This window comes from Oceanobacillus luteolus, from assembly GCF_042678205.1.
GTDB lineage: Bacteria > Bacillota > Bacilli > Bacillales > Amphibacillaceae > Oceanobacillus > Oceanobacillus luteolus.
Genome location: NZ_JBHUDE010000005.1, coordinates 1 through 115,343, shown reverse-complemented (window position 1 = coordinate 115,343; position 115,343 = coordinate 1). Strand labels below are relative to the sequence as shown.

109 protein-coding genes and 3 pseudogenes (1 of these 112 running past the window's edge) are annotated in these 115,343 nt (G+C 40.7%); 34 read left to right on the top strand and 78 right to left on the bottom strand.

All coding sequences use genetic code 11. The features are described 5' to 3' along the window. From ACFSBH_RS01080 to ACFSBH_RS01015, 14 genes are all read right to left on the bottom strand, one after another. A protein-coding gene (locus ACFSBH_RS01080; protein ID WP_251514216.1) for a ring-cleaving dioxygenase crosses the window boundary here: on the bottom strand, window positions 1–646 show its 5' portion. It extends 338 nt beyond the left edge of the window; only the first 646 of its 984 coding nucleotides appear in the window; its start codon is at window positions 644–646; its stop codon lies off the left edge, out of view. A gap of 137 nt (window positions 647–783) precedes the next feature. Next, window positions 784–1,107: a DUF378 domain-containing protein gene (locus tag ACFSBH_RS01075; RefSeq protein WP_251514217.1), complete on the bottom strand. Its 324-nt coding sequence runs from the start codon at window positions 1,105–1,107 to the stop codon at window positions 784–786. Between the two features lie 119 nt (window positions 1,108–1,226). Next, entirely contained in the window at window positions 1,227–1,916 is a 690-nt protein-coding gene (locus ACFSBH_RS01070) for an LrgB family protein (protein ID WP_251514218.1), read from the bottom strand. Beyond that, window positions 1,909–2,283 (bottom strand): CidA/LrgA family protein, encoded by a 375-nt coding sequence (locus ACFSBH_RS01065; protein ID WP_251514219.1) that lies wholly within the window; start codon window positions 2,281–2,283, stop codon window positions 1,909–1,911. The genes ACFSBH_RS01070 and ACFSBH_RS01065 overlap by 8 nt, the downstream gene beginning before the upstream one ends. 110 nt (window positions 2,284–2,393) lie before the next feature. Then, a complete protein-coding gene (gene pstB / locus ACFSBH_RS01060; RefSeq protein ID WP_251514220.1) occupies window positions 2,394–3,224 on the bottom strand; it encodes a phosphate ABC transporter ATP-binding protein PstB in 831 nt (276 codons plus the stop codon). A gap of 210 nt (window positions 3,225–3,434) precedes the next feature. Beyond that, window positions 3,435–4,208: a phosphate ABC transporter ATP-binding protein PstB gene (gene pstB, locus ACFSBH_RS01055; protein ID WP_251514221.1), complete on the bottom strand. Its 774-nt coding sequence runs from the start codon at window positions 4,206–4,208 to the stop codon at window positions 3,435–3,437. Between the two features lie 26 nt (window positions 4,209–4,234). Beyond that, on the bottom strand, window positions 4,235–5,104 hold the full coding sequence (gene pstA / locus ACFSBH_RS01050; RefSeq protein WP_251514222.1) for a phosphate ABC transporter permease PstA: 870 nt from the start codon (window positions 5,102–5,104) through the stop codon (window positions 4,235–4,237). Between the two features lie 3 nt (window positions 5,105–5,107). After that, window positions 5,108–6,028 carry a phosphate ABC transporter permease subunit PstC gene (gene pstC, locus ACFSBH_RS01045; RefSeq protein WP_251514223.1) on the bottom strand — a complete coding sequence of 307 codons (921 nt, stop codon included), beginning with the start codon at window positions 6,026–6,028 and terminating at the stop codon, window positions 5,108–5,110. A 269-nt stretch (window positions 6,029–6,297) separates the two neighbouring features. Continuing rightward, complete coding sequence (locus ACFSBH_RS01040) at window positions 6,298–7,191, bottom strand: phosphate ABC transporter substrate-binding protein (RefSeq protein ID WP_251514224.1); 894 nt, start codon at window positions 7,189–7,191, stop codon at window positions 6,298–6,300. 316 nt (window positions 7,192–7,507) lie between these two features. Then, a complete protein-coding gene (locus tag ACFSBH_RS01035) occupies window positions 7,508–8,269 on the bottom strand; it encodes a glycerophosphodiester phosphodiesterase (RefSeq protein ID WP_379595621.1) in 762 nt (253 codons plus the stop codon). 265 nt (window positions 8,270–8,534) lie between these two features. After that, on the bottom strand, window positions 8,535–9,926 hold the full coding sequence (locus ACFSBH_RS01030) for an ABC transporter substrate-binding protein (RefSeq protein WP_379595619.1): 1,392 nt from the start codon (window positions 9,924–9,926) through the stop codon (window positions 8,535–8,537). A 53-nt stretch (window positions 9,927–9,979) separates the two neighbouring features. Next, window positions 9,980–10,795, bottom strand: coding sequence for a carbohydrate ABC transporter permease (locus ACFSBH_RS01025; RefSeq protein WP_251514227.1), 816 nt, complete (start codon window positions 10,793–10,795; stop codon window positions 9,980–9,982). Next, complete coding sequence (locus ACFSBH_RS01020; RefSeq protein ID WP_379595617.1) at window positions 10,792–11,727, bottom strand: carbohydrate ABC transporter permease; 936 nt, start codon at window positions 11,725–11,727, stop codon at window positions 10,792–10,794. The genes ACFSBH_RS01025 and ACFSBH_RS01020 overlap by 4 nt, the downstream gene beginning before the upstream one ends. Before the next feature lie 2 nt (window positions 11,728–11,729). Next, entirely contained in the window at window positions 11,730–12,848 is a 1,119-nt protein-coding gene (locus ACFSBH_RS01015; protein WP_251514229.1) for an ABC transporter ATP-binding protein, read from the bottom strand. Window positions 12,849–13,107: 259 nt separating this feature from the next. Here ACFSBH_RS01015 and ACFSBH_RS01010 point away from each other — a divergent pair, with 259 nt between their 5' ends. Then, window positions 13,108–13,890, top strand: coding sequence for an N-acetylmuramoyl-L-alanine amidase (locus ACFSBH_RS01010; protein WP_251514230.1), 783 nt, complete (start codon window positions 13,108–13,110; stop codon window positions 13,888–13,890). 55 nt (window positions 13,891–13,945) lie between these two features. Here the strand turns inward: ACFSBH_RS01010 and ACFSBH_RS01005 are convergent, their stop codons facing one another. Further along, complete coding sequence (locus ACFSBH_RS01005; protein WP_251514231.1) at window positions 13,946–15,103, bottom strand: ABC transporter permease; 1,158 nt, start codon at window positions 15,101–15,103, stop codon at window positions 13,946–13,948. Beyond that, complete coding sequence (locus ACFSBH_RS01000) at window positions 15,093–15,845, bottom strand: ABC transporter ATP-binding protein (protein ID WP_251514232.1); 753 nt, start codon at window positions 15,843–15,845, stop codon at window positions 15,093–15,095. Before ACFSBH_RS01000 ends, ACFSBH_RS01005 begins: the two co-directional genes overlap by 11 nt. A gap of 177 nt (window positions 15,846–16,022) precedes the next feature. Between ACFSBH_RS01000 and ACFSBH_RS00995 the strand changes: the two genes are divergently transcribed. The 4 genes from ACFSBH_RS00995 to ACFSBH_RS00980 all read left to right on the top strand — a co-directional run bounded on the left by ACFSBH_RS00995 (window position 16,023) and on the right by ACFSBH_RS00980 (window position 19,106). Beyond that, window positions 16,023–16,724, top strand: coding sequence for a LytR/AlgR family response regulator transcription factor (locus ACFSBH_RS00995; RefSeq protein ID WP_251514233.1), 702 nt, complete (start codon window positions 16,023–16,025; stop codon window positions 16,722–16,724). 70 nt (window positions 16,725–16,794) lie between these two features. Beyond that, the gene (locus tag ACFSBH_RS00990) at window positions 16,795–17,778 is read left to right on the top strand and encodes a sensor histidine kinase (RefSeq protein WP_251514234.1); all 984 of its coding nucleotides are present in this window, start codon (window positions 16,795–16,797) and stop codon (window positions 17,776–17,778) included. A 21-nt stretch (window positions 17,779–17,799) separates the two neighbouring features. Beyond that, entirely contained in the window at window positions 17,800–18,453 is a 654-nt protein-coding gene (locus ACFSBH_RS00985; protein ID WP_251514235.1) for a lysoplasmalogenase, read from the top strand. 80 nt (window positions 18,454–18,533) lie between these two features. After that, the gene (locus ACFSBH_RS00980) at window positions 18,534–19,106 is read left to right on the top strand and encodes a CDP-alcohol phosphatidyltransferase family protein (RefSeq protein ID WP_251514236.1); all 573 of its coding nucleotides are present in this window, start codon (window positions 18,534–18,536) and stop codon (window positions 19,104–19,106) included. A 39-nt stretch (window positions 19,107–19,145) separates the two neighbouring features. Here ACFSBH_RS00980 and ACFSBH_RS00975 read toward each other — a convergent pair whose 3' ends face one another. After that, window positions 19,146–19,730: an NADPH-dependent FMN reductase gene (locus ACFSBH_RS00975; protein ID WP_251514237.1), complete on the bottom strand. Its 585-nt coding sequence runs from the start codon at window positions 19,728–19,730 to the stop codon at window positions 19,146–19,148. A gap of 812 nt (window positions 19,731–20,542) precedes the next feature. On the opposite strand from ACFSBH_RS00975, the gene ACFSBH_RS00970 reads away from it, so the two are divergent. Continuing rightward, window positions 20,543–21,595, top strand: a complete 1,053-nt coding sequence (locus ACFSBH_RS00970; protein ID WP_251514137.1) for a YkvI family membrane protein — start codon at window positions 20,543–20,545, stop codon at window positions 21,593–21,595. 48 nt (window positions 21,596–21,643) lie between these two features. Here ACFSBH_RS00970 and alr read toward each other — a convergent pair whose 3' ends face one another. From alr to ACFSBH_RS00950, 4 genes are all read right to left on the bottom strand, one after another. Then, window positions 21,644–22,768, bottom strand: a complete 1,125-nt coding sequence (gene alr, locus ACFSBH_RS00965) for an alanine racemase (protein WP_379595610.1) — start codon at window positions 22,766–22,768, stop codon at window positions 21,644–21,646. Between the two features lie 101 nt (window positions 22,769–22,869). Beyond that, window positions 22,870–23,154 (bottom strand): hypothetical protein, encoded by a 285-nt coding sequence (locus ACFSBH_RS00960; RefSeq protein WP_251514132.1) that lies wholly within the window; start codon window positions 23,152–23,154, stop codon window positions 22,870–22,872. 6 nt (window positions 23,155–23,160) lie between these two features. Beyond that, window positions 23,161–23,571, bottom strand: coding sequence for a Spx/MgsR family RNA polymerase-binding regulatory protein (locus ACFSBH_RS00955; protein WP_251514129.1), 411 nt, complete (start codon window positions 23,569–23,571; stop codon window positions 23,161–23,163). A 39-nt stretch (window positions 23,572–23,610) separates the two neighbouring features. Further along, window positions 23,611–24,228, bottom strand: coding sequence for a TetR/AcrR family transcriptional regulator (locus ACFSBH_RS00950; RefSeq protein WP_251514126.1), 618 nt, complete (start codon window positions 24,226–24,228; stop codon window positions 23,611–23,613). Between the two features lie 786 nt (window positions 24,229–25,014). Between ACFSBH_RS00950 and ACFSBH_RS00945 the strand changes: the two genes are divergently transcribed. The 4 genes from ACFSBH_RS00945 to ACFSBH_RS00930 are packed head-to-tail and all read left to right on the top strand — an operon-like array spanning window position 25,015 to window position 28,783. Then, window positions 25,015–26,121, top strand: coding sequence for an ABC transporter ATP-binding protein (locus ACFSBH_RS00945; protein ID WP_251514124.1), 1,107 nt, complete (start codon window positions 25,015–25,017; stop codon window positions 26,119–26,121). Beyond that, on the top strand, window positions 26,114–26,917 hold the full coding sequence (locus ACFSBH_RS00940; protein WP_251514122.1) for an ABC transporter permease: 804 nt from the start codon (window positions 26,114–26,116) through the stop codon (window positions 26,915–26,917). Before ACFSBH_RS00945 ends, ACFSBH_RS00940 begins: the two co-directional genes overlap by 8 nt. Window position 26,918: 1 nt before the next feature. Continuing rightward, window positions 26,919–27,719: an ABC transporter permease gene (locus tag ACFSBH_RS00935; protein ID WP_379595606.1), complete on the top strand. Its 801-nt coding sequence runs from the start codon at window positions 26,919–26,921 to the stop codon at window positions 27,717–27,719. After that, the gene (locus ACFSBH_RS00930) at window positions 27,716–28,783 is read left to right on the top strand and encodes an ABC transporter substrate-binding protein (protein ID WP_251514117.1); all 1,068 of its coding nucleotides are present in this window, start codon (window positions 27,716–27,718) and stop codon (window positions 28,781–28,783) included. The genes ACFSBH_RS00935 and ACFSBH_RS00930 overlap by 4 nt, the downstream gene beginning before the upstream one ends. 56 nt (window positions 28,784–28,839) lie before the next feature. Here ACFSBH_RS00930 and ACFSBH_RS00925 read toward each other — a convergent pair whose 3' ends face one another. Both ACFSBH_RS00925 and htpG read right to left on the bottom strand, forming a co-directional pair. Then, the gene (locus tag ACFSBH_RS00925) at window positions 28,840–29,013 is read right to left on the bottom strand and encodes a hypothetical protein (protein WP_379595604.1); all 174 of its coding nucleotides are present in this window, start codon (window positions 29,011–29,013) and stop codon (window positions 28,840–28,842) included. Window positions 29,014–29,094: 81 nt separating this feature from the next. After that, window positions 29,095–30,978 carry a molecular chaperone HtpG gene (htpG, locus tag ACFSBH_RS00920; RefSeq protein ID WP_251514115.1) on the bottom strand — a complete coding sequence of 628 codons (1,884 nt, stop codon included), beginning with the start codon at window positions 30,976–30,978 and terminating at the stop codon, window positions 29,095–29,097. A 232-nt stretch (window positions 30,979–31,210) separates the two neighbouring features. Here htpG and ACFSBH_RS00915 point away from each other — a divergent pair, with 232 nt between their 5' ends. Beyond that, on the top strand, window positions 31,211–31,921 hold the full coding sequence (locus ACFSBH_RS00915) for an NAD-dependent protein deacylase (protein WP_251514113.1): 711 nt from the start codon (window positions 31,211–31,213) through the stop codon (window positions 31,919–31,921). 196 nt (window positions 31,922–32,117) lie between these two features. Here the strand turns inward: ACFSBH_RS00915 and ACFSBH_RS00910 are convergent, their stop codons facing one another. Together ACFSBH_RS00910 and ACFSBH_RS00905 are read right to left on the bottom strand one after the other, a co-directional pair. After that, window positions 32,118–32,711: a YpjP family protein gene (locus tag ACFSBH_RS00910; RefSeq protein ID WP_379595601.1), complete on the bottom strand. Its 594-nt coding sequence runs from the start codon at window positions 32,709–32,711 to the stop codon at window positions 32,118–32,120. A 139-nt stretch (window positions 32,712–32,850) separates the two neighbouring features. After that, complete coding sequence (locus ACFSBH_RS00905; RefSeq protein ID WP_251514109.1) at window positions 32,851–34,083, bottom strand: MFS transporter; 1,233 nt, start codon at window positions 34,081–34,083, stop codon at window positions 32,851–32,853. A gap of 302 nt (window positions 34,084–34,385) precedes the next feature. Here ACFSBH_RS00905 and ACFSBH_RS00900 point away from each other — a divergent pair, with 302 nt between their 5' ends. Together ACFSBH_RS00900 and ACFSBH_RS00895 are read left to right on the top strand one after the other, a co-directional pair. Next, window positions 34,386–35,798, top strand: a complete 1,413-nt coding sequence (locus ACFSBH_RS00900) for a LysM peptidoglycan-binding domain-containing protein (RefSeq protein ID WP_251514106.1) — start codon at window positions 34,386–34,388, stop codon at window positions 35,796–35,798. A 171-nt stretch (window positions 35,799–35,969) separates the two neighbouring features. Next, the gene (locus ACFSBH_RS00895; protein ID WP_251514104.1) at window positions 35,970–36,857 is read left to right on the top strand and encodes a helix-turn-helix domain-containing protein; all 888 of its coding nucleotides are present in this window, start codon (window positions 35,970–35,972) and stop codon (window positions 36,855–36,857) included. A gap of 187 nt (window positions 36,858–37,044) precedes the next feature. Here the strand turns inward: ACFSBH_RS00895 and hprK are convergent, their stop codons facing one another. The 5 genes from hprK to mqo all read right to left on the bottom strand — a co-directional run bounded on the left by hprK (window position 37,045) and on the right by mqo (window position 42,788). Continuing rightward, window positions 37,045–37,959, bottom strand: coding sequence for an HPr(Ser) kinase/phosphatase (gene hprK / locus ACFSBH_RS00890; RefSeq protein WP_251514094.1), 915 nt, complete (start codon window positions 37,957–37,959; stop codon window positions 37,045–37,047). A gap of 150 nt (window positions 37,960–38,109) precedes the next feature. After that, the gene (locus tag ACFSBH_RS00885) at window positions 38,110–38,628 is read right to left on the bottom strand and encodes a QueT transporter family protein (RefSeq protein ID WP_349774343.1); all 519 of its coding nucleotides are present in this window, start codon (window positions 38,626–38,628) and stop codon (window positions 38,110–38,112) included. An 856-nt stretch (window positions 38,629–39,484) separates the two neighbouring features. Further along, window positions 39,485–40,240 carry a 3-oxoacyl-ACP reductase gene (locus tag ACFSBH_RS00880; protein ID WP_251514091.1) on the bottom strand — a complete coding sequence of 252 codons (756 nt, stop codon included), beginning with the start codon at window positions 40,238–40,240 and terminating at the stop codon, window positions 39,485–39,487. 129 nt (window positions 40,241–40,369) lie between these two features. Beyond that, on the bottom strand, window positions 40,370–40,591 hold the full coding sequence (locus tag ACFSBH_RS00875; RefSeq protein ID WP_251514089.1) for a DUF2829 domain-containing protein: 222 nt from the start codon (window positions 40,589–40,591) through the stop codon (window positions 40,370–40,372). Between the two features lie 685 nt (window positions 40,592–41,276). After that, entirely contained in the window at window positions 41,277–42,788 is a 1,512-nt protein-coding gene (gene mqo, locus ACFSBH_RS00870) for a malate dehydrogenase (quinone) (protein ID WP_379595597.1), read from the bottom strand. 318 nt (window positions 42,789–43,106) lie between these two features. Between mqo and ACFSBH_RS00865 the strand changes: the two genes are divergently transcribed. Then, window positions 43,107–44,525, top strand: coding sequence for an aspartate ammonia-lyase (locus tag ACFSBH_RS00865; protein ID WP_379595595.1), 1,419 nt, complete (start codon window positions 43,107–43,109; stop codon window positions 44,523–44,525). Between the two features lie 73 nt (window positions 44,526–44,598). Here ACFSBH_RS00865 and ACFSBH_RS00860 read toward each other — a convergent pair whose 3' ends face one another. Beyond that, the gene (locus ACFSBH_RS00860) at window positions 44,599–45,483 is read right to left on the bottom strand and encodes a TetR/AcrR family transcriptional regulator (protein WP_379595593.1); all 885 of its coding nucleotides are present in this window, start codon (window positions 45,481–45,483) and stop codon (window positions 44,599–44,601) included. 98 nt (window positions 45,484–45,581) lie between these two features. Here ACFSBH_RS00860 and ACFSBH_RS00855 point away from each other — a divergent pair, with 98 nt between their 5' ends. Continuing rightward, complete coding sequence (locus ACFSBH_RS00855; protein WP_379595591.1) at window positions 45,582–48,665, top strand: efflux RND transporter permease subunit; 3,084 nt, start codon at window positions 45,582–45,584, stop codon at window positions 48,663–48,665. 146 nt (window positions 48,666–48,811) lie between these two features. Here the strand turns inward: ACFSBH_RS00855 and ACFSBH_RS00850 are convergent, their stop codons facing one another. From ACFSBH_RS00850 to ACFSBH_RS00835, 4 genes are all read right to left on the bottom strand, one after another. Next, on the bottom strand, window positions 48,812–49,285 hold the full coding sequence (locus tag ACFSBH_RS00850) for a GNAT family N-acetyltransferase (RefSeq protein WP_251514079.1): 474 nt from the start codon (window positions 49,283–49,285) through the stop codon (window positions 48,812–48,814). Between the two features lie 39 nt (window positions 49,286–49,324). Next, window positions 49,325–50,071 (bottom strand): phosphotransferase family protein, encoded by a 747-nt coding sequence (locus tag ACFSBH_RS00845; protein WP_251514077.1) that lies wholly within the window; start codon window positions 50,069–50,071, stop codon window positions 49,325–49,327. 89 nt (window positions 50,072–50,160) lie between these two features. Then, window positions 50,161–50,952, bottom strand: coding sequence for a hypothetical protein (locus tag ACFSBH_RS00840; protein WP_251514076.1), 792 nt, complete (start codon window positions 50,950–50,952; stop codon window positions 50,161–50,163). 187 nt (window positions 50,953–51,139) lie between these two features. Then, window positions 51,140–51,475, bottom strand: a complete 336-nt coding sequence (locus tag ACFSBH_RS00835; protein ID WP_251514075.1) for a zinc ribbon domain-containing protein YjdM — start codon at window positions 51,473–51,475, stop codon at window positions 51,140–51,142. A 221-nt stretch (window positions 51,476–51,696) separates the two neighbouring features. On the opposite strand from ACFSBH_RS00835, the gene ACFSBH_RS00830 reads away from it, so the two are divergent. The 4 genes and pseudogenes from ACFSBH_RS00830 to ACFSBH_RS00815 all read left to right on the top strand — a co-directional run bounded on the left by ACFSBH_RS00830 (window position 51,697) and on the right by ACFSBH_RS00815 (window position 56,841). After that, window positions 51,697–52,488 (top strand): hypothetical protein, encoded by a 792-nt coding sequence (locus tag ACFSBH_RS00830; protein WP_251514072.1) that lies wholly within the window; start codon window positions 51,697–51,699, stop codon window positions 52,486–52,488. Between the two features lie 5 nt (window positions 52,489–52,493). Continuing rightward, window positions 52,494–52,865, top strand: coding sequence for a GntR family transcriptional regulator (locus ACFSBH_RS00825; protein WP_251514070.1), 372 nt, complete (start codon window positions 52,494–52,496; stop codon window positions 52,863–52,865). Window positions 52,866–52,868: 3 nt separating this feature from the next. Continuing rightward, entirely contained in the window at window positions 52,869–53,558 is a 690-nt protein-coding gene (locus ACFSBH_RS00820) for an ABC transporter ATP-binding protein (protein ID WP_379595587.1), read from the top strand. Between the two features lie 223 nt (window positions 53,559–53,781). Next, a pseudogene (locus ACFSBH_RS00815) lies at window positions 53,782–56,841 on the top strand (efflux RND transporter permease subunit). A 139-nt stretch (window positions 56,842–56,980) separates the two neighbouring features. On the opposite strand, the gene ACFSBH_RS00810 reads toward ACFSBH_RS00815, so the two are convergent. After that, window positions 56,981–58,486, bottom strand: a complete 1,506-nt coding sequence (locus ACFSBH_RS00810) for a class I adenylate-forming enzyme family protein (RefSeq protein WP_379595585.1) — start codon at window positions 58,484–58,486, stop codon at window positions 56,981–56,983. A gap of 643 nt (window positions 58,487–59,129) precedes the next feature. Here ACFSBH_RS00810 and ACFSBH_RS00805 point away from each other — a divergent pair. After that, entirely contained in the window at window positions 59,130–59,540 is a 411-nt protein-coding gene (locus ACFSBH_RS00805) for a GNAT family N-acetyltransferase (RefSeq protein ID WP_251514066.1), read from the top strand. 65 nt (window positions 59,541–59,605) lie between these two features. Here the strand turns inward: ACFSBH_RS00805 and fabG are convergent, their stop codons facing one another. From fabG to ACFSBH_RS00745, 12 genes and pseudogenes are all read right to left on the bottom strand, one after another. Continuing rightward, window positions 59,606–60,349, bottom strand: coding sequence for a 3-oxoacyl-ACP reductase FabG (gene fabG, locus ACFSBH_RS00800; protein ID WP_379595583.1), 744 nt, complete (start codon window positions 60,347–60,349; stop codon window positions 59,606–59,608). After that, window positions 60,350–61,261, bottom strand: a complete 912-nt coding sequence (gene phaZ, locus ACFSBH_RS00795) for an intracellular short-chain-length polyhydroxyalkanoate depolymerase (protein WP_379595581.1) — start codon at window positions 61,259–61,261, stop codon at window positions 60,350–60,352. Between the two features lie 15 nt (window positions 61,262–61,276). Next, window positions 61,277–62,284, bottom strand: a complete 1,008-nt coding sequence (locus tag ACFSBH_RS00790; protein WP_251514063.1) for a 3-oxoacyl-ACP synthase — start codon at window positions 62,282–62,284, stop codon at window positions 61,277–61,279. Between the two features lie 7 nt (window positions 62,285–62,291). Beyond that, window positions 62,292–63,311, bottom strand: a complete 1,020-nt coding sequence (locus ACFSBH_RS00785; protein ID WP_251514061.1) for a branched-chain amino acid ABC transporter permease — start codon at window positions 63,309–63,311, stop codon at window positions 62,292–62,294. Window positions 63,312–63,317: 6 nt separating this feature from the next. Continuing rightward, window positions 63,318–64,178 (bottom strand): branched-chain amino acid ABC transporter permease, encoded by an 861-nt coding sequence (locus ACFSBH_RS00780; protein WP_251514060.1) that lies wholly within the window; start codon window positions 64,176–64,178, stop codon window positions 63,318–63,320. 11 nt (window positions 64,179–64,189) lie between these two features. Further along, entirely contained in the window at window positions 64,190–64,897 is a 708-nt protein-coding gene (locus ACFSBH_RS00775) for an ABC transporter ATP-binding protein (protein WP_379595578.1), read from the bottom strand. Beyond that, window positions 64,897–65,649 carry an ABC transporter ATP-binding protein gene (locus tag ACFSBH_RS00770; RefSeq protein WP_251514058.1) on the bottom strand — a complete coding sequence of 251 codons (753 nt, stop codon included), beginning with the start codon at window positions 65,647–65,649 and terminating at the stop codon, window positions 64,897–64,899. The genes ACFSBH_RS00775 and ACFSBH_RS00770 overlap by 1 nt, the downstream gene beginning before the upstream one ends. Window positions 65,650–65,721: 72 nt before the next feature. After that, window positions 65,722–66,924: a substrate-binding domain-containing protein gene (locus tag ACFSBH_RS00765; protein ID WP_251514057.1), complete on the bottom strand. Its 1,203-nt coding sequence runs from the start codon at window positions 66,922–66,924 to the stop codon at window positions 65,722–65,724. Window positions 66,925–66,995: 71 nt separating this feature from the next. After that, window positions 66,996–68,003 carry a 3-oxoacyl-ACP synthase gene (locus ACFSBH_RS00760; protein WP_251514056.1) on the bottom strand — a complete coding sequence of 336 codons (1,008 nt, stop codon included), beginning with the start codon at window positions 68,001–68,003 and terminating at the stop codon, window positions 66,996–66,998. Continuing rightward, complete coding sequence (locus ACFSBH_RS00755; RefSeq protein ID WP_379595765.1) at window positions 68,000–68,416, bottom strand: MaoC family dehydratase; 417 nt, start codon at window positions 68,414–68,416, stop codon at window positions 68,000–68,002. Before ACFSBH_RS00755 ends, ACFSBH_RS00760 begins: the two co-directional genes overlap by 4 nt. A gap of 33 nt (window positions 68,417–68,449) precedes the next feature. Beyond that, window positions 68,450–69,942, bottom strand: a pseudogene (locus ACFSBH_RS00750) (long-chain-fatty-acid--CoA ligase). Window positions 69,943–69,947: 5 nt separating this feature from the next. After that, window positions 69,948–70,547 (bottom strand): TetR/AcrR family transcriptional regulator, encoded by a 600-nt coding sequence (locus tag ACFSBH_RS00745; protein ID WP_251514052.1) that lies wholly within the window; start codon window positions 70,545–70,547, stop codon window positions 69,948–69,950. Window positions 70,548–70,709: 162 nt separating this feature from the next. On the opposite strand from ACFSBH_RS00745, the gene ACFSBH_RS00740 reads away from it, so the two are divergent. Next, a complete protein-coding gene (locus ACFSBH_RS00740; protein WP_251514050.1) occupies window positions 70,710–71,426 on the top strand; it encodes a ferredoxin reductase domain-containing protein in 717 nt (238 codons plus the stop codon). A gap of 171 nt (window positions 71,427–71,597) precedes the next feature. Then, complete coding sequence (locus ACFSBH_RS00735) at window positions 71,598–72,458, top strand: ComEC/Rec2 family competence protein (protein WP_251514049.1); 861 nt, start codon at window positions 71,598–71,600, stop codon at window positions 72,456–72,458. Window positions 72,459–72,697: 239 nt separating this feature from the next. Here ACFSBH_RS00735 and ACFSBH_RS00730 read toward each other — a convergent pair whose 3' ends face one another. Further along, window positions 72,698–73,180 carry a nucleoside deaminase gene (locus tag ACFSBH_RS00730; protein ID WP_251514047.1) on the bottom strand — a complete coding sequence of 161 codons (483 nt, stop codon included), beginning with the start codon at window positions 73,178–73,180 and terminating at the stop codon, window positions 72,698–72,700. 285 nt (window positions 73,181–73,465) lie between these two features. Next, on the bottom strand, window positions 73,466–76,702 hold the full coding sequence (locus ACFSBH_RS00725) for a BTAD domain-containing putative transcriptional regulator (RefSeq protein WP_251514046.1): 3,237 nt from the start codon (window positions 76,700–76,702) through the stop codon (window positions 73,466–73,468). A gap of 246 nt (window positions 76,703–76,948) precedes the next feature. Between ACFSBH_RS00725 and ACFSBH_RS00720 the strand changes: the two genes are divergently transcribed. Both ACFSBH_RS00720 and ACFSBH_RS00715 read left to right on the top strand, forming a co-directional pair. Beyond that, window positions 76,949–79,324: a polyprenyl synthetase family protein gene (locus tag ACFSBH_RS00720; RefSeq protein WP_379595573.1), complete on the top strand. Its 2,376-nt coding sequence runs from the start codon at window positions 76,949–76,951 to the stop codon at window positions 79,322–79,324. 173 nt (window positions 79,325–79,497) lie between these two features. Next, a complete protein-coding gene (locus ACFSBH_RS00715) occupies window positions 79,498–79,914 on the top strand; it encodes a VOC family protein (RefSeq protein ID WP_251514044.1) in 417 nt (138 codons plus the stop codon). Window positions 79,915–80,008: 94 nt separating this feature from the next. On the opposite strand, the gene ACFSBH_RS00710 is transcribed toward ACFSBH_RS00715, so the two are convergent. Then, complete coding sequence (locus ACFSBH_RS00710) at window positions 80,009–80,329, bottom strand: YflT domain-containing protein (protein ID WP_251514043.1); 321 nt, start codon at window positions 80,327–80,329, stop codon at window positions 80,009–80,011. Between the two features lie 228 nt (window positions 80,330–80,557). Here ACFSBH_RS00710 and ACFSBH_RS00705 point away from each other — a divergent pair, with 228 nt between their 5' ends. Next, window positions 80,558–81,076: a DoxX family protein gene (locus tag ACFSBH_RS00705; RefSeq protein ID WP_251514042.1), complete on the top strand. Its 519-nt coding sequence runs from the start codon at window positions 80,558–80,560 to the stop codon at window positions 81,074–81,076. Between the two features lie 101 nt (window positions 81,077–81,177). Here ACFSBH_RS00705 and ACFSBH_RS00700 read toward each other — a convergent pair whose 3' ends face one another. From ACFSBH_RS00700 to ACFSBH_RS00670, 7 genes are all read right to left on the bottom strand, one after another. After that, window positions 81,178–81,717, bottom strand: a complete 540-nt coding sequence (locus tag ACFSBH_RS00700) for a GbsR/MarR family transcriptional regulator (RefSeq protein ID WP_379595570.1) — start codon at window positions 81,715–81,717, stop codon at window positions 81,178–81,180. 156 nt (window positions 81,718–81,873) lie between these two features. Continuing rightward, window positions 81,874–82,521 carry an ABC transporter permease gene (locus ACFSBH_RS00695; RefSeq protein ID WP_251514041.1) on the bottom strand — a complete coding sequence of 216 codons (648 nt, stop codon included), beginning with the start codon at window positions 82,519–82,521 and terminating at the stop codon, window positions 81,874–81,876. 1 nt (window position 82,522) lies between these two features. Next, complete coding sequence (locus ACFSBH_RS00690; protein ID WP_251514139.1) at window positions 82,523–83,401, bottom strand: osmoprotectant ABC transporter substrate-binding protein; 879 nt, start codon at window positions 83,399–83,401, stop codon at window positions 82,523–82,525. A gap of 54 nt (window positions 83,402–83,455) precedes the next feature. Beyond that, a complete protein-coding gene (locus ACFSBH_RS00685; RefSeq protein WP_251514040.1) occupies window positions 83,456–84,103 on the bottom strand; it encodes an ABC transporter permease in 648 nt (215 codons plus the stop codon). A 13-nt stretch (window positions 84,104–84,116) separates the two neighbouring features. Continuing rightward, a complete protein-coding gene (locus ACFSBH_RS00680; protein WP_251514038.1) occupies window positions 84,117–85,280 on the bottom strand; it encodes a betaine/proline/choline family ABC transporter ATP-binding protein in 1,164 nt (387 codons plus the stop codon). 224 nt (window positions 85,281–85,504) lie between these two features. Then, window positions 85,505–86,842: an MFS transporter gene (locus ACFSBH_RS00675; protein WP_251514037.1), complete on the bottom strand. Its 1,338-nt coding sequence runs from the start codon at window positions 86,840–86,842 to the stop codon at window positions 85,505–85,507. Window positions 86,843–86,996: 154 nt separating this feature from the next. Continuing rightward, window positions 86,997–87,734: an SDR family NAD(P)-dependent oxidoreductase gene (locus tag ACFSBH_RS00670; protein WP_379595566.1), complete on the bottom strand. Its 738-nt coding sequence runs from the start codon at window positions 87,732–87,734 to the stop codon at window positions 86,997–86,999. Window positions 87,735–87,848: 114 nt separating this feature from the next. On the opposite strand from ACFSBH_RS00670, the gene ACFSBH_RS00665 reads away from it, so the two are divergent. Both ACFSBH_RS00665 and ACFSBH_RS00660 read left to right on the top strand, forming a co-directional pair. Then, window positions 87,849–88,625 (top strand): ABC transporter substrate-binding protein, encoded by a 777-nt coding sequence (locus tag ACFSBH_RS00665; protein ID WP_379595564.1) that lies wholly within the window; start codon window positions 87,849–87,851, stop codon window positions 88,623–88,625. 248 nt (window positions 88,626–88,873) lie between these two features. Continuing rightward, window positions 88,874–90,220, top strand: coding sequence for a cyclic 2,3-diphosphoglycerate synthase (locus tag ACFSBH_RS00660; RefSeq protein ID WP_251514034.1), 1,347 nt, complete (start codon window positions 88,874–88,876; stop codon window positions 90,218–90,220). A gap of 77 nt (window positions 90,221–90,297) precedes the next feature. On the opposite strand, the gene dhaM is transcribed toward ACFSBH_RS00660, so the two are convergent. From dhaM to nagA, 5 genes are all read right to left on the bottom strand, one after another. Next, window positions 90,298–90,675, bottom strand: a complete 378-nt coding sequence (gene dhaM / locus ACFSBH_RS00655) for a dihydroxyacetone kinase phosphoryl donor subunit DhaM (RefSeq protein WP_251514033.1) — start codon at window positions 90,673–90,675, stop codon at window positions 90,298–90,300. 5 nt (window positions 90,676–90,680) lie between these two features. Further along, a complete protein-coding gene (gene dhaL, locus ACFSBH_RS00650; RefSeq protein ID WP_251514032.1) occupies window positions 90,681–91,301 on the bottom strand; it encodes a dihydroxyacetone kinase subunit DhaL in 621 nt (206 codons plus the stop codon). 15 nt (window positions 91,302–91,316) lie between these two features. Continuing rightward, a complete protein-coding gene (gene dhaK, locus ACFSBH_RS00645) occupies window positions 91,317–92,312 on the bottom strand; it encodes a dihydroxyacetone kinase subunit DhaK (protein WP_379595561.1) in 996 nt (331 codons plus the stop codon). A 112-nt stretch (window positions 92,313–92,424) separates the two neighbouring features. Then, entirely contained in the window at window positions 92,425–92,814 is a 390-nt protein-coding gene (locus ACFSBH_RS00640; protein WP_251514030.1) for a hypothetical protein, read from the bottom strand. A gap of 36 nt (window positions 92,815–92,850) precedes the next feature. Further along, window positions 92,851–94,023, bottom strand: coding sequence for an N-acetylglucosamine-6-phosphate deacetylase (gene nagA / locus ACFSBH_RS00635; protein ID WP_251514029.1), 1,173 nt, complete (start codon window positions 94,021–94,023; stop codon window positions 92,851–92,853). 115 nt (window positions 94,024–94,138) lie between these two features. Here nagA and ACFSBH_RS00630 point away from each other — a divergent pair, with 115 nt between their 5' ends. After that, the gene (locus ACFSBH_RS00630; protein WP_379595558.1) at window positions 94,139–94,864 is read left to right on the top strand and encodes a GntR family transcriptional regulator; all 726 of its coding nucleotides are present in this window, start codon (window positions 94,139–94,141) and stop codon (window positions 94,862–94,864) included. Between the two features lie 199 nt (window positions 94,865–95,063). Here the strand turns inward: ACFSBH_RS00630 and ACFSBH_RS00625 are convergent, their stop codons facing one another. The 5 genes from ACFSBH_RS00625 to ACFSBH_RS00605 all read right to left on the bottom strand — a co-directional run bounded on the left by ACFSBH_RS00625 (window position 95,064) and on the right by ACFSBH_RS00605 (window position 99,906). Then, complete coding sequence (locus ACFSBH_RS00625; RefSeq protein WP_251514027.1) at window positions 95,064–95,960, bottom strand: DUF7916 family protein; 897 nt, start codon at window positions 95,958–95,960, stop codon at window positions 95,064–95,066. 58 nt (window positions 95,961–96,018) lie between these two features. Continuing rightward, entirely contained in the window at window positions 96,019–97,473 is a 1,455-nt protein-coding gene (gene nagE / locus ACFSBH_RS00620; protein WP_251514025.1) for an N-acetylglucosamine-specific PTS transporter subunit IIBC, read from the bottom strand. Window positions 97,474–97,687: 214 nt separating this feature from the next. Next, on the bottom strand, window positions 97,688–98,419 hold the full coding sequence (locus ACFSBH_RS00615) for an SIS domain-containing protein (protein WP_251514024.1): 732 nt from the start codon (window positions 98,417–98,419) through the stop codon (window positions 97,688–97,690). A gap of 19 nt (window positions 98,420–98,438) precedes the next feature. Continuing rightward, the gene (locus ACFSBH_RS00610) at window positions 98,439–98,918 is read right to left on the bottom strand and encodes a PTS sugar transporter subunit IIA (protein WP_251514023.1); all 480 of its coding nucleotides are present in this window, start codon (window positions 98,916–98,918) and stop codon (window positions 98,439–98,441) included. A gap of 97 nt (window positions 98,919–99,015) precedes the next feature. Beyond that, window positions 99,016–99,906, bottom strand: a complete 891-nt coding sequence (locus ACFSBH_RS00605; protein ID WP_251514022.1) for a LysR family transcriptional regulator — start codon at window positions 99,904–99,906, stop codon at window positions 99,016–99,018. A gap of 130 nt (window positions 99,907–100,036) precedes the next feature. Here ACFSBH_RS00605 and ACFSBH_RS00600 point away from each other — a divergent pair, with 130 nt between their 5' ends. Beyond that, a complete protein-coding gene (locus ACFSBH_RS00600) occupies window positions 100,037–101,233 on the top strand; it encodes a coenzyme F420-0:L-glutamate ligase (RefSeq protein ID WP_251514017.1) in 1,197 nt (398 codons plus the stop codon). A 298-nt stretch (window positions 101,234–101,531) separates the two neighbouring features. Here ACFSBH_RS00600 and ACFSBH_RS00595 read toward each other — a convergent pair whose 3' ends face one another. Further along, window positions 101,532–102,035: an LURP-one-related/scramblase family protein gene (locus tag ACFSBH_RS00595; protein ID WP_251514016.1), complete on the bottom strand. Its 504-nt coding sequence runs from the start codon at window positions 102,033–102,035 to the stop codon at window positions 101,532–101,534. A 65-nt stretch (window positions 102,036–102,100) separates the two neighbouring features. Further along, window positions 102,101–102,943, bottom strand: a complete 843-nt coding sequence (locus ACFSBH_RS00590) for an aldo/keto reductase (protein ID WP_379595554.1) — start codon at window positions 102,941–102,943, stop codon at window positions 102,101–102,103. A 110-nt stretch (window positions 102,944–103,053) separates the two neighbouring features. On the opposite strand from ACFSBH_RS00590, the gene ACFSBH_RS00585 reads away from it, so the two are divergent. From ACFSBH_RS00585 to ACFSBH_RS00575, 3 genes are all read left to right on the top strand, one after another. Next, the gene (locus ACFSBH_RS00585) at window positions 103,054–104,055 is read left to right on the top strand and encodes an aromatic acid exporter family protein (RefSeq protein WP_379595552.1); all 1,002 of its coding nucleotides are present in this window, start codon (window positions 103,054–103,056) and stop codon (window positions 104,053–104,055) included. Further along, complete coding sequence (gene menC / locus ACFSBH_RS00580; protein ID WP_379595550.1) at window positions 104,052–105,158, top strand: o-succinylbenzoate synthase; 1,107 nt, start codon at window positions 104,052–104,054, stop codon at window positions 105,156–105,158. The genes ACFSBH_RS00585 and menC overlap by 4 nt, the downstream gene beginning before the upstream one ends. Before the next feature lie 447 nt (window positions 105,159–105,605). After that, a complete protein-coding gene (locus ACFSBH_RS00575) occupies window positions 105,606–105,929 on the top strand; it encodes a pyrophosphohydrolase domain-containing protein (RefSeq protein ID WP_379595548.1) in 324 nt (107 codons plus the stop codon). A 17-nt stretch (window positions 105,930–105,946) separates the two neighbouring features. Here ACFSBH_RS00575 and ACFSBH_RS00570 read toward each other — a convergent pair whose 3' ends face one another. The 7 genes from ACFSBH_RS00570 to larE form a co-directional block, all read right to left on the bottom strand. Next, window positions 105,947–106,402, bottom strand: coding sequence for a DMT family transporter (locus ACFSBH_RS00570; RefSeq protein WP_251514011.1), 456 nt, complete (start codon window positions 106,400–106,402; stop codon window positions 105,947–105,949). Between the two features lie 11 nt (window positions 106,403–106,413). Then, a complete protein-coding gene (locus tag ACFSBH_RS00565) occupies window positions 106,414–106,842 on the bottom strand; it encodes a DMT family transporter (protein ID WP_251517571.1) in 429 nt (142 codons plus the stop codon). 127 nt (window positions 106,843–106,969) lie between these two features. Continuing rightward, the gene (locus ACFSBH_RS00560) at window positions 106,970–107,722 is read right to left on the bottom strand and encodes a LysM peptidoglycan-binding domain-containing protein (protein ID WP_379595545.1); all 753 of its coding nucleotides are present in this window, start codon (window positions 107,720–107,722) and stop codon (window positions 106,970–106,972) included. Window positions 107,723–107,877: 155 nt separating this feature from the next. Beyond that, window positions 107,878–108,342, bottom strand: a complete 465-nt coding sequence (gene larC2 / locus ACFSBH_RS00555) for a nickel pincer cofactor biosynthesis protein LarC2 (RefSeq protein WP_379595543.1) — start codon at window positions 108,340–108,342, stop codon at window positions 107,878–107,880. Window position 108,343: 1 nt separating this feature from the next. After that, complete coding sequence (gene larB / locus ACFSBH_RS00550; protein WP_379595541.1) at window positions 108,344–109,090, bottom strand: nickel pincer cofactor biosynthesis protein LarB; 747 nt, start codon at window positions 109,088–109,090, stop codon at window positions 108,344–108,346. A 21-nt stretch (window positions 109,091–109,111) separates the two neighbouring features. Continuing rightward, window positions 109,112–109,987, bottom strand: a complete 876-nt coding sequence (larC, locus tag ACFSBH_RS00545; RefSeq protein WP_251517576.1) for a nickel pincer cofactor biosynthesis protein LarC — start codon at window positions 109,985–109,987, stop codon at window positions 109,112–109,114. Window positions 109,988–110,083: 96 nt separating this feature from the next. Next, window positions 110,084–110,911, bottom strand: coding sequence for an ATP-dependent sacrificial sulfur transferase LarE (gene larE / locus ACFSBH_RS00540; RefSeq protein WP_251517577.1), 828 nt, complete (start codon window positions 110,909–110,911; stop codon window positions 110,084–110,086). A gap of 724 nt (window positions 110,912–111,635) precedes the next feature. Here larE and ACFSBH_RS00535 point away from each other — a divergent pair. Next, window positions 111,636–112,979, top strand: coding sequence for a hypothetical protein (locus tag ACFSBH_RS00535; RefSeq protein ID WP_379595539.1), 1,344 nt, complete (start codon window positions 111,636–111,638; stop codon window positions 112,977–112,979). Window positions 112,980–113,019: 40 nt separating this feature from the next. Here ACFSBH_RS00535 and ACFSBH_RS00530 read toward each other — a convergent pair. Beyond that, window positions 113,020–113,671: pseudogene (locus ACFSBH_RS00530) on the bottom strand (YdeI/OmpD-associated family protein). A gap of 84 nt (window positions 113,672–113,755) precedes the next feature. On the opposite strand from ACFSBH_RS00530, the gene ACFSBH_RS00525 reads away from it, so the two are divergent. Further along, window positions 113,756–114,967 carry a PLL family lectin gene (locus ACFSBH_RS00525; protein ID WP_379595537.1) on the top strand — a complete coding sequence of 404 codons (1,212 nt, stop codon included), beginning with the start codon at window positions 113,756–113,758 and terminating at the stop codon, window positions 114,965–114,967. The last annotated feature ends 376 nt before the right edge of the window (window positions 114,968–115,343 follow it).

Below are 115,343 nucleotides of genomic sequence, written 5' to 3'. Positions count from 1 at the left end.
TATGCGGTGGCAATACTACGTTTTTCTCAACAATAACTTGAGCGCCATTTCCACCTTCGCCGACTTCAAATAAATGAGCTCCATTTTCTGTAGCTATTTCTTTAAACTGAAGAACTTTTTCCATCATCTCTTTAAAATAATCGAATTCTGCAATCCGAATAAAAATCGGTCCTAGGCCAGTAATCGCATACTCTAATGGAATCGGACCATTTTTCCAAGGAACCCCTGAAGCAATACCTTTGTTATTCTCATCAGAAATAAGCTGATAATTTTGATCATCGAAGTCAACGAAAGAAAGAGTTTTCTTACCGAATTGCTCTTTAATCCCAGTGTGTTTCACTTCGAGACGGTCAAAACGTTTTTCCCAGTATTCGATGGCCTCGTCACTCGGTACACGGAAAGAAGTCTTGTAAATTTCATTCGTACCATGTACACCTTTAGGAATGCCCGGGAAGTCAAAGAACGTCATGTCTGTTCCGGCGTTCCCTTCATCATCTGCGAAAAATAAATGATAGGTTTGGATATCGTCTTGGTTTACCGTTTTCTTCACGAGACGCATTCCTAATACGTAAGTAAAAAATTTATAGTTTTCCTCTGCACTGCTAGTAATTGCAGTAACGTGGTGGATTCCTTTTAAATGATTCATGTCTCACCCTCCATTAATTCATATATCATTAATTAATATATCTTTAATTCAGTATATGTATATCGTAACATGAACAAATGCATTAGTCAACGAAGAAAAATAAATGCCCCAACCTGATAAAAGGAAGGGGCATTATCTTATGGATTTTGATCTCGATTATTATCCTGTTTGTCACGGTCCAAACGATATTCTGGATCAAAGTCATCAGCAAACTCCGTTCCAAAGGACGTTTGGTTTGTGGCACGCACCCTATCAGAGCTTGTTGCGACATCGGGTTCAAAGAAAAAGCTAAGACAAATTAAACCTGAAAGGCCGACGAGCCCGTAAATGAGTCTGGATAATGCGGCATCCTGTCCACCAAAAATACTTGCGACAAGGTCAAATTGGAATAAAGCAATAAGACCCCAGTTAATAGCACCGATAATAACTAATGTAAGTGCAATTCTTCGTAATGTCTCCATAAAGACACCTCCTAAGGTATTTACAACCTTAGCTTTTCTATTTTTGGCTAGTTTATACATAATAAAAGAATCGATATAAATAAAAAAATTACTAATACCGCTTATCCAAATAACAACATTTAAAGCATGATTATAACGAGTATAGGAGCAATCACAGAAACGATAACAGCACTGATTACCATCGCAATCGTGCTGATGGAACCTTCAAGTTCACTTCTACCCATACTATTAGCCGTCCCCATTGCGTGGGAAGCACTACCTAAGCCAATTCCCCGGCCGATGGGAGACGACAACTTAAACAACTTAAATATCAAAGGACTCATGAGAACACCACTTACACCAGCAATAACAACAAAAACTGCTGCGAGTGACATCGATCCTTCCAGTGATTCAGCAATAGAGACTGCTACAGGTGTTGTCACTGATTTCGGTACAATCGAAAGAATCAGTTCCCGTTCAAATCCAAATAGTTTTGTAAACAGGAGGCCTGTTGATACTCCGATAAAAGAGCCGGCAGTAACACCCGAAAGAATGGGTACAGCAAGTTTTTTCAGACGTTCAAAGTGATTGTACAGCGGGAGTGCCAGTGCCACAACAGCTGGTCCCATAAGGAAATCAATCCACGCTCCGCCAAGTTGATACGTTTCATAAGGTATATTGAAAACGAGCAGTAAAATAATGATGATTACTGAAACAGCAATAATCGGCTGAGTAAATGGAGTATTTATTTTTTTATGAATCGGAACCATTGCAGCATATACCCCGACGGTGATGATAATAGCGATTATGCCAAAAATAATCTCAGTCATGCTGCACTTCCTTCCTCCGTGCTAAATATTCACTAACAGCACCGCTGCCCCCCATTACAAGTGCTGTACTGATAATTGTTATGGATAGCAATAAAACACCTCTGACACTAAATACAGCATCAAAATATTCTATAAATCCGACGGTTACGGGAATGAAAAATAAAGTGAGATGTTTTAATAATAATGAGGTGCCCTCTTCAATCCACCGAAGCTTTACAATTCCAAGCTTCAATAAAGCAAATAAAAGGAGCATACCGATTACACTCCCTGGTATAAAAAGCTGAAAAGCCTCCTGCAGAAAATTCCCGACAAGAAGCAATACATATAAAAAGAAAATATGTGTGATGATCCTAAATAGTCTTACCAAATAAAAGCCACCTTCTTTTCCACAGTAAAAAAAACAACATTACCAGTATAGCGCTACAAGCAAAATAAGACTAGCCCACCGGCTAGTCTTATTTATAATTATAAACACTCTTAGCCGAATCGACCAGAGATGTAATCTTCTGTACGGCTATCACTAGGATTGGTGAAAAGCTTGTCCGTTTCCTCAAACTCAACAACTTCCCCATTTAAGAAGAAGGCAGTTTTATTGGAGATTCGGGCAGCTTGTTGCATATTATGCGTTACCATGATGATGGAATAATCCTTCTGTAATTCTTGGACCAGTTCCTCAATTCTTAATGTAGACTTCGGATCGAGTGCGGAAGTTGGTTCATCCATCAAAATAACATCCGGCTCAATGGCAAGACAGCGGGCAATACAAAGACGCTGCTGCTGACCTCCAGATAAACCAAAAGCGTTATCTTTTAGACGATCTTTCACTTCATCCCACAAGGATGCTCCTTGAAGACTTTTTTCCACAATTTCATCCAAAACCTTTTTGTTACGAATTCCATGGATTCTTGGTCCATAAGCAACATTATCATAAATTGATTTAGGGAATGGATTTGCCTTCTGGAACACCATACCGACCTGTGTTCGAAGAGCTTCAACTTGAAAGTCTTTATCAAGGATATTTTTCCCCTTAAATTTAATCTCACCGGTTGTCCGCACACCTGGAACGAGTTCCACCATTCTATTTAAGGTTTTAATGTATGTTGATTTTCCACATCCAGAAGGGCCGATAATAGCTGTTACTTCATTCTCATTAAAAGACAAATCAATACCTTTTAATGCGTGTGTGTCGCTATACCAAAGGTTAAGGTCGTTCGTTTCGAATACAGAACGTTTTCCATTATCCTTTTGTGAGACCGAGTTTCCATTTATCTTCACATTGATTGATTGTTTATCTGATTGCGGACTCATTCTATTCTCTCTCCTTACTACTGAATTTCTCCAGCTTTGATTAAAGGTTATGCTGGAAGTTGTTGCGAGCAAAGATCGTATCAGACGAAGGATGCTAAAGAAATCTTAATGTAGCAATCTTCCAGTTTGTCATGTCAAATGCCGAAAAACACCTGATAGGGTCTCGGCATTTGAATACATCTATTCACAAGTAACTTTTGCCTGTGAGTATTAACCAAACTTCCCAGAGATATAATCTTCTGTTTCTTTTTGTTTCGGATTCGTAAATATATTATTCGTTTCATCTGCTTCAATAACGACACCATCTAAGAAGAAGGCTGTTTTGTCCGATACACGTGCTGCTTGCTCCATGTTATGCGTGACAATTACTACCGTATAATTTTTCTTCAACTCGGTAATTAACTCTTCCACTTTAAATGTTGCCACCGGATCCAATGCAGATGTCGGCTCGTCCATTAAAATAATCTCAGGCTTTACTGCCATTACGCGCGCAATACAAAGTCGTTGCTGCTGTCCACCAGATAGACCTAATGCACTTTCGTTCAGTCTATCCTTTACTTCGTCCCATAGAGCTGCTTGTCGTAGACTATCTTCAACAATTTCCATTAATTGTTGTTTGTTTTTTAGTCCATTCGCTTTAGGACCATAAGCTACATTATCAAAAATACTTATTGGAAATGGATTTGGTTTTTGGAAAACCGTACCCACTGCTTTTCGTAATTGAACGACATCAACGTTAGGGTCATATATATCTTGACCGTCGATGCGTACGCTCCCTTTCACACTTGTATAGGGAATTAAATCATTCATTCTATTTAAAACACGTAAAAATGTAGTTTTTCCACAACCAGACGGGCCGATGAATGCAAAAACCTCATTTTCTCTTATGTCCATTGTAATATTATGCAAAGCCTGTTTTTGACCATAGAAAAAGTCCAAGCCTTCCACCGCAATTTTTACATCTTGTTCTTTTGGAGCAATCATCCGTTTCTCCCTCCTATGCAAAACCATTAAGCAGAAAATCGTTTTACTAATAATTTAAATAACGCTGCAGCAGCAAAGTTGATAATTAAGATAAGTACAATTAAAACTGCTCCCGTACCAAATGCCATTTGTACGTTTCCTGTTTCCATTGCTACCAAGTATAAATGTAATGCAAGTGTTCTAGCACCATCAAATACAGATGCAGCCATCAGCAAGCTTCCTCCGATTGTTAAAAGGAAAGCTGCCGTTTCTCCGATAACACGTCCGATTGCTAAGATGACACTCGTTGTAATACCTGGCAATGCTAGTGGTAACACTACTTTCTTAATCGTGTACCATCTCGTTGTACCAAGTGCCAAACTTCCTTCTTTTAAGTTGCTTGGCACACTTCGCAACGCTTCTTCCGAGGCACGAATGATAATAGGTAATATCATGACAACCCCTGTTAGAGCACCTGATAAAATGGACCAGCCTCCAGTATAATCTCCAAGGGCAATAACAAAGAATAAGAATCCGAACATCCCGTGGATAATCGATGGGATAGCTGCTAATAATTCCGTCGCAAATCGAAGTACGCTTTTAAAACGGCCATCAGGCATATATTCATTTAAATAAATAGAAGTTCCAACTCCAATGGGAGCTGCAATAAGGATAATGAGTCCAACTAAATATACTGTTCCTACTATAGCTGGAAAAATACCACCTTCTGTCCCCATTTTACGGGGCTCTTCCAGCAGGAATTCCATACTGATCACTGATAGTCCTTGAGCCATAACATAAAAGACAATAGCTAAGAGAATGAGGACTGTTAATGCGGCAGCTAGACTCAACATCGTAAAGGCAAACATTTGCTCACGCTTCACTCTAACTAAATGATTTGGTTTAAATTCAACCATGGTTTAAGTCCCCCTTCTCCGTAGTAGTAAAGTTATAGAATTGATGATGATGATAAATAGAAACAGAATAATACCTGTCGCAAATAAAGCTTGACGATGTTCAGGACCTGCATACCCCATCTCTAGAGCAATATTTCCGGTCAATGTCCGTACAGGTGCAAAAACGGCTTCCCAACCTGGAATCGGAAGTTGTACACTGTTTCCAATTACCATGATAATAGCCATCGTTTCACCGATAGCTCGTCCGACACCAAGAATCACTGCAGCGAGGATACCTGATTTAGCTGCAGGCACAACCACCTTAAAGAGGGTCTGCCATTTCGTAGATCCCATCGCTAGTGAAGCTTCTTTATATTCCTTTGGTACTGCTCGAATGGAATCTGCTGATATGGAAATGATTGTAGGTAAAATCATAATTGCCAAAATAAGTACACCAGCCAAAATGGAATATCCAGTTTGATATCCTGCTGGTAAATAATCAGCTAAAGGTCCACGCGCTAATCGACGTATAACATCAATAATTACAACCATACCAAAAAGTCCAATAACAACAGATGGAATTCCTTCTAATAATAGAATTGCCGGCTTAACTATTTTAGTAACTCGAGGGGGAGCTATTTCCACCAAATAAACGGCAACAGCTATCCCAATTGGCGCTCCAACCAGAATAGCAAAGATAGTAACTATTACTGATCCAACAATCATAGGAAAGATTCCATATACTTGTTCAGTCGGGTTCCATGTTGTCCCAAAAATGAAATCAGTTATCCCGTAACCGATCATAAAAGGAAGTCCTTCATTAAAAACAAAGAACGTAATGAGACCCAAAGATATAATAGAAGATAATGCCATGATAAATAATATTACTTTAACTATAGCTTCCTCTATATTGTTTTTGTTATTTCTCTCCTTTTGAAACTTCAATTTATATCACTCCATGACAGATCGTAAATTTATATCGCATTGATAACACGTACCAATACATTTTTAAGGGGATGTATCAATTGAACATTAATCATAATGTTATCCACAGTGTTGACAATTCTTATAATTTAAAGCTTTTCTCCAAGTCTCGCTAGCATATATATTGGCTACTTTTTATTATATGCACTTGATTTATCAACTTATGTGGAAACAGGTAAAGAACAGGGCAGTTTATCTACCCTGTTCTATATGAAGCATTAATTCACAAATTAGTTAACAGAAATAAATCCGTTATCCTCCACAACTGACTGTCCTTCTTCGCTAAGTACAAAGTCAAGGAAAGCTTGTGCTAATTCGCTTAATTCTTCATCTTCATTCGTTACATAGTTGAATGGTCTTGACACTTTATAGTCACCAGACTTGATGTTCTCATCAGTTGGCTCAACTCCGTCAACCGCAAGTCCTTTAACAGAATCTGACATAGAACCAGTTGAAGCATATCCAATTGCATTTGGATCACTTGCTACAGCTTCTAGTACACCACCAGTAGAGTTGTGGATAAGAGCAGATTCTACTAGAGTATCCTCACCATCTAATACGATATCAGTGAATGCACCTCTTGTACCTGAACCTTCTTCACGGCTGACTACAACGATGTCTTGGTCATCTCCACCAACTTCAGACCAGTTAGTGACTTCACCAGAGAAGATTTTAGAAACATCTTCTAATGCAATATCTGCTACTGGATTGTCTGGGTGAGCAATAATTGCAATACCATCAATTGCAATTACTACAGCTTCAATTCCAGTTTCTTCTTCTTTAATTTCACGAGATACAGCTCCAAAGTCTGCTGCATTTGATTGAGCAGCCGTAACACCAGCACCTGAACCTCCACCAGAAACTTCTAAACGAGTATCAGGATGGATATCCATGAAAGCAGCTGCCAACTCTTCAGAAAGTGGTTGAACAGAAGTAGAACCAGCCATTGTAATTGTACCTTCTAAGCTAGTACCTTCGCCTTCAGCTGAATCGCCACTGCTTGAATCTGTATTTTCAGTTTCTGCGTTATCAGTTCCCTCGTCTTCTGCGTCACTACCACCACAAGCTGCGAGTAGAACCATGAATAACGCTGCCATCAACAACAATAAGTATTTTTTGTTCATTTGTACTGCTCCCCTCAATGATTATGCTTATTTTTTTCCTTACAAGAATTACTATACAGGATAAAAATAAATTTGTTGTTAAGCCAATGTAAATTTTTGTCGAATTCATGTAATGAAATCTTTACAATTGGCTTCTTAATTTTAAATTCTCCTGAACCTGGAATAATATACTACCTTTATTTAACGGATTGTCAGAAAATGAGATATCCTCATCGTGATTTAATTCTGCATAGCCATGGCTTGAGTACATGAAAAAAATAAGAGGCAATTAACAATGGTGTTCCCCACCGTTAATTGCCTCTTGATTGGAATTTTATTAAATATATAACGTGCGTTCACTCCTAAAAAAAAGAGCTTTTTCTGGATAGTCTGTGATAATGGCATTTACTTGTAGATCCAACAATTGTTTAATCTCATCGGTACTATTCGCTGTCCAGACACGGAGACGTTTTAATGTTTCTTTATATTGATATGGAGATGCCAAGATAATGTCCTTTGCAACATGCAATGCTTCCAGACCGAATATTTCCACGTATTCATTTGGATGTGGTATCGGCTGATGGATAAGCCAAGCTATTTCCACAAATGGATCAAGCACTTTAAGTTTTAAAATGCTAGGCAGATGAAAAGAGGAATATATAATATTTCTGCCTTCTCCATATAGGTTAACGAGCTCAAGCACTTTTTCTTCGATTCCTTCATAACGAAAATGGTTTGTTTTCATTTCAATATTCAATTCAATATGTGGATGATCTTGCAAAAGCTCTAATACTTCTTGGAGTGTCGGTACCGCTTCGATTTCCCACTCTGGTTTGTACTTCGGAAATTTAGTGAAGTTAGCACCAGCACTGTATTGTTTAATTTCTCCTAAGGTCCAATCCTTAATAAATCCCGTTCCATTAGTTGTCCGGTCTAACATCTCATCATGAATGACAACAACTTCCCCATCCTTAGTCAATTGAACATCCAGCTCCAACCCGTCAACCCCCTGAAGAATTGCTTGTTCAAAAGACAGTAATGTATTTTCCGGATACTCCCCCATTGCTCCTCGGTGACCATAAACTTTTGTTGGATGCATATCAGTCGCTCCTTTATTTTGTATTATGGAATAAAGATAAAAGAGAGAACAAAAACCTTAGATTTTTATTCTCTCTCTGTTATTAGAGTTCGGCCGCGGTCGTTTTCGCTTTTGATTCGGCTAGCTTCTGAGGGCAGGGACTGCTCAAACTTCGTCCGCTTCCAGTCGATAAGTCAACATCAGCTCCCGTTGGTCGCTGTGTTTCCTTTATCTCCTTGCACCGTACTCCAGTTTGAACGTCCCTAAACGCCCTCTTCAGCTTTTGTTATTCCCCTCTTGCTGCGTTGGCTTGTTCGATGGCTGCGTTTAGTTGTTCTACCATGGCATTGTATGTTTCGTCTAGGTCGCCGCCATTGTAGATTGTTTCAAGTGCAGTTTCTACGATTCTTCTTTCTTCTGGAATCATGTCCATTACCGCACCTTGTGTTGCGTAGGACGAGTTCGTTTCTTGCAATTGTTGAACCGTCACTTGTAATTGAGGCATTTCTTCATAAGCTTCTTGAACAACTTGCTCATCATAAGCTGCTGGATTAATGGCAAAGTATCCTGTGTTTACATGCCATTCTGCTTGGATCTCAGGTTGTTGTACGAATTTCATGAAGTCCCAAGCTGCATCTTTTTCTGCCTGCTCTTTTCCATCTACCATCCATAGACTAGCTCCACCAATAACTACTCCTTCTCTATCCACGTTCTCTGGGTGTGGAAGGAATGCTACGCCTACTTCGAATGGTGCGTTATCAATCACATCACGGGAGCTTGCTGAAGACTGAAGGAACATCGCCACATCACCAGCTAAGAATCCAGAAACCATGTTATCACCGTTTGTTCCATAATTAGCGAATGTGCCATCATTCACCATATTTTCTACCCATTGGAAGATACTTTTACCTTGCTCTTCTGTAAAGCCGATTTCTGTTGGAGTATCTGTACGTCCGTTATCGTTGTTCATTAGAAGTGCACCTTGGTTTGCAAGTAATTGTTCGAATAACCAACCATATGCTTGTAGTGCAAATCCTCTCATGTCAGGATTAGCTTCCATGATTTTCTTGCTCACTTCTTCAATTTCTTCAAAAGTAGCTGGTGGTGTTTCCGGATCTAATCCAGCTGCCTCAAATGCATCTTTGTTATAGTACATGACAGGTGTGGATGAGTTGAACGGCATGGAATAGAATTTTTCATCGATCGTATAGTAGTTTACAATGTTTTCTTCTAAGTAACTCATATCATAGTTTTCCGCATCCACATAGTTTTGGATCGGTTCAATCTGACCACTGTTGATCATCGACATCGTACCAATTTCAAACACTTGAATCATTGTCGGTGCACTATCTGTTCCTGCCACACTATGGAACTTCGTTAGTGCTTCGTCATAAGTACCTTGGTACTCCGCATTTACTTGAACTTTATCTTGGGACTCATTGTAGGCATCTACAATTGCATTAATCGCTTCTTGACCAGCTCCACCCATCGAGTGCCAGAATGTAACGATTTGTTTCTCATCGCTTTCCGCTTCTGAATCGGCATCAGTATTTGATCCGCTAGTTGAGGACGCATCAGAAGATGTATCATCCGACTCTTCTGCTTCCCCTTCCGAACCGCAAGCCGCTGTGATGAGTAATGCAAATACCATGAACAAAACCGCTAAAAACTTTTTCATAAAGACGTACACTCCTTAAACTAGTTTTTATTTATTTTGTTGAATTAGATAACTTATTTCAGTGCACCTTCCGTCAAGCCTTTCTGCAACTGCTTTTGACCAAGGAATAGAAGGATGAGGGTAGGTATGATGACGATAATCGCTCCTGCCATAATCACCCCCCAATCATTCAATTGTTCCTGTGTCTGCAATTGCTTCAAGCCGATTTGCACCGTTCGGACACTGTCATTTGTTGTTGCAAGCAATGGCCAAAGATACATATTCCATGAGGTGAGAAATCCATAAGCTCCTAGAGTCACAAGACTTGTTCTGGCAACTGGAAGAACGACCGTCAAGTAAAACTTAAAATCTCCCATTCCCGTAATTAAACTTGCTTCCCTTAATTCTTTCGGAATCTGCTTGAAGTTCTGTCTCAATAGGAATGTACCGAAAGCCATCGCAAAGAATGGAACGGACAATCCTGGATATGTATCAATCCACCCAAGATCTCTGATCGTGTGGAAGTTTGGAATGACAGACGCTTCAAACGGAACCATCATCGTTGCAATGAATAGATAAAACAGCATATCTCTACCTTTAAACTCCAGGAAAACAAATGCATAAGCGGCAAGACTCGATAAAATCAACTGGCCCAGCATAATCACAATGGAAATCAGAAAACTATTAAACAAGTATTGTAATAAAGGAAACTGGTTAAATGCTTTTACATAGTTATCGAAAGTCAGCACACTCGGCATACTTCCAGTCATAATATCTTTGTTGGACATGAAGCTCATGACGAACGCCATGACAGTTGGCGCAAAGACGATTGCTGCTGTAATGATTAATAAAGTATAAAAAACGATTTTCTTCCCTATAGGCAGGCTCATTGGTAATGGACCTTCCTTTCCCCAAGTTTAAATTGAATGATGGTCATAATCAGGATGATGATAAATAACACCACCGCTTGGGCACTGGCTGAACCAAACTGATAGTTCACAAACGCTTCCCGATAGATGGAATAAACAATCAAATTCGTCGTATTTTGCGGACCGCCTTGAGTGAGGATATCAATCTGGCCGAATGTCTGGAACGCATTGATGATTGTCACCGTCACAACAAAAAACAAGGTCGGAGAAAGCATTGGGATCGTTATATTTTTTAATTTGTAAAAATATCCCGCTCCATCAATATCCGCGCTTTCATATAAATAACCATCAATGGATTGCAGACCTCCGAGTAATATGAGAAAAGTAAATCCAAGATTCATCCAAATTGTTGTAATCGCAACGGCAATCAGTGCCCACGTCGGATCCGTCAGCCAGCCGATTCGTTCAAATCCAAGCCCCGTGACAATCATATTTAAAAAGCCAATCGAAGGGTGGAATAAATACAGCCAAAATACACTTGCTGCAGCTACAGAGATTCCCATCGTGGATGAATAAATCGTCCGGAATATCCCAATTCCCCTCAGCTTTTCATTTGCAAGTAACGCTAAAAACAAACTGATGATGATCGTAAGTGGTACGGTATAAAGTACAAAAAGAAATGTCGATTTCATACTCTGCATAAATATTGGTGAGTTGAACATCCGGGCAAAATTTTCCCAACCGACAAATACAGTCGTTTCTCCAGCTGCATTCGTTAAGAAAAAGCTTAAATATATCGTACGAACGAGTGGATAAAAGAGAAATACCGTAAATAAAATGATCGACGGAAGTAAAAACAGCATACCTTTCGCCCAAGATTTGATGCGCTCTTTTCTTTTGTAATGCTCAAAATCAAGTTTCGATTCTATTGGTTCTGCTATCGTGTTTGGCATACTCATATCGCAGCAACCTCTTTTTCCTTACTGAAATGCGCTGGGCGGATCAAATCACCCGTTTTTGCATTAAAGAAGCAAAGATAATCCATGTCGATTTTCACAGGGACACGCTCTCCTACTTGGACGGACCACTGTCCCGCCCATTTCGCTGTCCATAGTTCCGCTCCAATATCAAAGGCAACAATCGTTTCATTCCCCAGCTGCTCCACATTCACTACTTCCAAATGATGAGTCGCAGTCTCCGACGTAGCAGGAAAAATATGTTCCGCTCGGATTCCGATCTTCAACTTTTCCGTCCGCTTGATATTTTCTAAATAAGCCGAGTTATTTTTTATCGAAAGGGCATTTTCAATGACAAGCTCTTTACTTTCCTCCACGAACACTGCATTTCCAAGATTCATTTTCGGTGAACCGATGAAAGATGCGACAAATAAATTGGCCGGTTCATTATATAAATGGATTGGCTTACCTACTTGTTGGATTTTCCCATCATTAAGCACCATGATTCGGTCACCCATTGTCATCGCTTCGACTTGATCATGAGTTACATAAACCATCGTAAGTCCTAAGCGCTTTTGCAACCTGCGAATTTCAATCCGCATATGGGCCCTCAATTTGGCATCCAAATTCGATAAAGGCTCATCCATTAAACAGAGCGGCGCCTGACTGACAATCGACCGAGCGAGTGCAACACGCTGTCTCTGCCCTCCAGAAAGCTCTCTCGGTTTCCTCTTTAGATATTCTCCTAATCCCATCATCTCGACGGCTTCCATGAGGCGTTCCTGTTGCTCTTGCTTACTCACCTTTTTCGCCCGTAACCCGAATAAAATATTTTGTTCTACATTCAGATGTGGATATAGTGCATAGTTTTGGAAGACCATAGATAAGTTTCGATCCTTTGGGGGTAAATGATTCACAGTTTCATTATTTATTTTCAACGTCCCACCTGTAATCTCTTCCAGTCCGGCAATCATGCGAAGTAAAGTACTCTTTCCTGAACCTGAAGGACCTACTAGGACAAAAAACTCTCCCTCTTCAATGGTTAGATTGATTCCATCCAACACGCTTTTTTGTTTATCATATGATTTTGATAAATCCACCAGTTCAACGTGACCCATCTTTCCGCTCTCCTTTCCATAAGACAATTTCATTTAACCATAGGAAACAAGTAAATAAGCGATTTTTACAAAGGATTAACGGTATCTTAAGTATCGCTACATAAGATTAATACAAGTTTTACAACTATTAGGCATAAAGTCTGTATCCAAGCTTTTCACATAGGCGGAAAGGAGGCAGGGGAAGATTTTTAAGGTATACGATGCCCCCATTTTCTTTTTTATCCCGATTATAGAATTAAAAAGGAAAGGAGAGAATGTAATGAAGCTTTACCTGGATCCAGGTCACGGGGGCAATGACCCAGGAGCAGTGGGAAATGGCCTACAAGAAAAAGAGATTGTTCTGGATTTGGCCTTAAAAATAAAGGACATGCTTCGGAGTTATCCAAATGCGAAGGTGAAATTAAGTAGGGATAGAGATGAAAAGAAGAGTCTGATTGCTAGAACAAATGAAGCTAACGATTGGGGTGCTGATATCTTTTTATCGCTTCACTGTAATGCTTTTAACGGAAAAGCCCGAGGATATGAGGATTTTATTTATAACAACCTGCCAGCTAATGCAGCAGCGAGAAATCACCAAGCCGTTCTACACCAGAAGGTATCTTCAGCTATTGATCTTCCAGATCGCGGTCAGAAGCAAGCTAACTTCCATGTATTGCGTGAATCAAACATGCCGGCAATCCTAACAGAAAATGGATTTATCGATCATCCAGAAGATGCGAAGTTGATGAAGCAAGAATCATGGAGAGAAAAAGTGGCAGCTGCGCATGTGGAAGGGTTAGTTGAGATCTTTAAATTAACAAAGACGGATCGATCATCATACTCCGTAATTGCGGGCTCTTTTCAACTGCGTAAAAATGCTTCAGAAAGAATTCGTTTTCTTCAATCACAAAATATATCTTCAAAAATAAAAGAAATCAGTATCAATGGAAATTTGGTGCATCGTGTTCTTGCCGGAGAGTTTTCGAACCGTAAAGATGCAGAATTCCAATTGAAGCGGCTAGCTTCAATTGGAATCGAGGCTTTCATTATAGCTGAGAAGTAGATAGAAATTAATAGAACCGGGCAAATTTCTGCCCGGTTACTATTTTTTATTCCCTTTAATCGATTACCCATTTATCCTTACTGAACAGGATACGGCTAATGATGAATATAATTACTATGACTGCAAGATTGCTTCCGATCACAATTAATATATGTTGCCAATTCACAATTCCAAATATCAATTCAGTAATAATCGCAAAGATATTGACAAATGGAAGGATAAAATGGTTCAACGTGAACTCATTTACGCTAAGCCCAGTTATAAATATAAGTGGTACTACAGCAAGCATAAGAATTGGAGATGCATAGCTTTGAGCTTCTTTTACTGTTTTACCAATAATACTAGTAATCATCAGTACAGCGCCCATTAAAGAAGAGTATAAAATGATTATAATAATACCGACTGCAAAGATTAGAATCATTTGATCGCCTAGATTTACAGCTGCTTTTAGATGTTCAGTGAAAAAAGCAATCTCAATAATAACTACTGTGAGAGTCAGCAGACCAATAATCGTACCGACTGACGAAATCGTGAGGAACTTGGCAAGAAGTAATGTCGAACGATTCACAGGGGTCATCAGTAATGCTTCCATTGTTTTCCTTTCTTTCTCACCAGCGAATAAGTCTGCCGCTGCCGGGCTTGAGCCTACTGAAATCGCAATGGCTAAAATCATCGGTATCAATAGAGCTAAAAGCATAATATTGCTATCCTCTGTAGAAAGCTCCGTCTGTTCTATCGCTACTGCTTGTGTAATCCCCGGATCGACATCTGCATTTATCAGTCGTTCTGTAACTAAGATTCTCTCATATTCAGCTAATTGGCTGGTCACTAAATAGATTAGATTAGACGTGTTTTGACTAAACGTGTCTCCAATAATTTCAATGTTTCCTACTTCACCCGCTTGTACTTTTTCATCAAATTCAGCTTCAAATACAATCGCCGCTTGGGCGTCACCATTCAATAGAGTCTCTTGAAGATCTTCTACAGTGACGAGTTCTACATTTTCAATATTGTTTAATACCATTTCTTGTTCACTGGATAACCCGGATTCTACTGCGAGTGTGTATGTTTCCCCTTCATCACCGGAAATCATATTTTCATAGAAAAAAGTTAACGCAGTCATCATGAGAATAGGCAAAAATACAGTTAAAAGCAACGTACGTTTATCACGCAATGAATCAATCAATTCTTTTATATATATGTTAAATAGCATAACCTTCAGTCCCCCTAACTAATTTGCTCATGAAAATATAGTTCAAATCACGGCTATTTTCTTCTCTATATAACGCTTCCTTCTCTCCATGATAGACCAGTTCCCCTTTATGGATCATTGCCACATGATCACAGAGCAGGTCGACTTCTTCCATAATATGACTAGAGAAAATGATCGTTTTACCTTCCTGCTTCAACTCTTGGACGAGTTGACGAAATACATTCGATGCTGTAATATCCAAACCGGTTGTTGGTTCATCAAAAAGAATGATATCCGGATCGTGAATAATTGTCCTGGCAATCGCCACTTTCTGGCGCATTCCTTTGGAAAAGCCATCCACTTTTCGGTCAAGAAAATCACGCATTCCAAACATTTTTGTCAACTCATCGATCCGCACCTTTGTTTCATGTTTACTTAAGTGATAAAGGCTCGCAAAGTATTCCAAGTTTTCTCTTGTTGTCAGACGATTATATAAACCGGTTTCTCCACCAAAGAGTACACCTATACGTCTTTTGATCTTTTCTGATTGCTTTACTGTATCGTAACCACCAACATTAATTTCTCCTTCCGTTGGAGTATGCAATGTAGCAATAGAGCGAAGCAGCGTTGTCTTCCCTGCACCGTTCTCTCCTAGTAAACCGACAACCTCACCTTCTCCCACTTTGAACGAAACATGGTTCAAAGCAGTAACGGACACTTTTTTATCTTGAAATCGTTTCGTAACGTTCTTAATCTCAATCATCGTGTTCCCTACCTTCGTTTGATTTGTTAACTTTATTGTAGGAGATAACGTCCTTCCCTTCACTAGACATGTCGTGAATCATCCTTTTCATGTCGTGAAAATGCCAAATCACCGTTTCATAATGGTATAATAAAGAAAACTCAAGTGCCAATTTACAGAAAGTACAGGTGTTGTTGTATGCTGAAGGTTGGAATCGTTGATGACCGGCAGATTGATTTAGATAAAGTGGTGGGCATTGTTTCGCAGATGGAACATGTGGAGATTGTCTTTGCGACTACTTCTGCAGAGGAGGCCTATGAACGGATTAAGAAAGAAGAGATCGAACTGCTTATTGCTGATATAGAAATGCCCCATCTCTCCGGATATGAACTGGCAGATATCATCCATTCACATGCCCTGCATATCGATGTAATTTTCGTTACAGGAAACAGTGGCTATGCGGTCCATGCATTTGAAATCAATGTGCATGACTATATTATGAAGCCCTATACTAAGGATAGGTTGACGACTTCCATTCAACGTATCTTGGAAAGATCACGCCAGGCGGAAATTGCTGGCAGAATCTATATTAAACATAAAAATAATATCCACATCATCCAGAAGAAAGACATTATCTTTATCGAACGGACTGGCAGATCCTCCACCATCTACACGAAGAATGGTTCGGTTAAAACGTACCAGACATTGAAGGAGCTGGAAGGAGAACTGCGGGAACGCGATTTCATCCGCTCACACCGTTCATTTATCATTAATATCCACTACATTCAAAACTTCGAACTGTATGCAAAAAATTCATTTGTCGTCAATTTTGAAGGAATTGAAGAAACTGCAATGATTACCAAAGAGATGGTCGATCATTTGCAGGAAAATTATTTTTAAACAGGGACTAGGGTTAAAGCCCTTTTTCCATTTTTGGGAGAGTTATTTTCAGGTTAAAGGGGAATAAGGAATGAAACTTGCTCAAATTTATTGGATAAGCATAGCCGTGCTTACTGTGATTCACTTAGAATTTACTGGACAGGCTACACCTTTTCATATACCAATTTACATACCTATCATCTTAGTTGGTGGACTTACTTTTTTCATCAACAGGAAAGTCGTTCTCCACATTCAACAGCTTGGGGATAAAGTGAATTTACAATTATATAGTTTGCAGATACTCATTCTTATCATCTACATCTCGCTTGAGCCAAGTTGGGGAGTGTTTATCCCATTCTTACTCTTCATTGGCGTTGAAGTATTTCGCCATAAAATAAGCCGACAACTATTCCGTACGCAGCATTTGTTGGATTCACAAGCCAAAAAAATAGACCAAATGAATGAAACATTCCTCGTCGTCAGGAAAGAACGTCATGATTTTTTAAAACATATTTCAGCACTACATTACATGTTAGAAAATAAACAATATCATGAGGCGGAAAACTATGTGGATGAACTGGTAGAAGGATATAAGGAAACTAACCTTTCCATTCAAGGAGAGCGGGGAACTGTGGCAGGAGTGCTCCATCAAAATTACCAGGCCGGAAAAGAAAAAGGTATTGAAGTGATATACGATTTGGAAACAGCTATTTCTTCCCTTCCCTTAACAGACCATGATACGGTCGCCTTAATAGGAAATATAATAGGGAATGCAATTGATGCAAGCTCGGAATGGCAAAATGAAAAGTCCAAACAAGCACACATTACATTACAGACTTATAAGCGAAGTGGTTTATTTATATTGAACTGTAAAAATGATACGCTTCCTCTGCCAAATGAAGTGCTGGACCATTTATTTACAAAAAAAGCGACATCGACAAAATCCGGAGACCATGCAGGATTAGGTACACAAATCATCGCAGATATCGTCAACCGTTACGGAGGACATTTGGATTATACGTATAAAAATGAAACATTCACCTTGCATATCAAACTTCCGGCATTTTTAAAGTAGATATATAAAGGAGGAGCCACCATGGTACTATATCGGTTGCCGATTATGATATTCACTCTCAGCCTCGTATATATTTTTATCGCTCCGGAAGAACCTTATTCTCTCAAGCTATTTCTAAAAATCCTGCCGATGATTGCAATCATCTTATACGCATTCAGAATCACACCAAAAGAAAAAAGACTCGTCCACAAATTCCTCCTCATCGGCTTAGTCATTTCCTGTATAGGTGATGTATTAATCCAATGGGAACTTATTGGTTTAACGGTCTTTTTTCTTGCCCAACTCTTTTATAGCATCGGCCTCTTTTCCATGGCTAACTTCACAAAACTTCGGATGCTCACTTATATTCCAATCTTGCTCTACACCTGTCTTTTTGGGACGTCTCTTATCATTGAATTACAAGACCAACATGATGCAGCTCTTATTTTTCCTGTTGTAGCATATATTCTAATAATATCCATAACACTGTGTGCTGCTATATCAACTGGAAATAAAACAGCCATGTTAGGTGCGTTTCTATTTGTAATTTCCCACTCTTTCCTTGTATGGAGCTTGTTCATTGGATCTGCGGAAGATATGAAAGCCATTATCATGCTAAGCTATTATGCAGCACAATTTTTCATTGCAGTTAGCCTACATTCTATCGTAGAGAGAAAGCGTCGAATAATATGGTAGCAACTGTCAAAATAGAGGTCTTCCACGATTATCCATGATATGCTTATAGGTGGCTATACTGCAATGTAGGAGGAATTGATGTGAAGCTTACGGCAAAGGAAGTATTTTCTATTCCGAATCTATTATCTTATATTCGGATTCTCCTTATCCCAGTATTCGTCTATCTCTTTTTTACTGCTTCTAATACAGGAGATTATTATTGGATTGGCCTTATTATTCTTTTATCAAGTATGACCGATTTACTGGACGGCTGGATTGCCAGGAAATTTAATCAAATCACTGAACTGGGTAAAGTGGTGGATCCGATTGCTGACAAACTGACTCAAGCGGCAATTATCATTTGTCTCTTGTTTCGATATCCATATATGTGGATTTTATTTGCCTTATTAGTAGTAAAAGAATTGTTTATGGGGATTAATGGATTGCTATTATTGAAACGCGGGAAAAAATTAGACGGTGCAAAATGGTTCGGAAAACTGTCGACCGCCGTTTTCTATGTAGCTATGGGAATCATGATCACTTTTCCTAATTTAGATTACGGTTTTGTCATCTTTCTTATGATACTAACCGGTATATTCCTATCCATTTCTTTCTTAATGTATATCCCAGAGTTTTTAAGATTATATGAAAAGAAAGAAGATGTTCAGCCCTAGAAAAGGCGGAACATCTTCTTTTTTTGCTTTTATAAAGACTTAAGCATTAGCAGTAGCTAATTCTTGTCTTACAGGTTTTAAAGCAGAGCTCCAAGCGATTACTTGGTCTAACATTTGGTTAGCATTGTCTGCATGGTAGTCAGCTGGTTTGAATACTGAGAAGTTTTCAAAATCAGCCATTAGTGAGAATGTAACAGCAGTACGTACGTCTGCAACTTGTAGTTCACCAAGGATTAGACGTAGGTTTTCGTGTGCGCGAGTTCCGCCAAGGCTACCGTAACCAACGAATCCAGCAGCTTTGTTGTTTACTTCTGGGTTTAAGTAGTCAAGTGCGTTCTTAAGCGCTCCACCAATTGCATGGTTGTACTCAGGTGTAATGAAAATATAACCATCGAATGAAGCAATTTTCTCAGACCAAGCTTTGATTGTTGCTTCTGCTGCAGCTTTTTCCCCTTCTGGAAGGCTCTCACCTAAGAATGGAAGTCTGTAATCAGCTAGGTCAACTAGCTCATATTCTACATCTTGATCGTTACGTTTGTTAGCGAAGTCAAGCATCCATTTTGCAACTGCATCTCCGTTACGACCTTCTCTTACACTACCTTGAATGATACCAATTTTTAACATTCGTATTCCTCCTGTTGTCTATGACTAAATTTATTTAATTCAATTATAATGAATTACGCATATAAATATAACACGATTTCTTCCCCAGTGCAATCAATTTATTCTTTTTTATTACTAACTTATTTTTTATCAGTCTTGGAGATCTATAGTAAATCAATTGTAAGGATGCAGTCCGCTGGGGAGTTGAAATGTACTAGAGTGGAGTTCTCTTGCATGGAATGAATCCAGATGAGAGTACAAATATACAAGAGGAGGCTTCTATTGTCGGGAATAGCTTCTGGAAAAAGGGAAAACTTACGAGAGACTGCTTCTATTGTCGGTTATAACCTCGTGAAAAATCTAAAACATACGAGAGATGGTGTCTATTGTCGGAAGTAAGCTGAAAATCTTATTGAAACATGCAAGAGGATGCCTCTATTGTAAGAAATGACCTCTCGAAATAGTTCAAGCGTGCAAGAGACTCTTTCTATTGTAAGAATGGACTCGAAGAATCAGCTCTAATGTGCAAGAGAGCTCTCCTATTGTCGGGAATTACTCCTTGAAAATATTTAAACGTGCAAGGAGCAGCCATATTTCCGGAAAAACTTTTCCGGCCAATAAGTGATTAATCAGCTTTTAGATTAACCATATTATTAAAGGATATTGGAGGACGAAATAATCATTTTAACGAATATTCGACAAAAATTTGCGCTAATTGACAGATTATATGGTATACTATTGAATCAAAAGAATAGTTTTTAGATTTGAAACAAATAACTATTCGACAAATAATCAGAAGATAAAACATAAACAGGGGACTTGGAGAGGATATCATGTTAAAGGTCTTACAACTTGCGAGCGCTTTCATAGGGGTTATCGTGGGAGCAGGCTTCGCATCAGGTCAAGAAATCTTACAGTATTTCACAAGTTTTGGATTACTAGGAACAGTTGGGGCAGTAGTTTCAACAGCTTTATTCGCTTACCTCGGTATGGTTTTAATGCAGGTAGGAAGCAGAATGAAAACAGTTTCTCACCGGGATGCAATCTACGAAATTAGTGGAAAAAGGATTGGAACCGTTATCGACTATATTATTATCTTCACCTTATTCGGGGTTGGGGTCGTGATGATTGCTGGTGCGGGATCTAACTTAAGTCAGCAATTCGGTTTTCCTTATTTTGTAGGGACGACAGTACTGACATTGCTCATACTATTATCCGGTTTAGTGAATGTTGGCCGCTTTGTCGCTATTATCGGTAGTATTACTCCGTTCCTGGCACTAATTTTTATTATGCTTGCGATTTACAGCATATTTACGCAGGATAGTACTTATGCCAGCTTAAATACAACCGCTCTTGCACAACCGACGACATTACCTAACTGGTTTGTATCATCTGTTAACTATGTTTCCTTCAATCTTGCGGTTGGTGCATCCATGGCACTTGTAATGGGTGGGGCAGAGCGTAATGAGAAAATTGCTAAATGGGGCGGATTTGCAGGAGGACTCGGAATCGGGATCCTCATTATGTTGAGTCATTTGGCGATCTTTTCTAAAATTGAATCTGTTGAAGGATATGACATGCCGATGCTTCAACTTGCGAATGAACTTTCTCCGGTATTAGGATTCATCATGTCGATTGTATTATTCGGGATGATCTTCAGCACTGGAGCGAGTATGTTCTTCTCTTTTTCTGCAAGATTCTTTGAAGTCGGAACATCAAAATTCAAAAGTTTCCTTCTCATTACATTAGTGGTTGGATACGCCTTGAGCTATATTGGATTTACTGACTTGGTAGGTAAATTCTATCCATTAATCGGATATCTTGGATTGTTCCTCATTGGAGCGTTAATTGTAGCGTTCGTGCGCATCAAAAGAGGTACAATTTAAATACACATATTATAAGGGGCATTCAGCAAAATCTGGATGCCCCTTACTTCATCTATACACTCTCGGAACCCTTTTTCCAATTAGACAGACGACTTCATAGTGAATCGTATCTAAGCGTTCTGCCACTTCATCCAAAGATATGTACCCTTTTGACTCATCACCAAAAATAGTGACAACATCCGATTCATTGACTTGTCCAAGATGGGTAACGTCTATCATCGTTTGATCCATGCATACTCTTCCGACAATCGGTGCTCTATCTCCTTTAATCGTCATCTCTCCTTTATTAGAAAGCTGTCGGGATAGTCCATCTGCATAGCCTACAGGTAAAGTCGCAACAATAGAATCCTTTTCCGGAAAATAAGTACAACCATAGCTGACTGGCTGACCTGTTTTAACTTCTTTGATTAAAGTCGGCTTTGTCTGGAATGTCATTGCTTGTGTTAAGGAGATGACTTTTTTCATATGTTCTCCAGGATAAAGACCATAAAGACTTATGCCGACCCGGCACATATTCAAATGCATCTCGGGGTAGCTGATGGTCGCCGCACTATTACAGCAATGTTTAATCGGAATCTGATATCCATTTTCTTCTAAGTAGCTCGTTATTTCCAAAAAGCGTTTAAATTGCTGCCTTGTGTACGTCTCATCTGTATTATCCGCGTCCGCAAAATGCGTATAGATTCCTTCCACTTCAACTCTTTCATCAGTCAGAGATTTGACTAGATCAAGCACTTTTTCCTTCGTTTGTATCCCGATCCTTGTCATACCTGTATCAACTTTAATATGAACCTTAGCTGTTTTGTCGCTTTCGTGACAAGCTTTCGCGATTGCTTGCAACACATCCTCACCATAGACCGTCAGCGTAATGTGATTTTCAATCGCCAGCTTCACCGCTTCCGGCTTTGTATAACCAAGAACGAGAATGGGTGCTTCGATTCCAGCTTCCCGGAGTTCAAGCGCTTCATCGAGCAGTGCTACTCCTAAACCTTCGGCGCCTGCTTCTAGAGCAACTTTCCCTACCTCGACTGCACCATGTCCATATCCATCCGCTTTTACAACTGCTAGAAGTTTACTTTTCATATTGATATGCTTTCTGAACGCTTCCACATTTCCTTTAATAGCATCTAAGGAAATCTCGACCCAAGTATCTCTATAGCTCGTCTGCTTCATCTCCTAATCCCCTTTTTTGACTACTCTTTTCTCTCATTTTACACCAGGCCATTCTTCTTTTGAAGCAAATAAAAATAAGGCAAACCTTCGTCAGGCCTACCTTATTGTTTATATTCCTTGAAGGTTTGTACAAACTGTTCTGGAGAACTTTTTACCATATAGGAGAAAACACCTTTATTCGTATGTACATACAGTAGTCCGCCTTTTGGACCTATCAATCGGTAAGACATATCGTTTATGGTATGGAAGTCAAACTCACGATGCCTAGTTACCAGTCGATCCTCATATAAATACATCGTCCGTTCCTCTTCTGTATTAGTCTGAGTGATGGAATCGACCGTACGTACAATTTTCACATATGGTTGTTTAGCCAATAATTGAGACATATGATTTTATCCTTCTGCGAGGTGCAGTTGATTTAGTCTCCATTGCATCCATTGGCGTTCCCTTGTTTTCCTTGGAAGGAATTGGCGGATATCATCTTCGTGATAACCTACTTGAAGTCGTTTTTCATCAACCATAATAGGACTCCGTAAAAGTCGAGGATGTTGATGAATTAGTTCGAGCAGTTCTTGAAGTGGAAGTGTTTCAATATCCAAATCCAAGTCTTTATAAATTTTTGACCTAGTGGAGATAATTTCATCTGTCCCATCCACCGTCATTCTTAAAATCCCTTGAAGTTCTGATACAGTCAACGGATTCTTTAAAATGTTCCGTTCCACATAAGAGATATTTTGCTTCGTAAACCATTGCTTTGCTTTCCTTGTCGATGAACATGCAGCTCCATAAATCGTCACTGTCATATATCATACCCCATTCCTTTAAGATTTTGCGTTTCAATCTTATGTTGTTTTAGCTAAGCCTTTTTTCAATAATTTCATTTCTACTTTAAACCGTTCGATCGCTTCATCATCAGATAATTCTTTCGTAAATTTCTCCACGAAATTCCGAAATGCAACCGCCGAGATAATGTGGATGAGGTGTGTCAATTCTTTATCTGATTCGATATTTAAAATATCTTTATTTATAAGCCGTGAAATTTCTTTAATTCCATCTCTTTTTACATTACTCTCTATTATTTCAATGAAAATGTTTTCAATCTGATGAGTTACATTGAGAAGCGCATTCCGGAAAAAGTTATACTCTTTGTCATCTGGCAACTCAATCAACAGTTCATAATAAAAGGCAGTAATTGCTTCAAAAAGATTACCCTCATGTTTTGCAAGCTGCTCGATAAATTGCTTATTCCTCCGATTTGCTTGTTCTTGAAGAATGTAATAATATGCGTCCTCTTTATCTTCAAAGTATTGATAGAAGCTCCCTCGTGATATCCCTGCTGTTTTAACGATATTTGCAATGGAAGCTTCAAATACTGGTACCCGGGAAAACTCTAATTCCATAGCCTTAATTAAGGAATGACGCTTTTTTTCTGGCAGATTAAAAAATGTTGCTTTAGGCATCCGCTAACCTCCATTTCCACCAGATAATGACACCGTGTCACAACTCGATAGTTTTATATTAAATGACACAGTGTCATTTGTCAACGCGCTTCACCAAATTCCTAACTTTTTACTTATTTTTACCACAATTAATTTGTTTATTACTTAATATGTTTATCTTAGCAAACGCATCGCATTTATTTAGCAGGATGGCGCGTGTTCCAACTAGGGAAAATCAGATTAATAAAGCTAATGTGAGAGATATTAAAGTTAGTAAGGAAATTTAAGTAATTTATCATCCCGAACACATGAGGTACTATTCTTTTTTAGTAAGAGAAATTCTATTACCTTCCCATGGACGCGAGTTTATTCTCTGTTCGGGATCATACTACTCTTTTAACTTCCCGAAATCATAAGATGCAAACTTTTCCGGGAAAATAAAAGTTGTTTATTATCCTGGAGACATGGCGTTCTTAACACTTCGGGAAAGTAAAGCCTGTTTGTTTTCCCGAAGGCATTACGCACTTATCCTTTCGGGAGAGTAAAGCCTGTTTGTTTTCTTGAAGACTTCGAAGTCCTATCTCTTCGGGAAAGTAAACCCACTTTAACTTTGTGAAAATATATTTTTAGGATAGATGGTTGATCCCTGCAAAAATTAGGGAAAACATTTAATCTGTGGACGTGTTGAAGCCCCTATCCAGTAAGCTCAAATCAATGAAATAACCTAAAAAAATAATTATTTCTTTTTCAAAAGTTTGGTTGTATAATTATTTTCGACTTATACGACGTATGACAAAGGAGACAGAAATGGAAAATGCTTCTATCATTCAATTTGTGAATGTTACAAAAACATTCGCGGATGACACCATTGTTTTAGATAATGTAAGCTTTGAAATAGAACGCGGAAAATTTTATACGTTGCTAGGACCTTCAGGATGTGGGAAAACGACCATTTTACGTTTAATTGCAGGCTTTATCGAACCCACATCTGGGGAGGTTTATTTTGATGGAAAGAAAATCAACCATCTGCCAGCCAATAAACGACAGGTCAATACTGTTTTTCAAGATTATGCCCTATTCCCTCATTTGAATGTATTTGAAAATGTTGCTTTTGGCTTGCGGATTAAACGAGAGAAAAAATCAGTTATAGAGGCAAAAGTTAAAGAGGCACTGAGCTTTGTTAACTTATCTGGATATGAGAACAGGGAAATCAGCGAAATGTCAGGTGGTCAGCGACAGCGGGTGGCGATTGCACGTGCGATCGTGAATGAGCCAAAAGTGATTTTGCTGGACGAGCCGCTCTCTGCACTCGATCTTAAATTACGGACACAAATGCAGTATGAGCTCCGAGAATTACAGCGTCGTCTCGGTATTACTTTTATTTTTGTTACGCATGACCAAGAAGAAGCGTTGGCGATGTCTGATGAAATATTTGTCATCAATAAAGGAAAGATTCAACAAAGCGGGACACCAATTGATATTTACGATGAACCGATTAACCGATTCGTTGCTGACTTTATCGGAGAATCAAATATTGTTAAAGGTAAAATGATTGAGGATTATTTAGTGGAATTCGCAGGTAAGCGATTTACCTGTGTAGATGGAGGAATCACCCCGAATGAGCCGGTCGAGATTGTCATCCGTCCGGAAGATCTGGAGATAACGAAGAAAGGTGCGGGGAAACTTGAAGTAACCGTCCATTCAAAGCTGTTCCGTGGTGTCCATTATGAGATGACTTGCCGTGACGTTGAAGGTAATGATTGGCTCGTCCATACAACACGCAAAGTGGATGTCGGTGATATGATTGGACTCGACTTCGAGCCGGAAGCTATTCATGTCATGCGTTTTGATGAGTCGGAGGAAGACTTCGACCGACGTATGGAGCAGTATACGGAGGAAGAGGCAAATGGATAATAAATTCCTGCGCAACCTGTATATGGTACCTTATGCAGTGTGGATTATCGTTTTTGTCATTGCACCAATTTTACTCGTACTATATTATTCTTTTTTAGATATTCATGGGAATTTCTCGTTAGTGAATTATGAGCGATTTTTTACATCAGTCTATTTGAAACTGACGCTTAGTTCTTTTTGGTATGCGTTTCTCATAACCTTAATTTCCTTACTGGTTGCATACCCAACAGCATATTTACTAACCAAAACAAAACATAAACATTTGTGGTTACTGCTCATCATCGTCCCTTCATGGATTAACTTGTTATTAAAAGCTTATGCATTCATTGGTATTTTTGGGGCTTATGGGGCGGCAAATAATTTCCTTGAATTCATTGGAATTGGTTCGAGACAATTATTATTTACCGACTTTAGCTTTGTATTTGTAGCAGTTTATATCTTCATCCCGTTTATGATTCTGCCCATCTTTAATGCATTAAACAGTTTGAACCCGACATTGATCGATGCGGCAAATGATTTAGGCGCTTCCAGATGGACAACCTTTTCAAAAGTCATCTTTCCACTGACGTTAAACGGAGTGAAAACGGGTTGTCAGGTCGTCTTTATCCCTGCCCTCTCGTTATTCATGTTGACGAGACTAATTGCAGGAAACCGGGTAATCACCCTTGGTACAGCTATTGAGCAACATTTTCTCGTTACTCAGGACTGGGGGATGGGATCAACGATTGCAGTATTCTTGATATTGATCATGTTTCTCATTATCCGATTGACCGGATTTAGAAAGCGGGGTGCATAATATGCGTGAAAAGCCATCTGCAGCAGGAAAAACATTCTTAATCATCGTCTTTTCCATTCTGTATGCGCCAATTTTTTATTTGATTTTTTACTCATTCAACAGCGGTGGGACTATGAGCGGGTTTGAAGGATTTACCCTTGACTGGTATCGTGAATTACTTGGAGATACGAGGCTGCTCATCATCGTGTTGAATACGCTTGTGATTGCTTTGTTGTCTGCGCTGATTGCAACGATAATTGGAACGTTTGGGGCAATTGGGATCCATTCTTTAAAAAAGAATAAGGGCTCGATCCTCGGCTTGAATAATGTTTTGATTGTGAGTCCGGATGTCATCATCGGTGCTTCCTTCCTTATTTTATTTACAATCGCAGGGATGCGGCTCGGATTTTATTCCGTGCTTTTATCGCATATTGCTTTCAGCATACCAATCGTCGTGTTGATGGTGTTGCCAAAGCTGGCGGAGATGAACCCTTCCTTGATTGATGCGGCCCGTGATTTAGGAGCCAGCAGTTGGGATGTATTTACAAAAGTTATCTTCCCTTATATTACACCAGGAATATTTGCTGGATTTTTCATGGCTCTCACGTATTCCTTGGATGATTTTGCCGTGACATTTTTTGTGACGGGTAATGGATTCTCTACGCTATCCGTTGAAATTTATTCGATGGCTAGACAAGGGATTTCATTAAATATCAACGCGCTTTCTACGATTCTTTTCCTATTCACCATCCTATTAGTAGGCATCTATTACATCCTTACCCAGCGTAGTGGTCTGCGGATAGGAGGGAGCTTTAGAAGATGAAAAAATTAATGACTGGGTTTATTGCAATAGCCCTTGTTTCTGCTCTCATGCTCGTAATCATCGATCGGCTGAATGCTGCCCAAGGCTATTCTGGTGCCGATACACTGACGGTATATAACTGGGGTGATTATATCGATATGGAGCTCATCGACCGTTTTGAGGAGGAAACAGGAATTACTGTCATATACGAGACGTTTGATTCCAATGAATCGATGATGACTAAAGTTCAGCAAGGTGGTACAACATACGACATCGCGGTTCCTTCAGAATATATGATTGAAAAAATGAAAGAGGAAGATTTGCTCGTTGAACTGGACCACGAGAAATTACCGAACCTGAAATATATTGACGAGCGTTTTTTAGACCTGGCTTTTGATGAAGGGAATAAATACTCTGTGCCATACTTTTGGGGGACTGTCGGTATTTTGTACAATCCGGAAATGCTTCCTGGAAAAACCTTTACGAGCTGGGATGATTTATGGGATCCAGAATTGAAAAATGAAATTTTACTGATCGACGGTGCAAGAGAAGTAATGGGTATGGGCTTGAACTCCCTCGGCTATTCCCTCAATGATACCGATCCGGAACATTTGCAGGAAGCGTTGGAAAAGCTTCAAACGTTAACACCGAATGTGAAAGCAATTGTCGGTGATGAGAATAAACTTCTCATGGCGAACAATGAAGCAGCAGTTGCCCTTGCATGGTCCGGAGACGCCCGTGATATTATGTGGGAAAATGAAGCACTCGATTATGTCGTCCCTGAAGAAGGATCTAATCTATGGTTTGATAATATGGTCATTCCAAAAACCTCCGACAATATCGAAGGAGCCCATCAGTTCATCAATTTCATGCTTGATCCGGAAATTGCAGCAATAAATACAGAATATGTAAGTTACTCCACACCTAATCAAGCTGCTCTAGATTATTTGCCGGAAGAGATGGTAGAGGATGAACGATTCTATCCCTCCTCTGAACTGACAGAGCGTTTAGAGGTTTATGAAAACTTGGGCCAAGAAATGCTTGGACTGTATAATGAGCTGTTCCTAACGTTTAAAATGCATTAAGTATTGCCAAAAATTAGAGGAAAGCCCCGGCCGAGATTCATTCGTCCGGGGCTTTTTCAAGACCGTTTCCATGCATGATACACGAGGAAAACAATGATGATAAGAAATAAAATCGGTGGCAGAAAACCAATCCAATTCATACTTTCCAGCATGTTTATCACTTCCTTTGCATCACAGTCACTTCCTGGCCAAGTGATATTCTTTGAGAATTTCAAGTTACTAACTATCATACAATATTCAGTAAACATTTAACAGTCAGTCACTTCGAAGAAAAAACGGTACCTTCCAATAGGAAAAGTACCGTTTCGTATTTAGAGCATCACTTTAACCATGTCATTCGTGAATGCAACCGGGTCTTCAATTGGAAGCCCTTCAATGAGCAATGCTTGGTTGAATAAGAGATTCGTATACAGCTTGAGCTGCTCCTCCCCTTGATCATGTGCACGTTGGAGGGCATTCATGATTTCGTGGTTTACGTTGATCTCCAGCACTTTATCAGCTTTAATTTGCTGGTCATCTGGCATGGAATTGATGATTTTTTCCATTTCGATGGAAATTTCTCCGTCAGCAGTAAGGACTACAGGATGTGACTTCAAGCGCTTCGATGCACGCACATCTGTCACCTTATCTCCGAGAACTTCTTTCATTTTCTTGAAGAGGTCCTCATGTTCTTTTGCCGCTTCCTTCTCTTCTTCTTTTTCCTTCTCATCTGGCTCAATACCTAAATCGCCACTAGAGACGTTTTTGAATTCTTTATCTTTATAACTCATCAACATGCGGATCGCAAATTCATCAATTTCGTCTGTGAAGTATAGAATTTCGTAGCCTTTATCTTTCACCAATTCCGTTTGTGGAAGTTTATCCGCCCGTTCTACCGTATCTCCTTGCGCATAATAGATATATTTCTGTTCCTCCGGCATGCGCTCTACATACTCATCCAGTGTGACCAATTTCTTTTCCTTCGATGAATAGAATAACAGGAGGTCTTGCAGAACCTCTTTATGCTGTCCAAAATCACTGTAGACTCCGTATTTCAACTGTTGACCAAAGGATTGATAGAAACGTTCATAAGCTTCACGATCATTAGTAAGAATTTGCTTTAATTGTTGTTTAATTCGTTTATTGATATTTTTCTCGATTATTTTCAACTGACGGTCATGCTGCAACATCTCTCTTGAGATATTCAAGGAAAGATCCTCGGAATCAACAAGACCTTTTACAAAACTGAAGTAATCCGGGAGCAGCTCTGGGCTTTTCTCCATGATCAGAACACCATTGGAGTATAATTCTAGACCTTTCTCATATTCTTTCGTGTAGTAATTATATGGTGCACTTTCCGGGATATAAAGAATAGCATCATAGCGAACGGCACCATCAACAGAAATATGAATATGTTTTAGTGGCTTATCAAAGCCATAATGTTTTTCACGATAAAAGTTTTCATAGTCTTCATCGGTCAGTTCACTCTTGTTTTTCTTCCAAATTGGAATCATCGTATTCAACGTTTCTTCTGTGATGACGTCTTCATACTCGTCCTCAGTTCCCTCTTTCAGCTTGCTTTCCGTAACATCCATTTTGATCGGATAGCGAATGAAATCAGAGTACTTTTTCACAATTTGTCTGATGCGATACTCTTCAAGAAACTCGTCATAGGACTCTTCCTCTTCATTTTCTTTAATGTAGAGGATGATTTCTGTTCCTACTTCTTCCTTTTCTGCCGGTTCAATCGTATATCCATCCGGACCAGTCGACTCCCATTTATAAGCTTCTTCACTGTCAATAGAACGACTGATGACCGTCACCTTTTCCGCAACCATAAATGCAGCATAGAATCCGACACCGAATTGACCAATAATGTCATGTCCATCTTTAATTTCATTTTCTTTCTTAAATTGATGGGAACCACTTTTCGCGATAATACCTAGGTTATTCTCCATCTCTTCCTTCGTCATCCCGATTCCGGTATCCGTTACTGTTAAGGTACGTGTGTCCTTATTCGGGGTGAGTTTAATATAGTAATCGTCTTTGTTGAAAGTTAAGTTGTCGTCTGTAAGGGCTCGGTAATACAGTTTATCGATGGCATCACTTGCATTCGAAATAAGCTCTCTCAGGAAAACTTCCCGCTGGGAGTAAATCGAGTTGATCACCATATCTAATAACTTCTTGGATTCTGCCTGAAATTCTCTTTTTTCCATGGTCTCTCTCCTCCGTTATGTACTTAAAAATAGAGAAACTATACTGTGCCTGCTTCCCTAATGACTTGAATAACATCATTTTAGCACTCATCGACCTCAAGTGCTAATCCAACTATTTTAATACCATATCCTTTTCCTTTAGTCAATTAACTTGCCAATGGATATGGGTAGCAATGGTGGACCTGAATTCCACTTACGGTATACTAAGGGTAATTACATAGGAGGGATAGTCATGCTTAGAGATTGGTTGAAGGAAGCAGATTATACGGTGGTGTTTACAGGAGCTGGCATGTCGACAGAAAGCGGTTTGCCTGATTTTCGTTCGGCCAATAGAGGGTTATGGAAACAAAAAGACCCATCACAGCTTGCCAGTACGGAGGCACTTAATCATAACGTGGAAGAATTTATTGCGTTTTACAGAGAACGAGTACTTGGTGTGAAGGAATACGGGCCTCATAAAGGGCATGAGATTCTTGCAAAGTGGGAGAAAGCAGGGCTGATTCAATCGGTTATAACACAAAATGTCGATGGATTTCATCAGCTAGCAGGAAGTGAACGTGTTGCCGAATTACATGGTACACTTCAAAAATTGCATTGTGAAACATGTGGACGTGAATACAATAGTGAGAAATATGTAGAAGATACATTTTATTGTGAGTGCGGTGGCGTGTTGCGCCCTTCCATCGTATTATTTGGTGAAAGTTTACCCGTAGATGCATTTGAGTTCGCACTTCAGGAAACAGAGAAAGCGGATCTTTTTATTGTCCTCGGCTCTTCCCTAACCGTTACCCCCGCAAATCAATTTCCGATACTTGCGAAAGAAAGTGGAGCAAGATTGGTAATCGTGAACCAAGATGATACCCCACTCGACCGACATGCGGATTTGGTGATTCAGGATAGAAAGATTGGAGAATTGTTGTTGGAGTTGGATGGGGAGATCTAGGGTTTGAAGTGAGGGTAGCGTTTTTGACGGAGGGGCGAGCGCTTTTCGCGGAGGAGCGAGCGCTTTTCGCGGAGGTGTGAGCGCTTTTAACGGAGCGGCGAGCGCTTTTAACGGCTGGCATGGGCTTTCAGCAAAAGCTAGCATGGCAGCGCAAAAGAAAAAGGCGCATGAATTATATTCATGCGCCTTCTTTATATTATGCCATCCACTTTGGTGGTGTATTTTTATCCCAATAGATCTCGCCGATTGTGTGATGCTCTTTGAAGTCGTCTTTACCTAGGTGATAGTGAAAGTTGAAGTAGTAACCTTCCAGGGGCCGGTTGTCGCGGCGGACGTGGAATCTTACGACATCTTCATCCGTTCTAAGATCTGTAACATGAAAAATCCGCTCTCCGTAGCCTTTTGAAGGTTTTTCGGTGATGCCGTAGTAGCGAACTGCATCTTCTCCTGCTTCCGAAGCCAATTGTTCCAAGACTGCTTCCATCTTAGGTAAAATAACCTCAGAAAACTCATCCTCTACCTGTTCAGCAATTCTTGGACCAAATTTCAAGAGACTTTGGACTTTCGCCTGTTCTTGCAACTCACTTAAATAATCAGGCTCTAAATCTTCGACCAACACGGTTTCATAGGTTTCCAGTGTCTGTTCGGTCGGACTCAATTCAGCTTGGTCTACATCAGCTTTTGAGGAGAGACTATTTTTATTATCTTCCGCTTCAATTTCTAGTAATGTCGTTGGAGTGTACATGCCCAACGTCATAATGGCTACAAGTACAACGAATACTTTTCTCATCCACAACTTCACGGCAATCACTTCCCAATCGTTTCATTACTACAATTTTAACATTTTCTAGGTGAATGTCTATCGGGAAAAAGAATTATTAAATTAAGATTCTATTACAAGGGATGAGAAAGTATACTGGACTTGCCTCCTATTTTAATGAACGGAAAACAAAGAAAAAGTATAGAGAGCCTACAAGATAGATTCCTGCCGTAATGCTGAATACATGGGCATAACCCCAATAGGAACCATACTTAAGAACAATTCCTGTAGAGACAGGTCCCATAAACGCCCACCCCAGATTGAATACCATTTGGTTGACTGAGTTCGCAAGCCCCTTCATGGAGTCATTTACTTTTGACATCATCAAGGAAGACTGGATGGGGTTACCAGCATTCATCAATGCCTGTCGAAATAGAAAACCAATAGCCGCAATCCATAGACTCGTCGAGAAAGCGGTAAGCAGTAAAAACGGCAGGGATAACAACTGTAATGTCACCACTGCCCTCACCTCACCCAGGCGCTGTACAACGAGCGGACCAATAAACATCGCCAAAGCGGTTGCAGCCTGCCCTAAAGCAATAATAACTCCAATCATTGAAGTCGATGCCTGAAAGCGGTCGGCAAAATAGAGATTGAGATACGGAATGACGAGTCCGCTCCCTGTTCCGATAATGAGTTGAGCCACCGCAAAAAGAGCAACAACCTTTAATCCGGTTTTATTCTTACTCATGAATCTTCGAATGCTCGGATTTTCCTGTTCATTTCTTTTCTCTCTCGGCTTCTCCTTCATTTTCATAATTGGAATAATAGAAACAAAGTAAAACAAACTACCAAAAAGCAATGTATAACGAATACTGAATAAATCAGTCATGAATAAAGAAAAGAAGTCCGTCATTACACCACCAAGCAGGTTACCGATCACATTGGCCGCCATCATGACCGCCGAGTGTAGACTGAATAAATGGATCCGCTGCTTCGTCCCGGAATTTTCTGCAAGCCAAGGTATAATCGATACTTGGAAAAAGGCGAGCGCAATCCCGGTTGCAAAACCGGTTCCAAGCAGAAATGATTCCAACTCTACCAAACTACGTGAAGCCAAGATAACGCCACCGATTACTACACCAGCAGCCATTACCTTCTTCCGACCGAGCCGATCACTCATAATTCCAGCCGGTACTAAGATAATGGCTGTAGCTAAGGAAGTTAAAGCAATTATTTCCCCGTTTACCTGTTGAGGTAAGCCAAGTGCTCGAATATAGAAATTATATACGACCATGAACGCCCCAAGGCCGATTTGTGTAAATATATTTGCCAAGATCGCCAATTTAATATTGCGGTTATAGGTCCGGAATTGCCCAACCCACTCTTGTAGAAAAGTCAATTTTTTTCGCCGCCCTTAGTTATTTAGTAAAATTGCATGGAATTCACCCACACAAAATTACTTCGTGTCCCTAAATAGTTTAGAGCTTTTTAAATGAATTGTAAATGGTTAACAGCCCACTCCTCCCTCGTGTCCGGCTTTTTAGGCATATACACATTTTCATAAGTAAAAACATAGGATAAAATGATCTTCTTCATTCATTAGAACGAATTGCGAGCTGTGTATCCTGTCTTCATCATTTGAGCCGGAATATGACAGCCATTCATATACGATAAATAGTTAGAAAAGAGGAGGAAAGTGTTTTGATTATCCATGTTGTCAAGGCTGGGGATCAATTATATGACCTTGCTCAGCGGTATCAGGTTGACCTCAATCAATTAATAGCAGTAAACGAATTACCTGATCCAAATCGGCTTGTCATTGGTTTGGCGCTACTTATTCCAATCAAAGGAACTTGGCATACCGTACTAGCGGGAGAAAGCATGTGGAGCATTGCCGGTAATTATCGAATACCTTTAAACTCTATTTTGAATGCCAATCCAAATATAGACCCCACAGCTCTTATGCCTGGTATGAAAATCTATGTACCATTGCAAAGTCATGAAGTACAACAAGGAGAGACTCTTGCTACTATTGCAAGTCTCTACGGCGTATCCATTTATTCACTGGCACAAGAAAATGCGCTGACGATAACCGATCCTATTTTCAGCGGACAAACATTATATATCCCTCGGGAAAAACCAATTATTGAGGTCAATGCCTATTCCTATCAACCAGATGCAGAAGGGGCCCAGTCTATACGGGAGGTTGGAGAACTATTAACGATTGCAAGCCCTTTTGCGTATTTGGTCCAGTCAGATGGAAGCATGGAACCGTTTGAGGATGTTTTAATGATTGCGGCAAGTTATGAAGAGAACATCGTACCGATGATGTCGATATTAAATTTCACCCCAGAGGATGAAGGATCTAGCGTGACACATACGATTCTTTCTAGTGAAGAATTAATGAATACTTTGCTTGATAATATTTTAGCGGTGATGAAGGAAAAGGGATATCAGGGATTGAATATCGATTTTGAATACGTGTTGCCCGAGGACCGGGAACGTTATAACACCTTCATTCAGCTTGCCGTCGATCGGTTGCATCCTGAAGGTTATTTCGTATCCACGGCGCTCGCCCCAAAAACAAGCGCTGATCAAACCGGATTATTGTATGAGGCACATGATTATGAAGCACATGGGCGACTTGCGGATTTCGTTGTCTTAATGACATATGAATGGGGATATATATACGGACCTCCCCAAGCGATTTCACCGATTAATCAAATGCGAAGAGTCGTGGAATATGCGTTAACGGAAATCCCTGCCGAAAAGATATTCCTCGGTTTTGAAATTTATGCAAGAGACTGGAAGCTGCCCCATGCAGAAGGTCAAGTTGCAGAAAACTTCAGTTCCCAGGAAGCGATTGAACGGGCGACGAGATATAATGCAGAGATTCAATATGACGAGGTCGCAGCATCCCCCTTTTTCCGGTATGTGGATGAGGAAGGGGTGGAGCACGAGGTTTGGTTTGAAGATGCAAGAAGTGCACAAGCCAAATTTGATTTAGCAAAAGAATATGGACTTGGCGGGATCAGTTATTGGGTGCTTGGTTATCCGTTCCCACAAAACTGGGAGCTGTTAAGGGAGAACTTTTTGGTTAGGAAAAGATTATAAAACGAAGAACGTGGCAAGCACACCCCAATAAAATAGCAAGATACTTAGATGGCGAATTTGAAAGAGAATTCGTCTTTTTGTATTGGTTGGATTATAACATTAGCACAAATTATCAAGTTTCCATAATTATTTTTAGATATACTTAAGACAAAAGATTAGGAGGTGTCCGGTTTGTCCTATCAAGAGCATGAAAAAACCATTCAACAAATATTGATTTTTATTGAAAAACATCTGACAGATAAATTACAGCTCCATTCTTTAGCAGAACAAGCCGGTTATTCGAAGTTTCATTTCCAACGTATTTTCCGGAGGATCACCGGTAAATCAGTCAAAGACTATATAAGGACACGCCGGATGTCTCAGGCAGCAAGTGATTTAATTTCTACAGATAAAAGAATAATAGATATTGCGTTGGATTACCGATTCGGTTCACAGGAAGCCTTCACAAGAGCCTTTAAGAAGGAGTACGACGTGACACCGGGACGTTATCGAAAATTACTCAGGAAACTAAATGATAAAGGAGAAATGAACATGGTTGAAGCGAACAATACTCCTGCCGGTTGGATTATGACAGGAGACACACCATCTGATTATGAGACAGGTTTGGATAATAGAATAGTCCATAGTGGTAATTACTCGGCATTTTTAAGATCAAAAGATGAAAGAGCTCGAGGTTTCGCGACATTGATGCAGCAAATCAAGGCAGATCGCTACCGAGGTGAGAGACTTCGCTTTTCCGCATTTGTTAAAAGTAAGGAGGTAAAAGGCTCAGCCGGATTATGGATGCGTATCGATCACTCTTCCGGGGAAGTACTTGCTTTCGACAATATGATGAATCGCCCAATCACAGGAACGAATGAATGGAATCATTTCAGCATTGTGTTGGATGTTCCAGTAAAAAGCGAAGTGATTTCGTTTGGGATATTATTGAACGGACAAGGTCAAGTTTGGATGGACGAACTTACATTTGAAATAGTAGACGAAAGTGTTCCGGTGACAGAGAATAATTCCAATGAGGAATTATCTAGCGAACCTGTTAATTTAAATTTCGAAGATTAACTACAAGATGCCTGATATGAAGGAGAATTTAATATGAAGAGATTCCTTTCAATCTTATTGCTGATTGCTAATGCAGTAACCTTTATGATAGGATTTGAATTTTTATTCGGTGAAGATAGAGATGAACACGAAATTTAAAAAGCAGAGGATGGGTAACCTCTGCTTTTTATGTGGTGTACTTCTCGATTCAGTTATTATAGTTCTCCGTACGGTTAATAAATTCCTCGGCAGCACTGTATCCTTGTTGCTTTAATACCCAACTGTTTGCAGCCGCTTCTATTAAGCCGGCAACATCACGGCCTGGCTGAAGCTGAATTTTAATATGCGGGATTTCTACTCCCATATAGTTCGTATACTCCGTTTTCATTTCGAGATCGTTATGGAGTTCATTTTCTCCCCACTTCGTCAATTCAATATCCAGTGCGATTCTTGTTTCATCTTGAAAAGCTTTATTTCCATAAACCTTTACGATATTCAATAAACCGACACTGCGGAGCGCGAGAAATTCTTTGTTCATCTCATTATGTGTCCCAAGAATCGTTTGGTGGCTTAGTTTTCTAAGCACAACAATATCATCTGCTACGAGGCGATGTCCCCTGCCAATAAGTGTATAGGCAGTTTCACTTTTTCCAATTCCTGATTCACCGCGAAGCAGAATTCCAATCCCGAACACATTGAGGCAGACTCCAGGCACGGCAATTTCCTCAGCAAGCGCTTTAGCCAAATAAGCATCCAGTTTGGCGATAAATTCGTAAGTAGAATCATTCGTCCGAAGCAATGGAATGTTCTCTTGTTCACAATACTGCACCAAATAAGTGAGTTCTTCCTGACCACGCGTCACAATAAAGCATGGCGGATGGTAATTGACAATATTACCTATTCGAAGCTTTCTTTCCTCTTCACTTAGTTGTTTTAAATAAGTGATTTCCGCCAGACCAAGTACTTGTACCCGCTCCATCGGGAAAAAATCAAAGTGACCAATAAACTCAAGCCCTGGTCGATGCGCTTTATTCTTTGAAACTTTACTGCCTAAATTATTTTCCCCTGCTAAAATCTCCAATGACAATACCTGAGCAATTTTCCCTACACTAACCGTTTTCAATTTGTCCACCCAATTCTATTTTTCTATTGTTTTCCGTTTCACAGATAATTGTATTTATTATACAATATTATGCCATAGATAGTAAGGGTAGAATAGAATTTTGTTCATACCAGAAAAAGCCAGGTCCAATATAGGAACCTGGCTTTCGTATTATTTTGTAAAATCGATTTTTCTACTAACATAGTACATGATGAATCCGCCAATAGTCATAGCTACGAGTTCACCCATGGCAATACCAAGGTAAGTCAGCCAGAATGGATAGCCCCCAACAATAACGAGTTGGATTGCAATAGTAAACATGGATATAACAACAATAATTGCAGTTACCACAAATTTCGCTTTAAGATTCTTCATTCTGTTCGTCACTGTCCTGACGACGATCAGTGTGAGAAGCGTTGCTAATCCTCCAACTGGTACATCAATGAACTTCATTGGCGACCATAAGAAGTTTGAAATGACCACACCTAAGAATACTGCAACGATATAACGTTTATGAAATATAGCTAGATAATTGAACATCTCGGATAGACGGAGCTGGAATGCTCCGAAGCTGATAGCAGAAAAGATGAAGGTTACAGCTACATACAATGCAGTAACAAGTCCAATTTTCGTCAGACTCTGAACTGAGGTGAGGGATTCTTCCTCGCGGTACACAGTAGTTTGATTCACTTTTATCATCTCCTTTGTAAAATAGCGATGTGCTATTTTAGTAATAATTATGGCCAAAGGACAGAAGTGCCATAATACGAGCAGAAAAAAGCTCGCTTTGCCAGTATAACAGATAGCATCTCGATTGCATAGTGGGTTCCTAAATTGGGAAAATACAAAAAAGCCCCAAGCATCTTTTGCTTGGAGCCTTTCTTCCTACAGAGGATAACGTATTGTGAGAATCCTTGTGGTTTTCCTTTATTCGAACGTAAGTAAGAGCTTCTCATGCGCTACGAGGTTTTAATAATCCTCTTCTAGTCGAACGCGAGAGGTTCTTGCGTGCTACGAGTCTTATGAATTCACTTCTAATCAAACGCAAGACTCTCTCACGTGCTATGAAGTCTTATGAATTCACTTCTAATCAAACGCAAGACTCTCTCACGTGCTATGAAGTCTTATGAATTCAATTCTAATCGAACGCAAGACCTCCTCACGTGCTATGAAGTCTTATGAATTCACTTCTAATCGAACGCAAGACCTCCTCACGTGCTACGTGTCTTATGAATTCAATTCTAATCGAACGCAAGACCTCCTCACGTGCTATGAAGTCTTATGAATTCAATTCTAATCGAACGCAAGACCTCCTCACGTGCTATGAAGTCTTATGAATTCACTTCTAATCGAACGCAAGACCTCCTCACGTGCTACGTGTCTTATGAATTCAATTCTAATCAAACGCAAGACGTTCTCACGTGCTACGAAATCTGAATCATCCCTTCTAATCGAACGCGAGGAGTATTCATGTAATCCCCGCAATACGTTCCATAGAATAAATCAGTAGAATATTTAAAAATGCTAATACTTATCGCATCTCCTCTTACTTAATTGTCCAGCCGCCATCAATCGGGAGAACGGCACCGTGGATATAATCCGCAGCACTACTGGCAAGGAAGAGAGTTGTGTTCGCCACTTCTTCTGGTTCGGCCCAGCGTCCAGCAGGGGTTTCCTCTTCCACCCATTTTGCCATTTCCCCACCATTAGCGAAATCACTCGCATTCATTGGAGTACGAATTGCACCTGGTGCTATTGCATTGGCCCGAATTCCTTTTTTACTAAAATCATAAGCGAGCTGTTTTGTATACCCAATAATGGCATGTTTGGAAGCTGTGTATGCTGCTCCGCCACCACCAGCGACCAACCCTGCAATCGATGCTGTATTTACAATCACTCCCTGCTTCCATTTCAGCATATGGGGAAGTATGTAATTCGTCACATAATAGATTCCTTTAACGTTCGTATTGAAAATCTCATCCCATAATTCCTCAGTCGTTTCAAGTGTTGTTTTATAATCATCGAGAATACCTGCCGTATTTACGAGAATATCGATGCGCACATACTCTTGAAGCGCTTGATGAACACTTTCAGCCACTTCCTCGACATCAGCCACATTGGTACAGCGATAGGCGAACTGATCGGGATAAGCCTGTTTCAATTCTTGTAAGCCGACCTCATTCCGATCTATCGCAAACACACATGCCCCTTGCTTAAGAAAAGCCTCTGCCTGCGCATAGCCAATCCCTGATGAAGCACCTGTAATAAAAACCGTCTTTCCTTCGTACTCTGAGAAATTCAACCATCATCATCCTTTTATATATTTTTGTGGAACAGCCACGTCAATCTCCAACTTGATAACTGCTTCACGAAGCTTACACCTTTGAATCTACCCTAATAAAAAAGAGCCCATGCAAAAATAGGCTCAATTTTATTTTACGATTTCCCAGTCTTCTGCCAGCAAATCGCAAACGGTCGGGGTAAACATTGTATACCCTTCCCCTTCTACATTTATTAATAAATATGGATTCAACTTTTCACCATCAATTTCACTTTCTCCAACAAGCTTCACATAAAGTTCTGCACCTGGCCAACCAGTACGGATCACTTTTTCGCCCGAACGTAAACGCGGTAAAACTTCTTCAAACTTCATTCGAACCATCCTTTCTTATAGTAGAAGTATAGAGGATTGATTGTGGAATTTCAAATAACGTAATGCACCGAATTTGAAGGCCTTCAAATTTTCGGGCGTTTGTAACATCTATGAGGTACCGAATGAGAGCACTATCTAATTTTTCGGGCGTTCATTGCAAACTTGAGCGACCGAACTAGAGAATCACTTTAGTTTTCAGGCACTCATAACGGCTTTGAGGTACCGAATTAGAGCACTATTTAATTTTTCAGGCGTTCATTGCAACCTTGAGCGACCGAACTAGAAAATCACTTTAGTTTTCAGGCACTCATTACGGCTTTGAGGTACCGAATGAGAGCACTAACTAATTTTTCGGGCGTTCATTGCAACCTTGAGCGACCGAACTAGAGAATCACTTTAGTTTTCAGGCACTCATTACGGCTTTGAGGTACCGAATGAGAGCACTACCTAATTTTTCAGGCGTTCATTGCAAACTTGAGCGACCGAACTAGAAAATCACTTTAGTTTTCAGGCACTCATTACGGCTTTGAGGTACCGAATGAGGGCACCGTTTAATTTTTCGGGCGTTCATGAGAAACCAAACAAGAAAATAAAAGTTTGTCCGTAGTGCACAGCACAAAAAAACACCCGCAAGCCACCTTCTTCCCTTTAGAGGATAGGTAAACCATGCGAGTGCTTTATTCATTTAGACGCTAGCCAATAACTTTTGCTCTTCTGTGTCATTATGCAACTTCAATACTTCTGACGTGGTTTCTTTCACTTCACGTAAAAGGTCTGGGTTTTCACGCAGCAGCTGCCCAAATGATGGAACCATTTCTTTAATTTTCGGTTCCCATTCTTCCATTTGGTCTGGGAAGCAGCGGTTTAAGATATCCAACATGACATGAACGGCTGTAGATGCTCCCGGTGATGCACCGAGTAATGCAGCGACTGTCCCGTCTGCTCCAGTAATGACTTCTGTTCCGAATTGCAATGTTCCTTTTCCACCGTGGTCGGTATCTTTAATCACTTGCACACGCTGACCGGCAACAATGAGATCCCAATCTTCGCTCTTCGCATTAGGAATAAACTCACGAAGTTCTTTCATGCGTTGTTCCTTCGACTGGATCACTTGAGTGACCAGATATTTGGTCAATGGTAATTCTTTCGCTCCAGCAGCAAGCATCGTAAAGACGTTGCTCGGTTTAACGGAAGTGATTAAGTCCATGTTTGATCCGGTTTTTAAGAATTTCGGTGAGAAACCAGCATATGGACCAAATAATAATTGTTTTTCGTTATTAATAAATCTTGTATCCAGATGTGGCACGGACATCGGCGGAGCTCCAACTTTTGCTTTTCCATATACTTTCGCATGATGCTGCTCCACAACTTCCGGATTGTTACATGCCATGAAGATTCCGCTGACCGGAAAGCCTCCGATATGCTTGCTCTCTGGAATACCTGTTTTTTGGAGAAGATGCAGGCTTCCACCTCCGCCGCCGATAAAGACGAACTTGGCGAAATGACACTCCGTCTTACCAGTAGCACAATTTTTCACTTTGACTTCCCAGCCGTTTTTCTTGCGTTTCAAATCTTCTACTTCATGGTTATATTGGACATTCGCTCCAGTTTCTTCCAGATGTTCAAAAAGCTTCCGTGTTAAGGCACCGAAGTTGACGTCCGTTCCGCTATCAATCTTCGTAGCAGCTATTCCATCTTCAAGTATCCGATCATTCATGACAAGCGGCATCCATTCTGCAAGCTTTGCAGGATTCTCGGTGTATTCTATATCTTCGAAAAGTGGGTTTGTCTTCATTTCTTCATAACGTTTTCTTAAAAATTCCACGTTATTTTCGCCTTGCACTAAACTAATATGCGGCAATGCACGGATAAATTTCTCCGGCTCACTTAACAACCCTCTTTTTACGAGGTAAGACCAAAATTGTAAGGAAACCTGGAATTGCTCGTTGACATTGTTTGCTTTCGTCATATCGATTGTTCCATCCGGTTTTTCCGTAGTATAATTCAACTCACATAATGCGGCATGCCCTGTACCAGCATTATTCAATTCATGCGAACTTTCTTCCCCAGCTTTATCAAGCTTTTCAAACACGGTAATATCCCATTCTGGTGCCAACTCCTTCATCAAAGTACCTAGTGTTGCACTCATGATCCCCGCACCAATTAAAATAACATCTGTGCTTTCCCTTTTAGTCATACTATCCTCTTCCTTATCTGTTTTTTAAAATGAAAGTGCTTCCACAATTAATTTTTAAAAAAACATCGACGGATGCTACCTATATTTCTTTATATTTATAACACTATTATTTTATCATATTCCCTCTTCTCTAACCACAAATTCCGTTAAAAACAATATTTTCTGGATAGAAATGGTTCATCTTAGGATGGACCGTGAATGAACTGGAAATATCACTTTTTTAGGCTACTGACAAAAGGGGGTAATCATTGTACAATGGGAGTTGAAGTGCTTAATTATAATTCTATATTAAATATATGCAATGGAGAGGGATGCAGGATGGAAGTACGTGTGGAAAAAGACTTTTTAGGGGAAGTGCAAATACCTGATGCAGCTTATTACGGAGTACAAAGCGTCAGGGCGCGGGACAATTTCCCGATCACTGGTTATAAAGTGGATGAAACCCTCATCCGTGCGGTTGGATATGTGAAAAAAGCGGCTGTTATGGCTAACGCTGAACTTGGGCAGCTTGATAAGAAACTCGCTGAAGCAATCAAGCAAGCGGCTGAAGAAGTAATTGCAGGCAAATTTAATGACCAGTTCATCGTAGACCCGATTCAGGGTGGTGCCGGTACATCTTTCAATATGAATGCGAATGAAGTGATTGCAAATAGAGCGCTTGAAATTCTAGGCGAGGAAAAAGGAGACTACAGTATTGTCAGCCCGAATTCCCATGTCAATATGGCTCAGTCGACAAATGATGTATTCCCTACAGCAGTAAATATCGCCCTTATAGATAGGTTGCATGGGCTAGCAGAAAAACTCGCAGATCTTGTAGAGGCCTTCAAGAGCAAATCACAAGAATTTGACCATGTGATTAAAATGGGAAGAACTCATCTGCAAGACGCAGTGCCGATTCGTCTCGGACAGGAATTTATCGGTTATTATTCTGTGATGCAGCGTGACTTGGAAAGAATCAGCAGCTCGATGAAAGGCCTGCGCTCTGTCAATATGGGCGGAACTTCGGTTGGTACAGGTCTGAACGCGTTACCGGAGTATACAGAAAAAGTTGTTGAGTATTTAACGGACCTCACCGGCTTTGAAATAAAAAGCAGTGAAAGTTTAATAGACGCAACCCAAAATACCGATGTGTACACTGAAGTTTCAAGCATGCTGAAAATCCATGCTCTCAATATATCAAAAATCGCAAATGACTTGCGTTTAATGAGTTCTGGCCCGACTGCCGGTTTTGGTGAAATCAACCTGCCAGCACGTCAAAGTGGTTCTTCCATTATGCCAGGAAAAGTAAACCCAGTTATCTGTGAAGTTATCAACCAAATCGCTTATCAAGTCGTTGGAAACGACACAACAATTGGAATGGCGGCAGAAAACGGACAGCTGGAGCTAAATGTGATGAAGCCAGTACTTGTGTTCAACTTGCTGGAGTCGATCTCCATTTTAGAAAATGGACTACGTATCTTTAGAGAATATGCGATCGAAGGAATGACAGCGAACATTGAACATTGCCGCAATATGGTCGAGCGCAGTATTTCTCTTGTTACAGCAATCAACCCGTATGTCGGTTATGAAAAAGCAACAGAAGTGGCACGTATCGCCCTTGAAACAAACCGCCCAATCCGGGAGATTTGTATCGATAACGGAATTCTTACAGAAGCAGAAGTAGATATGATTCTTGATTTGAATAATCTAACTTCCCCAGGAATTGCTGGTAAAGATAAAGTATACGCTGGTAAATAAATATACGAAGTAAGGGCAATCAAAGATGACTTTGATTGCCCTTATTATTTCTTAACGTAATCGCGAGGTTCCTTTATTTCCCAAAATGATTCGGAAGATGACAACTTGTATGGCTGCTTCCTTCCTGTTTCATTCCCCAATACATATGCAAAAAGTACGATACCCGTTTACAACTAGGATGGTTTTTTATATTTTTAAGCAGGCCTTTTTTGACAGCTTCGCTAAGAAATGGTTGATTCAATTCTTCTTTTAGCAGCAATAGAGACTCCCTTTCAATTGACTCATGGACGTAAGCTAGCGCATCATCTATGGACTCCATCACTTTTTCAATCGTCAGCGAACCTTTGGATGGTTCCCTTAAAAGGAAAAATATTTCCGAAGTGATGGCTGGGAATGTCATATGATTAGCCAATACATTCGTTTTCTCAACGAGTGACTCTGCCAAGTATTTATTGTTCAATGGTAAGTTGCCGAACAACAGCAATTCCATATAACTTTTCATTAAACCTTGAATTGCGTATACTAAATCGTATTTCGTCGTAGCCACACTTTCTCCATACACATTCTCCAACATGACCAATATCGAGTTTTGAATCATTTCATTATAGCAAAGAATCTGGGCAAGAAACTCCTCGTTAAAGAAATGTGTTTGCTCCTTCACGAAAATCTTGGCAAAGCCCGATTGGTCGGAAAAACTCTCTAAATGATAAAAATAAAAATTATACAGTAATTGTTCCGGATCACTTTCGCTGACCAGCTGGTCAACATCAGCGACAAAAGTCTCGAGGTACTCATGAATCATCTCCGAAATCAACTCGTCCTTTGACTTGAATGAAAGATAAAACGCACCCTTTGAAATGCCGGAGTGTTCAGTTATTTCTTGCACTGAAGTAGCAGAAAATCCTCGCTCAGCAAACAGCTCCAATGCCTTTTCCATAATCAGCTCTCTTTTTTCCACTTTACCGTCCCACTTTCCGCTATTATCGTTGACTTATGACCCAATAGTCATTTATTATAAGAAAATGAGTTTATAAAGTCAATTAAGGTAGGTGCAACATGAAAGGTATTGTCAATTTTGTAATGAAGAATAAACTTGCCGTATGGCTGTTGACCATTATTGTTACAGCTGGCGGTATTTATGCCGGTACGCAAATGAAAACCGAATCGATTCCGGACATCTCCATTCCATATTTAATGGTAATGGATGTTTATCCTGGGGCAACAGCTGAACAGGTGATGGATGATGTTACGATTCCACTAGAACGGGCGATTGAGGACTTGGAGGATGTGAAGAATTTATACTCCACTTCATCTGCCAGTCTTTCTAATATTCAAATTGAATACGAATATGGCGTGGATATGGATGAAAAACGCCGACAATTGCAAGATATAGTAGAAAATGTCACTCTCCCAGATGATGCTCAAGAACCATCGATAACTGCAATCAGCATGGATATGATGCCAGTCGTTGCGTTAAGTATCAGCAGTGAAACGGAGGATATTGTTGAACTGACATCAACTGTCACTAACGTTATCCTTCCTAAGATTGAAAAGCTGGATGGTGTAGCATCGGCTACCATGACTGGTCAGCATGTGGAAGAAGTACAACTTACTTTTGACCAGGCGACTCTAGAAGAGCTTGACCTTACGGAGGATTCTGTTAAAGACATCATCCAAGCAAGTGACCTGGATGTTTCCCTCGGATTATATGAATTTACAGAAGGTGAGCAAGCCGTATCTGTAGATGGTAAATTCATGACCGCCGAAGATCTGAAAGAAATGATTATTCCTGTTACACCAACAGAGACGAATCCTGAACCATTTATCGAGCTTGGTGAGATCGCCGAGATTGAAACCGTCGGTCAAGTCGAATCCGTTTCCCGGACGAACGGTGAGGATGCGATTGCGATCCAAATTGTTAAAGGCCAACAAGCAAACACAGTTGATGTTGTAAATGCTGTAAAAGAACTCATGGATGAAGAACAAGAACGATTGGATGGCCTAGTCGTCGATGTTTCTCTTGATCAAGGGCAACCGATTGAAGACTCCGTGAGTACGATGGTAGAAAAAGCATTATTTGGTGGTTTAATTGCCGTTATCATCATTTTACTTTTCTTACGTGATATCAAGTCAACGGTCATTTCCATCATTTCTATTCCAGTTTCCATTTTTATAGCTTTCCTTATTTTAAACTACCTCGATATTACGATGAACATTATGACACTCGGGGCAGTTACGGTAGCAATCGGTCGGGTAATTGATGACTCGATTGTCGTAGTGGAAAATATATATCGACGTCTGCATTTGAAAGACGAAAAACTAACAGGACGGGCATTGATTCGTGAGGCTACGATTGAAATGTTCAAACCAATCCTTTCGTCCACTCTAGTAACGATCGCGGTATTTGCACCAATCGCATTTATGGGTGGAATGGTCGGTGAGCTATTCATGCCATTCGCATTAACGATGTCCCTCGCGTTACTTGCTTCTTTACTTGTGGCGATTACCATTGTACCTTCCCTATCCCATACGTTATTTAAAAAGAAATTATATGGTGACCGGACGGTAATCAAACATAAAGAACAAGGGAAATTTACTCAAGGATATAAAAAGGCCCTGAATTGGACTTTAAATCATAAAATTATTACGTCCATCACAGCAATTGCTTTACTCGTTGGAAGCTTACTTCTAACACCACTCATCGGATTCAGTTTCCTAGGCAGTGAAGAGGAAAAAGTAATGTACCTCACCTACTCCCCAGAACCTGGTGAGCTAATGGAAGACACGTTAGAATATGTTGGTGAAGTGGAAGATAAACTAATTGACCGTGAGGATACAGAAATCATTCAGCTTTCTGTCACTGACTCCTCTGATCCACAAGCCGCTATGATGGGTGCAGGTGGAGGAGCGTTGATATTCGCAACGTTTGATAGTGAGATGGAGAATTTCTCTGAAGTAAAAGAGGAAATTAAAGACGAACTATCAGAAATTGACCACCCTGGTGAGTGGATCAGTCAAGACTTCAGTGGAATGAGTATGTCATCCAATGAACTCAGCTATACATTTTACAGTGAGAATTTAAATGATTTAAATAAAGCTGTCGAAATGGTTGAGGAAGAAATGGCTGCTAATGATCGCTTGACAGATGTAACCTCAACAGCAGAAAGCACATATGTCGAACACATATTGAACGTAGATCAGGCGGAACTATTACAATATGGCTTAACGACAGGTCAAGTAGTCGGGGCGCTAAGTAGTACTGGTTCCCAAGAAGTGATTACAACTGTTGAAAAAGATGGAGATACATTAGATGTCATTGTTCAGCAGGAGGAACAGACCGCTGTCACATCGATTGATGAGTTACTGGAAACACCGATAACAATTCCTGCTGCACCTGGTACAGAGCTTCCATTATCGGATTTGGTGACCGTTGAAGAAGATGCAACAGTTGCTTCGTTATCAAGAAGTAATAACCAATATTACGCTTCAGTATCTGGGACGATTTTGGATCAAGATATTTCTCAAGTGACATCTGAAATGGATGAAGCTATTGAAGCAATGGAATTACCAAAAGGTGTGGAATACGGCATCGCCGGGGTTGCTGCAGATATGGAGCAAACCTTTGAACAGCTAGCTGTAGCAATGCTTGCAGCAATAGCGATTGTCTACTTTATTCTTGTAGTCACCTTTAGCGAAGGTATTGCACCATTCGCTATCCTATTCTCCCTGCCATTTGCTGTCATTGGTTCCTTCGTCGGCCTATACCTGACAGGAGAAACAATCTCAGTAACGGTTATGATGGGACTTCTGATGTTAATTGGAATTATCGTCACGAACGCCATTGTTCTTGTCGATAGAATCATCAGAATGGAACGCAGTGGCATGACATTGCGAGAAGCAATCATTGAAGGTGGAGGAACTCGTCTCCGTCCAATCTTAATGACAGCTATCGCAACGATTGGAGCATTGATTCCATTGGCTGTAACCGGTGGTAGTGGACTTGTTTCAAGAGACCTAGGTATTACTGTTGTCGGCGGACTTGCTAGTTCGACATTCCTGACACTATTCATCGTACCGCTTGTGTATGAACTATTATCGAAGCTATTCAAAAAGGATAGAAAAAATATTATAGAAGATTAAACTTTAAGAGCGATCAGAAGTGGATTCTGGTCGCTCTTTTTTATAGCTTGAGGTTAGTAATGAATTCTTATTTTTGAATATCGACATTTAAATTGTGAACTTCAGCATTTATTTAAAGTACGACTTTTTCATAATGAACATTCTCTTTAGAAGTGACCCTTTTTAACCTCAGAACGAGTTTTCTCAAATTCCATTAAGGTCAGTCGTTCATTCACGATTATTTCTTTCGTAACTTTAAAACCGTTCTTTTTATAAAATTTAACTGCTGGGATATTTTTAGATGCTGTTGCAGTTTTTATTGTGATACCTAGATACTTTTCTTCGAGAAAGATAAACAGTTTTTGGGCAATCCCTCTTCCAAAATAATCAGGGTGAACAAACAGCCGATGAATATCGACTACCTCATTTACTTCTTTTATTGATAAAACGCCACAAAGTCTATCATTGTAAAAATAACCGTAAAATGTTTCTCCACACTGTTCTAATATATCGATTGTTTCTTTAAGTGGTGGTAGTTCCAGATAATTAATGATTTCCGCCTCTATTTTGTAAGAGGCTACTTGAAGCTCCAAGACCTCTTCAGAAATAGTACGGTCGCGGATATCGAGTTCTTTGATCAAGACACATCACCTTCTACAGTCATAATGAATCAGCTATTATCAGGAGCAGGCATCTTTAATTATACCTAATAGACGTTCTGCCTCAGCCTTCTCTATATTCTCAGCCAGCCTGGCGCCCGCAAGGATCGGCTCCCATTGTAAGATTTCGTCTCTAGAAAAATCACTCTTACTAAGATATACTCGCATATACATTTCAGCTAGCTCTGTGGAAAGCTGTGAGTACAAAAGGTATGTCCGACAAATGTCAGCACAGCTATCCCCTGCACTTGCATCTACCCAGTCTATTATTTTTACTTCATCATTATCTGTAACAATTAAATTAAAAAAGTGGAAATCTCCATGGCATAAACTATTGTTATTCGGCATGGATTCTAATTTGCGAACTAAACTAGTTTTATATTTTTCTTCGATGACAGCCTGCTTAATTTTACTCCTTAATTTAACCGCCATCGGTTCGAATGAATCAGCTGTAACGCTATGAATCTGTTGCTGCACGTCAATGGAGAGATCCATGTAATGCTCCGTTTGCTGTCTATTCTCAGATACAAGTTCACCAATTGTTTTCCCGTTGATATGCTCCATGACTATCGCTTGTTTCCCATGTACTTTCAAAACATCAATGACTCGGGGTACAGGAAGTCCTTTTGAATACACAAACTCCTGCTTTTTCGCTTCATAAACTGACTCTGTATCTGGTAAATGGTCTTTAAATACCTTGACAACCATACCCTCACAAAGATAGATCTCTGCAGTATTTCCCACTGCTATTGGTCCTTCTAAATTCATTTGCTTTCTCCTCATCCATACTCTATTGTCAAAAAAATGGGCCAATCAAGGAACTCCTGACTGACCCAAACGATGTATTATTTATCTGATTAAAATAATCCAAAATCAATTCCAGTAATAAAGTAAGTTGCGACTAACAACACTAGTAAATACCCTGAACTCAACCAAAACAAATCATATTTTGGCTTATCCACATTCATAAGGAAAAGATAAATATGAATCATTCCGAACAGCATGAGTCCGAATACATACATGATTAAAAAGAAATCAATCAGTACGAATCCGAAGAGGGTGAAAATTAAACAAAATACAAGGACGAACGGAATGTTGACGATAGCATATTTCGTTAATAATAATTGGTGATCCATTTTTCTGTTGCCGAAGTAGGATAGCATAAAGTACAAAGAAAAATACCCAATGGCAAATGTAGCGAGCCAACCTAGCATCGTAAGGAATAAAAAGTCGATTCCAATCGAGGGACCAAAGAGGCTTCCAAAGCCGCCGAACGCGTTGTCCATAAAGTTTTTAACACTAAAATAAGCAGATACCCCTACAAGTATAGTAAGGATTACAAAAATGATGACACTTGTTTCTATACTGATGGATCGATTCGAAACGATTAAGGAATGCGGTCTGAACACAGCATCCTTCACAATACTCTTCGATTCATTCATGCTCTTTCCAAAGTCAAAGTTGATTTTGTTTTGGGATTTTGTTTCTTGCTGATTAGAACTTTGTTCCATATTCGCTTGATGAGGGGTGTGGATCTCTGGTTGAGTGGTTGAAGCATGTTGATGTAATGTTTCTTCTTGGGGGTCAGTAATTTCCTCTTCCGTTTGATTTTCATTGTTTTCAGAATCAGGGTTTAAATTTTTGTCCATTCCTTTTCTCACCTTTCCTATTCATTTCTATCACTCTTTTAACCTATGTTCCTCTGGATTAAACATACAAGCTCCAGGTATTATACAAACATAACTTTTCACTATTTACAATAGACTTATGAATTAGGAGTAAGGTGGCAAAAAGGGGCAGTGTTAGTGTATCAACTCTCCCTGCCCATTTCCTGCATTATAATTTTTTAACAAATTCTGATTTTAACTTCATCGGCCCGAAACCATCAATTTTACAATCAATGTTATGATCGCCATCAATTAGTGTAATATTTTTCACTTTTGTTCCTTGTTTCAGCGGATTCGAGCTTCCTTTTACTTTAAGATCCTTGATTAAAGTCACGGAGTCTCCATCTGTAAGGATATTGCCAAATGCATCTTTCACAACTGACTCTGTTTCTTCTGTCTCTGCAGCAGGTGACCATTCATGACCGCACATTGGACAAACTAAAAGAACACCATCCTCATATGTAAGATCAGATTGGCACTCTGGACAATTAGGTAATTGACTCATATGTATCCCTCCATATTAATTTTAAATAAGCAGGCTTAGCTTTGATTCTCCCATGCTTTTAAGATTTTGTCTAATGTACATATCCGTCTATCCCCCATCCTGATAAAAGTCTGTAACTGCAGAATATTTTTTAATTTATCTAAAAATTCATTGACATGTATTGATGTATTAGTGTACTATACAAATAGTACACTAATTTTTGTTTTTAGGAGGCTAAAAATATGAACGCTTGGTTGGCTTTAACAAAGAAGGAATTGCGCCTTGGTTTACCCATATTCATCTTTGTTTTGATTCTCTATGCTGGAGTCATTGCCTTAGCTTATTACATTGGTTATCGTCTCGGCTTGGAAGAGGAACTCATCATGGGAGCATTAGGAGTTGTTCTTCTGTTCCACTTATTCTTCTTATTCCTCTACCTCCTCTATGCTTTGAATTCCGAAAGAAAGAGATTGCATCTATGGTTGCATACACCAATGCCAGTCACAGGTTTGCTCCTCTCTAAACTGGCAGCAGGCATCTTGTTTATGTCACTAACCTTTATTCCTATCGCGATATTTACAAATAATTTCTTCAGTGACCATTATAATTTTTTGACGGAGCAATCAACGATAAATCTTCTTGGACTATCCACCTTTGGAATTTACACCTCAGCCATTCGGATGGCGTTGACGTTCATGTTCTTTTGGTCAATCTTCCTGACATGTAGCCAGCGGATGAATGATTTCCTTAGTTTTTTAATTACATTTGCATCCTTCTTACTGTTCGGGTATCTTTACGACCAATTCGTCCATTTGTCATTCATTCAAATGCTCACAGATTGGGGAGCTATTTCAGCAAACGACGTCATTACAGGATTTGAGTTCAAGTTTACGATGACGGAAGATTATTTTGAAGCAGGAACAATGATGGATACTTCCATTTTCTATATTGGACATTTTATTAGGGATTCGATTATGGCAATCCTTATGTTTTTCGGTGCATGCTGGATCATAGACAAAAAAGTAGAGGTGTAGACATCATGGCAGAATTATTTCATTCATCTAAGCCTATATACGAACAAATTGCAGAAATGATTAAGAAACGGATTATCCGGGGTGAACTGACGGCAGGTGGTAAATTGCCATCCGTCCGCGAAATGGCAATTGAAGTAAATGTCAATCCGAATACGGTACAACGAACTTATAGGGAGTTGGAAACGATGGATATTGTTGAATCCAAACGTGGGCAAGGAACATTTGTTACAGAGGATACGGAAGTGATTGCATCCATACGTGAAGAAATGAAAAAGGAAATCTTAATGAATTTCACCAAGCAGATGTTTGAAATGGGCTATACAAAAGAAGAGATAAAACAGGGATTAACGGAATATTTAAATCGGAAAGGAGAATAAGCAGTGATTAAGTTGACGAATGTAACGAAAAAATACGGATCCCGAACTGCACTGAATCAAGTGGATTTGGAACTTGATCAAGGTAAATTGATCGGACTTGTCGGGGAAAATGGCAGCGGAAAATCGACTACTTTAAAGTTGATTGCCGGATTGATCCATCCGACAAGTGGTGAGATTACGGTAAATGGAGAAAAAGTGAATCGGCAAATCGCTTCTTCTGTTGCCTATCTGTCAGAGCTTGATGAATATTACCGCTTTTTTACTGTCAAGGATGCGATTGAGTTTCATGCAAGTCAATTTGCGGACTTTGATATCGAAAAAGCATATGAGATCATGGATTTCATGAAGCTTGAACCGGAAAAGAAATTAAAACATCTTTCAAAAGGGAACCGTGGGCGGGTCAAGATCGTACTAACATTAGCACGCCATACTCCGGTAGTTTTGATGGATGAACCCTTTTCCGGCCTTGACCCGATGGTCCGGAATTCCATTGTAAAAGGATTGATTTCCTTTGTGGATTTGGAAAAGCAGCTCATCTTAATTACCACTCATGAAATTAGAGAAATAGAAAACATCCTGGATGAGGTAGTGGCTATAAAAGACGGTCACATTATTGGCCATCATAACGTCGATGACCTTAGGAAGGAAAACCAACTCAGCATTGTGGATTGGATGAACGAGATCTATGGATAGATGGGGAGTCCGTGTATATATCTCTAGTAAGTTTTTAAAGGCAAGCCCTAACTCCTCATCCATCGGCCTTAAACCAACTAAGTCTCAAGGCTGAGATAAAATAAATCTTTAGCTCATTATAGAATTTTTGTTTTCATTATAAGCTTAACTTAAGGATTAATTAGGGGATTGGGACAATAAAACAAACCATTGTCTCCAAAAAAATCAGGGGCGGGGGAAGTAAATGATTCGATTTATTTTAAACAGGAAGATCTTGGTCGGGTTGTTAACTATTTTAACGATTTTGGTAGGGGCCTATTCCATCACCAAGTTAGATGCGGAATTAATGCCGGAAGTTGATTTTGATGGTGCTTATGTCGCCATTAGTGCTGGGGATATGGCGGCAATCGAAGTGGAACGGCAGATTACTACACCATTGGAGCGAGCAATTCTTGGAATTGAAGGTGTAGAGGATGTTTTTTCTACAACAATGACCGGGATGAGCAATATTCAAATTATGATTGAGCAAGGCCGTGGTGAAGAAGTTTCCAAGGAAATCCAAACGACCACTACTACAATGATTGCCAATATTTCAGGAGTGACCGATGTTATCGCAGAGCAAATGAGCTTGAATCAAAGCTATGAGTTTTTCATGGACATCTCCGACGGGGACATGAATGACATGACACGTTTTGCAGAGGAAGTCCTTGAGCCCCGTTTAGAAGATTTACCAGAAGTAAAAGATGTCGCTCTGATGGGTATCCAGGAATATGAAATGGTCATTTCCTTTAACAAGGATCGTTTGACAGAACATGGATTAGACAGTAACCAGGTGATATCGATTATCCAGCAGGCAAATACAGATGCAACATTAGGGGAATTCACTGCTGAAAATGAACAACCTGCAATACGTTTTGAGACCAATCTTTCTTCGGAAGAGAACATTGAAAATATAAAAATCCCAACACAGAATGGTTTAATCACCGTTTCTGATATTGCTCAAGTCTCTTTAGAGCCAATGGAAACATCTTCGTATGTCTGGAAAGAAGGATCGAAGGATTTTATTTTTGTCCAAGTCGGCAGATCTGCTGGTGTGACTCAAATTGAAATGGCCGATGCTGTAAGAACAGAAATTCAAAAGATAAAAGACGAAAATTTAGTGGATGGCTTTACGGTAAATGAGCTTGTCGCACAAGCGGATTATGTAGAAGATTCGATTAATGGGATAACGGAAAACATCATTATCGGAGGAATTATCGCAATTCTCATTCTACTTGTTTATCTGCGCAATATCTGAGCCACCGTCATTATCGCCATCTCGATTCCAACTTCCATTTTGTTGACATTTATGTCCATTTGGATGTTGGGTTATAGTTTCAATATGATGACATTAGTCGCCTTAGGACTTGGTGTAGGAATGATGGTCGACTCCTCCATCGTTATTTTAGAATCCATATTCAAGAAGAAAGAAATAGGACTTGATGCACGTCAAGCTGTCCTGGAAGGAACAAGAGAAGTAAGCTCTGCAGTCATTGCTTCCATACTCACGACAATCGTTGTGTTTATACCGATTGGATTAATGAGTGGTGATGTAGGTCAGTTCATGGTCATTCTGTTCGCTGTTGTTTCCGTCACATTGATCAGCAGTCTTCTCGTTGCTTTCACTATCATCCCTGCCCTTTCGGAAAAATTTTTGAAAGCACCGAAGAAAAAAGTAAAAGAAGGAAAACTGCTCCGAATTTATGACCGTATCATTTCTTGGATTGTAAAGAGAAAACGTCATAGCTTGGCCATGGTTGTCATCTTTATCGTCATGTTCGCTGGTTCAGTCTTTCTCTTATTCAAAATTCCAATGACGATTATGCCTGATATGCTAAATCGATATACAGAAATCTTGGTTGAATTGGAACCTGGGATTACACCAAATGAAAAAGAAGAACTCGTTTCACAAGCTACAAAAGAATTGAACCAAATTGACGATGTGGATACAAGCTATATCATGGACGATGGCACGCTGCTCTTCATGCTGATTAATATGACTAAAGATGAGGACATCACGAGAGAACAAAAGGAAGTCAATGAGGAAATCTTAAGAAGTTTACGTGGACTCACTGAAAATTATCCAATAGTAAGTGTTGAGAGAGCGATGGTAGCAACTGTTGGCCAACCAGTACAAATTCAAGTAAAAGGAGAAGAGTTTGATCAGTTGCTGGATATTGCCAATTCGCTTAAGGAAGAATTGAGTGATATTGAAGGCTTAGTTGGAATCAACACCTCGATGGAACGGACATGAATTGAAAAAGTAGTCGAATTGGACAGCAAGAAAATGGATGACGCAGGCATTTCTGAACTTCAATTGCGGGGAGCGATGGAAGAAGCATTTCTACAAATGCCAATTAGTGAAATCAGCACGGATGACCGTACCGTTCCATTGGTCGTAAAATGGAAAGATGAAGTCGTTTCAGAAGCAGAATTATTAGAATGGAAAATTCCTACAGCTCAAGGGGAAGAAAGTTTAGGCACATTCATCGACTTACAAAGTGTGGAAGTCCCAAATGAAATCTCTCATTTGGATGGGGAAAGATATATTACCGTATCAGCTGACATAGAGAATACAGATTTGGGAACAGTTAATCGGGAGATACAACAATTGCTTAGTGATTTTGAGACGCCAAATGGCTATACGGTTTCAACAGGCGGGGATATTGAAACTCAACAAGAGTTGATTTACGATCTCGCATTGATTTTGGTGATTTCTGTCTTCCTCGTCTATCTTGTTATGGCAGTACAATTTAATAACTTGGCACATCCACTGATTGTGATGTCCACCATTCCGATGGCATTCATTGGGGTTGTAGTTGGGTTGTTTGCAACACAACGAGAACTCAGCATTATGTCGGCGATGGGGATTTTGATGTTATTTGGAATTGTATTGAACAATGCAATCCTGCTAATTGACCGCACGAACCAATTGCGGAGAAAAGGAATGTCTGTGAATGAGGCGATTGTAAGTGCAGGTAAAGACCGAATCCGGCCGATTTTTATGACGACCTTCACAACAGTTGGTGGAATGATGCCACTCGCATTGGCAACCGGAACAACCGGGAATTATCAAGCACCTATGGCAACCGCCATCATATCCGGACTGCTTTTTGCAACGATGATAACTCTCGTATTAATCCCAGCAGTATATCGACTCTTCCATTCGTTCGGCAATGGCATTCGGAAATTGTTTAAACGGGAAAGGAAAAACAAAGTAATAGAAAGCACGAATGGACCGAAACCTATCGAACTCGTAAAATAAACTACAATATATTTAACATAAAATAATTAAGGGACGCGGGATATCCATCCAGCGTCCCTTTAAGAAGGGGGACTAAGGTTCGGAACATTTGTCCCATTTGTTTTTTTAGACAAATACTCCGAACTTTAGTCCGGTTTTTTTATAATAAACTTTTATTTGGCTTGCTATATGATTCTTTCAATAAATTTTTATTTACTTTACCGACATCTGTCTTCGGCAATTCCTCTATAAAAATAAATTGCTTCGGTACTTTATAACGAGTCAATTGCTCGTTACAATACGCTTCCAATTCTTCCGGAGTAAGTTTACTTTCACTTACAATAAATGCCGTTACCGCTTCTCCCCATTTTTCATCCGGCATTCCAACCACTGCCGCTTCTGATATGTCGGGATGAGATTCCAGCCAATGTTCAATCTCTAGCGGATAGACATTTTCGCCGCCTGTGATGATCATATCCTTTTTCCTTCCCACGATATATACATATCCGTCCGCATCCTGCCGTGCCAAATCACCGGTCCTGACCCATCCATCCACAAGCGTCTCCTCTGTTTCTTCTGGTCGGTTCCAATAATACATAAATGCATGATTCCCACGGACATACAGTTCCCCCACCTCATCTGTACCTGCATGTAACGAGTCTTCGGCTACAATTTTAATTTCATTAAACAGCATCGGTTTCCCTACCGAGCCCATCTTGTTCATAACATCACTCAGATCAATATAAAAGTTATTCGGACCCGCTTCGGTTAAACCATACCCCTCTTTAAAGACGATTCCTTTATCAAGGAAAGCCTGGTATACCCGAAGAGGACAAGGAGCACCGCCAGAAACGAACAGTTTCATACTTGGAAATTCAGTGGTTCTAAAGGTTTCTGATTCGATTATCATATGATACATCGTAGGCACTAACATGACAACCGTACATTGGTGCTTATTAATATCTGACATGACTTGCTCTGGGTCAAAGTCAGAACGAAGAACGACCTTTCCGCCGACTAATAATAGTGGCAGAGACAATACATTCAATCCACCTGTATGAAACATCGGTAAACATGTAAGTGTCACATCATCTTTTGTCAGTCCCCAACTCGTAATCGTATTTAATGCATTCCATAAAATCGAACGGTGTGACAGGATGACACCCTTTGGCCTTCCGGTCGTTCCTCCGGTGTAAATCATTGCTAGAGGATCAATCTCTTCCATTTTAGTTTCGGTATCTATAAATCCTGAAATGATCTCTTTTTCCAAGTAATCATCGTGCTCGATGATAAGTGTATTTACCTGATGATCACAAACTGCTAGTTTCGCTGCAAAATTGGGTGATGCACCTACTAGTATTGGAGCGGAATCATTTAGGCAATAATTCAACTCAGATGTTGCAAGCCGCCAATTGAACGGTACAAATATTGCACCTATTTTCATACAGGCAAAGAAAAAATCAAAGTAACTGATATCATTAGGTGATAGAAGACCAACTCGATCCCCTTTTTTCACACCTTTTGCATGGAATATTGCCGTAAGTTTCATTACTCGTTCGTGTAACTGTTCATATGTCCAAGACTTATTTGTCTTTGCATCAACTATAGCTGTTTCCTTCGGTGTGAGTTTTACCCGACCCTCAAACCAATTCACATCATTAACCATCCGAGACACCCCTTGCCAACGAATTAATTAACCATACTATAATCCAGCAAAGTTACAACGTAGTTACATGATTCAAAAAGCATATTTATCCATATAACCGAATCCGGACAATACGCTTCCGTCCGTGGCTCCGCATCCCCCGATACACCTTCGCTTTCCGTGGGCGGCTGGTGAGCCTCCTCAGGCGCAAGCGCCTTGTGGGGTCTCACCGATGCCTCTGCTCCCACAGGAGTCTTCGGTGTATCGGGGGATGCTCCGAGGAGAACAGTTAAATAGCTTATTTATAAATATTAAAAGAGATTCCTTTGTAAATAGTTTTGTAGTTTAATTCAATTAACTAATATTCTAATCTTCATTCTATATTTTAAATAAAATTCATTGCGTATAACCTGGCTTTAGCAGGGAGCAGTCCAAATACCCCGAGACTCCTGCAGCAAAGCAAGGAGGCTCACGGGCCGCCTGCGGAAAGCGAGGGGTATTGGACTGCGGACCTCGGATAGAAGCGTTGCTATTTCCAATTCAAGAAAGCAGGAATTTGGTTACTATTGTCGAATTAGTTAGGTAGAGATATTTAAGGAGGCATGTTGGTGGATAAATTATGGATTGACTCTTCAAAATAATACATTTTGAGGAGGATGAGGAAATGATAATTACTTATAAAACTGATAAAAATATAAACCGCGACCAATTGGAAAGCTTATATAATGACGTGGAATGGTATGCATATACAAAAGAAATGGAAGTTCTTCAACGTGCGCTGGAACAATCATTGGACGTCATCTCTGCTTGGGATGGTGAAAAACTGGTTGGACTTGTGCGTGTTGTGGGAGATGGATTAACCATTATTTATATCCAAGATATCCTTGTATTAAATGCATATCAAAACCAAGGTATTGCCAGTAGATTAATGGTACAAATCCTCGAGAAATATAAAGACGTTCGTCAAAAAGTTTTATTGACAGAGGAAGCCCCTGATGTAAGGCATTTTTATAAAAAGAATGGCTTTATATCCTGTGACCAAGGCACTCTGGTGGCATTTGCAAAGTTGAATTAAGAAGACGTGTAGAAAAGAATACGAGCAGTGCTGTTGGCCACTGCTCGTTTTTTATATTTGCTGCATCACATCATAATTCCGCCATCTACATGAAGAGCGTGGCCATTCACATAATCCGATTCATCTGACGAAAGGAAAAGATAAGCATTGGCGATTTCCTCTGGTTTCCCGAGGCGTTGCTGTGGAATTTGTGCCTTGATCTGATCAATTACTTTCTCGGGAACAGTATTTACCATGCTCGTTTCTGTAAACCCTGGCACGACCGCATTGACATTAATCCCTTTTCTCCCTAGCTCCTTCGCCCAGCTTTTTGTCATACCGATAATTCCCGACTTGGCCGCTGCATAATTCGTTTGTCCGACATTTCCATACACTCCTGAAACCGAAGAAGTGCTGACGATTTTACCTTTTCCTTGTTCGATCATATAGGGGATTACGGCCTTCGTACAATGGAATACGCCAGTCAGGTTTACGTCGATGACTTGCTGAAACTGATTGACCGTCATTTTTGCCAACATGGCATCCCTTGTAATTCCGGCATTATTGATTAAGATATCAATCTTGTCATATACATTTTTCGTTTCCTTGGCAAGGGATTGCACACTTTCCCAGTCGGAAACATCGACCTGAATAAATTTACAATCTATTCCTTCCCCTTGTAGGGCTCGTTCCTGTTCTTTTCCAGCCTTTTCGTCAAAATCTGCGAGCACCACTTTGGCCCCTTCTCTCGCAAAAACACGGACAGCTGCAAGTCCAATTCCATTTGCCGCTCCCGTAATTATGGCAACTTTACCATCCAATCTTTTCATCTACAAAACTCTCCCTTGTCTACTTCTAGCGAAGAAATGTTCCATCGTTTCGACCACTTGAGATAAATTATCGACTTGTGGGGAATGGCCGCAATTTTTAAGCTCAACTACTTCTGCCCGCTCACCAAAATCCTCAATCAACTCATCTGTCATATTTTTCGTAACGACCATATCATTATCTGCATATGCGATGAGCACCGGGATATTGATATCATCCACTTGATTGGTGCCTTCCACCAAGCCATTATGCACATTACTGATATTGAATGTATTTAACGCATGATAACAATCCACCAAATTCCGCTGATTCGTCATCGCTTCCAAATACTTTTCATAGCGAGCTTCATCCGGCTTTTTATTTACATAAATGACCATATCCCACATTTGTCTTAAAAAGTCATAATTCAGCGTATCATAAGCGGTCTGCACATATTTCGCCTTATCATCTTCACGAATCTCTTCCAACGTGCGCAGACGGTTTGCGACATCAGGCAAACCGTCTTCTCCTACTGGATAGTAAGGGTACCCACGTGAAGAGCCGGAAGCAAATAGATATAAACGATTACAATATCCTGGATAATCCGCACAAAACTGCTGACTCACCGTACCACCGAGGGACCAGCCAACTAAACCGAAATCTTTCAATTCCAGTTTGTCTACAAATAACTTCAAGTCATCAGAAAAGTCTTTTATTCCCGTAATTGGTTGCTTGTAACTCGATTTACCAAATCCGCGCAAATCAATCGCATACACTTTGAAGTGAGGGTCCAGCTTTTCGATTACTACATCCCAGTGAACGGAAGACGTCATATTTCCGTGTATGAGTATGACCGGATCTTCACCACCATTTCTTTCCTGATAGTAAATCTCTTCACCGTTCGCTAACTCTACACTTTTCTCTTCAACCAACATGATTATCAGTCCTCCTTACTTTCCCCATTTAATGACATTTGCACCCCATGCATAACCGATTCCTGCAGAAACTAAGACAACAATGGAGCCATCTTTGAGCTTTCCTTCTGCTTCAGCAAGCTCTAATGATAATATTTGATCGATTTGCCCGATATGGCCATAATCCTCTAAATAAATCGATTGTTCAGCTGACAATCCAAGCTGATCCAGCACATAGTGATGTGCCGACCGTTTCATATGAAGGATGGCGACATAATCAACGTCTTTCTTTGTGTATCCGCTCTTTTCCAAAGCCTTCTCGATACATTGGATAAAATTGACCATTGATTTTTCTTCCAAGCGCGCCTTCATTCCGGCTGGATCCGGGACGTCAAAAAAGTGAAGACCGACCTCCGCCGCTTCTTGGCTGATAGGCTGTTTCGTCCCGCCTGCAGGGACAATCACATCTTCTGAAAAAGCACCATCGGTAATCAGATGCGATGTTAAGATCCGATTCTCCGCATGCCCCTTTTTCAGTACCAATGCGCCGCCCCCTGCAGCAAGATTAAACATAAACCGGGTACTGCTATTTTCATAGTTTATCAAGTCACCGTTCCGGTATCCCCCTGCAAGCAGTACCGTCTCGATTGAATCATCCTGAAGCATCATGTCTTTCGCAAGTTTCAATGCCATGACTGTCGTTCCACAGCGGAGAGCTGTATCAAAAGCCCACGCATTCGTCGCACCAATTTCATGCTGCAGTTTAATTCCCGCTGTCCAAACTGGATATTCCTTATACTCCTCACCAATATATATGACAAGATCGATTTCCTTCGGGTCAATCCCCGCTTTTTCAATCGCCTTATTGGCCGCTCTCACTCCCATTTCGACTGTATGATCATCTTCCCCAGGTATAGGTTTTTCCTTAATCCCCATCTTCTGTTCGACAACTTCTAATGGAAGTCCTGCTTTTTCGGCAATTTCCTCTGATGTCATCCGCTGCTCAGGTAGGTAGATTCCCGTACTTACAATCCCAATGTTCACAATATGTTCAAGCCCCTTTCCTATTTTCCTTCTTGCCGTCTGATTTTCGATTCGTTCGGAGCGCCCGCACTGGACGGTTCATAAACTTCGATTGAATAGTTCCGACAATCCCGAGCGGGAAAAAGATAACGACGAGGACATAGACGATTCCGTAAAGGATGATCCACCGTTCAAAAATCCAATGCACATCCGCCAGACCAGATAGCCAATGATGTGCAAATTCCACTAACCCTGCTCCGACAATCGGGCCAATCAATGTTCCAACTCCACCGATAATCGTCATGAGTAACACATCAATCGTCAGGTCTGTTGCAAACACTGCTGTATTTACAAATCGGAGTGACAAGGCATATAATACCCCTGCAAAACTAGCAACAACACCTGCGACAACACTTGCCAACACTTTATAATAAGTGACCTGAAAACCTAATGATTCTGTCCGATTTTCATTCTCACGGATTGCCATGAGCACCCGGCCAAATGGAGATCTTGTAAACCGTCTTAGCCCGAAAAATATCAACACCATCGACAGTAAGGAGAACCAATACATCGTCTCCGAATCACGGAAAAATTCGGGCAGGCTGAAAGTGAATCCGTCATTCCCTCCTGTAACCGAGCGCCATTTTTCCGCTAATACGAGGAATAATCCTGCAAGCGCCAAAGTGAGCATCGCATAGAAATGACTTTTCAGCCTAAGCGTGAGCGCTCCAACAATCAAACTTACAATTGCGGCAATAACTAATGCGATGATTGCTCCCAGAACGAAGGAACCAATCGTAGCATCCATCCGTCCAAGAGTAACCGCAGTGGAATAAGCACCAATCCCAAAGAACATGACATGTCCGAACGAAATGATACCTGTAAACCCTAGCAAAATATCATAACTCATCGCGAAAATCGCAAAAATGAAGATTTGAATGAAGATAAATTGCATACTTCTGCCCGTTACAATAAACGGAATAAAGATTAATAGAAAACTAATGGCTAAATAGATCCACGTACTCGTTTCCACACGACGTAAATTCACTTATCCTCACCCCTTCACCTGAAACAAGCCTTGTGGTCGGAAAATGAGTACAATGGTCATCAAAAGCATGTTCACTGCCAATGATAGAGCCGGCACATAGTAAGCCATAAAGGCTTGTGCTAATCCAACCAGAATAGCTGCAAATAATGATCCAGGAAAACTACCCATTCCACCGATAACAACAACGATAAATGCCAAGATAGAGAATTCAAGTCCCATCTCTGCATATATGACACCAGAATATACCGCATGCAGGATTCCACTTAATGCGGCCAACCCAGCACCTGTCATGAACACAAGCATAAAAACAAGTTTGATATTGATTCCAAGCGCCTGCACCATTTCCTTATCCATTACCCCAGCTCGAACGATCAAGCCGATTCGTGACTTTTTCAAGATTAAACTGGCAATGACAAAGACGAGGATACCAACCGCAATAATAAACAAACGATATTTGATAAGTACGATGTCTCCAACCATGAAGCTTCCCGCAAGAAAATCAGGTGGGAAAACCGCTTTTTGGTCAGGACCGAATGCTACTTTAATCAATTCTTGCAAAACGAGCATAAATCCTAACGTAATTAAAATTTGCTGCATATGGTTTCCATATACTGGACGTATGACGAGACGCTCTGTAACCAGACCAAGTAGTAGACCAATTAGAATTGCAGCGACAATTCCCAGTGTAAAGCTATTTGTCATCTGAAAGACCCAAACACCGGTATACGCTCCCCAAATGAATAACCCACCATGTGCAAAGTTCAACACACTCATTAATCCAAATATCAGTGTCAGACCGGCAGCAAGGAGGAAGATTAACATGCCCGTCGCAAGCCCGTTAATGACTAAGCTTATGAATAACTCCATTTTCACTCCCCCTATGAAATCCCAAGGTATTTTTTCATCGATTGCTTATCTTCCTTCAGTTCATCCATTGCACCGCTATGGACTGTAACTCCATCATCAATAATGTAGAAGCGGGTGCCGATTTGACTAGCCATCATAAAATTCTGCTCCACCAATACGATGGTCGTCTGTTCCTTCATTTGCTGGATGGATTCTGTCACTTTGTCCACCATAATTGGAGCGAGTCCTTTACTTGGTTCGTCGATAAGCAAGAGATCATTTTCATTTACATAGGCTCTGGCGATTGAGAGCATTTGCTTTTGCCCACCACTTAACTGTCCGCCTTCCTTCTTCCAGAACTTCTTTAAATCTGGAAAAAGCTCCAATATCCACTCGAGTCTCTCCGTCGTTTTTTCATCTTCCTTCTTCATCGCGACCCGTAGATTTTCACCAACCGTCAAGCCACCGAAGATCCCTTGGTCCTCGGGGACATAGCCGATTCCACTATTCGCAATATCAAAAGTAGTGCGTCCTACAATGGATTCACCTTTAAAGGAAATGCTTCCCTCGGACACCCGGTTCAGTCCCATGATTGTTCGAAGCGTCGTCGTTTTTCCGGCTCCATTTCTGCCTAATAGGACCGTCACTTCACCCTTAGGCACTTCAAAAGAGATGTCGTGTAAAATATGATAATGTTGGACAAATGCCTCCACTTTTTTTAATTCGAGCAGATTTTCCATTACACGCCACCTCCTAAATACGCCGCCTGCACCGTTTCATTTTCAACAATTTCTGCAGGTGTGCCCTTAGCAATCAACTCTCCGTGATAAAGCACCAACACTTCATCAGACAACCCCATAATCATATCCATTTTATGCTCTATCAGTACGATGGTACGATTGCCTTCATCTTTGATATTCCTGATCACATCCATAATTGCGGGAACTTCCTCGACAGACATTCCGGCTGTCGGCTCATCCAATAGTAAAATTTCAGTTTCCAAAGCGAGAAGCATCGCAATTTCCAATTTCCGCTTTTCTCCATGGGCGAGGCTTGCTGCAATTGCATTCGCTTTTTCCTTTAAGAAAACGATATCCAATAACTCTAAGGAACGCTTCTCAAAACCCGGGTAATGCTTAAAATGAGAGAAAATATTATATCTAACCTTATTTTTTGACTGCACTGCTAAACGAACATTTTCTAAAACTGTTAAATTCGGGAAAACATTTGTAATTTGAAAGGACCTACCAATTCCCATGCGGGCTCGTTTTGTAGTTGATACTTTAGTGATGTCTTCGCCTTTAAAATATATTGACCCGTTGGTAGGAGAGAGCTGACCGCTCAGTAGGTTGAAAAAAGTGGTTTTTCCTGCTCCGTTTGGTCCAATGATCGAGGTGAACTTCTTCTCGGGTATCTCCACAGTTACACCGTTAACAGCCACATGCCCACCAAAAGCAATCGATAAGTCCTTTGTCTCTAGTATTGCTGTCAAGCCACTTCCTCCTTCACGTTAAAATGGAGGACAAATCCTTTCTATAGGAAGAAAGGATTTGTCTTAAATTTTTTATTGATTCATAATCGGTGGTGCCGTTTGTTCTGGTGTCAGGACTTCCTTCAGAACCGGAACAGGATAGTCGAATTCATCACTTTCTTCCAATGTGACGGAATACATTTCCTGTAACGCCTGATGGTCTTCCGGTCTGAACGTCATTGTCCCTTTCGGTGTCTCAAAACTCATGCCTTCCATGGTTTCAATTAACTTGGCACCATCGGTATCTCCATCCGTTTGTTTAAGCGCCTCAATAATCGCAAGTGCGGAACTCATTCCCCCTGCTGTAAACAGATCTGGTGGAGAGTCATGCTCTTCCATATGTTTTTCTACGAGCCAATCATTCACTTCGTTGTCTGGAAGGTCATGATAATACAGTGTAAACCCTTCCATTCCAACTAACGGTGTCATTGATGGCAACGTAGCAATATCTGCCACACCTGTTGTCACTTTAATTCCTTGCTCGTCCAGACGCATATCCGCAATTTGGTTCCATGGCGTATTCGCTCCTGCCCAAACAACGAATAAATAATCTGGTTTTGCTTCAATAATCTTCTGGATGTTCGCTGTGAAGTCTGTAGCTGCCTGGTCTGCATATTCTTCCAGTACAAGCTCTGCCCCTAGCTCTTCCGCAGCTTCAATGAATGCTTTTGCACCGTCATGCCCAAATGAATAATCTGGTGCAAGGGTAGCAATTTTAACTCCTTCTCCTGCAACTGCAACAGCTGCAGCCTTAGCATCCTGAGAAGAGTTTCTAGCAGTTCGGAATACGTAGTCATTGTATTCCGCTCCAGTAATACTATCTGCCGCCGCAGGTTCAACTACCATAATCGTTTCATACTCCTCTGCTAACGGAGTGACTGCCAGTGTATCCCCTGAACTGGAAGATCCGACAAGGAAATCCACTTCATCTTCTTCCAACAACTTCAATGCTTTTTGTCTTGCAACCGTTGGATCGGTTTCTGTATCTTCAAAAATATACTCGATTTTTTTGCCTGCTACTTCATTGGTACCGTCTGTCCCATATTCAATACCTAATTCGAAGCCTCGTTGGGTTTGCAGACCGTATGTCTCTAATGCTCCCGTTCCGGAAATAAGTACCCCAACTTTTACAACATCTTGATCGCCTGATGCAGCTTCCCCATCATCGCCGCATGCCGCAAGAATACCGATTATAAAGACAATCAATAGTAAACCCCAAATACGTTTAACTTTCATGATACGTTTGCCCCCTTTTAGAAATTCATTACTACTTGAAGTCATCATAGTCACTTTAAGTTACAAGGAAGTTACATCGCAGATTCCAACCACCGAATGGCAGTGGCAGCCCATGTATAACCTGTGCCTGCAGAAACGATGACGGCAAGGTCTCCCTGATTCAGCATCCCCGCTTTTTCTGCCAAATGAATCCCAAAACAAGGGTCCAGTGCAGACATATGTCCATGATGCGTTAAATAAACGGCTTGTTCCTCTTGTAAACCTACTGATTTCAGCAAATCCCGAAACATCGACTTTTTAGTGTGTAATGGTAGAAGTACTTTTAAATCTTTTATATTTGCACCACTCTTTTCTACTGCCTCATGAATGACACGGGTGAAATTTGGAATGGATACTGGGTCCAATCTTTCTTTCATTCCTTGTGGATCAGGCACATCTAAATAATGCGATTTTTCTTGGACCACTTCTTCACTGACAGGATGGACAGAACCTCCTCCAGGAACAAGGACATCCGCATGAAAGGAGCCATCCGTAATAATAGATGACGCTAGAATTTCACTTTTCGTCGCATTCCTGGACACTAAAGCAGCCGCTCCTCCATCCGCAAAATTGAACATAAATCTTGAGCGCGGATTCTCGTAGTTGATGGCCTGTGATTCCTTCGAGCCACCAACCAGTAAAATATGGTTAATACTTTTATCAGAATAAATCATGTCCTTGGCAACCTTGACAGCGATTGGAAAGCAAGAGCTCACATTCATCATCTCAAACGAGTATGCATTTTTTGTACCAAGTTCATATTGTGCTTTGGAGGAAGCAGTCCAGATTGGATAATCTTTATACGGACTGCCAAAATAGATGACAACATCAATCTCAAGGGGATCGACGGATTTCAGAATCTCTTTTCCCGCTGCGACCGCCAAATCGGAAGCATGTTCATGCTCTGGAGCAACCCTCTTTTCATAGAGTCCGAACTTTTCAATAATCACCTCTTCCGGAATCCCTGTTTTAATTGCCAATTCTCCCGCTGTCGCTTTTAGAGCAGGTTCATAAATACTCGTAGCTTGAATACCGATCATCTTTGCTCCTCCTTTTTTGGAAGTTTCATCAATCCCTCGCCCTGTAAAACAATATCTCCGTGTTGATTCTCACAAGTCGTTGCCAATGTCAGCAGCCGTTTGGAATTCTCCAAGTCTATTACCTCAGCTTTGGCTGTAATCGTATCTCCGATATATACCGGCTTCTCAAAATGCAATGTTTGCGAAACATAGACAGAACCTGGGCCAGGCAAATGCATTCCCAACAACCGGGATAGGAAACTCGCAGTCAATAATCCATGACTGATCCGTTCTTTAAAAAATGTCTTCTTAGCATACACTTTGTCGACATGAATCGGGTTATAGTCACCGCTCAAACCGGCATACATCATGAAGTCTGTTTCGGTAATCGTTCTGGAAAAGGATGCAGTCTGTCCAATCTCAAAATCCATGATTGACACCTCACTTTCTATTATTAATATTCTGAATTAGGGAACCGTACTGATTAACTCTTTCAGCTTCACTTTATCAATCTTTCCAGTCGCATTTTTCGGCAATTCATCTAACACATAAATGCGTTTCGGAACTTTATAGTTTGCTAGCTTCGTCTTGCAAAACGAAATGAGTTCTTCATCGCTTATTGTTTTTCCATCACTTAGGGAAATGAATGCAATTGGTATCTCTCCCCATTTTTCATTTTCTATCCCTATAACAGCTGCTTCACTGACAGCCTCGTGTGTATAGATGATTTGCTCCACTTCGAGCGGATAAATATTTTCCCCGCCGGAAATAATCATGTCTTTCTTTCGTCCCGCTACATAAATGAATCCTTCTTCATCTTGGCGCATCAGATCACCAGTATAGAACCAACCATCACGAATCGCTTCTTTCGTTTGTTCTGGAAGTCCCCAATATTCTTTCAGGATGTTCGGACCTTTGAGGATGAGTTCTCCAACCTCCCCCTGCTTTACAGGCTTACCTGCTTCATCCACAAGTGCTATGTCACAAAACATCACTGGTTTTCCAATCGAACCGACTTTTCGCCTATAATCTTCTTCAGATAACATGAAAATCGTCGGTGAAGTTTCCGTCATTCCCATTCCCTGACCAAACGGCAAGCCACGCTCAAGGAAGCTATGGATAAGTTCCTTAGGACAAGGTGCACCCCCGCTATAGAACCAGCGGACAGAAGAAAAATCTGCAGTTGCAAATAACGGATGTTTACGGATTGTATCGTGAATGGTCGGGACACCCATAACTATGGTTATTCCGTACATTTCAATTGCCCGGATCACTTCTTCCGGATGAAATTTATTCGGTACGACGATCGTCCCACCGGCAAGCAAAGTAGGGAAAGCGAATAAGCCAATCCCGCCGATATGGAAGAGCGGCAATAGAACATGCGTGATATCCTTTGATGTAATATCTAGGGCATATTGATTATTCAATGCGTTCCAAAACATATTCGCTTGAGTTAATACCGCTCCTTTAGGTCTCCCCGTCGTGCCAGACGTGTAACAAATAATAAACGGATCATCATTAAAGTCGATAGAAACGTTTGGAATGGTGTTCTTTTGTTTGGGAAATTCTTCATCAAATGAGTAAGCGTTTTCAAATCGGTAAAAAGTTTTTATGGCCTCTAATAACTCTTCTGTGCTGTTTTCATAGAGAATCATCTTTGTTCCACTATCATTTACTTGAAAGGCTAATTCTGCGGCACGCAAGCGGATGTTTAAAGGGACGCAATTAAACCCAGTTGAGCAATTGCAAAGTAGGCAATCATATACTCCTCACGGTTATAAGATAAGATGGCCACACGCTCCCCTTTTTCCAGCTTGTATTCATGATGCAGCACACTTGCCATCTGCGTGACTTTTTCTGAAAGCTCCTTGTACGTATAACGATTCTGTTCACTTATGAGTGCAGTACGGTTCGGAGTAATCTCCGCTCGTTTATGAATCCAATAAGCAATCGATTCCATGTTCACTACCCCCTGCCATTTATTCCATGAAAGATAACTTCCATGACTTCATCGAACACATCATCCGGGACAAGCTCATTCTCCCAAAGGACCCAGCGCATTCCAATAAATTGACCGATGCCCATCATCGAGTAAGCAATTGTTTCAGGTAGGAGGGGTTTACAATCCCCACCATCAATCGCTGTTTCAATGGATTTGATGAAGCCATCGGCAAGCTTTTCATAATACCAGCGATATAAAGAAGGATCTACCAATACCAACTGCTGGACAACACTATAGAGGTTTCTATGGTCAAGCACCCATTTAAAAAATGCATGGTAGCCGGCCCGTTGTTTTTCCTCGAATCCCTCCTGCTCCTCCATTGCCTCCTTAATGGCAAAACGAAGATCAGAGCTCAATTGGTAAATCAATTCATCGAAAACAGCTTTTTTCGTTGGAAAGTAATTGTAGAATGTCCCTTGTGCTACTCCAGTTCGGAGCGTAATCTCCGCAACAGATGTTTCATAATAACCTTTCTCCCCAAAAACTTGTTCCGCAGTTGTTAATATCCTTCTTTTCGTCTCGATTCCTTTTTTCGTTAGTCGCGAACTTTTAATTTCTGACATATGACTCACCTCTCAGTTTTAGAATATAATTAATTATTAGAAAATTTGCAAGAGGATTTATAAAAAGTTTTAGGAATATATCATACATTTAATTGAGAATTGTTATCATTTATAGTATGTTAATAATAACAAAAGCTTTTATTGATGAAGGAGAATACCATCATGCAAATATATTGGACGAAAATAGATAAGATTATCGAAGAGACAGCTGAGGTGAAAACATACTTGCTTGAGTGCCCGGAAGGCTTCACTTGGGAAGAAGGCTCATTTATCCATCTGGCTTTAGAAGGATTTAATGCGGGGGAGAAACCAAATAAATCCCTCGTTCGACATATGTCCATCTGTACGTTGCCTAAAGAAAATTCCATTGGGATCACGACACGCATCAGAGAACAATGTTCCGAGTACAAGGCGATTTTAAGAAATCTAGAAGTCGGCAGTAAGGTTGCCGTCTTTAAAACACGTTGCAATGTACCGTTGAAAAGGGAGAATAAAAATATTTATCTTCTCTCATCAGGTGTAGGTCTGGCAACATTTAGACCGCTAGTCCTTGATTATCTGGAACATCCTGAGAACGTTCCACACATTCATTCTCTGAACATCGATTCGTCTAAGGATTTCCTCTTCCCTGATATTTTCAAAACTGCAGCTGACAAGAATTTCACTTCCGAATTCGTCGATAACCGTAAAGACTATTATGAAAAAGTAGAAGAACTTGCGATGGATAAAGAGGGATTGTTCTACATCGTCGGCAGTGATGAGTTCCTTATGCAAAACATTGAATTATTACGTGAGCACGGCATCCAGCCTCAACAAATCTTGCTGGATAAGAATGAGAAACAATTGCCTAATTTTTTACCAGTGGATTTGTCGGTTTAAAGAAGTAAGAAGTGTTTATCTCTGGATAACACTTCTTTTTTTGTATAAATTAGGGGGTTTTTTGCACATTGTTCATGGCATGCATCTAGTAGGGCCCCTCCGCTCTTGCTTCGGATAGTTTAATTAGCAATTAACTAGGGAATTATCATACATCTAAAGGGGGACTTTACTATGAAAAAGTGGTTCAGCTTTATTTTCATTCTAATTTTCATCTTTCCTGCCAGCATCCATGCTGATCCGAATCCCCCATTGCGGGTCCATTTCATAGATGTTGGTCATGGGGATAGCGTATTAATTGAAACCCCAAAAGGAAAATCTGTTTTAATTGATGGCGGCCAGCAAGATGCTGGAACTAAACTTGTCGACTATTTAAATCAAGCCGATATTGAAGAAATCGATTTAATGGTTGCAACACATCCGCATTTTGACCATATTGGCGGTCTCATAAATGTAATGAAAAATTTTCCGGTCAAACAGCTCATCGATAACGGACGAGTTGATTTAACAAAGACTTATCTAATCTATCAATGGCATATTCTTAGAGAAGGCATTCCTATCACAACAGCGGATGAAAAGGAGAGGATCCCATTAGATGACTCTTTGGATATTCAAGTATTAAATTCCGGCGGGGATATATTCAGCAACAATGAGTCCTCAATCGTATTAAAAGTATCTTATAACGATATCGATTTTCTATTTATGAGTGATGTTGAAGCAGAACAGGAAGAAGAAATCAAAGAAAAATACAATCTAGATGTAGAAGTCTTAAAAGCAGCCCACCACGGTTTCAATGCAAACACGATGGCCTTCTTAAAAGAAGTAGATCCGGAGACCGCAGTCTTGACATACAGCCAATCGAACGGATATGGCCATCCGACCGATCGCGTAATTAAGAACCTCAGGAAGCTCAAAACACAGATTTATTCCACTGCAAAATCAGGAAATATTTTAATTGAAACCGACGGAAAAGACTATGTTATTGTACCTCAGTTTGAGCCGAGGATGGAAGAAAACGAGGAAGATAAACAGTAAACAACTAGTCCTAAAATAAATTGATACTGAAGATGTATACTGTATTCCCGTAAAATCGGGGAGGGTTTTCGGTAGAGCGAATAGGAGATAGTCTCACGTGCCCTCTAGGGAGATTTTTCAATGATAGAGGGAACATAAGATGAACTTCCAACTTCATCGGCAAGTGCTTGGCAACAGAATAAAAAAAGGAGATCCAAATCGGACTCCTTTTTCGTAAATCACGTTAAATGTCAAATGCATCAACGTTTCTTTTCATAAAACTCAAGGTGCAGCTTATGAACTTGTTCCACTAATTCAGGTACCGGTCCATCCACTGTAACATCGCGGATCACGTCCTGGATCGGTAAATTCCTGACACGTGATGGCGGGACTCCAATTTCACTCAGCCATTGAACTAACTGTTCAGACGAGCTTGCATAAACAATCCGACCTAAGCCAACCCAGCCGTGGGCTGCTGCGCACATCGGACAATGTTCACCAGAGGTATACACGACTGCCTTGCTTCTTTCTTCAGGCGTCATATTATTAGCTGCCCATCTTGCCAAAGCAAATTCAGGATGTTGTGTGTGATCACCACCTGCAACATGATTATGATCTTCCATGAGAACTTCGCCGTCTGCTGACACTAGTACAGAACCAAACGGCTCGTCACCTTTCCTTAATGCAGTTTCAGCCAGTTCCACACAACGCCGTAAATACTTCAAATCCGACTCACTAATCATCCATGCATCCTCCCACCATATTAATCTAACTTGCTCTACTAAAAGTCAATCAAATTCTTGGGTGTTTAGCAAGCTAAGAACTCGAAGGAATGAAATCTAATTCTATTCGTGCTCTTAGAAGCGAGTTAAGAACACGAACGACGGAATGCTAATCCCATTCATGCGCTTAGAAATGAGTTAAGTACATGAAGGGCAAAACTTAGGGTCACGTTCATGTACTTAATACCACTTAAGGACTGGATTACCAAGGATTTTTTCTATCCCAGTCATTATTAATACCTGTTTCTAGTAAACATCCAGCTCTTCAGCATCCAACACCAATTTATACATTTCCCTCGTCTGCTCCATCGGCTCTACCCCCAACTCGTCCTCAAGCACTTCGCAACATTTCTCATACCAACGGATTGCTTGTGGGCGGTTGTTGTTTTGATAATAACAATACATGAGCAGTCGATACGCCTCCTCCCAAGTCGGATCTACCGCAAGAATCCGTTCACACCACTCTAGGGCGAGATTGAATTCCAGCAGCCGAATCGCGTGCTGGGCAAGTAGTTCAGCACCTCGTAGAAAGAGCTGACGTAGCCGTTCCCGTTCTGAGTTTGTCCATGATTTAAAACGGAGATCGTTTAAATAATCTCCTTTATAAAGATTAAGCCCTTCTTCCAGAATTTCGGCAGCATGTCTCGGATTGGTTTCTTCCAACCCTTTGCTGATGAGATTTTCAAATATCATACTATCCATTTCATAGGCAGCATTAGGGTTTAATCCGTACGCACTACCTTCACGTAAAACGAAGAAAGATTCCTCCCGTGCTTTTCTATGAGGTTCCAGTACTTTAAGCAAAGCGTTCAATGTCACCTTGAAGTTTTTATTCGCCGTTTCCTCCTCCTGATCCGGCCATAAATACTGGAAGATTTCCTCTTTCTGTAATTTCATATGACGATGGGTAATCAATAACTCAAATAATTCCTTCGCCTTTCCACGTTGCCAATCTTGAAGAGCTATTTCCTTTGTGCCTAAAGTCAATCTCAAGTTGCCGAGCGTATGAATAACTAATGTATAACCCGGATGATTCTTAATCGCATGATCAACTCCAAGCTCGGTGAGCATCCGTGAAACGAAAGCAGTTTCCACCTTCAACTTTCGCGCCTCAAGAAGCATTGGAGCGATATTTTGCATATCAAGCGGGCCGAAACTAGTCCGTTTCTTCAGGAAGAATTCATAGCCTTCCAATTGGACGGCTTGGAGAAATTCCGTCATTTCCATTTTGAATGTATCTGTATCTTGCTGTTCAAAAGCGATATAAGCGGACCAAAAATGCGTCAACATGAGTGCATAGCGATCACCACAAGCACGCATATCATTTCTTACTTGCTCCAGAATTTCCGATGCCCTTTCATAGTTACTTTGATAAATTTCTGTAATGACCATTCCGAGTTTGATAAGCGCACCAAGCCAGCGATCTTTTACTTTTTCTGTTTCGATTAGCCCACGTTCTGCATGATCGATGGCAAGATGATAGTTTTTCGCATGTCCGTATAAAATGGATAGACCCATATACGGTTCTGCTTTTCCACGGGATACATTAATTTTCTCCATCACATTCAAAGCCGTTTCATAACATTGGATAGCGAGCTTCTGGTCGTATTGATTCGTCAGCTGAGCGGAATGGCCCAGACGCATCCAACCACATGCCTCAACGAAAGGAGATTGGGTTTTCAAACCTAGTTGGATACTTTCTGTCGCTAGTCGTTTACTTTCCTCTGCGTCTCCCATAAAGGCTGCAATCAACGATAAAATTACATCCGTCTCCCGATGGGATTGGGGTAAGTGTTTCTGTGTGCGGCTTTTCGTTTTCTTTTCGATTAAAACTTCTTTCGCCTTCTGTAACCGGCCGGTCCTTAAATAGATACGGGCCTGCAGGTTGCTCTCCTCCAACGGTAGGTTCAGCCGTTTCGCCCGGTCATACCAAGCTTCTGCTTTTACAGCTTGTCCTGCATTCAACAAGTTTTCAGCCATCAGGATATAAATTTTAGCCATTTCCTTCTTTGTGGCATTTGCCTGTTCCCGAAGGATAAGCGCTTGATTAACAAACCGTTCTGCACGATCCGGTTGAATCGTATCGAGATAAATTTGTGCCTTGCCTTCAAGTGCAAGACTCATTAAATAGGTATCTTCATTTCCCTCTTCCAAGGCTGCAATCATCGCATCATAGCTTTGTTCAGCCTCTTCATATAATGAACGATATCGCTCAATTTCACCTTGGTAAAAGTAGAGTCGCGGATATTTCACTTTATAGACATCATGCAATCCGTTCAATAAATCATATAAAGCTTGTAATCGACCAGCCTGAAGCATGGAACTTCCCTTCTTATTAAGAATAGCTGCAATAGCCTGCTCTTCATTGATTTCCTGGTAATGGTATAATGCAGATTCGCTATCCCCTTTCCGCTCAAAGTAATTAGCGGCTCGCTTATGGAGCGCTTTCCATTCGACTTCGTATTTTTCTTTCATCGCATTTTCTAAAAATGCTTGAAACAGAGCGTGATAACGATAGGTTCCATCTCCTTCCTCAATAAACAGATTCTGTTCCAGCAGGTTGGTCAGAATTTCCTCAGATCCTTGGATATCTAATACATAATCACAAGTTTCCGGAGTGAGCACATGTAAAATGCTGGATTGCATAAGAAATTGTTGGGTGATTAGTGATTGTTTCGAAAGTACTTCCGTCGCTAAATAGGAAAACAAATCCCTGAGCGACTTTTTCTGATTGCTAAGCAAAGTCGTAATCGACGTATTCTCGACGAGCTGTTGGGCCAACATATTAAAAGCGATTGCCCAACCTTCCGTAAGACGATAAATATTAGCTACTTCCTTGTCGGATAAACTCATTTCATAAATTTCTTCCAATATATAAGACATCTCTGCTGGCGAAAGGACTAAGTCATACTGCGTAATCTCAAGTAAATCACCTTGCCCCATCAACTTCGGCAGTATTTTCCAGCGTGGTTTTCTTCTGCTTGCCACGATAAGATGGAAATTCGGCGGCATATATTCAAGGACATACAGCAACCAATTTTCAATGTCAGTCACCTGCATCACATGATGAAAGTCGTCCAAAATTAAAATAATTTTCTCTTGCCGTTCAGCTATCTCATTAATAAATAACGTCGCTATGGAATAAATTTCTTCAGTTGTCATATAGTTATCAAGATGTTGGATTTCCTTTTGGAGGGTTTCGCCAAATTCAGGATGGCAATGGCGAATGGCATAAATGGTTTTTACGATAAAGGGTAACAGATCGTCGTCATGTTGGGAAATGGAATACCAGGAAACTGCTTTTTGCTTCTCAGCAAACAAAGTGAGTGCCGTACTTTTACCATAACCAGCACCGGCATATACAAGAGTGAGTGGATTGTTCGGGATATCCCTGAACTTTTTATTCAATTGACTACGTTCAATAAACCGATTACTTGTTGGCGGTGCCGAAATCTGCCCTTTCACTATCGGTATATTTCTCATTTCCCAATCCCCCTTTCTGGACAATTTAGTATTTTCTTTCATTTTACCATAGCTTGACTAACCAGTGAAATCAATTTTACAAAGTATGGATAGTTGTTCAGTCTAGCTTATTCATTATATTCGTGTTACGTTGAGAATATTATTTTATCAAATGTGATCATTCCCTTTCATATAGAGGAATGAAGTAAAATTATGATGTTAGCTCGTTTTACGTAATAATTGAAATAAAGATAGAGGGTATTATAGATGGATAAAGAATGGAGTAAGAAAAGAGAAGAAAGCTATCAGGTGCAGGAAAAGAGAGCGATGGAATATTTTTCTGAGCTTTCTCATGGGGTTGCGGCAAAAACGTATGCCTCCACCTTGCTGGAAGACTTGAAAATCTGGGAAAAACAGCATGTCGGAAAGCACTCTGCTGTGGACTTCCTAATGAAACGCAAAAACAAACCTAGTCGAAAAAACTATCATCGCTACATCAAATGGTTGGATGGCACAAAGCAATTAGAAAGATTTCTTGATCGCAGTGTCGCCTATATTTTTATACGTGATTTAGGAAAGTCCTTAACCGAAGCAGATTCAGGAGAAAAGCTTGAACGCACAAAAGCATTCTTTAAAAACATACTAATCAGTGATAAGAATGAATTATTCCGGATGGAAAGTCTATTCAGACTGGCCCAAAAGGAAGGAATTGAAAGCTCGTTTATATGGTTAATTGAAAAAGTCAAGAACATCCAACAGGTCATCCCTGACGGATTGGATGCATCAGAAGCTCGTAGGAAATTACTGAAATTGATTGCTGGGGTACTCATGCATCAATTGGATCATCTACCGAAAGATGTGACTCCTGATGAGCGAAGAGAGGCATTGGATGAGTCCATCCGATTAGGATATGCGTACGGCCTTACCTACCCATTCATCGATGACTTACTAGATTCTGATCTATTGACTGCAGTTGAGAAAAAGCAGTATTCTGCTTTTATCCGTTCAACCCTTGTTACAGGTGAAGTACCAGACATGACGCAGTGGACTGGATCTCACCCCGATTTCATCGGTTTTATCCACACCGAACTGAAGGCAGGATTTGAATATATAAAGGAGAAGCAGCCAGAAGCTTTACGCAATCGCTTTTTCGAGGAAGCATATGTATTTTTTGAAGCACAGGAAAGAGACCGTTTAAAAACATTGGACAATCCACATTATCGTAATGAAGAAATTTTCGTTCCAATTATATTAAAATCAGCCTTTTCCCGATTGATCGTCCGTTCCATCATTGGCGCTCCGGTAGATGACGGTTTCCATGATCGGACATTTTATTATGGAATTTATAATCAGTTGGCAGATGACTTTACGGATATGTTTATGGATTTAGAAGCGGGGGCTGTCACTCCATACACGTATTATTTAACGTATCATGAAAAACGCAAGGATTTACTGAATCCGTTTGAACTGTATTGGACGGTAGTTACTTATTTACTTCATCATGTGTATGATTCTGATGACGTCGTACGGGAAGTCATGGTGAGCCGGGCAATCAATAGTCAGCAGCGTTTTAAAAAGCGGATCGGAGACAGCTCATATGAAGATTTGATGGCGGTCATAAAGCCTGGGGAAGAAGACTTTTGGAATCATCTTCAAAGGCTAATCCAAAAGGCAGAAGATGTAGATTTCCTTGATAAGCTGATCCGCGACCATATGATTGCAAATTATGGACAGGAAGAAGAGGAAAGAGATGAATTTTTGGCGAAGATTGAGGAACTTCGAATAGCCATCAATGAATTCATATCTGTTGAAGATATTCCTAACGCAACAGGGCTGTCAGCAAATTTGGAAGTACCCCTGGCCAAAGCTGCCAATTATTCTTTGGAAAGCGGCGGAAAAAGATTACGACCGATATTAACTTGGTTTATGGGCGTCGAAGAATTTGATCTTAAAGAAGAGGCGTTAGTTCCCGTATTAAAATCATTGGAATACATGCATACCGCATCCTTGATTTTTGATGACCTTCCTGCCCAGGATAATGCAGAATTCAGAAGAGGGCGCCCTACTTTACATGAAGTTTATCATACCGCGATGGCTGAAATTACCGGGCTTTACCTAACTCAAAAGGCTGTTTACGAGCAGACGACATTGGAAGCATTTGATGCGAAGCTTGTACTGAAATTAATTCAATATTCATCAAGCACGATTACAGAGATGTGCAAAGGTCAATTGATGGATCTGGAATCAAAAAATAAGCAGTTGACCCTCGAACATTTAGAGGCGATCTGTTTTTATAAAACTGGTCTAGCCTTTGAGGCATCTCTCGTCATGCCGGCGATTTTGGCTGGCAAGGATGCAACGGAGATTGCGACCTTGAAGAAATACGCGTATCATGCTGGGATTGCGTTCCAAATTAAAGATGATCTACTCGATGCAGAAAGTGATGAAGCATTGCTTGGGAAGCCTACTGGCCAAGATATTGAAAATGAAACATCAACATTCGTGACAGTTTTAGGATTGGAACAAGCGAAGATTGCGATGTGGGAGCATTACACGCTTGCAGCAGAAACGCTTAAACAAATCAAACAGCGGACGAATTTTCTAAGACATTTCCTTCAATATATTGTAAATCGGGATAGTTAAGGTAAAGGGAATGCGATGCTTGTTTGCCTTTTGAAAAAGTTATAAAGGATAATAGTAAGTAATAGCGAATAGTAAATAAAAGGGTTTTTAAGATTTAATTCATAAATCGCTGTTCTTCAGGTGAAAGCAAGAGTGAACGAAGTAATCAAATTCAGAAATGGAGTTTGTTCAACATGTCAGTAGAGGTATATTTGGTTTTTAATGGAAATTGTCGCGAAGCTGTAGAATTTTATTCAAAAGTCTTCAATTCGGAGATTGAAATGTTGACAACCTTTGGTGATACTCCAGAGCAACCGGGTTTTGAACTTCCCGAAGAGGCGAAAAATCGAATCATGCATGCCCGTTTGAACATCAGCGGAAACAGGGTGATGTTTTCCGATACGTTCCCAGGACAGCCTTTTACCCAAGGTGACAATATTACCTTAGCATTAGTCCATCAAAATATGGACGATCTTCGTAATTGGTATGAACAACTGAAAGATGGCGGAACAGTTGCCGTTGAATTGCAAGAAACATTCTGGAGCAAACTGTACGGTAAAGTTGTAGATAAGTTTGGGATTCATTGGCAATTAAATTACGATGGCGAATAAGTGAATCGACAATACACTACCATTTGTAGTCAACATCATGAAAGAAGGCAGACCATATCTTGGCGCTGCCTTTTTCATTTATTACTATTTAACCTTATCGTTTAGCGACAATCACAATATAGCCTTTATCAAGCTCTTCCTCATAACGGTCAGCTTCTGCTTCAGATAGACCAAGGTTTTCAAATTGGGAACGAAGCTCGTCTCCTCGAGAACGGAAGACATTCGCGATTTTATCAAATACACCTTCTTCTTTCATACCTACTTCGTTCACATGTAAGTTGTCTGATAACTGTTCCGTACGATCTTCTTCATGAGCTACCACATAAATTTCATCTTTTGTATACCCTTGGAGTGTCAGTTGATCAATTTTATCTTTAGCTTTCACACTATTTTCTACTACATATACGTTTTCCATCATTACATCCTCCTCAGAAATTTGTTTCGTGTTGTACTGTATGTTTATCCGTTATAAAAAAAATGAAACATCAGTGAAGGATGTCAAGAAGTTTTTTAAATAAATCATTCTCTCACAAAAAAATGTTACATCCTTGTGAAGTATATTGCAAACTCGAGAAAAAAGGATTATAGTTGAATTGTAAGTTAGTGAAATGTTTCACAATATATTATGTGAGGAGATAATCAAATGAAAAACTTTCTTAAAGGACCTATTATGTCTATTGTCTGGACTGTGTTACGTATATGGCTTGGTGTAAAATGGATTACTGCAGGTTTCGGAAAAGTGACCGGGGAATTTGATGCAACAGGTTTCCTACAATTCGCACTTACAAATGCAACTGGTGAAAACCCTACAGTACAAGGCTGGTACGCAGCATTTTTAGAAGGATTTGCGATTCCTAACGTTGGACTTATTAATATCTTAATTCCTTGGGGAGAGCTTTTAGTCGGTATTGGTTTAATCCTAGGTGCAGCTACAATCCCAGCTTTAATTGCCGGTGCCTTCATGAACTTAAACTTTTTACTTGCAGGAACATTAAGCACAAATCCTATTCTTTTTACGGTTGCTATTGTGATTTTATTCACAGGTTCAGCTAGTTACTATTATGGTGTTGACCGTTTTGTTGCCCCATATATCAAGGCACGTTTTGGCAAAAATAACTGTCCAGAACCAAATCGTGGTGAAGCAGTTAATCAACCAGCTTAATAGAGCTTAATCAACAAAGAGACAGAGCTTAGAAGTGTACTTTATAGAGTACATCTCAAAAGCGTCTGTCTCTTTTATATAAAAGCATATTTCTGCAAGCATTAACTTTCCTTCTTAGGGACATGTTTAAATATTTCACCACTCTCGAAGAATTCGGCGACTCGGCGTACCCAGTCATGATAATCCATCCACTCTTTGAATTCAACGAGAAGTTCATTAATGAGTTGTTCTTCTTCCTCTGTCAAATCTGGAGACTCTTTCATCTCGCTTAGTCTTCTTTTCAGTTTTTGTTCAAAATTTCTGTTCTTGGTGATCGCTTTTTGCCATGTGGAATTGAATAAGGAAATAAAGGTTTCGTAATGATCTTTTTCCACCTGATATAAGTCTTTGCGTACCCCTTTTTTAAATGCCCGCTCCAGCATGTCGATGTCAAGCATCCTGCGAACGACTTGACTCATCCTTGTTTTGCTCATACCAGTTTCAGCAGCCAATTCATCTAGCGTCATCGGTCCACCGTTCATATAAATAATCCCAAGTACCCTGCCAACAGTTGATGGGGCTCCAAAAGCGTTCATACTCTCGGAAATTTTATCTATAAATTGTAATTTGATATCTTCAATACTTTCCATGCGTTCCATCATCCAATCCCCCCTTCCATCATCTGGTCAGCAACATGATAACTTAACTATACTACCATAATTCTATATCTAATAGAATGATGAAAGCTATTACAATTTCACTTTTAATTATTGCCGTTCAGAAGTGAGCTCTGAACGACAATTTTATAATAGATTAAACTATGATGTTTTCACCGGGTGGAGTTTACGTTCAATCCAGCCCATCACCACATCAGCAATAATTGCCATGAATGCTGTCGGAATTGCTCCAGCTAAAATAATTGCTGTACCGTCTGTTGCATTCGTACCGGTAACGATAATCGCACCTAATCCCCCAGCGCCGACGAATGCACCAACCGCTGCAATCCCGATACCGATAACGATGGCTGTCCGTAAACCTGCCATGATGACACTGACTGCCAAAGGCAATTCAACCATCCGAAGCACTTGGAAGCGAGTCATTCCAGACGCATAGGCTGCTTCTACGACATTTTTGTCGACGCTCTTCATCCCGACATACGTATTTTGTGTAATCGGCAAGATGGAGTATAGCATCAAAGTAAAAATAGCTGTATTGACACCAAGACCGAATACGAGCATGATGACTGCCATCGCCCCTAGGGCAGGGATGGTCTGAATGATACTTCCAAGAGATAGCACCCAGGCACTAAGTTTCCCATATTTTGCAATCAATATGCCAAGAGGGATGGCAATAATAGCTGCAAACAATACTCCATACGCCGCCATTAGAAAATGCCGGTAAAATTCAACCCAAATATAATCGGCATTCGTGCTGACATAAGTGATGAGTTGTTGTAATGTTTCCATCTTACTGACCCTCCTTCACGTCTTCAAAATAATTATTTTCCTTTAAGAAGTCCTCTGCAACTTTTCGAGGATTGATGAGTAAAACATCTGCTTGGTAATTCAACTCTTGCATTTGTTCGGTTGAGATTTGTCCGTGTAGACGATTCATAATATCTGCAATTTCCGGATAAAGTTCCAATGTTTCATTTCGAACAACGGGAGATGCGTCGTAAGGAGGGAAGAAGCGGCGATCATCTTCTAATACTTTTAGATCGAATTCTTTGATTCTACCATCTGAAGAATAGGCAAGCACTACATCCATACTGCCTGTCGCCGCAGCTTGATAAACGAGTCCCAGATTCATCGGATACACTTCTCCAAACTCAAAGTACATCTCCTGGAATCCGTCATATCCGTCTCCTTTTCTGTTAACCCACGCATTATCTACACCGAATCGTAACTCATCTGCAAACGGCTCCAAGTCAGAAATCGTCTCAATATTATTTTCCTCAGCAAATTCATTAGTAATCGCAATGGAATAACTATTATCAAACCCGTAAGTCGGTCCCCATGTTTGGTCAAATTGTTCCTGGAATTCCTTTTCAACAATTTCTAGAGCCTCATCCGGATCCGTCACCGGTTCCATCCCGAGCGCCCCGGACAAATCAGTTCCTGTATATCTTGTTGCCGTAATATCAAGGTCACCTTGCACCATTCCTTGATGCTGAACGATGGAAGAACCAAGGTGAGTAACAAGCTCTGTATCTGCACCGATATCCCTTTCAATGAGGATAGCTAACATCTCCGCTAATATATGGGATTCCGATTGAACAAGCGTTCCAATTTTCACTGTATTGGCGGCTGATCCTGTCAATCCAGGTAACGAACATCCCGAAAGCATCAATAATAAAGCAATTAGTATAATTCCCTTTCTCAAAACATTTCACCTCCAACATTATGCAGCTGTTTTATAGGATTCTCTCAATCCTTTAGGCGTCATTTTAGTTTCCAAAACAGCAAGTAACCGATCTGCGATAACCGCAAGAATCGTTGCTGGAATTGTTCCAGCTAAAATCAAGTCCGGTCGATATAAATTCAATCCATCAAAAATAAAATCACCAAGTCCACCGCCACCAATAAAGGCTGCTAGTGTCGCCCAACCAATCAAGTACACGGTAGACAAGCGAATACCCGCCATAATAACAGGAAGCGCTAATGGGAATTCCATTTTTATAATGGATTGCCAGGTATTCATTCCCATACCTTTTCCGGCTTCAACTATCCCTTTGTCCACATCTCTCACTCCGACATACGTATTCCGTAAAATCGGCAGTAACGAATAGAAGAATAAAGCAATGATTGCAGGCAATTTTCCAACCCCTAAGAATGGGATGAAAAATGCTAGAATCGCTAAACTCGGGATAGTTTGCAGAACTCCGACAAGGGAGATAAACCGATCCGCAAACTTCGGTACCCTGGACAACGCTATTCCCAGTGGCACAGCCACAATGATTCCTAATAAAATAGCTGCCAGTGAAATATATAAATGTTCCCCAGTTTTGTAGATTAAGTCACTACCATGGGCAGCAAAAAACTCTGTCATTTACATCCACCTCCTACAGTGCACGAAGCTTTGGCTTTTCGTCTTCCAATTCCATTCCATCGCCCCAAATCGTGTCATACAATAGATTCGCCAAAGCTGCACGAGTGACGATTCCTGTCAAACGATTTTCTTCGTCTACAACCGGTACAAATTTCGCACCACGACGAAGTATCTTGTGAACTGTATCACGTAATAAGCTGTCTTCCGTAACAGCAAACAAATCTGTTTCCATTACTTTTTCAACTGTAGTTGCTTTTTTATAGTTCAAGTTCACCATTTCAATATCGATATATCCCTGTAGCTTACGATTCGAGTCAATGACAAGCAGTGCATCGACTTTTTTGTCCTTCATCGTAGCCAGAGCAGTTTTTAATGTGGCTTGTGGTTCAATCGTCACTGGAGAGCCACCGGTGATTTGTCCAACTGTAACAACATCAGGACGGCCTTGAATGAGACGTTCTTTTCCTAGGAATTCTTCGACAAACTCATTCGCCGGGTTTCTTAAGATTTCTTCCGGTGTGTCTGCTTGGACAATTTCCCCGTCACGCATAATGACGATTCGATCCGCAAGCTTCAACGCTTCATCCATATCATGGGTGACGAACACAATCGTTTTTCCTAATTCACGTTGCAATTTTTTGAACTCATCTTGAAGCGAGTCCCTTGTGATCGGGTCTAGTGCTCCAAATGGTTCGTCCATGAGAATCAATGGTGGGTTAGCAGCTAACGCACGTAATACCCCAATTCGCTGTTGTTGTCCCCCACTCAGTTCATGTGGATATTTATCGAGGTAATCTTCCGGTAAGTCAACAAGTTTAATCAGTTCTTTTGCCCGTGCATCTTTTTCTTCCTTCGACCATTTGAGAAGGGTACCGACAAGTACGATATTTTCCTTGATCGTCATATGTGGCATCAGCCCGATTTGCTGGATGACATAACCAATGGAGCGGCGAAGCTCTACCGGATTTTGCTTCATAATATCTTTTCCATTTATTAAAATCTGTCCTTCTGATATATCAATCAACCGGTTCACCATTTTCATCGTCGTTGTTTTCCCACAACCACTAGGACCGATAAAACAAACAAATTCTCCTTTTTCTATTTTTAAATTTAAGCTGTTAACAGCAGGTCTACCTTGGCTGCTGTAGCGTTTTGTAACATTTTTAAATTCCAACAAAACAACGCACCTCCGACAATTTTCATGTTTTCTGAAATCACTTCTTAAGTATAGCTTAGATTGCTTGCTAACTAAACTCAATTTAAACTTTATATAACGTGTTTAATACGTACAATTTTTATTTTATAAAGTGTATAGCGTTGTTTTTCTTACAATTGCTTCGTTTTTCGTCGGATTACTGATGATTAGACATAAAAAAGAAGCATGAAACTGAAAAATACGTTTCATGCTTCTTTATTTCTCCTTGTTACATAGAGCATTCCTGGAAACAGGAGGGCTGCAATAAATAGGAGCACCATTGTCATCGTCATCATATTTTGATTGCCCATACCTGTGGCAAAAGCAATTCCATAAAGACTGGAAGCAAGAATATTTCCAATGAATCTCGATGTCATCAACAGACCTGAGGCAATTCCGCTGTCTGCTTTATCAATGAACGTAAACAACAGATTTTGTAAACCGATATTCTGGATTCCATTGCTGATCCCTATGATAGCAAGAACTAAGCCAACTAAGAAGAGTGATGAATTGCCTTTTACCATAAACATCATGAGTACGCCGATTATCCCTACCCCCACACTGACTAGAAGAGGAATCCGGAATCCCGAACGTTCCATCCACCTCGTTGCAATTGGAGTCATCACCATTGCAAATATCGACAACGAGAGCATGACCAATCCTGCTGTTCTCGACGTTGTTCCGATTGCACTCTGTAAGAATGTTGGAAAGCTGAGTAATACCGCGAAGAAAATGACCGTCGAGAGAATGTATTGTCCAAATATAAGCGTAATATTTAAATTTGAACGGAAAAAGTTTACATTTATAAAAGGATTTTCCCTTTTCTTTTCATGCATATAGAATACAACCGTAACAATAATCGAGAGAGTCAACGTACCTATTTGTACTTCCTGCTCCAATCCTAGTAAAAATATCATCCAAGCAATAATCGTCAAACTGAATAATAGGATTCCAAAGATATCCCATGAATGATCCTTCCCACTGGATTGCTCGTCTTTCGGAATATATCGTAACGTCAAGAAGATTCCCAATGCCAGAATGGGCAGATTCACATAAAAAATGACTGGCCAGCCCCCAAATTGAATTAGCAACCCACCAATAGTAGGTCCGAAAGCAGCCGAGGTCGTGGCAAATACAGCTAATGTTCCAATGACTCGATTTTGTTTATGTTGGATCACATTCCGGATAATGCCTACCCCTGCCGGGAATAAGGCGGATGTACCAATGGCTTGTATGCCGCGCATAATCAATAATACAATCATCGTATTTGATAATGGAGCCAGGATAGAGGAAACTACGACGAGAAGGAGTCCAATCACAAATATTAACCTTCTGCCGTAACTGTCGCTTAATTTTCCAATTAATGGGGTGAATATGGCGCTGATAATAAAGTAAGAAGCGATCAGCCAAGATATATCAGTAGCGTTCAATTGAAAATCCTGCTGGATGGCAGGTAGAGCGACGGTAATCATCGTCGTGTTTAAAGGATTCAAGATAACCCCTAAGGATACTGCTAGTACAATTAATTTTTCATGTTTGCTCACCGTCTAAAACTCCTTTTATGTAGTAAATCATCCTATACTATCTTAACACAGCCCAAATGAGTATAGTTTAAATGCTTTTATCTATATAAGCAGAAGTTTTATAACACATATTATAACCCTCCCTGTTTAAGTCAGAGAGGGTTCAGAGATGAACTTATTGGGCAGTGTATCCACCATCGACGATCAACGAGTTTCCAGTCATAAAGGAAGAGTCATCACTTGCCAAGAATAGTGCTGCTTTAGCCATTTCCTCAGGTTGTCCTAAACGTTTCATCGGCGTTGCATTCGTCAAGAATTCCCTGTCCGTATCGCCTAAAATCGGTGTTTCAATAAAACCAGGACAAAGAGCGTTGACACGGATGTTTCTTTCAGCATATTCAAGACCAAGGGAACGGGTAAGGTTAATCACTCCACCTTTCGCTGCGTTATAGGCTGCACTTCCCGGAGAACCTACCCAACCATACATCGAAGCTGTGTTGACTATGACACCGCCACCGTTTTGCAAAAACTCTTTGATCGCAAACTGGGCATTTAAAAAGACCGCATCCAAGTCCACTTCTACCGTTCTTCTCCATTCAGCATACGTTAACTCTTCGGTTGGTTTCACACTTCCGATTCCCGCGTTATTGAAAAGTATATCCACCTTGCCAAACTGGGACTTCGCTGTGTCGAATACGTTTTGCACATCCGCCTCATTCGTCACATCGGCTTTGACAAACACTGCATCGCCACCCTGCCCTTTTAATTCTTCAATAAAACGATCACCTAGCTCCTGATTCATATCGACAAGTACCAGCTTTGCCCCTTCTGCTGCAAAAAGTGTCGCAGAGGCCGCTCCAATTCCTGAGACCCCTCCTGTAATAACGGCTACCTTGTCTTGTAATTTACCCATACCCATTCCTCCTGTATAATGTTTTTAAGCCTCATGTAAAGGTTTACAGTTTTATAGCATCAGTGTTATTCTGCTATTCCATCGCATGATTTATTCTAGTCAGGGGGGGTTTATATGGGGATTCGAGATCATCTTGGACGGATAGTTCCACTGGACGAACCACCAAAGCGGATTATTTCACTAGTTCCTGCAATAACGGAAACGATGTATCACATTGGATTGGAAAAGGAAATTGTCGGCCGGACGAGATTTTGTAAATTTCCTGAGGATAAAGTGAAAAGCGCCATTAATATTGGCGGAACAAAAGATATAAAGCTGGATAGGATCCACGAACTGAAGCCAGATCTCATTATTGCTGAAAAAGAAGAGAATACGAAGGAAATTGTAGAAACACTAGAACAGCATTACCCGGTTTTCGTGTTTGAAGTTCAGCATTTCAATGATGTGTTCCGGATGCTGAATGACTTGGGGCGCTTAACGGGTCGAGAAGAAAATGCGGCAACTCTCAGCAAACAAATTAAAGTTGCATTTAAAAACCTGCCACATGCTAGTGGAAAAAGAGTGGCCTACGTCATTTGGAAAAAGCCATATATGGTGGTCGGAAAAAATACATACATAAATTCACTGATTGAGGAAATGGGTTTTATCAATCCTTTTACAGAAACAGAAGGCAGATATCCAGTAGTGACGGATTTGGATTTCAAACAGGCAGAGCTTGAGGAAGTTTTCCTGGCTACAGAACCATACCCATTCCGGGACGACCATCTGGATGAATTCCGTGAGATGCTACCAGATGTAAAAATTAGAATCGTCGACGGAGAAATGTTCTGGTATGGCGCAAAAATGGTGGAAGCAGCTACCTATTTTAAGACTTTTGGAGACAGAGGTTGAATTTGAGCCTCTGTCCTTCCCAACCACTCTTCATTACCCATCCTTGCTGCAACCCACCTTAATCTCCTTTTATTGGAGATTATAAGACACCGATTCTATCAAATAAAGTTCTTCCACACTTTCTCTGAATCTACATATTATATAAGTAGAAAGTTTTATCAAAATTATTTATATTTAACCCTTGCATAATTATACATCGTAGAGTATAATTATAATCAATTCTTAGAAACGCATAGGAGCTGATGCAAATGGAAACTAAAAACGTGATTATCATTGGTGCAGCTGGTCGAGACTTTCATAATTTCAACACGTATTATCGTGATAATGATGCATATAACGTCGTTGCATTCACTGCAGCGCAAATTCCTGATATAGATGGACGTAAATATCCGAGTGAACTTGCTGGAAGCTTATATCCAGAGGGGATTCCAATTTATTCCCAAGATGAGCTTCCTCAATTAATTAAAGAACTAGATGTCGATGAATGTGTCTTCGCATTCAGTGATATCAGCTATGAAGATTTGATGGGAATCAGTGCAGTTGTGAATGCTGCTGGTGCAGATTTCAAATTACTTGGACCGAACAGTACGATGTTAAAAAGTAACAAACCGGTCATTTCCGTTACAGCCGTACGTACTGGGACAGGAAAAAGCCAAACTTCCCGTAAAATCATTGAAACGTTGCTTAAGCAAAACTTAAAAGTCGTTGCTGTACGTCACCCGATGCCTTACGGTGACTTGAATGCACAGCGTGTACAACGTTTCGCGACTGTCGACGACTTGAAAAAACATGATTGTACAATCGAGGAAATGGAAGAGTATGAGCCACATGTGACAAGAGGTAATATTGTATATGCAGGTGTCGATTATGCAGATATTTTAAAAGCTGCGGAAAATGATCCAGATGGCTGTGATGTCATTCTTTGGGATGGTGGAAACAATGACTTCTCTTTCTATGAGCCAGACCTCGCAATTACCGTACTTGACCCGCACCGTCCAGGTCATGAACTGAAATATTATCCTGGTGAAGTTTGTTTGAGAACGACAGACGTGTCCATCATAAACAAAGTGGATAGTGCTCCGGAAGAAGCAGTTGCAACAGTGGAAAATAATATAAAAGCTGCAGCCCCTGATAGCAAAATCATCAAGGCTGAATCGACGATTACTGTTGATAAACCAGAATTGATTACAGGTAAAAAAGTTTTAGTTGTAGAAGATGGCCCGACACTTACACACGGAGAGATGAAAATCGGCGCAGGTTCTGTTGCTGCAGAACGTCTTGGAGCTTCAGAAATTGTAGATCCTAGCCCATATTTAGTCGGAACATTGAAAGAAACATTCAAAACTTACCCTCATATTGAAAAAGTGCTTCCTGCAATGGGATATGGGGAACAGCAACTGAAAGATTTAGAGGAGACCATCAATAATACGGACTGTGATGCAGTGATTATTGGTACACCAATCGACTTGACTCGTGTCATCAATATCAACAAACCTACTACTCGTGTGTTCTATGATCTAGACGAGGTGGAAGGGCCGAACTTGGAGAGCATCTTAAAAGAGTTTATCGAAAAACATCACTTACAGTTTGCATAACTAAAAAATCACACGTACCCAGGGGGCGTGTGATTTTTAAATTGTTTAAACTTACTTTTCAAAGTGAAATGAGCTTCTCATATCTGACTTGCATTCTCAGCAGCCTTGACCACTTCTTCTATTGATTTTCCCATCCCTGCTTCCACTGCTGCTACAAAAGCACCTTCCAATATAGGAGCTTCCACCACTTTCAAATTATCGTGTTCACTTATTTCAACAGCAATTTCCGCATTCATTTTCGCACTGCCGATATCATAAAAAATAAGCACACCTTGTTCATTGTACACTTCTTCGACTGCCTGTTGAATTTTATCAATGCTTGTCCCGATGGAATCTTCTTCAGTACCACCGGCAAGTGCAACAGACACATTCGGCACCATTTGACTGATGATATCTTTAATGCCTGCCACCACTTTAGAACTGTGGGAAACGAGCACAATCCCTACCTTGCTCATAACGTTCAAACACTCTCCTTCACTACATCAGACAAAGAAGAAAAAATATAATACGAGGAGACCGACCCCGGATCCAAATGCCCGATGGAACGTTCTCTCAAATAGGCAGCCCGTCCTTTTTTAGCTTCAAGTTCTTTCGTTGACTCCATAGCAAGCTTGGCCGTTTCCTCAAATCTGACAGAATCGAAGTCATCTTGCTCCTTCAGTTGCTCCAGTAATGTCTCCCAAACATCTACAAGTGTCTTCTCTCCTTTTTCTGCCTTTCCCCGCTGTTTTATTCCTTGAAGGGCTTCCTCCATCGCATGAACGAATTGAGGATAATCAACCGAATCACTATCCTTTAAAGCCATGGACATCTTCAAAAATGCTGTCCCATACAATGGGCCCGATGCGCCTCCGACTTTTGATAATAGAGTCATAGAAATATCCTTTAACAGGTCAGACACATTGCTATAATCTGATGCTGAAATCTTTCCAATTACTTCTTGGAATCCACGAGCCATATTAATTCCATGGTCCCCATCGCCAATCGCTTGGTCTAAAGATGTTAAATAGGTTTTATTTTGTTGTATTTTGTCATTAGCCTTTTCCATCCAATCTAATATATGAGCCACATCTAATTTCATCATTGCACCTCCATTTCAACGACGAAATGCTGGAGCTTTGGATTCAGCATCCAATAGGGTTTTTAGTTCTTGGTCCAATCTTAAAAGCGTTACAGAACAACCGGCCATTTCCAGAGAAGTCATATATTCTCCAACGAATGTATCATAAATGGTAATTCCTTTATCAGATAGTAATTGATTCACTTTTTTATTTACGATAAATAGCTCCATCTCTGGAGTTCCACCTAACCCATTAACCATCACTGCAACTTCCTCGCCACTTTTCAGACCTAAATCAGCAATCACCTTTTCAGTGAGTTCAACAGCGATTTCATCAGCAGTTGTAATTTCTTTCCGTTCAATTCCAGGTTCTCCGTGGATACCAATGCCAATTTCCATTTCATTTTCTTTTAGTTCAAAACTAGGCGTTCCTGCAGCCGGCACGATACATGGCGTGAGCGCCATCCCGATGGAACTTACATTTTGGATGGTCTTCTCAGCCACCGCTTGAACTTCCTCTAAAGAGGCACCTTGTGCAGCCTTTGCTCCAGCAATCTTATGCACGAAAACTGTACCCGCTATCCCGCGTCGTCCGGTTGTAAAAGAACTATCCTCCACCGCAACATCATCATTGACAACTACTTGCTTCACATTAATGCCTTCCGCTTCTGCAAGCTCAGCAGCCATCTCGAAATTCATGATGTCACCGGTATAGTTTTTAATGACCAATAACACACCAGCACCATTATCAACGGCTTTAATTCCTTCAAATACTTGATCTGGAGTTGGAGATGTAAACACTTCACCTGCTACTGCCGCATCAAGCATCCCTTCACCGACATATCCTGCATGTGCTGGTTCATGTCCACTCCCTCCACCACTGACAATTCCAACCTTATTCGTAACAGGGGCATCCTTTCTAGCAATGACTGTTGTACCAGGCAAACGTTTTACATCATTTGGATATGCTGCGACGAAGCCATCCAACATATCCTGTACAGCTGAATTTGGATCATTGATAATTTTCTTCACGAATATTCCCCTCCTAATATAGATGGATATTGCAATACTATAGTCTCTATATCTATTGTATTATAATTATATGAATAATCCCACAAATTAAGCTGGTGGAGAATATAGAGCATCAACGGAAGTGTTTAGGCCTGCTTTCCAGTAACCCTCTATAACTCTCTCGATAGTGCCATAGTAATACTCCTTCAAGAACGGTAATAAGGATTGCCAGGAGAAGTAGATCAGCATCTACAAAAATATGAAAAGCTAATATATTGACGATAATTCCTGCTAAAATCAGTAACATCAATGGCACATACCTTCGTATCAACAAAAATATCCCCGCTACAATTTCGACGCCTTTTTCTAATGCAAGAAAGTAACCAGAGCCTAGAAACTCCATTGCTGCCGGACTGGTGGGAGCCAGTGGTTCAAAACCAAATAATACGAGATATCCATTTAATCCGGCACCAAGAAAAATAATACCTAAAACAATTTCAGCAAGACGCATGCCCATACGCATTGTCATCCCCCCTGGATGAGTTTAATTTTTTACCCATCAACCCTCATAAGCAATAACGCCACGACAAATCGTAAATTTGATATTGAAACCATCATCAACAATAACCAAATCCGCATCTTTACCTTTTGCAATACTGCCTTTCCGATCAAACATGCCAACCTGTTTAGCTGGATTGACCGAGGCCATCCGGATAATGTCATGCCAACCTACGCCATCCAATTCAAGCATAAGTTTGGCGGCTGCATCCATCGTTAAAATACTTCCTGCAAGTGTCCCATCTTCCAATACAGCACGATCCTCCGTCACTTCAACCGGCTGGCCTCCGAGCTCATAGTCACCTGGTTCAAGCCCTTTCGCCCGCATCGCATCTGTTATCAAAATTAGACGATCACTTCCCATCTGGTTATAGATGATTTGAAGCATTTCTTTCGTAACATGGATGCCGTCTGCGATGAGTTCCGCAGATAACTCTTTCAATAAAAATCCAGCACCGACTGCCCCAACATCACGGTGGTGGATGCCATTCATCGCATTACAGAGGTGCGTCAATTGCCGAACACCATGCCTGACCGCTTGCTTCATTTCATGGAAACCAACATCGGTATGACCAGCAGATACGATGACACCCGATTCATTCAAAGCTTGAATAAAACTACCGTCTGTATCATGCTCCGGTGCAAGGGTAATCGTTCTAATATTATTTCCCGAGAGCCGCTGCCACTCATTGAAGAGTTGAAGATCCGGCTGCATGATGAATTCCTTCGGCTGCGCACCCGCTTTTGACTTCTCAACAAAAGGACCTTCAAGATGTACCCCAGCCACTTCCGCTTGACCAGGTGTATTCTCGTAACTTACTATATTCGTCAATGCTTGCTCAATATTATCCGGAGATTGGGTAATTGTTGTTGCAAGGAATGCAGTAGTACCCTCCTTGGGTAAAAATTGGGCCATCGTCTGTAATGCTTCGTGCGTACTGTCCATCACGTCGGCGCCGTTTGCTCCATGGATATGGCTGTCGATGAACCCTGGAATAACGTTTAGATTTTCTGCATCGATGATATGAGCCTCATTCAACATCTCACTCGACAGTTCACCTTCATCAATAATTTCCTTGATTTGTCCGTTTTCCACATAGAGATTGGCTCGGTTAAGAACCTGATTTTCCAAGTAGATTGTTGCGTTTTTTATAAGAAGTGCTGATTTTTTCATGATTGTTCATCCTTTCGAGCAAAGTCGTTCTCATACTTGTCTATACATCAGTACATCTATACATGTGTAATTTTGTTTGGTACAATGGTTGTAAGATGAAAAAAGGCGGGGTTACATGATTGACAAAAATTCACCGATTCCAATTTATTATCAGCTGGAATTGCAAATTAGACAATTCATTGAATCAGAACAGCTACAGCCGGGAGATATTTTACCGTCAGAACGTGAATTCACTGAGAAGTATAATATTAGCCGGATGACTGTAAGGCAAGCGATTAATAACCTCGTAAGTGAAGGATTATTATACCGTCAAAAAGGTAAAGGCACCTTTATAGCTGAACAGAAATTTGAACAAGATCTCTCTGGTCTGACAAGTTTCAGTGAAGATATGAAAAACCGCGGGTTTACCCCATCCAATAAATTACTTCACTTTCAAACAATCACAGGAAACGAACAAATTGCAGCTATTTTAAAAATAAGTGAAGAAGATGCTGTCTATGAAATTAAAAGAATCCGGATGGCAAATGATGAACCAGTTGCCCTTGAAACTGTCTACACTCCACAAAGAATAGTTGAAGATATGACAGAGCAAGACATCTCCACGTCTTTTTATCAACACTTGGAAAATAACTTGCAACTGCAAATCGCCTATGGAAAGCAAAGCATTGAAGCGGCACTCGCAAATGAAGAGGAAATCAAGCAACTGCGCATCAAAAAAGGTAACCCGATTCTTTTAATGAAACGCACAAGCTTCCTTCAAGACGATACACCGATCGAGTATGTAAAGTCCGCTTACCGGGCCGATAAATATAAATTCAATTTGCAAATGAAACGGGAGTAAATGTACTCCCGTTTATCTTTTCCACGTCCAGCTTCAGCGAAGCATCTGCATGTACTCTCTTCATGAATTTACATCTAAGGACTACATCGTGTGGCTTTGCGAGTGCCGCTTCACTGACTTAACTTGCAACACGACGAGCACTACGACTACCGGACTTGCTAGACCTCCGTACTTAAACGGGCGCTTCCTCTTTTGCATATCAGCGGAAAATGGAAGATGCCATGCGAAAATACGTATGCCTTTTTCCGCGGATGGCTATGGAATAATCCATAATCCGCTCTGGAATAGCCATCCCATACATGCCGGCATCACCAATATGATGCACATCTGCACCAGCCATTTTATTATACAACGCGATTTGCTGGATTGTTTCCCTCTCTGCTCCCTCTTGGCTCGTTCCGATTGAAGTCAGTGCCATTGCTCCAAGAGAGTGGACTTCCTCCACAAGACTTGCTGTTTTCTCTAACGTCGTTCCCGGAACTGTTCCGACTCCCGGCAGCAGGACAATATCCGCTCCAGCCTCCACAAAATTCCGCACTGTTTCTTTATCAGTTAATTTCTCATCGATCCCCGCGCCATGCATCTTGCCGGCGATAATAAGCAATCCCGCTTCTTTCGCAAGTTGAATCGATGCTAAAATCTCCTGATTTGTCACACCTGTTTTCGGGTTGCCGGTCAAGCAGACAAAATCCGCCCCCAATGCTTTTAGCTTTCTTAATGATTTGGCAGTTGCCCGTCTCCCTTCCGGCAATACATCGAGCGTTTCCAATCGTCTTGCACTAGAATCCACCGGCTCCAGATTCACTCCAACTGGACGGCCGATCATTTTCTTTAATGTTTGAATGCTATCTTCTATATTCTCAATTTCCAACCCCTCTATACTCGGTTTCTCCACATCCAACACATTCAGCAAAATCATATCCGCTCCAAAAGCCGCAGCATATTCCGCATTGGTGATACCTGGATACAGCGGCTGAGCATGACACATGACTTCGGCAATAAGCGTACGGCCCTCGGATGCTTTAATCGATTGTAACAGTTGGTCCTTATCCAAGTTTGCAAAATCGGATGCGGTTGAGCTGATTAGTCGTTTCATGTGCACCTCCATGGAAGAAAGGCTAGTATTCTAAAAAGCAGAATGCTAGCCTCTATGATTAGTTTTCTTTTCTAATTTTCTTCACTTCATCCGCAACTGCTTGCACTTGTGTACCTACGATGACTTGGACATTATTTTTTCCAATGACGTTTACTCCTGGTACACCTGTCGCTTTAATTTTTGCTTGGTCTACTAGTTCAGCATCTTTTACTTCCAATCTTAATCGGGTTGCACAGTTATCCACAGATAACACGTTATCATCCCCACCAAGTCCAGCATAGATTTCACGAGCCATGACGGCAAAACGATCATCCGATGCGGAACCAGATTGACTTGCTGCTGCCACTACCTCCTCATCATCTTCACGTCCTGGCGTTTTCATATCGAATTTAACGATCAAGAAACGGAACAGGAAGTAATAAACCACCGCAAATCCAAGTCCTTGCACGACGAGCATGAGCGGCATATTCGCTAGCGGCAAGCGTGAACTTAGGAAAAAGTCGATAAATCCTGCACTAAAACCAAAGCCCGCTGTCCAGCCAAAGGTAGAAGCAATGAACAGGGATAACCCCGTTAATGCAGCATGCACAACATAAAGGAATGGTGCTAAGAACATGAAGGAGAATTCAATCGGCTCGGTTACACCGGTTAAGAAAGAAGCGAATGCTGCTGCCATGAGTAAGGAAGCCGCTTGTTTTCTTCTTTTGCTTTTCGCAGTATGGTACATTGCTAAGCAAGCTGCCGGCAATCCGAACATCATGATTGGGAAAAACCCAGCTTGGTACATACCGGTAACACCTTTTTCCCCATTACCAGACCAGAAATTAGCAATATCATTAATTCCAGCTACGTCAAACCAAAACACAGAGTTCAGCGCATGATGCAGCCCAGTTGGAATCAGCAATCGGTTGAAAAACCCGTAAAGCCCAGCCCCAACAGAACCCATATTACTAATCGCTGTACCGAAGGAAACTAACCCACTATAAGCAATAGGCCATACAACCATCATTAATAATGAAATGACAAGCATGACAGCTGCCGTCACAATTGGCACACTCCTTCTTCCACTGAAGAAAGCGAGCGCATCCGGAAGCTTTGTTTTACTAAAGCGGTTGTACATCGCTGCAGCAATAAGACCAGAAATAATTCCGACAAAAACGTTTTCAATATTAGCAAACGCTGCATTGACACTATCCGCTTCAATTCCTTGGAACATTGCCATTTTATCAACAGAAAGCATGTTAGTTATAACTAAATAACCAACGAGACCAGCAAGCGCGGCGGCACCGTCTCTTTCTTTTGACATTCCAACTGCTACCCCAACTGCAAATATCGCAGGAAGGAAATCAAGTATCGAGCCTCCGGCTGCAATAAGGAAAGCCGCAGCAACGTTTTCGGAGCCCCACCCATCATGGTCGATCCAGTAGCCAATCCCCAAGAGGACTGCTGCTGCTGGCAAAACTGCTACAGGGAGCATTAGTGACCGACCAAGATTTTGTAAATACTTCAACATAATAATCATCCTTTTTTTAAAAAATTTGATGATATCGCAGCAAGCAACTTGTCTGATGATGATATACAACTATATGATAGCGCTACCAAATCACCAATAAAAATCCAGGCTCCCTCCTTTCTGTCCGTGTAAACAGATTTGGCAGCTATTAAACGAGGTAACTTGCTAATTCTATTTTACCAGATGCTAAGTATGGTTGTCTATACAACTATACTTATGTCTGGGATAGACGCAAATAATACTCTTTCATTAACTTTTTGTTACGCTCGTCAGCTTGATCGATATTACCACTCAATAAAACTGGAGGCTCCATCCCTTTCTCTGCTACATTCGCAATAGCTTGGGCAATTATACTATTGACAATTGCCGCTCCAATAACCGTTGAACTTGGTGCAAAAGGCACTGCTACTCCGTCATGCTTCAAGATAGCATCTCCTAGCGGAACATGGTTATCGATCTGCAAATCTACAACATCTTTCAAACATTTACCGCTCTCATGCCGCGAAGTCTGAGTTTCTGCATAGACACTGGAAGAGATTCCAATGATGTACGCATCTTTTTCCTTTGCAAGAAGTGCAACGTCGATTGGGACTGGGTTTCTTCCCGATGTAGAGACAACTATCATGATATCTCCTCTACGTATGGGCTGATTTTCCATAAACTTTTCCGCATACCCGCTTTTTCTCTCAAGCACAGAAGCACGTACTGCATCTTTATGGAGCATCACATCCTCATCAAAAATCGGATGGATCACAGCCAAGCCACCAGCTCGATAATATACCTCTTCTGCTAATATATGAGAGTGGCCGCAGCCAAATACATGAATAATTCCTTCCGATTGGATTGATGCAGCAATTTTTTCCGCAGCTTGGTTCATTGCTTGCATTTCTTTTGTTTCAACATGCTGCAACAGTTCGCTGATACGTTTAAAGTATGTGTGAATCATAGAATCCACCTTTCAGCTCTTATTTTACTGTAAGAAGCACCGTTTCTCCTGCCCGCGCTTCGGTTTCCTCTGCCACGGTCACCTGTTTATCATTGCTGTTTGTAATGATGACAGGGGTGATGATATCGGCAGCATTTTCTTTGATATATTCTAAATCCACATCCAATAACTGCTCGCCGACTTTTACTTGATCTCCAACACTCACTAAGGTCGTGAATCCTTTTCCGTTTAGGGATACCGTTTCCAACCCGATATGAATAAGAACTTCCGTACCGTCTTTCGTACGCATTCCAATCGCATGTTTTGACTCTGGAATCGTGACGATTTCTCCGTTCACTGGAGAGAAGACCTTTCCTTCTGAAGGAACAATAGCAATACCTTCACCCATCATTTTTTGGCTGAACACGGGGTCCGGAACATCCTTCAGGTTAACGACTTTTCCATTTAAAGGAGCATGAATTTCCACTCCATTTGATTTCTTGAATAATTTTTTTAGCATGGTTCGTTGACTCCTTTCTTTAAAAACTACCTTTAAAAATAGTTTAGCACTCCACATGTATACCTGTCTATACATTTAGATAGCAAGGTAACTTCTATCATTTATTAGTCGGGTTGATTTGTTGGACAAATTTTTCAGCAGCCGGAGATAACGGAACGGATTTTAAATTAACGATGCCAATCTCTCGACTAGGGATTGTCTCCTCCAATAGCACTTCATGAAGTATTCCCCTGTTTAAATATTCCTGTGAAAATTCACGCACAACACAAGAAATCCCTAGATTGCTCTTTGCAAAATCCATAAGCAAATCATAGGAACCCAACTCAAAAACAGGTGAAATCGCGTAACCTCTTTCCTCAAAAAATTCATCGACATATCTTCGGGAAATCGTATTCTTTTCAAATAGGATTAAAGGCAGCTGCATCAAATGATCAAAACTAACAGGTATCTTCGAGATGCGGCGATATTTTTCCCCACAAACAAAAATATCGTGGATTTTCATACACGGAATGACCCTGAACTGTTCATCCGCAATCGGCAAGTTACACACACCGACATCCGCTTCACGGGCTTTTATATAATCCAATATTTCCGGAGTCGTTCCATTTAATATCTTCAGTTTAATTCCGGGGAATCTCGCATGATACTCTTCTAAAAAAGGTAATAAAAAATACCGGGAAATCGTATCCCCAACCGCAATCCGTAATTCTCCCCTTCTCAGCCCCTTGAACGCTTGGATTTTGTCCTCCGCCACATCAATAATTCCGAGAGCCGAGCTTACATGTTCATGCAAAACTTTCCCCTCATTGGTTAAAACAGCGCCTTTTGGGGTACGATGGAAAAGCTGGACCTCCAATTCTTTTTCCAATCGTAAAATCGATTGACTGACAGCAGACTGAGTCATAAACAACTCTTTCGCCGCTTTGGAAAAACTTTTATTTTTACTGACGATATGAAAAACACGGTATAAATCCAATTGCCCCTTCATATTAACCCACCTAATACCTCTTATTATTATTATTAATTTTACTTATACCAGAGAATGAAGGTATAGTAAAGAAGGAGAAATCAAAAGTTAATGATACCTACATATACCTTGAAACAGAGGAGAGATTAGATTGGAAAGAGTAGTTGGAACGACAGTACGTGGACTCAGAGCACCAATTATAAACGAAGGTGATGATTTAGAGAAAATCGTTGTGGATACCGTATTGAACGCCGCAGAGGTGGAAGGAATCACGATTCAAGATCGCGACATCGTATCCCTGACTGAATCCATCGTTGCACGAGCACAAGGGAATTACGCTAGTATTGATGCGATTGCAGCGGATGTGAGTGAGAAATTCGGTGATGAGACGGTCGGAGTGATTTTCCCAATTCTAAGCCGTAACCGTTTTGCAAACTGCTTAAGCGGGATAGCAAGAGGTGTGAAAAAGGTCGTGCTTATGCTGAGCTATCCTTCAGATGAGGTCGGTAACCACTTAGTAAGCATTGATGATCTCGATGAAAAAGGCATCAATCCATGGACAGACAACTTAACAGAAGAACAGTTCCGTGAACTATTCGGCAACCAGAAACACCCTTTTACAGGCGTTGATTATATCGAATATTACCGCAGCCTTGTCGAAGCGGAAGGAATCAGCTGTGAGATTATCTTTTCCAATCACGCAAAGTCCATTCTTGATTATACAAAGCATGTACTCGCATGCGACATCCACTCCCGCTTCCGGACAAAACGTATCTTAAAGAATCACGGTGCGGAAACTGTGTATGGTTTGGATGATATTTTAACGGAACCAGTGAACGGCAGCGGCTATAACGAAGCTTTTGGACTGCTCGGCTGTAATAAAGCGACGGATGATAGCGTGAAGCTATTCCCGAATAAATGCCAAGGGCTCGTTGATGGTATCCAAGCAAAAATTAAAGAAGCAACAGGAAAAACTGTTGAAGTAATGGTTTACGGAGATGGTGCTTTCAAAGACCCTGCAGGGAAAATTTGGGAGCTTGCTGACCCTGTCGTTTCACCGGCTTATACGAAAGGCTTGGAAGGAACGCCAAATGAAATTAAATTAAAATATTTGGCTGACAATAACTTCAGCCATCTTCGCGGTGAAGAACTGGACAAAGCAATCGCAGAGTATATTGAAAACAAAAGTGATGACCTTGTTGGATCAGTGGAAGCCCAAGGTACAACACCAAGAAAACTTACGGACTTGATTGGTTCTTTATCTGATTTAACCTCAGGCAGCGGAGATAAAGGTACACCGTTTGTCTTTATTCAAGGGTATTTTGATAACTATACGAGCGGAAAATAGAGGATTCTTGTTGGGGCGAGCGGATTTGACTGTGGCATGAGCGATTCGGGCTATGGGGTGAGCGCTTTTGGCTAAGGTATGAGCGGTTCCGGGTCTGGGGCGAGCGCTTTTGAATATGGTATGAGCGGTTTCGACTCCGGGGCGAGCGCTTTTGAATATGGTATGAGCGGTTTCGGATCTGGGGTGAGCGCTTTTGGCTAAGGTATGAGCGGTTTCGACTCTGGGGTGAGCGCTTTTAGCTCTGATATGAACAATTAAATGGGACTGAGGGGAAATTGATTCTCCTCTGTCCCATTTTCTAATCTCCAAAGCTTGCGGAGGATGCTGCGGACGACTGATCTGCTTTCACGCAATCTATGGCAATGACAAGGGCGATGATTAGCTTTTCCACTGATTCGTCCATCACTTTCACCTGGTAGCTGTCTCCCCAGGAAAACCATTTTTTACTCACTTCACCGATCAACTCACCGTGCTGGTAGATTCCAAAGTCCATGTCCCACCAGTCACCTTCTACCTCTAAGCCAAGCGCATCAATTGTAAATTTCGATTTAAAGAAAGTGAATTCCTTTTTGATCGTGATGACTTCCTGCCCATCGATGGAAACCGTGAATTTCGGCAACCATGTTAAGAAATGTTTCGTGATCTGCGCAACTTCCGAGCCCCCAGTATCGGATACGGTAAAAACTTTCGGGACCTTAAGGAAGCTGCCCTCGACAAAATACACATCTCGTTCATCCGCATCTTTTACCGTAAATCGGCCTCTCATACTTAATACTTTCTGTTTAATATACAGCTCTTTCATAGCTGTCTTCCTTCCTAAAGGTCGTAGCCTATTAAAATGTTGCTAGTGAACTTTTTTACGACACATTAAAATTCCTCATATTCTGCAGGGTCTTGATTTTTTTGTCTTCCATCTATGTGGGACAAGGTGGCAATTTTATTCATTTCATCATCCGTTAATGAAAAATCAAAAATGGAAATGTTCTCAAGCTGACGTTCGGAAGATGTGGATCTTGGAATGGAAATCGATCCTAGTTGATAATGCCAACGTAAAATGACTTGTGATACCGATTTATTGTGACGTGCTGCGATTGGAGTTAAAATGTCATTGTCCAACACATTCTTCACCCGTGCAAGTGGGCTCCAAGACTGAGTCTGTACATTGTTTTCCTGATGCCACTTCCGCTGCTCTTCTTGATTGAAAAATGGATGTAATTCAATTTGATTCACACTTGGCTTCACACCAGTTTCTCTTTCTAGGCGTTCGATATGTTCTGGAAGGAAGTTACTTACTCCAATAGAACGGACCAAGCCCCATTTTTTTGCATCAATCAGTGCCTGCCAAGCTTCCACATAGACATCCTGTTTTGGATTTGGCCAGTGGATTAAGTATAGATCATAATAATCTAAATTCGCCCGATATAATGATTCTTGGATCGCCTCAACCGCCAGGTCATATGTATGGTATCGACCAGGTAACTTTGACGCAATCAGCAATTCCTCACGGCGGACCGAACTTCTTCTGATAGCTTCGCCCACGGTTCCTTCATTTTCATAATTATACGCACTGTCGAGCAAACGATAGCCGTGGTCAATCGCACTTGTAATCGACCGAACCCCAGCTGCCCCTTTCAGCTTATAGGTACCAAGACCGATTACAGGTACCGTCAGTCCATCGTTTAATGTCACTTCAGGTATGGCTTTACTCAAGATGATCTCCCCATTTCATTGATTGTCTTTATTGTCTAATAACTTTAGTATAGCATAACAAGTGAGTCTCTATAGTTTATAATGGTTGTATACAGAGGAAGGTGTTTCAGATGGTCGGTATGGGATATCGAACAATTAAAACTGCCGTTGGTGCAGGAATTGCCATGTGGCTAGCAAGTTTATTCAATTTGGAATTTGCCACTTTTGCTGCAATTATCGTCATCATGTGTATTGAAACAACGAAAAAACGGACCCTCCATACGATTAAAGATAAGCTTTTCGCATCGCTTTTATCGTTGGTGCTAGGTGCGATTGTATTTGAATTAGCTGGCTATCATCCGGTTGTCTTCGCTCTATTCATTCTCTTTTTCATGCCGATTTTGGTAAAGGCCAAGATTCAAAATGGCTTTGTCACGAGTATGGTTGTGCTTCTCCATATTTATTCAATCGGGGAAGTGAGTGTGGAAATCTTCCTTGATGAGCTATTAATCATTGCTATTGGTATGGGAATAGCGATACTTACGAATAGTGTCATGCCAAGCTTTAAAGAAGATATAAATCAACATAAATACAAAGTGGAAGAGAAGTTTACGAAGATTTTTCATGAGTTTCACGCATTTTTACAAGATAAAGACCGGAACTGGGACGGCAAGGAAATCAAGGAAGCTCAGGGTTTAATCAATCAAGCCAAATCCATCGTCATTCAAGATATCGAAAACCATTTATATCGTGAAAAAAATAAGGATTACTACTACTTCAACATGCGCTCTGAACAACTTGAAATTGTTAAACGAATGGTAACGATTGTTGGTATTGTCGCCAGCTCCGAAGTACATGTAAAACAAAAAGGGATGATCGCGGATTTATTTTTGTACATCAGCAAAAATGTCCGCTCGATGAACATTGACTACTCCCTGGATTTGCTTGAGGCTTATGAGCAATCGATCCGTGAAATGGAGTTACCGAAATCAAGGGATGAATTTGAAGTTCGGGCAAATTTATTCTATTTAAACTTTGAGATTAAAAACTACCTGACGATCAAAAAGAAGATTATGGACCAACTTGGAGCTAAATCCAAACTTTCCAAAGAACAGGAAGGAGAAGAGTCATGAAACTTACAGAAATCACCATCCGTCACTTACAAATGGAATTGAAGTCACCCTTTTCGACCAGCTTCGGAACATTGAAGAACAGGGACTTTTTATTACTTGAAGCGAAAAGTGACGACGGCCTCATCGGCTGGGGGGAATCCGTCGCTTTTTACTCCCCATGGTATACGGAAGAAACGATGAAAACGAACTGGCATATGCTCGAGGATTTTTTGATTCCACTTATTTTAAACAAAGAAATCAACCATCCTGACGAGGTAAGTGAAATATTTGCCTCAATCCGTAAAAACAACATGGCGAAAGCAGCAATTGAAGGAGCGGTATGGGATATCTATGCTCAGCAGACTAATCAGTCGCTCGCCCAAGCTTTAGGCGGAAAACAGAAACGGATCGAAGTCGGCGTCAGTATCGGGATTCAGTCAACAATCGAAGAGCTCATCGCGCTGGTAGATAGCTACGTGAAGGAAGGCTATAAACGGATGAAGGTGAAAATCAAGCCAGGCTGGGATGTAGATGTCATCCGTGCTTTACGGGATGAATTTCCGGATGTTGCAATTATGGCTGATGCGAATTCAGCCTACACCTTGAATGATATCGAGTTATTAAAGCAACTCGATGAGTTTGATCTCATGATGATTGAACAACCTTTGGCTGCAGATGATATCGTTGACCATGGCGTCCTACAAAAAGAACTGAAAACCCCAATATGCCTTGATGAAAGTATATGTTCTTTAGAAGATGCGAGAAAAGCGGTCGAGCTTGGAAGCACAAAGGTGATTAATGTGAAAATCGGCCGGGTTGGCGGCCTAACCGAAGCTAGGAGAATCCATGATTACTGCGCGGAAAAAGGGCTCCCAGTTTGGTGTGGCGGCATGCTTGAATCAGGAATTGGACGGGCCCATAACATTGCGCTGACCTCATTGCCGAATTTTACCTTGCCAGGTGATACGTCAGGTTCAAATCGATATTGGGAAAGAGATATTATAACTCCGGAAGTCGTGGCAGTGGACGGGATGATTGAAGTACCCCAAACTGTCGGGATTGGTTATGAAATAGACAGAGAAGCGGTGGAAGCTTTCACTGTGGGGAAGAAGCATTATCGTTGATTTAGATGAAAAGCGATCTTCTATTGTAAGATTGTTTCTGAAATGGAAGGCTTTCATGACTTGAGGGAACCGCTATTGTAAGATTTTCATCAAGACAGAAGGGCTTCATGACATGAGAGACCCTCTATTGTTAGCTTTCAACCGAAACAAGGGTGATTCAGGACAAGAGGACCACTCTATTGTCAGTTTTACACCAAATCAAAAGTCATTCATGACAGGAGACACCCTCTATTGTCAGTTTTACACCAAATCAAAAGTCATTCATGACAAGAGACAGCTTCTGTTGTCAGTTTTCAACCAAAATAGAAAGTCTTCATGACAAGAGGGCCACTCTATCATCGTTTTACATCAAATTAATTAACTTCATGTTTTCCCTACCAAAATTCAGGGAATATTTTTAGGACTTATCCTCAGCATAATAACAAGTAACAAAAAAGGAGTGTTCTGATGACAACCTACAATAAGCTTGTTCGTGACCGTATTCCAGAGATACTTGATGAGGCTGGGAAAAAGTATAATGTGGAGACGCTGAACCATGACCGTTATATTTTGGAACTGCGAAAAAAGTTGATGGAAGAACTCAGCGAATATCAAGAAGCAGCAAATGATGAGGAATCACTGGGAGAACTCGCAGATATTCTGGAAGTAATTTATGCACTTACTGAAGTACATGGCGAATCATTTGAAAAACTAGAACAGCTGCGTAAACAAAAAGCTGAGGAAAATGGAGCTTTTGCGGATAAAGTATATTTAATGGATGTGGAAGAATAGAGACCGAGGCATTTAGGTTATTCCTGAATGCCTCTTTTATTCCCTTTGTAAACGAAAAAAAGTGCAAGCGCCATAAAGAAAATAGCCAGCCTACGATTGGAGTCAATAGGTATCACAGCTCCGTTAAACATGCCGAAATGATCAATAATGAGGCCCATGAATAGTTGTCCGCTAATGACGAGGATGCTCGTTGCGGCCACTCCAATTTTAGGAACAGCAAATACACTGAAAAGAACATATAACGTACCACAAAACACGGCACTCAACTGCCATTTCGGAGCGTCAAATATTGCCAACAGGTCACCTTGACCGAAGAAAAGGACAAGAATGGCTAGAAATCCTGTGCCGGTAAAGAAGGAAATAAAAGAAGCTTCAATTACTCCTATATTTCTGCCAAGAGTACCATTCACCGCCGCTTGACTATTGAGCATAATGCCACCAATGACGGTAAATAGAATTGCGAATGTAGCCATCGTCTCTCCCCCTAATAGATTAAAACTAGTGCAATAAGCATGGAAATAATGGCAAAGATTTTTTCTTTATTTAGCTTTGCCCGTCTGCTCCCAAGCCAACCAAAGTGTTCAATAACCATACTTGTAATCAATTGACCGAGTATTAACGCCAACATGGCGAGTCCTACACCAATATATGGGACACTGATAATTAACGCTGATAAATATACGACGCCAAAAGCCCCGCCAACTAATGTCCACTTTGGTACTTTTGTGATCTTGGACATATTCCCTTTGCCAAAAAACAGCCAAAGCAAACCAAGCAGAATAGAAGCAACGAAAAAGTTATAAAAGTTCGTCTCCAACTGGCCAATGACCTGTCCAAGCTGTCCATATACCGCCCCTTGGATGCTCAGTAAAATTCCGCCGAGTAATGCTAATATGTAAGCTATATACCGCATGTCGACTTTCTCCTAACTTTTTTTACTATAGTATCCCACAAAAGACTGAAGACTGAAAACATTTCCGATAAATAAAATGACGCAAGCAACTGCTTACGCCATCTTTATTCCACTAGCTTTCAAAAAATTATTTAACACGCAGCTTTTGACCGATTTGAATTACATTTACGTTTGTAATATTATTTAGCCTCACCAATTCTGCTACCGTTGTGTTACATTTTCTAGCAATTCCAGATAAAATGTTTCCAGATTTAACTGTGTAGTAGACAGGATTAGCTGCATTCGGAATCGTTAAAACCTGGCCCACCCGAATAAAATTCGGATTACTAATATTGTTTGCCGCTTGAATGATTTTTACGGTCGTATTAAACTGCTGAGCGATTTTGCTGAGCGTATCCCCTGCTTTCACGATATACTTCTTGTTAGGAGCAGAAGCTGTCCCTGAATCGAAATTCCGAAGATATGCCGTTGGTTCCAGCGTGCTGTTTTCTTCATCAGACTCCCAGCCATAGGATGGCGCAGTTTTCTTCCGGACTTCGTAATGCAAATGAGAGCCGGTAACTCGCCCTGTTGCTCCTTGATAACCAATGAACTGGCCCATTTTAATATTCGTACCGGCCTTTACGGCGACACGATCTAGATGGGCATATAACTGCCCTCTGCCGTTCTTATCTCTTATTACTACAACATTTCCTAAATTACCTAAACCAGTACCAGACTTACCTAATCCGGCATATATGACCGTACCGGCGGTAAACGAGTAAATCGGAGCCTTATGGGCTTTGACAAGGTCAATACCTGAATGGAATTCTCTGACGCCACTTAATCGTCTCCATCCATAAGGACTCGTGACCCGATAACCTTCAAATGGATTCACCATTTTTTAGCCTCCTCTCTACTAGAAGATGCAATAGATAGTCCATACGTAAAGTTATCAACCTATTAATTTCAAAAACGAATGAATGTCATAGAATAAATAAAAAGAGCTGAGCGTACGAATTTGATTCGATACACACAGCTCATTATTTTAAAATTCTATAATTGTTTCCACACCGCAGCATAAACTTGTTTTAATGGTATTCCATGTTCCTCGGCAATCTTTCTGCACTCTTCATATTCAGGTGAGCTTTGGAAAACTTGTCCATCCTTTACACCCTGTTTGACAGTGATTGGACCCCATTCTGTTTCTACCTTGATGAATCTTCTTTCCATTCTGTGAACAGTAATCGGGTAATAGCGAATGCCCAACGTCGTTGTCTCTGCTAATAGAATCTCTTTCATGTCCTCCAATTTATCCGCGGAACATAAAAGCTGCAAAAGGACTCCAGGCCGATTTTTCTTCATATAAATCGGTGAGTAAATCACGTCATTCGCTCCGGCTTCAAATAGACGGTCCATGACATAGCCGAGCCACTCACCTGATGTATCATCGAGATTGACTTCCATTTTAAACATCTCTCTATCAATATGCTCCTCATTTGGAGGATGCTTGTTTTCCATATCAATCGCTCCCTTTACCCGCTAGTCGATCAATGAGAACAGCCTGATAGCCGCCACCAAAGCCATTATCGATATTGACGACACTCACACCACTTGCACATGAGTTCAACATGGTAAGTAGTGCGGAAACCCCATTAAAGCTGGCGCCGTAGCCGACACTCGTTGGAACTGCGATGACCGGATGGGAAACGAGTCCACCAACGACACTTGCCAGTGCCCCTTCCATACCCGCGACGACGACTGAAACCGTTGCACCTTGGATTTCCTCCGCATGGTCTAAGAGCCGATGGATTCCAGCTACTCCAACATCATAAAAACGTCTGACATTACTACCGAGCAGTTCAGCAATGACAGCCGCCTCCTCAGCCACTGGTAAATCCGACGTCCCTGCACAAAGGATGGCAATGTATCCTGTTCGTTTTTCCTGTGAATCAACCGCTTTCCAAGAAAGGATCCTTGCTGTCTCATGATAAGTAACCTCCGGATGCTTCACGAGAATTTCAGCTGCCTTCTCTTTATCTACCCGTGTTACTACAACATCATCGCCGCGCTTTTGCATCGCTTCGAAAATCGCCATAATCTGCTCAGGCGTTTTTCCTTCCCCAAAAATAAATTCAGGAAAACCCTGACGTTTTTTACGGTGATGATCCACCTTGGCAAAACCTAAATCCTCATAAGGCTTTAAAACTTTCATCGCTTCATCAATCGTCAGCTTACCTTCTTGCACCTGTCTTAAAATATTCTCCATATCGTCATCTGCCTTCCGTCGTTACTCTTCACCAATTACAACCCTTAACACGTTCGGATGCTTCGGAAAGCTTTTCGTACCTGCACCATACCCAATGGATTGTACTTTCATCGAAGGGAATGTGGTAAACTCCTCTGCCAATACCGCAATAAAAGCTGCTCCAGTTGGTGTGGTCAGCTCACCTTTCAAATCACTTTTCGAAAGTGGGACTCCTCTTAAAATCTCCAATGTTGCCGGTGCAGGAACTGGGTATACACCATGATCGATATGAATATGACCAGAGCCTGTAGGAACTGCGGATGATTTAATTTTTTCCACTCCCAGCTGTTCCAGTAAAATAGCTGTCCCGACAATATCAATGATGGAGTCGACCGCACCTACTTCATGGAAATGCACCTCATCAAGTGGCATTCCATGGATTTTTCCTTCTGCCTCGCCAATTTTCTTGAATATTTTAAGTGAAGTTTCTTTCACTTGTTCTGTCAGCTCAGATGAACGGATCATTTCCGCGATGTCACGATAGGAACGGTGATGATGGTGTCCGTGGTGATGGTGGTGATGCCCATGGTCGTGTTCATGGTCATGAACGTGTGAATGGGTATGTCCATGATGATAATCATGTGTATGGTTGTGCTCATCATGGGAATGTGTATGCTCCATATGTTCATGTGTGTGATCATGGTGATGATGCACATCATTCTTCAACAATACATCAAATTTTGTTGCTGTTATCCCATTTTTATTAACGCTCGTTACCTTTAACTCATATTCATCTTCTATATGTAACTTCTTCATTTCCGTTTCCAACTGGGAGAAATCACCGCCTGCATCGATTAACGCACCGATGGTCATATCCCCGCTAAGTCCGGAAAAACAATCAAAATAGAGGGTTTTCATTCTTGTTGCTCCTTTCGAGACAAAAAATCAGTATAGAATCATTTTAACCGTTAAAAAAGCAGTTTCCAATCTTTACGACTGAAAACTGCTTAGCTCTTAAGCGTAGGCTTTTTTCTCTTCCTGCTCAATCACTTCGTTCATGCTTCCTGTACGGTAACCTGCAAGGTCAACGGATACGTAGTCAAATCCGAATACTTTCAGTTGTTTACCAATTTCTTCGCGTTTGAAGAGTACTTCTGTAATTTTCTCTGGTGCGACTTCAATACGAGCCACGTTATCATGGTAGCGGACACGCACTTTTTCAAAGCCAAGAGATTGTAAGTATAGTTCCGCCTTGTTCACTTGGTCGATTAGGTCTGCACTCAACTCTGTTCCATAAGGAATACGGGATGCCAGGCTGCAAGATGCAACTTTATCCCAAACTGGAAGATCTAATTCTTTCGCCAATGCGCGAACATCAGTCTTATAGAAGTTTGCTTCCTGTAATACACTGCGGATGCCTTCTTCTGTTCTCGCTTTCAAACCAGGACGGAAATCCTCTTCGTCATCTTTAATCATGCCGTCTAACACGTATGGGTAATCCATTTCTTCTGCTAATTTATTAAGATGTGTGTAAAGTAATTTTTTACTGAAATACCAGCTGTCTGGATTGTTTGCCACAATTTCAGGTTGCTCAAGTTCTTTGATTTCTGTCGTATGGACACGTACTCCTAAATCTTTAGCAAGCTTTACAGCTGCTTCGAATTCCGAATCACGGAAAAGCTCTGAGTTTACTACAACTGCAAGTACGTCATCTCCTAATTCCTCTTGAGCACGTTTCAAGACAACTGCACTATCCACACCACCGGAAAATGCAACCATCACTCGACCCATATCTCGTAAAATCTTACCTAGTTGTTCGTTTTTCTCTTGAAGTTTAACCATTCCATTCACCTCGTTTAGTTGATCAATCAGGATTCGAAACCTTTTGTTCCTGATTTTCTTTCTTAAACTTATATCTATCGGCCATTTAATAAATCTAGAACGCAATCCACATCTCATCTTTATTAAATATCTGTATTTTAAGTATACAATAACTCCTCATCTTTAAACAAATCATTAAATCAAGCTTTCCAGACAATAATTTAATTTGTTTGAATGATTGTAACAATTTATAGTGCTTACGTATGAAAACGGATTAATATTGGCGATTATTTTCCGGATTCTATGAGAAGCATTCTAATTCGGGAAAATAGGATCATGTTATCTTCCGGAATCTACGAGATGGGTTTCCTTTTAGGAAAGTAGGGCAGGGATATTTTCCCGAAACAGTGTGAAGGCATCCTGTTCAGGAAAGTAAAGCAGGGGTATCTTCCCGAAACTACGTGAAGATCTCCTATTCAGGAAAATAAAACCATGATATCTTCCTAATACTGCGAGAAGACTTCCTCTTCAGGAAAGTAACCCCCCGATATCTTCCCCCAAACTAAAAGAAATCCTCCCGCTCAGGAAAGTAATCCAAATTTTATTCCCTGATAGATTAAGAGTCTGGTCCTGATTGCCTTATTATGGTAGAGTTAATATAAATTTTTGAAATATTAATAGAATCTAAAGTTTCTATTTTCCCGGAATTTGTTTTTGAAGCGTTGGTGAACAGGGGGTAGCCCAAGTGAAGATTATACCTTTTTATCTAATCTATGGTGCATTGTTTTTACTTTATATTATCAACGTTTATATACAATCATCCGCCATTGAATTCATCATCAGTTGGAGTACGCTGATTATTTTCATCCTCTCTTGGCGGCTTGCAAGTAAATTGTTTAAAATCATGAGTTTGCTTTTTGCACTGAGCGGGGTGCTGATGAATCTAAGTGGAGGGGTACCTTTTTATGAGATTCCACAGCAATTTATGAATAACATCCCGATGCTTATTTTCTTAAGTTTGCTGCCATGGATGGCAAGTGCGTTCAGTATTGGAGAGTACGACCGGGCATTGAAAAACATGAATAACACGAAGGATGGCAAGCTTTCCGGCATGTATGGAAAATCGTTGGCGACAACTTATAGCTTAACCGTTTTTATTAATGTATCTGCCATATATATCGTACAGCAGATTCTCATCGAAAAATTAAAAGGCATCGATGAAGCGGTAAGAAATGATTATTTGATCCAAGTGACATTACGGACATTTGCCCTGGCGGCGTTTTGGAGCCCAATGGAAATACTGTTTGGGATTACAATCGAAGCGACGGGAGTAAGCTTCTTATCTTATTTACCTTGGCTGTTGTTATGTTCATTCTTAGTGGCGATTATAGAGGTGTTTAATAGCAAGCGAAAGTTCGCCGAAATTCATATACCAGCTGAACAGGTAAACAAAAAGGAACTTGTACAGGCGCTAGTGAAACTATTCTTCGTTTTATCGGCATTTTTTGCCGTGATTATTACAGCAAACCATTATACGACGTGGAATTTTATATTTACAGTAGCGATGGTTATTTTTCCTTTTACATTGATTTGGTCCCTGTTCATGCGCCGTGCAGTAAAGTTTTTAAAATATGGATGGGAGAATTGGAAGAACTATAACAATGGCATGCAAAATTTTGCTGTGCTCTTCTTGTCTTTAGCGATATTCTCACAAGGATTTAATCAGACCAGCATTCCACTTTTCTTGCAAAATATCCTAGGACATATATCAGACTATACACTATTAATCTTTCTATTCATTCCTGCGGTTTACTTTGCAATGGGAATGATTGGGGTCCACCCGATAGCAACAATTGCAATTTTGCTCGAAGTGCTGAATCCTTTATTCGGCACTATCAATCCACTAAGTATTGGGATTGTACTCGTCGTTTCAGCAATGGCGACCACACCGTCATCTCCATATGGAATTAATACAACACTTACTGTGCAGAGCATCCACGTATCGCCTTACTATGTGACAAAGAAAAACTTTTCCTTTTCTTTGCTGGTGGCGGGGATGGGGATTCTCATTGCAATGCTTCTGCTTTGAAACTAATTGAAGTGGGTCAGATAAATTGGACCCACTTTAATTAGTTTTTATGTTTCCGATAGAGCTCTACTGATTTGTATCCTTGAGATAATATATCAATCATTTCTGCCTGGCGCTTATCCCGAGTTTTCTGTTGCTTCGCCGAAAATAAGTAGCGGGCCCAACCACGTTGATAGCCTGGTGTCAGCTCTTTAAAGAATTGCAATTCATTCGGATGTTCTGCTAACATTTGCTCCACATCCTTCACCTTCTCCTCATAATCTCCAACACGATGACTTGCAGCTGAAGACTTCTTAGAAGATTTCTTTTCTCTTTTTAACCCAACTACCGTAAATACCTCATCCATACTAACCATGCGGGAAAACTTCAATTCACTATCCAGCACATAACCGTCCTCACCCACCTGTAAAGCGGGGAAAATTTCATCACGATGGATATACGTGTCGTATCGTTTATTTCCCTTTTTTCGGGTAGGCGAAAAATAGATAGCCTTTCTCCTGTATTGAATTCTCCTTAATAACCTGGAGTATGTGCTGCTTCATCTCGTCGAGCATTTCAATAAAGATGAAAATTGCATCATGCTCTCCCTCGAGCTTTGTCTTAAATTCATCAAACAAATGATAATCGGACGGCTCATGTAACACAGCCATATTTTCATATTTACTTAATTTCAACTTATCGATGATCGTCACAAGAACACTCCTTTATGTTAAATATAGACGATTGTCACTTCCAATTTTCCTTGCATATGCTAATGAAAAAGCGGAGGTATCAATATGTATTACTACCCATATTATTTAGCACCAGCACCAATGCCCGTTTATCCATATGGAAACCCATATATGGATATGCGGCAACAAATGAATGCTCAACAAATCATGCAACGGCTTCGTTCCGAGCATGGTAATCTATATACACAACTTGAGCAGGCCGGCATGAACAGACAAATTGCCGATTACGCCTTTTTCTTTATCGTTAATTATACACTGAATCAAGCAAATACAAACCAAAGTGCCAATCAAATTTATCAGCAGTTCCAAAGACAAGTCCCTTGGTTCACCTTGTTGTTTACCCAACTTAATATACCAAGGAATGTCATGGACCGTATATTAACGCAAGTCATTCAAATTGTATTGGATCTCATACGACCTGGTCAGCCTAGCCCTGGTCCTGGCGGCGGGTGGTCAGGCTGGGAAAGTTTAGGTGGTGCGCTGACATCAGCACCTGCAGCAGCATCTTGGCAAAATAACCGACTAGACGTCTTCGCTCGCGGTACTGACAATGCGCTCTATCATATTTGGTGGGATGGCAGCAGATGGAGTAACTGGGAAAGCCTTGGTGGCGTTCTAACATCCTCGCCTGGTGCAGTTTCTTGGGGACCGAACCGAATTGATGTATTTGTTCGTGGAACAGACAACGCACTTTATCATAAATGGTGGGATGGCAGCAGATGGAATGATTGGGAAAGTCTTGGCGGCACATTGACAAGCGGGCCAGCTGCTTCTTCACGCCGAGCAAATCAGCTCGATGTTTTTGTGAGAGGTACGGGGAACCGGCTTTATAGACGATCTTGGAATGGATCCCGTTGGGAAGAGTGGGAAGACCTCGGCGGTAACTTGAATTCAGAACCGGCAGCTGTTTCCTGGGGACCGAACCGCATCGATGTGTTCGCAAGAGGACAAAATAATAATTTGATTCACAAGTGGTGGAACGGAAACACATGGAGTAATTGGAAAAACCTCGGAGGAACGTTTACGAGCGCACCAGCTGTATCTTCCAGAAGGGCAAATCGGTTAGAGGTCTTTGCTCGAGGCAGAGGAAATAGACTTTTCCGAAGAGAGTGGAACGGCACTCGCTGGAGTGAATGGGAAGACCTTGGAGGCAACTTGAATTCTGCCCCAGCTGCCGTCTCTTGGGGGCCGAACCGTACAGATGTCTTTGCAAGAGGGCAAAATCAGGATTTGATTCATTTGTGGCGGGGACAATAATGTGCATTCTTATTCCTAAACTCCTTATAAAAGCATAAACAAGAAAATTTCAGTTGTATTAGTGTTCCTAGATGCCTTGTAAATGTACGAACGGGGGAAATTTCTTTGCATTCGTGTTCCTAGATGCCTTGTAACTGCACGAAAAGAGGATGTTTTTTTGCATTCGTGTTCTTAGAAGCCCTATAACTGCACGAAAGGAGGATATTTATTTGCATTCGTGTTCTTAGAAGCCCTATAACTACACGAACGGAGGATATTTATTTGCATTCGTGATAACGTCCTTATAATTGTGTAAAAAGGTATAAAAAAATAGGTCATCTTCCAGACCCATGTTAAAATATTTTCGACCAAGAAAACAACACATGGAGGTAGGAAA

Bases quoted from the DNA above. Each gene is read 5' to 3' on its own strand.
- pstB (WP_251514221.1), bottom strand. From the start codon at position 4,208: ATGATTGCTCCAAAAGAACAAGATGTAAAAATTGCGGTGGAAGGCTTG.
- ACFSBH_RS01010 (WP_251514230.1), top strand. From the start codon at position 13,108: ATGAAGCTTTACCTGGATCCAGGTCACGGGGGCAATGACCCAGGAGCA.
- ACFSBH_RS00625 (WP_251514027.1), bottom strand. From the start codon at position 95,960: ATGAAACGACTAATCAGCTCAACCGCATCCGATTTTGCAAACTTGGAT.
- nagE (WP_251514025.1), bottom strand. From the start codon at position 97,473: ATGTTGAAGTATTTACAAAATCTTGGTCGGTCACTAATGCTCCCTGTA.
- ACFSBH_RS00630 (WP_379595558.1), top strand. From the start codon at position 94,139: ATGATTGACAAAAATTCACCGATTCCAATTTATTATCAGCTGGAATTG.
- ACFSBH_RS00810 (WP_379595585.1), bottom strand. From the start codon at position 58,486: ATGGTTAATGATGTGAATTGGTTTGAGGGTCGGGTAAAACTCACACCG.
- ACFSBH_RS00690 (WP_251514139.1), bottom strand. From the start codon at position 83,401: ATGCTTTCGGGATGTTCGTTACCTGGATTGACAGGATCAGCCGCCAAT.
- mqo (WP_379595597.1), bottom strand. From the start codon at position 42,788: ATGACTAAAAGGGAAAGCACAGATGTTATTTTAATTGGTGCGGGGATC.
- ACFSBH_RS00835 (WP_251514075.1), bottom strand. From the start codon at position 51,475: ATGAGTCAATTACCTAATTGTCCAGAGTGCCAATCTGATCTTACATAT.
- dhaM (WP_251514033.1), bottom strand. From the start codon at position 90,675: ATGAGCAAGGTAGGGATTGTGCTCGTTTCCCACAGTTCTAAAGTGGTG.
- htpG (WP_251514115.1), bottom strand. From the start codon at position 30,978: ATGGAAAAAAGAGAATTTCAGGCAGAATCCAAGAAGTTATTAGATATG.
- ACFSBH_RS00715 (WP_251514044.1), top strand. From the start codon at position 79,498: ATGTCAGTAGAGGTATATTTGGTTTTTAATGGAAATTGTCGCGAAGCT.
- ACFSBH_RS00710 (WP_251514043.1), bottom strand. From the start codon at position 80,329: ATGGAAAACGTATATGTAGTAGAAAATAGTGTGAAAGCTAAAGATAAA.
- ACFSBH_RS00570 (WP_251514011.1), bottom strand. From the start codon at position 106,402: ATGGCTACATTCGCAATTCTATTTACCGTCATTGGTGGCATTATGCTC.
- ACFSBH_RS00780 (WP_251514060.1), bottom strand. From the start codon at position 64,178: ATGGAGTTATTCATAAGCTTAGTCATTAACGGGCTTGCGACGGGCATG.
- ACFSBH_RS00855 (WP_379595591.1), top strand. From the start codon at position 45,582: ATGAAAGGTATTGTCAATTTTGTAATGAAGAATAAACTTGCCGTATGG.
- ACFSBH_RS00695 (WP_251514041.1), bottom strand. From the start codon at position 82,521: ATGGAAACATTACAACAACTCATCACTTATGTCAGCACGAATGCCGAT.
- ACFSBH_RS00775 (WP_379595578.1), bottom strand. From the start codon at position 64,897: ATGGAAAATCTGCTCGAATTAAAAAAAGTGGAGGCATTTGTCCAACAT.
- ACFSBH_RS01015 (WP_251514229.1), bottom strand. From the start codon at position 12,848: ATGGGTCACGTTGAACTGGTGGATTTATCAAAATCATATGATAAACAA.
- larC (WP_251517576.1), bottom strand. From the start codon at position 109,987: ATGAAAACCCTCTATTTTGATTGTTTTTCCGGACTTAGCGGGGATATG.
- nagA (WP_251514029.1), bottom strand. From the start codon at position 94,023: ATGAAAAAATCAGCACTTCTTATAAAAAACGCAACAATCTACTTGGAA.
- ACFSBH_RS00950 (WP_251514126.1), bottom strand. From the start codon at position 24,228: ATGCCTAAAGCAACATTTTTTAATCTGCCAGAAAAAAAGCGTCATTCC.
- ACFSBH_RS00685 (WP_251514040.1), bottom strand. From the start codon at position 84,103: ATGACAGAGTTTTTTGCTGCCCATGGTAGTGACTTAATCTACAAAACT.
- ACFSBH_RS00670 (WP_379595566.1), bottom strand. From the start codon at position 87,734: ATGGGTAAATTACAAGACAAGGTAGCCGTTATTACAGGAGGGGTCTCA.
- ACFSBH_RS01075 (WP_251514217.1), bottom strand. From the start codon at position 1,107: ATGGAGACATTACGAAGAATTGCACTTACATTAGTTATTATCGGTGCT.
- ACFSBH_RS00745 (WP_251514052.1), bottom strand. From the start codon at position 70,547: ATGTCAGAAATTAAAAGTTCGCGACTAACGAAAAAAGGAATCGAGACG.
- ACFSBH_RS00910 (WP_379595601.1), bottom strand. From the start codon at position 32,711: ATGAGAAAAGTATTCGTTGTACTTGTAGCCATTATGACGTTGGGCATG.
- ACFSBH_RS00995 (WP_251514233.1), top strand. From the start codon at position 16,023: ATGCTGAAGGTTGGAATCGTTGATGACCGGCAGATTGATTTAGATAAA.
- ACFSBH_RS00955 (WP_251514129.1), bottom strand. From the start codon at position 23,571: ATGACAGTGACGATTTATGGAGCTGCATGTTCATCGACAAGGAAAGCA.
- ACFSBH_RS00725 (WP_251514046.1), bottom strand. From the start codon at position 76,702: ATGAGAAATATACCGATAGTGAAAGGGCAGATTTCGGCACCGCCAACA.
- ACFSBH_RS00700 (WP_379595570.1), bottom strand. From the start codon at position 81,717: ATGATGGAACGCATGGAAAGTATTGAAGATATCAAATTACAATTTATA.
- alr (WP_379595610.1), bottom strand. From the start codon at position 22,768: ATGAAGCAGACGAGCTATAGAGATACTTGGGTCGAGATTTCCTTAGAT.
- ACFSBH_RS00970 (WP_251514137.1), top strand. From the start codon at position 20,543: ATGTTAAAGGTCTTACAACTTGCGAGCGCTTTCATAGGGGTTATCGTG.
- ACFSBH_RS00740 (WP_251514050.1), top strand. From the start codon at position 70,710: ATGCAAATATATTGGACGAAAATAGATAAGATTATCGAAGAGACAGCT.
- ACFSBH_RS00605 (WP_251514022.1), bottom strand. From the start codon at position 99,906: ATGAAGGGGCAATTGGATTTATACCGTGTTTTTCATATCGTCAGTAAA.
- ACFSBH_RS00935 (WP_379595606.1), top strand. From the start codon at position 26,919: ATGCGTGAAAAGCCATCTGCAGCAGGAAAAACATTCTTAATCATCGTC.
- ACFSBH_RS00640 (WP_251514030.1), bottom strand. From the start codon at position 92,814: ATGCGTATGGGCATGCGTCTTGCTGAAATTGTTTTAGGTATTATTTTT.
- ACFSBH_RS00960 (WP_251514132.1), bottom strand. From the start codon at position 23,154: ATGTCTCAATTATTGGCTAAACAACCATATGTGAAAATTGTACGTACG.
- ACFSBH_RS00585 (WP_379595552.1), top strand. From the start codon at position 103,054: ATGGTCGGTATGGGATATCGAACAATTAAAACTGCCGTTGGTGCAGGA.
- ACFSBH_RS01035 (WP_379595621.1), bottom strand. From the start codon at position 8,269: ATGCATCCAACAAAAGTTTATGGTCACCGAGGAGCAATGGGGGAGTAT.
- ACFSBH_RS01025 (WP_251514227.1), bottom strand. From the start codon at position 10,795: ATGAGCCTGCCTATAGGGAAGAAAATCGTTTTTTATACTTTATTAATC.
- ACFSBH_RS00615 (WP_251514024.1), bottom strand. From the start codon at position 98,419: ATGATTCACACATACTTTAAACGTATCAGCGAACTGTTGCAGCATGTT.
- ACFSBH_RS00805 (WP_251514066.1), top strand. From the start codon at position 59,130: ATGATAATTACTTATAAAACTGATAAAAATATAAACCGCGACCAATTG.
- ACFSBH_RS00825 (WP_251514070.1), top strand. From the start codon at position 52,494: ATGGCAGAATTATTTCATTCATCTAAGCCTATATACGAACAAATTGCA.
- ACFSBH_RS00830 (WP_251514072.1), top strand. From the start codon at position 51,697: ATGAACGCTTGGTTGGCTTTAACAAAGAAGGAATTGCGCCTTGGTTTA.
- ACFSBH_RS00915 (WP_251514113.1), top strand. From the start codon at position 31,211: ATGCTTAGAGATTGGTTGAAGGAAGCAGATTATACGGTGGTGTTTACA.
- ACFSBH_RS00765 (WP_251514057.1), bottom strand. From the start codon at position 66,924: ATGAAAGTTAAACGTATTTGGGGTTTACTATTGATTGTCTTTATAATC.
- ACFSBH_RS00875 (WP_251514089.1), bottom strand. From the start codon at position 40,591: ATGAAGTTTGAAGAAGTTTTACCGCGTTTACGTTCGGGCGAAAAAGTG.
- ACFSBH_RS00660 (WP_251514034.1), top strand. From the start codon at position 88,874: ATGGAAACTAAAAACGTGATTATCATTGGTGCAGCTGGTCGAGACTTT.
- pstB (WP_251514220.1), bottom strand. From the start codon at position 3,224: ATGAGTCCGCAATCAGATAAACAATCAATCAATGTGAAGATAAATGGA.
- ACFSBH_RS00720 (WP_379595573.1), top strand. From the start codon at position 76,949: ATGGATAAAGAATGGAGTAAGAAAAGAGAAGAAAGCTATCAGGTGCAG.
- ACFSBH_RS00845 (WP_251514077.1), bottom strand. From the start codon at position 50,071: ATGAATTTAGAAGGACCAATAGCAGTGGGAAATACTGCAGAGATCTAT.
- ACFSBH_RS00990 (WP_251514234.1), top strand. From the start codon at position 16,795: ATGAAACTTGCTCAAATTTATTGGATAAGCATAGCCGTGCTTACTGTG.
- ACFSBH_RS00760 (WP_251514056.1), bottom strand. From the start codon at position 68,003: ATGATCGGTATTCAAGCTACGAGTATTTATGAACCTGCTCTAAAAGCG.
- ACFSBH_RS00930 (WP_251514117.1), top strand. From the start codon at position 27,716: ATGAAAAAATTAATGACTGGGTTTATTGCAATAGCCCTTGTTTCTGCT.
- ACFSBH_RS00925 (WP_379595604.1), bottom strand. From the start codon at position 29,013: ATGATAGTTAGTAACTTGAAATTCTCAAAGAATATCACTTGGCCAGGA.
- larE (WP_251517577.1), bottom strand. From the start codon at position 110,911: ATGGTTAAACTTCAAGAGAAAAACGAACAACTAGGTAAGATTTTACGA.
- ACFSBH_RS01020 (WP_379595617.1), bottom strand. From the start codon at position 11,727: ATGCCAAACACGATAGCAGAACCAATAGAATCGAAACTTGATTTTGAG.
- ACFSBH_RS01030 (WP_379595619.1), bottom strand. From the start codon at position 9,926: ATGAAAAAGTTTTTAGCGGTTTTGTTCATGGTATTTGCATTACTCATC.
- ACFSBH_RS00730 (WP_251514047.1), bottom strand. From the start codon at position 73,180: ATGATTAGTGAGTCGGATTTGAAGTATTTACGGCGTTGTGTGGAACTG.
- ACFSBH_RS00610 (WP_251514023.1), bottom strand. From the start codon at position 98,918: ATGCTAAAAAAATTATTCAAGAAATCAAATGGAGTGGAAATTCATGCT.
- ACFSBH_RS00940 (WP_251514122.1), top strand. From the start codon at position 26,114: ATGGATAATAAATTCCTGCGCAACCTGTATATGGTACCTTATGCAGTG.
- ACFSBH_RS00575 (WP_379595548.1), top strand. From the start codon at position 105,606: ATGACAACCTACAATAAGCTTGTTCGTGACCGTATTCCAGAGATACTT.
- ACFSBH_RS00945 (WP_251514124.1), top strand. From the start codon at position 25,015: ATGGAAAATGCTTCTATCATTCAATTTGTGAATGTTACAAAAACATTC.
- ACFSBH_RS00565 (WP_251517571.1), bottom strand. From the start codon at position 106,842: ATGCGGTATATAGCTTACATATTAGCATTACTCGGCGGAATTTTACTG.
- ACFSBH_RS01040 (WP_251514224.1), bottom strand. From the start codon at position 7,191: ATGAACAAAAAATACTTATTGTTGTTGATGGCAGCGTTATTCATGGTT.
- ACFSBH_RS01070 (WP_251514218.1), bottom strand. From the start codon at position 1,916: ATGACTGAGATTATTTTTGGCATAATCGCTATTATCATCACCGTCGGG.
- larC2 (WP_379595543.1), bottom strand. From the start codon at position 108,342: ATGGAAAACAAGCATCCTCCAAATGAGGAGCATATTGATAGAGAGATG.
- larB (WP_379595541.1), bottom strand. From the start codon at position 109,090: ATGGAGAATATTTTAAGACAGGTGCAAGAAGGTAAGCTGACGATTGAT.
- ACFSBH_RS00525 (WP_379595537.1), top strand. From the start codon at position 113,756: ATGTATTACTACCCATATTATTTAGCACCAGCACCAATGCCCGTTTAT.
- ACFSBH_RS00865 (WP_379595595.1), top strand. From the start codon at position 43,107: ATGGAAGTACGTGTGGAAAAAGACTTTTTAGGGGAAGTGCAAATACCT.
- dhaL (WP_251514032.1), bottom strand. From the start codon at position 91,301: ATGAAATTAGATGTGGCTCATATATTAGATTGGATGGAAAAGGCTAAT.
- ACFSBH_RS00595 (WP_251514016.1), bottom strand. From the start codon at position 102,035: ATGAAAGAGCTGTATATTAAACAGAAAGTATTAAGTATGAGAGGCCGA.
- ACFSBH_RS00560 (WP_379595545.1), bottom strand. From the start codon at position 107,722: ATGGTGAATCCATTTGAAGGTTATCGGGTCACGAGTCCTTATGGATGG.
- ACFSBH_RS00705 (WP_251514042.1), top strand. From the start codon at position 80,558: ATGAAAAACTTTCTTAAAGGACCTATTATGTCTATTGTCTGGACTGTG.
- ACFSBH_RS01005 (WP_251514231.1), bottom strand. From the start codon at position 15,103: ATGCTATTTAACATATATATAAAAGAATTGATTGATTCATTGCGTGAT.
- pstA (WP_251514222.1), bottom strand. From the start codon at position 5,104: ATGGTTGAATTTAAACCAAATCATTTAGTTAGAGTGAAGCGTGAGCAA.
- ACFSBH_RS00735 (WP_251514049.1), top strand. From the start codon at position 71,598: ATGAAAAAGTGGTTCAGCTTTATTTTCATTCTAATTTTCATCTTTCCT.
- ACFSBH_RS00975 (WP_251514237.1), bottom strand. From the start codon at position 19,730: ATGTTAAAAATTGGTATCATTCAAGGTAGTGTAAGAGAAGGTCGTAAC.
- fabG (WP_379595583.1), bottom strand. From the start codon at position 60,349: ATGAAAAGATTGGATGGTAAAGTTGCCATAATTACGGGAGCGGCAAAT.
- ACFSBH_RS00985 (WP_251514235.1), top strand. From the start codon at position 17,800: ATGGTACTATATCGGTTGCCGATTATGATATTCACTCTCAGCCTCGTA.
- ACFSBH_RS00840 (WP_251514076.1), bottom strand. From the start codon at position 50,952: ATGGACAAAAATTTAAACCCTGATTCTGAAAACAATGAAAATCAAACG.
- phaZ (WP_379595581.1), bottom strand. From the start codon at position 61,261: ATGTTGGTTGAAGAGAAAAGTGTAGAGTTAGCGAACGGTGAAGAGATT.
- ACFSBH_RS01000 (WP_251514232.1), bottom strand. From the start codon at position 15,845: ATGATTGAGATTAAGAACGTTACGAAACGATTTCAAGATAAAAAAGTG.
- menC (WP_379595550.1), top strand. From the start codon at position 104,052: ATGAAACTTACAGAAATCACCATCCGTCACTTACAAATGGAATTGAAG.
- ACFSBH_RS00665 (WP_379595564.1), top strand. From the start codon at position 87,849: ATGGGGATTCGAGATCATCTTGGACGGATAGTTCCACTGGACGAACCA.